A 114060-nucleotide genomic window follows, 5' to 3' on the forward strand; every position below is an offset into this window, starting at 1 on the left:
CGCGGGCTCCAGGACCACGGTGTTCCCGGCGCCGAGCGCGGGGGCGAGCACGCGGGCGGCGTGCAGCAGCGGGAACGCCCAGCCGAGCCTGCGCTGCACCACGCCGACGGGCTGGTGGGTGCGGTAGTCGGTGGTGCCGCAGCCGAGCTGCTCGACCGTGCCGACCTCGGTGCGGATGACGGCGGCGACCTGGCGGAACTGCTCGATCAGCATCGGGACGTCGTTGACCAGCGCCTCGCGCACCGGCTTGCCGTTGTCCCACGTCTCCGCGACGGCCAGCTCGGTGGCGTGCTCCTCGACCCGGTCGGCGATCTCACCCAGGACCGTGGCGCGCTCCCGTGCCGTGGTGCGCCCCCAGGCCTGTGCGGCACCGCCGGCCGAGTGCAGCGCACGGGCGCGATCGGCGTCGGTGCCGCGCGCGACCTCCGTGAACACCTCGCCGGTCACCGGCGTCACGTTCTCGGCGTACTCGCCGGCGACGGGTGGCACGTGGTCGCCGCCGATGAAGTGGTCGTACCTGGGCCGGTACGCGACCACGCTGCCGGGCTGCCCCGGTGCCGCGTACTGCGTCATTCTCGACTCCCTGCGGAAGATGGCCCACCGATCGCCTGAGGTGGGGGAAATGAGAAAGTAGGCAGCAGAACGTTGCATGCTCGTTGCAAGCCGTGGATGGACCAGTGACCGCCGACCACCGGCAACACGCACTGTTGCTCAGCCGGGTCAGAGATGCCGTGTTGAGTGGCACTCGCACGGCCGATTCGCCACGCTCCGTCATCTCGGCGTCGTGGCAGCGGTCACTCGCGGCCAACGTGAACCCCGACCTGCACACCGCGCCGACGGTGTTCGCCCAGGACGAGCTGCCGGACCTGCGTGAACGGCACCCGCTGCACCCGACGCTGCCGGTGCTGCGCGAGACGCTGCTGGGCTTCGCCGAGGAGGCGAGGCACATCATGGTGGTCGCGGACGCCCAGGGCCACATCCTGTGGTGCGAGGGCTCCCACCCGACCCGCTCCTACGCCGAGGACGTCGGCCTGGGCGCGGGGACGCTCTGGTCGGAGGACGCGGCGGGGACGAACGCGATGGGCACCGCGCTCGCGGTGAACTCCAGCGTCACCGTCCACTCCGCGGAGCACCTGGTGCGCACCTACCACCACTGGACGTGCGCGGGGAGCCCGGTGCGCGACCCGGACACCGGCGAGGTGATCGGCGTCGTCGACCTGAGCGGTCCGATGGAGACGATGCACCCGTCGATGGTGGCGCTGGTGTCGGCCTCCGCCCGGCTCGCCGAGTCGGCGCTGCTGGCCAGGATGAGCGCCCAGGACGAGGAGCTGCGGGCGCGCAACATGCGGCACCTGGTCGCGTTGCGCGGTGAGCCGGGCGCGTTGCTCAGCCCGACCGGCCGGGTCGTCGCCGCCGAGCCGTACGGGCTGGTACCGCCGCGCGTCGACGTGTCGTCGGACCGGGTGCGGTTGCCCGACGGCCGTGACGCCGTGCTGGAACCGCTCGCCCACGGGTACCTGCTGCGCGTTCCCCGGCAGCGGCTCGTGCGCCGTTCGGTGCTGTCGCTGTCGTTCCTGCTGCCCGAACCGAAGGTGGTGCTGGACGCCCGCGAGGTGCCGATCTCGTTGCGGCACGCGGAGATCCTGTGCGCGCTGACGGTGCACGGCGGCCTGACCGCCGACCAGCTCGCGTTGCGGCTCTACGGCGAGCGCGGCAATCCCACGACCGTTCGTGCGGAGCTGCACCGGTTGCGCGCGCAGCTGGGCGCCGGCGTGCTCGCGACCCGCCCGTACCGGCTGACCGCGCACGTGGAGGCCGACTTCCTGGCCGTGCGCGCCGCCCTCCGCAACGGTGACGTCCCGCTGGCCGCCTCCCGCTACCGCGGCACGCTGCTCCCCCGTTCCGAAGCGCCGGTCGTGCTGGCCGAGCGCGACGACCTGGCGAGCGGTGTGCGCCGGGCCGTGCTGTCGCGCGGTGACGCGAACGCGCTGTGGACGTTCGTCCAGACCGACTCCGGTGAGCACGACGCCGAGGCGATGGAACAGCTGGTCAGGCTGTTGCCGCCGAACGACGTGCGGGTCGCGATCACGACCGCCCGGCTGCGGAGGCTCAACCAGGACGATTGACAAGACTCTCAGAGCATGAATATCTTCTCAACTAAGATACTTGGTTGAGGGGGAAGTCATGCGCGTACTCATCATCGGAGCGGGGACCGGTGGCCTGTGCCTGGCACACGGGCTGAAGAAGGCCGGCGTGGACGTGGCGCTGTTCGAACGCGACCGCACGCCGCGCAGCATGCTGATCGGCTACCGGGTCGGGATCAGCCCGGACGGCAGCAAGGCGCTGCACAGCTGCTTACCCGAGGAGGTGTTCGCCGAGTTCGTGCGCACCACGGCCCGGCCGCCGAAGCTGATCAACATGCGCACCGAGAAGTACCGCGAGCTGCTGGTCGCGGAACTGCCCGAGCAGAGCGACGAGTCCCGCAGCGAGAAGTCGGTGAGCCGCATCGCGATGCGGACCGCGCTGCTGACCGGGCTGGAGGACGTCGTGCGGTTCGACAAGGCGTTCACCCGCTTCAGCCGCAACGACGACGGCTCGGTCACCGCGTTCTTCGCCGACGGCACCTCCGAGACCGGTGACGTGCTCGTCGGAGCCGATGGCGCGCAGTCGAAGCTGCGCAAGCAGTACCTGCCGCACGCGCGGATCTCCGACACCGGCATCACCTCGATCGCCGGCAAGCTGCCGCTCACCCCGGAGAACCTGGCGCTGCTGCCACCGCAGGCGGAACGGGCCGTGACGCTGCTCCACGGCCCGCGCGGCTCGTTCGTGATCCTGCACGTCATGCGCTTCGACACCGCGGGCGTCGAGGACGACTACATCATGTGGGGCTACGCGGCGGCACACGACAAGTTCCCCGAGCTCGACGGGCTGGACCAGGAGCAGCTCAAGCAGGTCGTGCTGGGGATGACGCCGAAGTTCCACCCGAACCTGCGCGAGCTCTTCCGGTTGGCCGACCCGCGGACCGTGTTCCGGATCAAGGTCCGCACGTCGGAGCCGGTGCGGCCGTGGAAGCCCAGCAACGTCACGCTGATCGGTGACGCCGTGCACCTCATGACGCCGGGCCGCGGCATCGGCGCGAACACCGCGTTGCGCGACGCGGAGCTGCTGACCCGCAAGCTCACCGAGGCCCACCGCGGCAAGGACGTGGTCACCGCCATCGGTGAGTACGAGACCGAGATGGTGGAGTACGGGTTCAAGGCCGTGCTCGCCTCGCGTGAGCAGATGGACGGCACCGGCATGCTGCACAGGCCCGTGATCGGCCGGGTCGTGCTCGCGATGTTCCGCACGGTCCTGCGCGTCACGAACGCCGTTCCCGCGCTCAAGCGGCGCATGATGGCGAGGGACGCGGCCGAGCGTGATCACGTAAGTTCGGCGCATGAGGTTGTTCACGCCGGGTGAGGTGGTCGTGCGGCGGGAGGTGCTGCACGGCAGGGTCTGGTCGGAGATGCCGACCAGGGTCGTGGTCGACGAGCCGGGGCTGCTCGCGGTGTTCGTGGAGCCGGGCACCCCGCTCACCTACCCCGAGCACCACCACCCGCACCCGTGGGACCGGCCGGAACGCGGTTTCTGGCGCGGCCACGGCAAGCTCATGCTGCACCGCCCGGACGACGCCTACTCGGTCGACCTGTTCTGGCACGGCGAGGACCGCCGCTTCGGCAACTACTACCTGAACCTGCAGGCGCCCTACCGGCGCACGGCCGACGGTTTCGAGACCCTCGACCACGCGCTCGACTACACCATGGCGCCCGACGGCACGTGGCAGCAGCGCGACCTCGACGAGTTCGAGGAGCAGGTGGCGGCCGGCAAGTACTCCGCGGCGGAGGCCGAGGCGATCCGCGCGGAGGGCGTGAAGATCGAGCAGATGCTGGCGTCCGGTGAGATCTGGTGGGACACGGCCTGGGCGGACTGGGCGCCGTCACCGGGGTGGCGATGAAGGTCCGGCCGCTCTCCCACGACACCCTGGTCGCCGAGATCGTCTCCCGCGTCACCGCGCTGGACGGCCGGGTGCGCGTGCTCCTCGACGGCGCTCCCGCCGCCGAACCGGGCAAGCTCGCCGACGCGCTCGTGGAACCGTTGCGCGCCACGGGCCGTTCCGTCCAGCGCGTGTCCACACAGGACTTCCTGCGACCGGCGTCGGTGCGGCTGGAGCACGGCCGCACCGACCCGTACTCCTACCGGCACGACTGGTTCGACCTGGCCGGTCTGCAACGCGAGGTGCTCGACCCCGCGCTGGACGGCAAGGTGCTGCCGTCGCTGTGGAACGCCGCCACCGACCGGGCCAGCCGCGCGGAGTACGTGGACGTGCCGGAGAACGGCGTGGTGCTGGTCGACGGCACCCTGCTGCTCGACCGGTGGCTGCCCGCGGAGCTGACCGTGCACCTGTGGCTCTCGCCGGGAGCGCTGCGCCGCAAGACCGCCGAGCAGTGGACGCTGCCCGCGTTCGACGACTACGAGCCGGTGGCCGACCTGGTCGTGCGCTACGACCACCCCGACCGGCCGGGCCTCGTCGAGTCGTGACCCGTCCCTGCTCCACGCGGCGTTCCCGGGACCGCGCCCCCGCCGTGGCCGTACACTCGGGGACGTGATGCGGCAGGAGACCAGGAATCGGGCGGTGCTGCTGCTCGCCGTCTTCCTGCCCGCTCTCTACGCGTTCACGCTGCTGTCCTCGCCGACCGAGGTCGTCGCGGCCGTGACCGCCTTGGCGCTCGCGTTGCTCGTCGTGGTCGCGCTCGTGCCGCGCTCGGTGGCACCGGCCCGGTCGCTCGCGATCCGCGAACGCGCTGAACGATCGGCGCAGCTGCGGCTGCGCAACCCCGACACCGCTGGTCGGCCCCGTCCCCGAGCACCGGGGTGCCGGACGTTCTGACACGTCCCGCACACCCGACTCAAGACGGAGAAAGAACCCTTGTTCGCTGACCTGGGCGCTGCCCTGGCGAGCTTCGGCACGCCCGCGCTCGCCATCGTCCTGTTCACCATCGTCGTGCGGCTCGCGCTGCACCCGCTGTACCGCGCCGCCGTGCGCGGGGAGAAGGCCAAGGCCAAGCTCGCGCCGGAGATCCGGGAGCTGCAGAAGAAGTACGGCAAGGACCTGGTGCGGTTCTCGGAGGAGTCGCAGAAGGTCTACCAGAGCAACGGCGTCTCGATGTTCGCGGGACTGCTGCCGATGCTCGCGACGGCCCCGTTCTTCATGGTCGTCTACCAGGTCGTCACCACGCCGAACCCGTTGCTGGAGGGCACGTTGTTCGGCGTCTCACTCGGTTCGCACTTCACCACCGGCTTCGCGTGGGTGTTCTTCGCGCTGTTCGCGGCGCTGGCCGTGGTGGCGTACCTGACCGTGCGGTGGCAGCGGTCGCAGCTGACCACCACGCCCGCGCCGGGGTTCATGACCGGGCTGGTGAAGGTGCTGCCGTTCGGCACGATCCTGGTCGCGGCCTACCTGCCGCTGGCCGCCGGGCTGTACCTGCTCACCACGACGACGTGGACGATCGCGGAACGGGCGCTGCTCTACCGCATCCTGAGCTGAAGCTGGGCGATCAGGCGCACCAGCGGGTCGTCCAGGTCCAGGTCGATCCGCCGCAGCCGGTACCGCAGCGTGTTCGGGTGGACGTGCAGCCGGTCCGCCGCGGCCCGCACGTCCCCCAGCGCGTCGAGGTAGGCGAGCAGCGACTTCGCGAGCTCCGGGTCCAGCGCGTCGATGCGGGGGTCGCGAATCCTCGGGTTGTCCTGCAGCAGCGCGAGGATCTCGCTCACCAGCACCTGCGAGCGCACGTCGGCGAGCGTGGCGACCTCGGCGTCGAGGTCGCGGGCCATCGCGTCGAGCACGCGTTCGGCCTCCTGCCGCGACACCCGCACCTCGTCGAGCGTGGCCACCGTCGAGCCGACCGCCGCCTGCACCGCCGTGTGCAGGTGGCGGCGGGCCGTGGTGACGATCTCGCGGGTGAGGTTCAGCAGCTGCGCGTTCGGGGCGAGGTCGGGCAGCAGCACGTAGGTGCGGCCGCCGGACTCGCTGACCAGCGCGCTGCGCCGGTACGCCGCCGCGTGCACGGAGATCAGGCCGGTCATCTCGGCCCTGCGCAGCTCGTGCTCGCTGCGGTCGCCCTCGGCGCTCCTGAGCGCGAAGACCACCACCGCGGCGGGTTTGCCGGGGTCGGCGCCGATCTGGCCGGCGACGGTGGCCGCGTCCATCCGGCCGGTGAGCAGGGCGGCGAGGAGGTTCTCCCGGAACCGGGACGTGGGCTGGTTGCGCTGCTGGATCAGGTGCGGGGCGGTGACGCGGGCGGCGCCGAGCAGTGCGCGTTCGGCCTGGGCGGTGAGCGGCTGGTCGCCCTCCTGCACCCAGATCGTGCCGAGCGGCTGCGACCCCGCGTGGATGCCGACGGCGATGCGGCGGCGGATGCCGAGCTCGGGGCGTTCGTCGATGCGCACGACCTCCTCGCCCGACCGCAGCAGGTTGTAGACGCCCCACTCGCGCAGCATCTTCAGGTACGGCTCCGGCCCCTGGCGGCCGAGGATCGACAGCCGGCGCAGCTCGTCGACCTCGTCGGACGACCGCGAGTAGGCCAGCACGCGGCTCGCGGTGTCCTCGATGCTGACGATGCCGCCGGTGAGGGTGGCGATCGTCTGCGCGAGCGCGAACAGGTCGCCGAGCACCTCGCCGTCGTCGGTCGTCGTCGTGAGCACGCCTTTGGCCAACGACTCCAGGTGCGCCCACCGCACCTCCGGCCTGACCTCCAGCAACGCCACGCCCGCGTCCGTCGCCGCCTGTTCGAGCGCCGGCGAGCTCCTCTTTTACGGCAACGGCGGCGGCCTTCGCCCGTCCGGCAGCCTTGACCAGCGGCAACGCCGCTCGGCCACGTGCGCCGATGACCAGCGCGAGGTCCCCCGCCGCCACGTCCGGCGGGTCGTCCGGGTCCATGATCACGACGTCGCGCACGTCGACCTCCAGGCCGTGTGGCGCGACCTGCAGCTCGACGAGCGGATCACCGAGCGCGATCAGGATGTGCCGCAAACTCATCCCCGCCCCCACCCCCGCCGCTCCTGCTGCTCCGGCACGCGGGGGCCCCGCGTTCCCTCCTGGGGTACGAAAGCTCCCCGCGTGCACTTCAACACTGTCGGATCGTACATCTGAACTGGTGAAATTTGGTTGGTCGGACAACGGATGACGGCTTGACCGGACTTACGGTTGGGGCACCGACGATTCGACGAGGAGTTGCGAGTGGACGCGGTCACCCAGGTTCCCGCCCCGGTCAACGAGCCGGTCCTGCAGTACGCCCCCGGCACCCCGGAGCGCGCCGAGCTGCAGGCCAAGCTGACCGAGCTGCAGAAGGAGCCGCTCGAGCTGACGCTCACCATCGGTGGCGAGCAGCGCATGGGTGGCGGCGAGCGGTTCGACGTCGTCCAGCCGCACAACCACCGCTCGGTCCTCGGCACCCTCGCCGGCGCGACCCAGCAGGACACCACCGACGCCCTGCGCGCGGCTCGCGAGGCCGCCCCCGCGTGGCGCGCGATGTCGTTCGACGACCGCGCGGCGATCCTGCTGCGCGCCGCCGACCTGCTCGCCGGTCCGTGGCGGCAGACGCTGAACGCCGCGACCATGCTCGGCCAGTCGAAGACCGCGATCCAGGCGGAGATCGACTCCGCCTGCGAGCTGATCGACTTCTGGCGCTTCAACGTGCAGTTCGCCCGCAACCTGCTGAGCGAGCAGCCGATCTCCTCCCCCGGTGTGTGGAACCGCACGGACCACCGCCCGCTGGAGGGCTTCGTCTACGCGATCACGCCGTTCAACTTCACCGCCATCGCCGGCAACCTGCCGACCGCGCCCGCGCTGATGGGCAACGTGGTGCTGTGGAAGCCGTCGCCGACCCAGTCGTTCGCCGCGCACCTCACCATGCGGCTGCTGGAGGAGGCGGGCATGCCGCCCGGCGTCATCAACCTGCTGCCCGGTGACGGCCTGGCCGTCTCCGAGGTCGCGCTGAGCTTCCCCGACCTCGCGGGCATCCACTTCACCGGCTCCACCGCGACGTTCCAGAAGCTGTGGGCGCAGGTCGGCGCGAACATCGCGAACTACCGCTCGTACCCGCGGATCGTCGGCGAGACCGGCGGCAAGGACTTCATCCTCGCGCACCCGTCGGCCGACCCGGACGTGCTGCGCGTGGCCATGATCCGCGGTGCTTTCGAGTACCAGGGCCAGAAGTGCTCCGCCGCGTCGCGCGCCTACGTGCCGCGCTCGGTGTGGAACAAGATCAAGGACCAGTTCCTGGCCGAGGTCGAGGCGCTGACCTACGGCGACGTCACCGACTTCTCGAACTTCGGTGGCGCGGTGATCGACCGCCGTTCGTTCGACAAGCTGTCGGGCGTGCTGCAGGCCGCGCGGGCGGACTCCTCGCTGGAGATCGTCGCCGGCGGCACCGCGGACGACTCGGACGGCTTCTTCGTCCGGCCCACCGTGCTGCTCGGCTCCGACCCGGCGAACTCCGTGTTCACCACCGAGTTCTTCGGCCCGGTGCTCGCGGTCCACGTCTTCGAGGACGCCGACTACCCGACGGTGCTCAAGCAGATGGAGAGCGCGGCGCCGTACGGCCTCACCGGCTCGATCATCGCCCGTGACCGCGCCGCCGTGGCGCACGCGCAGGAGGAGCTGCGGTTCGCCGCGGGCAACTTCTACGTCAACGACAAGCCCACCGGTGCCGTCGTCGGCCAGCAGCCCTTCGGCGGCGGCCGCGCGTCCGGCACGAACGACAAGGCGGGGTCGGTCCACAACCTGCTCCGCTGGGTGAGCCCGCGCTCCATCAAGGAGACGTTCGTGGCCCCCACCTCCCACCTCCACCCGCACCAGGGCTAGACCAGGCCCTCCTGGGTGAGGGGAACGTCGTTGTGCCACAAGCACTTCGACGTTCCCCTCACCTCTCACACCCCGAGGACGTGAACCATGTTGCGCTCCAGCCTCCTCCTGGCGTCCCGCAGCGCGGGTACCCGCAAGCTCGTCGAGTCGACGCCGCTGACCCGGCCCGTCGTCGAGCGGTTCGTCGCCGGTGCCGACGTCTCCTCCGCGATCCACACGACCGCCGAGGTGCTCGGTGACGGTCGCCTGGTCACGCTGGACCACCTCGGTGAGGACACCGTCGAGGAGTCGCAGGCGAACGACACCGTCGAGGCGTACCTGACGTTGCTGGCGCAGCTGGAGCGGCACGGGCTCACCGACGGCGCCGAGGTGTCGGTCAAGCTGTCGGCCGTCGGCCAGTCGCTGCCGGTGGACGGCGAGAAGATCGCGCTGGAGAACGCCCGCCGCATCTGCGCCGCGGCCGCCGTCGTCGGCACGACCGTGACGCTCGACATGGAGGACCACACCACCACCGACTCGACGCTGGGCATCCTGCGCGAGCTGCGGGTGGACTTCCCGTGGGTGGGTGCGGTGCTGCAGGCCTACCTGAAGCGCACCGAGCAGGACTGCCGCGATCTCGCGCACGCCGGTTCCCGCGTGCGGCTGTGCAAGGGCGCCTACCAGGAGCCTGCTTCCGTTGCGTACCAGGACAAGCACGACGTCGACCTGTCGTACGTGCGGTGCCTCAGGGTGCTGATGGAGGGCGCCGGCTACCCGATGGTGGCCTCGCACGACCCGCGGCTGATCGCCATCGCCGCCGACCTCGCGTCCGCGCGGTCGAAGGACACCTACGAGTTCCAGATGCTGTACGGCATCCGGCCGGAGGAGCAGCGGCGCATCGCGTCCGAGGGCAACCGGATGCGCGTCTACGTGCCGTACGGCGACGAGTGGTACGGCTACTTCATGCGCCGGCTCGCCGAGCGCCCCGCCAACGTGGCGTTCTTCGTGCGGTCGCTGCTCACGACCAGCTGAGCGCGCTCTCGGCCGCGGCTGCCGTCTCCAGCGCGAACTCCAGCTTCGCCTCGTCGCCCACCTCGCGTGCGATCCGCACCGCGCGGTGGGCGAGCCGGAGCGCCTTGTCGACCTCGAACCCCGTCTCCACGCACAGCCTGCTGTAGATGGTGAGCGCGTCGGCGTACCCAGGTTGCTCGTCCAGCTCCGGTCCGAGCAGGTGCCACAGCACGATCGCGGTGTGCGCGGTGTTCCTGGCCTCCTCCTTCCGTTCCGCGGCACGGAGCTTGCACGCGTGCTGCTGGAGCGCGGCGAGGTGGGCGACCGGTCCGGTCTTCGGGATCAGCACCCGCCACACGCCGAGCGCGAACTCCGATGCCCGCAGCGCGCGGACGTGGTGGTCCGCTTCGGAGAGTGCACGAACCACCGGTTGCAGACCCGGTGCCAGTTTCGTGCCGAAGAAGTCGATGAGCTGTGACGGCAGCCGGTCGCAGATCTCCAGGAACTCGTCCGCGTGCCGCAGCGCCTCCTCGTGCCGGTCGTGCAGCAGCTCCTGCTCGGTGAGGACGGCGAGGGCGAGCACCAGGTCGACCTGGTTCCACACGAGATCCCGTGCGACCAGTTCCCGGTGCACCGCAACGGCTTCCTCCGCCGCGTGCAGGTCGTCCGCGACGTGCACCACGGTGAGCAGCGCCGTGCCGAGGCCCTTGCGGTCGTCCGTCTCGCGCCACAGCATCACGGCCTCCTGCGCGACCAGCCGGGCGTCCGGGTCGCCGAGTTCGTGCACCGCCCTGCTGTACCGAGTCAGCGCGTCCGCCAGCTCCGAGCGGAACGTGTCGGGGTTGACGACCGCGAGCCTGCGGAACAGCTCGACGGCCTCCCGCAGCGTCTCGCTCGCGGCCTCCGCGCGGCGCAGGTCGGTGAGCATCACACCGGCCATGGCGAGGTTGCGGGCCAGCTCCGGTTCGAACCGCGGGTCCTCCTGGGCGAGCACCCGCCAGTTCGCGATGGACAGCTGCATCGACTCGGCGGCGTGCTGCTTCTCGCCCTCGGCGTGGAAGCGGCGAGCCATCGCGGCGGCGACCCTGGCGTAGTCGCCGCGGAACAGCGAGGGGTGGTTCTTCGCCAGCTCCTGGAAGAGCAGGGTGGCGCGGCTGAGCGCCGTCATCGCCGCCTCGTCCTGGTGCAGCGCCTGGTAGCGGTAGCTGATCTGCTCCAGCGCGGACGCGAGCTGCGGGATGGTCTCCGGGTCGTCCTCCGCGATCTCGCGCCACAGCCCGATGGCCTCCTCGGAGACCTGCAGCACCTCGTCGCGGCGCTGGGCGTTGATGAGCCGCAGGCCGAGGTCCCCCAGCGCGTCCGCGAGCAGCGGCCGGTTCTCCGGGTCCCGCCGCGCCAGCTCCCGGTAGCACTCGACCTCCTGGCGGGAGGCCTCGACGGACTCGTGCCGCAGCCCGCACACCATCGTGCGGGCGCTGAGCATCCCGTACATCTCGGCGCGTTCCAGGGTGTCCTCGGCGCCCTCGATCAGCCTGCGGGTGAGCATCGACGGAATGGCGTCGGTGGCGAACCGCTCGTCGCGGAAGAGCCGGCGGGCCAGGTGCTCCGCCGTGGCGCGGGAGCCGATCTCCGCGGTGATGCGCAGGCTGTCGCGGGCCATGTCGCGGACGACCTCCGGGTGCTCGGCGACGAGCCGGTCGAGCCGCGGCCGCAGTGCGGGCCAGCGCAGGGCGGCGCGGGCGAGCAGGTCGGGGTCCGGGGAGTCCGGGGTGGCCACGGCGAGGTAGTCCTCGGCGATGCGGCCGGTGCGTGGACCGCTGTCGCGCCGGAGGAGCTGGCGGACGAGCTGGGTGCGGTTCACCTCGCACGGGTCGCCGTGCACCGCGGTGAGCGCGGCCATGTGCAGGTCGAGGGTGGTCTCGTCGGCGATGTTCGGCGGTGGTTCGTCGGGTGCGGTGACGCCGAGCTGCTTGGCGAAGTGCTCGCAGGCGAGGGTGAACGACTCGGCGCGGTCGGCCGGGCTCGGCGGGAGCGCGAGCTCGGTGACCTCGTGGTCGAAGTCGGCGACGCGCTGGCGGGTCGAGGACCACCACCAGCCCGTGATCCGGCTCGCCAGCAGCACCCTGGTGCGCTGCGGGCCGTGCCGCAGGGTGTCCTGGAGCTGCTCGAAGACCTGTTGCCAGGTGCGGCGGTCGGCGTCGTCGAGGACCAGCAGCCGCCCGTGCGCGTCGTCGTCCCACAGCTCCGCGAACCGCTGGAGCAGCCGGGTCTTGCCCGCGCCCGCCGGGGCGTGCACGAGCAGGGACGCCTGCGGGACGGGGCTGTCGCGCCACGCCACGAGTGCGTCGAGTTCGGGTTCTCTGCCGTGAAAGGGGACCACCTGGTGGGTGGGGTCCAGCAATGCGGCGACGCTGAGTGCTCGGTCCACGGCTTCATAGTCGGCCGGTGGTCAGGTGAGGGACAGCAAGACCACACCATCGGGGAATCTTCGCGTTTTTCCTTCACTCCTTCGCTGGCTGGCTTGGAGGAACTCCAACGGAATTGTGGTGCTGACGGCGGTGTAGATGGCCGGCTCGACCGAAATTGTCAGACCCCCTGGGCACAATCAGAGGCGTGCTGGTTTCCCTCGTCCCCGAAGCGGACGGCGCGGGGCGGTGGCAGGAGCTGAACGACGACGGGACCCCGGCGGGTCCCGCGACGTCAGCGCCGTCACTGGCCTCGGCCGTCGCGTCGCTGGAGCGCGCCCACAGACCGCGGTGGCTGTGGGCGGACACCGCGGAGGCCTACCCCGCGCTGCTGGCGGCCGGCGTGCGGGTGGACCGGTGCTGGGACCTGCACCTGACCGAGGCGCTGCTGCTGGGCGCCGAGGGCAGGCACCGCGAACCGCGCGAGCTGCCGGCGGCGGTGGCGCGCGCGTTGCGCCTGCCCGCGCCGGCGGACGTGGGCCCGCGCAAGAAGGACGTCGCGCTGACGTTGTTCGAACCGGAGCCGGTGGAGCTGCCCGGCGGCACCGACGAGCTGGCCGCGCTGTCGCTGGTCTTCCAGGCGCAGCAACGCAATCCGGCGCTGTCGCTGCTGATCGCGGCCGAGTCGGCGTCGGCGCTGGCGGCGGCGGAGATGACCCACCACGGGCTGCCGTGGCGGGAGGACGTGCACCTCGCGCTGCTGGAGGACCTACTGGGCCCGCGCCCCGGCCCCGGCGCGCGGCCGAAGGTGCTGCAGGGGCTGGCTGACCGCATCCGGGAGGCGTTCGGCGGCTACGACGTGAACCCGGACGCGCCGGCCAGCATCGTGCGGGCGTTCAAGCGCGTGGGCATCGAGGTGTCGTCCTCGCGGCGCTGGGTGCTGAAGAAGGTCGACCACCCCGCGGTGGCGTTGCTGGTGGAGTACAAGGAGCTCGCGCGCCTGTGGGCGGCGCACGGCTGGTCGTGGCTCGACACGTGGGTCTCGGCAGGGCGGTTCCGCCCGGAGTACGTGGTCGGCGGCGTCGTCACCGGCCGGTGGGCCTCCCGCGGCGGCGCGGCTCTGCAGATCCCGCGCCTGCTGCGCCAGGCGGTGCGCGCGGACGACGGCTGGCGCCTGGTGGCCGCCGACGCCTCCCAGCTGGAGCCGCGCATCCTGGCCGCGCTGTCCGGCGACGAGAGGCTGATCGACGTCTGCGGCGACGACGACCTGTACGCCGCGCTGGCCGCGGACTCGTTCAAGGGCGAACGCCCCCGCGCGAAGATCGCGATGCTCTCCGCCATGTACGGCGGCACCTCCGGCGAGGCCGGCCCGCTGCTCGCCGTGCTGCGCAAGCGCTTCCCGATCGCGGTCGGTTACGTGGAGGCCGCGGCCCAGGCCGGCGAACAGGGCCGCATGGTGCGCACCCGCCTCGGCCGCACCTCCCCTGAACCGTCCGCGTCGTGGCAAGACCTGGTCAACGGCGCCGACGACGCGGGCAACGTGTCCAGCTCCTCCCGCCAGGCCGCCCGCAACTGGGGCCGCTTCACGCGCAACTTCGTGGTGCAGGGCAGCGCCGCGGACTGGACGGCCGCCCTGCTCGGCGTGCTGCGCACCCGGTTACCGCGCGAGGCGGCGCTGGTGTTCTTCCAGCACGACGAGGTCCTCGTGCACTGCCCGGCAGCCGACGTCGACGGGGTGGTGGCGGCCATCGCGGAGGCGGGCCAGGCGGCGACCCGGCTGCTGTTCGGCGACACACGGGTGCGGTTCCCGATGAACGCCGTGCCGGTGGAGTGCTACGCGGACGCGAAGTGAGGGCCGTCGGCAAGATCCGCGCACCTCGCGTGTCCAAACGAGACGTAGCGGCACCAGCGCGCTTTGTGGCCGTTCGTCCGAATGGCCGCTTGTCCACGGGTCGTGAGAGCGCTCTCATAAATGGACTGCACCCGTGACAAGGAGGTCACTCGCGCATGAGGCAACGCAGTCGCATCCTCGCGGCCACGACAGCTCTTCTTGCCGCGGTACCCCTGGCGATCGCCGCCATGTCCGCCAACGCTTCGATCCCACCCCCCGCAGCGGGATGGACGCAGGTGTGGGGCGACGACTTCAACGGAGCGAGCGGAACCCTGCCGTCCAGCTCGAACTGGATCTTCGACCTGGGCCACGGCTACCCCGGTGGACCTGCGAACTGGGGCACCGGGGAGATCCAGAACTACACGAACAGCACCAACAACATCAAGCTCGACGGTGCCGGCAACCTGCGCATCACCGCGCTGAAGGACGGCGCGGGCAACTGGACGTCGTCGCGCATCGAGACCCAGCGGTCGAACTTCAAGCCGGCGCCGGGCGGCAAGCTCGCCATCGAGGGCCGCATCCAGATGCCGAACGTCACCGGTCAGGCGGCGCTGGGCTACTGGCCGGCGTTCTGGGCGCTGGGCTCGCCGTTCCGCGGCAACTACTGGAACTGGCCGGGCATCGGTGAGTTCGACGTGATGGAGAACGTCAACGGCATCAACTCGGTGTGGGGCGTGCTGCACTGCGACGTCGCACCCGGCGGTGCGTGCAACGAGTTCACCGGCATCGGCAACTCGCGGGCCTGCCCCGGCGCGTCGTGCCAGACGGCGTTCCACACGTACCGCTTCGAGTGGGACGACGCCGGGAAGTCCTTCAAGTGGTTCGTCGACGGCCAGCAGTACCACACGGTCACGCAGGCCCAGCTCGGCGCGGGCGTGTGGGACCGGATGACGTCGCACGCCGGGTACTTCATCCTGCTGAACCTGGCGATGGGCGGCGCGTTCCCGAACGCGTTGAACAACAACCAGCCGACCCCTGTCGCGGCCACCCAGTCCGGACACTCCATGGTCGTGGACTACGTGGCCGTCTACACGGCTGGCGGTTCGACGACGACTCCGCCCACGACCACCACGACGACCTCGAACCCCGGCGGTGGTGGTTCGGCGTACAGCGAGCTCCAGGCGGAGAACGCCTCCGAGCGGTCCGGCGGCTCGGTGGCACCGGCCGAGGGCGGTTCGGGTGTCCACCAGATCGCCAACGGCGGCTACCTGAAGTTTTCCGGCGTCAACTTCGGCTCCGGTCCGGCGCGGCAGTTCTACGCCCGCGTCGCCTCGGGTGCCGCTGGCGGCGTGAGCGGTCTGGTCGAGGTCCGGCTCGGGTCGCGCACGGCAACCCCCGTGGGGTCGATCGCGGTGGGTAACACCGGGGGCTGGGACTCGTGGAGGACCATTCCCGCGAACATCTCGAACATCTCCGGGACGCACGACGTGTACGTGACGTTCACGAGCGGCCAGCCGGCGGCGTACGTGAGCGCGAACTGGGTGAAGTTCGGCCTCTAGACCCTCGTGTTCGCCGGGCCGTGCCCGTCCGCTAGAATCTCGTCCTGCACCACGAGGACGATTAGCTCAGCGGGAGAGCACTACCTTGACACGGTAGGGGTCACTGGTTCAATCCCAGTATCGTCCACGTTTCTCGCGCTCATGGCGCCGCATCCCCCGGGATGCGGCGCCTTTTGCTTTGATTGACCCGTGTACGCCGAACGTCCCGCCCCCGCCGGTCTGGCCTGCCTGTGGACGCGCACGGTGTCGTCGGAGACCGTGCAGCGGGTGGTGCCCGACGGGTGCACGGATCTGATGTGGACACCCACGACGGGCGCGTTGTCCGTGGCCGGTCCGGACACCCGCGCGCAGCTCGCTTCCGTCGCGCCCGGCACGTTGTACGGGGTGCGGTTGCCGCCCGGCGCGTTCCCGTCGGTGTTCGGCGTGCCGGCGTGCGAGGTGCGCGACCTGCGGGTGCCGCTGGCGGAGCTGGTGCCGTCCGCGCGGCTGTCTGCGTTCTCGGAGGTGGTGACGTTCTGCGCGGCCCGCGTGGTCGTCGACCCCGCTCTCGCGGGTACCGCCGCGTTGCTGCGCACCGGTGACGTCAGGTCGGCGGCCTGGGACATCGGGCTGAGCGAGCGGCAGCTGCGGCGGCGGTGCCTGGACGCGTTCGGCTACCCGCCCAAGGTGCTGCAGCGGGTGCTGCGCTTCGACCACGCCCTGCGCCTGGCGTGGACCGGCCGCCCCTTCGCCGCGGTCGCCGCCGACGCCGGCTACGCCGACCAGGCGCACCTCTCCCGCGAGGTGCGCGCGCTGGCCGGTGTGCCGCTGGGGCAGCTGGTCAGCTGATCCGGCCGTAGCTGCGCAGCGTGAGCAACGCGTCGATCGTGGCGATGGACCGCCACTCGAACGTGACGACCGGCGTGAACGCGGGGAAGCCGAAGTTCCAGCCGCCGTCCTCCTGCTGCCCCGCACGCAGCTCATCGAGGTCGCGCTCCAGCTCCGCCTCGCTGAACCACGACCGCGCCAGGCCGCCGGCCCGCGCCGCGAAGAAGTGCGGCGCCATGCCCTCCCCCTGCGCGTACCCGTCCGTGCTGGGCTTGAGCTGCCCGATCCGCGCCGCCGCGAGCGCCGCCCGTTCCCGGTCCGGCACCTCGTCGAGGAACATCACCGCGGCCCGCAGCTCGTACGGGTGGGTCTCGCCGAGCGCCTCGACCTGCCGCCAGCAGTAGTCGGTGGCCCGGTCGAGCCACGGGTGGGTGACCCCCAACGCGTGCAGGGCCGCCGCGATCTGGGCGGTGAGCAACAACCCGCCCTGGTCGTCGAGCGTGACCCACGGCGCCACCGGGTGCCCCTTCGACGTGGACAGCCCGAACGGCACACTCCCGTCGGGACAGGTCGCATCGAGCCAGCTCAGCACCGACCCGGCCGGTTCCGGCGCGCTGACCTCGGCGAACATCTGCAACGCCCGCAACGCGTGCAACGGCTGGCTCGTCGGTCCCCGGTGGTCCGGCTCCAGCCCGTGCCCGTACCCGCCGTCGTCGTTGCGGAAGGCCAGCACCGCCCGCACCACCGCGTCCCCGCTGCCGCCGTCGAAGGCGTACTCGAACCACCGCTGCTCCAGCGTGCGGGCGTTGTGCCAGATGAAGTCCCTCGCGCGTTCGATCATGCCTGCGAACCTAAGCCGCCTGGTCGCGCCACGTCTTGGACGAAACGGCCATGTGACCAGGTCAGCTCACTCGTTCGCCCGCCGGGGGAACCGGCGCTGTGCAAAAATCCTCCAACAGGGGTGTGTGGAAGTTCTGAGGGGAGCTGGCCGAGATGCTGATGTTCGACGCGATCACACCGTGGGCCGTGAGCGGCGCGGTCGGCGCGGCAGCCGGTGCTGCTGCCGCCGCGGCAGGTGCGGCTGCCGGTGCCGCCGGTGCCGGGACCACGAGGTTCGCGGTCGACCCGGACCAGGCGCAGAAGATGATCGACGGCCTCGAAACGGCCGCGAAGCAGCTGAAGGGCCTCATCCGCGAGGCGGAGTTCCTCACGAGCACCGGCGCACCCGGCCCCGACCCCTACAGCGGTATTGCCACCATCGCGATCCGTCGAACCGCCGGTGAAGAACCCGGCGGCTACGCGTGGGCGAACAAGAAGGCAGTGGAAGCCCTCGAAGCGACGGTCGCGAACATCAAGAAGGCTCTCGCGGAGTACCGCGGCACGGACGACGATGCGATGAATGCGATGGGAAGGTAAGTCCGCCTTGAAGCGCACCACTTTGATGGCGATCTTGTTCGCGGCGACGGCTCTGGCCGGCTGCACGAGCATCAACGGCGGCAACCCGACCACCGGCAGCACGCCGCCTCCGGCCACGGAGACGAGTGAGACGAGTTCGACCGGGTCCCCCGCCGCCAAGCTGGACCTCGACAAGGTCAAGGGCAACGCCTGCGACCTGCTGACCGCCGCGCAGATCACCGCTCTGGGCAACGTCGAAACCAAGTCGAGGACGAGCTCGACCGGTCCGGTGTGCACCTGGGAGGGCAAGTCGCTTCTCGACGACTCGACCTACGAGGCGAGGATCGCCGCTGACCAGGTCTACGACAACCAGCTGGCGAGCTCGCGCAGCGCCGCGGTCTTCAGCGAGAAGACCATCGACGGCGTCCGGACGTTCAGCAGGGACAGCACGGACGGCTCCCGCAGCTGCCTCACCATCATCGAGGCGGGCGAGAAGGGCACCATCGGAGCGGCGGTCGACGTTGCGAAGAACAAGCTTTCGGCCCAGAAGCCGTGCACGGAGAGCGAGAAGCTCGCGGCGGCAGTCATCGGAAATCTGAAGGGGTAGGCCATGGCTGGGGATGAGCCGAACATCGCAACCTTCGCCCTGCTCCCGTTCGCGGGCGGCGAGACGATCTACAACTGGTTCGACAAGGGCAAGGGCCCGAGCCAGAGCACCGCGCCGGCCAGTGACGGCTGGCGGACCCTCGCGAGCAGCCACAACGACATCGCCGAGATCATCAACAAGGCGGTGCGCGACTCCGGCGCAGCGTGGGAGGGCCAGGCCGGTGACGCGGCCCGCAGCACCACCTCGCCGCTCGCGACCTGGGCGGACATGACCGGCAAGTCCGCTCAGGACGCCGGCAACACGGCCGACTCCATCGGTGAGGCGTACACGAACGCCAAGTACCAGATGCAGAAGCCGCCGGAGGTCCCCGACAAGCCGTTCCTCAACGACTTGGCCCCGTGGGACACCGACTACGACAAGGCCGTCGAGAAGAACCAGCAGGTCAGCGAGCAGAACATCCGCGCGTTCAACCAGTACGCGGAGGCGGTGAACCAGAGCACCAACCAGATGCCGACGTTCATCTCGCCGGACGCGACCGACGCGAACATGCAGGAGCAGAACAACCGGTCGATCGACCGGGTCACGCCGCCGAGCACGCAGCCGCCGCCCATCGGCAGCAACCCGCCGCCGGGCACGGGGACGCCGCCCGGTACCGGCACGCCGCCGGGCATCGGTGGCCCCGGTGACGACACCGGCACGTCGGGCTGGAAGCCGCCGGGCTCCGGTGGCGACGACACCAACCCGTCGCAGCTCAACCCGAACGACCCGCGCAACCGGCCGCCGGTCTTCGTGGACCCGAACGACCCCCGCAACCGGCCTCCCGGCCTCGATCCCACCATCCCGCCGGGCGGGCGGTTCGACCCCAACGACCCGCGCAACCGGCCGGGTGGGCCGAACGACCCGCGCAACCGGCCCGGTGGGCCCGGGGTGCCCGGCGGTGGCCGGCCCGGTGGGGGCGGTGGTGGCGGTGCCGGTGGTGGCATGCGGCCGCCGGGTGCCGGTGGCATCGGTGGTGCTGCCGCGGCCGGGCTCGGCAAGGGGCCCGGTGGCATGGGCGGCATGGGTGCCGGTAGCGGCTTCGGTGGTGCGGCCGGTGTGGCCGGTGCCGAGCAGGGACGTGGTGGCGCCGGTGGCTTCGGGCCCGCGGGTGCGGGTGCGGCCGGTGGTCGTGGTGCCGCGGGTGCGGCCGGCATGGGCGGCATGGGTGGTGCCGGAGGCCGCGGTCAGGGTGACGAGGACAAGGAGCACAAGTCCGCGTCGTACCTGCAGGAGACCGAGGACATCTTCGGCGACGGGACGATGGTCGCTCCGCCGGTCATCGGCGGTTAAGGGGGAATTGTGCTTCGGAGCAGGGTCGCCATCCCTGTCGTCGCGCTGTACCAGGCGTGGCAGGTCGCGGGTCTGCCGCAGCTGCACAGGGCATTGGTCACGCAGGTCGACTTCGACTCGGAGTCGCTCGAGGAGGGCGACCTGAGCGGGTTGGAACGGCTGCAGCGCACGGCGTGGGCGCAGCTGGAGCAGACCGGGCTCGCGCGCGGCGGGGAGATCCACCCGGACCTCGCCGGCGCGTTGCGGCTCGTGGTCGAGGCCGGTGCGGAGTACTGGGCGTTCTTCAGCCAGAAGGACGGTCCTCAGCAGGCGGTCCTGGTCGTGTCGAACGGCCAGGACGCGCTGCGGGTCGTGCTGACGCCGGACCAGCTCTTCGTGCTGGAGCCGGTGCGGGCGGACGAGGCGCCGCAGTCGCTGGTGGCCGCGCTGCCGCCGACGCCGGCCGGGAAGGGCGCGCCGATCACGTTGCCGGAGGACGCGTTGCAGCAGAAGCGGCAGCCGTCCTACGAGGACACCGGCTCGTTCCTGCAGCAGAGCCGGCCGACCAGCACGCCGAACGACCAGCTGGTCGCGCAGCTCAAGACGATCATGTCGGAGCCTCGGACCGGTGGCGGCCAGCTGTACTCGGCCAAGCGCGACCACACCGGGCGCAAGCAGCGCTGCGCCGCCCCGCTCACCTACCTCGACACGGTGAGCGGGCGGTACGTGGCGGCGAAGAGCGAGGGCTGGCTGCGGGTGCAGCCGGCCGACTTCGGCACGCTCGCCCGGCTCACCGCGACGATGCCGTAGCGGGACTCAGGAGAACCGCAGCGCGTCCGGGCCCAGTTCGGCCGGGCTGCGGTGACCCGAGAGCCCCAGGGTCAGGTCGAAGTCCGCGAGCAGGCCGCGCAGGACGTGCTTCACGCCGACCTGCCCGCCGTGCGCCAGCCCGTACGCGAACGGCCGCCCGACCAGCACCGCCTTGGCACCCAGCGCCAGCGCCTTCACGACGTCGGCGCCGGTGCGGATGCCGGAGTCGAACAGCACGTCGACCTGCTCCCCCACCGCCTCCACGACGGTGGGCAGCACGTCGAGCGACCCGACGGCGCCGTCGACCTGGCGCCCGCCGTGGTTGGACACGACGACACCGTCCATTCCGGACTCGACCGCTTTGCGCGCGTCGTCTGGGTGCTGGATTCCCTTGAGGACGATCGGTCCGTCCCAGTGCTCGCGCAGGAACGCCAGCCGGTCCCACGACTTGTCGGTGCCGGTGAACAGCTGCACCCACCGCAGGATCGCCATCGGCAGGTCCTCCTCCGGCGACTTCGCGAGCCCCGCGCGGAAAGCCGGGTCGCTGAACGGGATGGCGGTCCCGACGCCGCGCAGGAACGGCAGGTAGGCCTGGTCGAGGTCGTGCGGCCGCCACGCCAGCGTCCACGTGTCGAGGGTGACGACCAGCGCCGTGTACCCGGCCTTCTTCGCCCGCTCCAGCAGCGACGCGCAGACGTCCTGGTCGTTCGGCCAGTACAGCTGGTACCACCGCGGCCCGGCGCCGGACGCCTCCGCGACCTCCTCGATCGTGTGCGACGACGCCGTGGACAACACCATCGGCACGCCCAGCTCGGCCGCGGCCCGCGCGGTGGCGAGCTCCCCGTCGGGGTGCAGGATCGACTGCACGCCAACGGGTGCGAGCATCACCGGCGCCGGCAGCTCGGTGCCCAGCACCGTGACGCCGAGGTGCCGTTCGGTGGCGTCGGTGAGCATCCGCGGCACGATCCGCACCCGGTCGAAGGCCTCGCGGTTCGCCCGCACGGTGGCACCCGAGCCCGCACCTCCCGCCACGTACCAGAACGGACCCGGTCCCAGCCGGGACCGCGCGGAGTCCTCCAGCGCGTCCGGGTCGGTGGTGAACGGCGGCACGGTGCCGCCGAGCCCCTGGAGGTAGATCTCGTTCTGGTACGCGGCGAAAGAGGTCATGGCCCCTACTCTGCTACGAGTCCCGCGGCGTGAGGAAGAGCTACACGCGGGCTCCCGCCGGTGCCTTGCGGGTCGCCGCCCGCACCGGGCGCGGCCATCGCTGCTCCAGCCAGATCGCGACCGGCGCCGCCGTGACCACTGTGGACATCGTGCCGAAGATCAGGCCGATGAGCAGGGCGGTCGCGAAGTTCGCCAGTGAGCCGTCGCCCAGCACGAGCAGTGCGGCGAGCACGAACAGCACGCCGATGCCGGTGTTCACGGTGCGTGGCACGGTCTGGACCACGGCGTCGGAGACCACGTCCTGGTAGGCGGCTTTCAGGCGGGAGCCGCGCAGGGTGCGGAGGCGGTCGAAGACGACGACGGAGTCGTTGACGGAGTAGCCGATGACGGTGAGCAGGGCGGCGAGGAACACGCCGTCCGCGGTCTTGCCGAGCCACGCGAAGATGCCGACGAGGACCAGCACGTCGCTCAGCAGTGCGGCGACCGTGGCGACGCCGAGGCGCCAGTCGAAGCGGATGGCCAGGTAGCCGAGCTGGGCCGCGACGGCGATGGCGAGGCCGATGACGGCGTTGCGGCGCAGTTCGGAGGACAGCGACGGGCCGATGAGCTCGTTGCTCGACTGGCGGGCGCCGCCGTCGACCGCGGAGTTCACGACCTCGCCGATGCGGTTCGAGGCGGCGTCGTCGATCGGGCCGGTGCGCAGGGAGACGTCGCTGCCGGAGGACGACACGACGACGTCCTCGAAGCCCGCGTCGGCCAGTGCGCCGCGGACGCGGCCGGCGTCGACGGGGCCGCCGGCGGTGAAGTCGAGCATGCGGCCGCCGGTGAACTCGACGCCCAGGTTGAGGCCGCGCAGGAGCAGGCCGGAGACCGCGACCAGCACCAGGACGGCGGCGCTGCTCAGCCACAGCCACGGGCGGCGGTACAGGACGAGCTTCAGCCTCGACCGGACGAAACCGAGCGAGTCCAGGCCGCTCAGCCGGGGCCGCTTGGCCACGAAACGCGTGCCCATCGCCCACAGCACCAGCACGCGGGACAGCACGAGCGCGCTGAACATCGACGCGAGGACACCGATGGTCAGCGTCACGCCGAAGCCGCGCACCGGTCCGGTGGCCAGCCAGAACAGCAGGCCGGCTGCCAGCAGCGTCGTCACGTTGGAGTCCGCGATGGCGCTCAGCGCACCGCGGAAGCCCGCCTCGGACGCCCGCCGCAGGTTCGCCTTCCGCGCGTACTCCTCGCGGGCCCGTTCGAAGATCAGGACGTTCGCGTCGACCGCCATGCCGATGGCCAGCACGAAGCCGGCCAGGCCCGGCAAGGTCAGGGTCGCCCCCACGGCCAGCAGTCCGGCGTAGGCGACACCCGCGTAGCCGACCAGGGCGACGACGGCGAGGAAACCGGCGAGCCGGTAGGCGAAGACGAGGAACAGCGAGGTCAGCGCGATGCCGATGATCGCGGCCTGGGCGCTCGCGTCGATCGCCTCGGCGCCGAGGGTGGCGCCGACCGTGCGCTGCTCGATCACCTCGACGGGCACGGGCAGTGCGCCGGAGCGGATCACCAGGGCCAGCTCGTTGGCCTCGGCCTGGGAGAACCGGCCGGTGATGGTCGTGGCGCCGCCGGGCTGGCCGCCGCCGCACGGGGTGTCGGTGCTGACCTCGGGTGAGGAGACGACGTTGCCGTCGAGCTTGAACGCGATCTGGCGGCCGGGGTCGCCGGAGGGCACGCAGGCGGCCTCGCCGGTGACCTTCTGCCACGTCTTGGGCGCGTCGCCCTGGAACTGGATGTTGACCACGTAGCCGGCGCCCTGCTGGTTGCGCACGGCGGTGGCGTCGGAGATGCCCTCACCGGTCATGACCTGGGCGCCGTTGCGTTCGACGGTGAGCTGGGCGGTGCGGCCGAGGACCTTCACGGCCTCTTCCGGGTCCTGCACGCCGGGCAGCTCGACGACGATCCGGTTCTCGCCGGAGCGGGCCAGGACGGGTTCGGCCACGCCGAGCTCGTCGACGCGGCGGCGCAGCACTTCGAGGGCGCGGTCGGTGGAGTCGGAGTCGCCCTTGGCCTCCAGGACGATCTGGGTGCCGCCGCGCAGGTCGAGGCCGAGGCGGGGATCTGTGGTGAGCAGCAGGAAAGCGGAGGCGACGAGGACGCCGAGCGACAGCAGTGCGCGCACGAGCAGCCCTCGTCGCGCGGTGTCGCGCGACATGGGTTGGGAGAGCCTTCCGGGAGGAAAGTGGTGGCTGAGAACGCGGTGTCAGCGACCGGAAGGCGGTGAGCGGTCCCGCTGCGGGGTCCAGCGGACGCCCTCGGGCGTGCGGTGCACGCGCCGGGTGAACGCGACGAGGAACCGGACGGGCAGCGCGGGCTTCGCGACCGGCGGCACGTCGGCGGCGAGCTGGGCCAGCGGCACCTGGGCGGCCTGCTGGTTGTGCGGTTTGGGGGCGGCTCCTGGCAGGTTCGCCACGTCGTGCGTGTGCTGCACGACCGAGCCCCCGACGTGGGCGGCGGGTGCGGGCGCGGCGAGGACGAACAGCTGTCCGAGGAACAGCATGATCGCGAGCGCGACCGCGTTGCGCCGCATCACCGCCTCCTGCCTCCCCCGACGTAGACCAGGGCGCCGCCGACCACGGCGCACAACCAGGAAAGCACAAGAGGCTGCATCGTGGTGGCGCCCAGCACCAGCGCGACGGTCCAGCCGGCGAGCAACGCGGCCGACGCGCCGAGCAGCGACACGGTCACGGCGAGCTTGCGCAGGTGCCACAGCGCCTTGAACGGCCGCAGCCGCAGGCCCACGACCAGGCAGCCGAGCACCAGCGCGGAGGTCAGGAACGCCAGGTAGGGAGTGGGGCGGGGCATGCCGGCGAGCAGCGCCAGCAACCCGCCGCCGACCAGCAGCAACGCCAGCGTGCGCAGCGACCGCCACACCTGCGCCTTGTTGAGCTGCGCGGGCGGCTTGGCGGTGCGGCGGCGCTGCACGGTGGCGAGGTTCGCCTTCGAGTCGGCGTCGGACGGGTCGAGCTTGATCGCCTGGCGGTAGGCGTGCTCGGCGGTGCCCCAGTCGCGCATCCGCAGCGCCGCGTCGCCGAGGACCTGGGCCGCGCGGACCTCCGACGGTGCGAGCTGCGAGGCGTGCAGTGCGGCGTCGAACGCCTCCACCGCGCCGTCGGGGACGTCGGCGAGCACCTCGGCCAGCACGACGTAGCCGCGCCAGTCGCCCGGCTTCTGCCGCACGGCCTCCCGTGCCGCGACCGCCGCCTCGGGGTGGCGGCCCAGGTCGCTCAGCGCGAGCGCGGCCAGCCGCTGCGACCAGGCCCGTTCCCCGTCGAGCACCATGGCGCGCTTGGCCGAGTCGAGGGCGGGACCGGGTTCGCGCAGGTCGAGGTGGGCGGCGGCGAGCCGGCACCAGGCCTCGGCGTGCCGAGGGTTCGCCGTCACGAGGGGACGCAGCAGGTCGATCGCCTGCCGCGGCTTCCCCGAGGCGGCGAGCTCAGCGGCGCGCAACAGCACCGCGGTCGTCGGCTCGGACACGCCGCCCAGTGTGACAGCGCACCACGGCACCTCGAACGGGTGACTGCCTGGGCACTCTTCGCGCTGGTCAGCGTGGTCGTGGTGGATGTGGATGTGGACGCGCGGGGACCGGGTGCGCCGCTTCACTGCGCACGAGGCCCCCGCGCGATCGACGGCCGGTCAGATGGAGTGACGGGCCGCGATCCCTGCCGCACCTGCTGCAACGACGGACCGCGGCCGGTGAGTCCCGGTTGCACCGAAAGTCACGCGCATCACGTGGCAAGCGCTTACCTCAGGTCAGCAGGCCCGCCTCGTGCAGGTGGGCGAAGATGATCCGGACGACCGGTGAGATCCGGTCCACGTCGGCGGTCGTGAGCCACGCGAGCTCCTCGATCTCGCTCGCGGCGGCCAGCTCCCCCGTGAACGACGCCGTGTAGCAGGTCATCCGCACGGTCACCCCCGACGAACGGCCGTGCGCCTGCGCCTCGAACGTCCCGACGTGCCGCGCCGAGGCGGCATCGATGTCGACGGACAGCTCCTCGCGGATCTCGCGCACGAGCGTCTCGACGTCGGTCTCCCCCGGCTCGCGCTTGCCACCGGGCAGGTAGTACGTGTCCTTGCCGGCCGAGCGGGTGCCGAGCACCCGGCCGTTCTCCAGCAGGATCCAGGCGATCTTGTCGATCATGCCGCCAGGCTAGGCGGACGCGAGCTCCTTGACCACGCGGTGCGCGTCGGCCAGCGACTCCACGGCCAGCTCGCGGAACTGGTGCATCTGCGGCACCACGTCGGCCAGCGTCAGCTCGGCGTGCACGAACTCCAGGGTGCGGTCCAGGCCGATCATCGACAGCACGGCCCGCAGGTACGGCTCCTGGAAGTCGAAGCCCTCGCGCGGCGTGCCCGGCTTGTAGGAACCACCGCGCGCCGTCACGACGACGACCCGCTTCTCCCCCAGCGGCCACGTGCCGTCCTCGCGGGCGAAGAACTCCGAGGTCGCGACCTGGTCGATCCACGCCTTCAACGTGGACGGGATCGAGAAGTTGTACATCGGCGCGCCGATCAGGAGCACGTCGGCGGCCTTGAGCTCGGCGGTCAGCTCGGCCGCGATCCCCTGCTCGGTGCCGTCCTTGTGCGGCACGGGCACGGCGTGGAGGTCCCGGTAGGTGTAGCCGCCCTCCGGGTTGGCCGCGCGCCAGCTGTCGGCGAAGGCCCTGGTGATGTCGCGGGTCACGGACCCGTCGTAGCGGATGCTCGAGTCGAGGTGCAGCAGGTTGGTCATACCCAGAACATACGAGTGAAGAACTTCCGAGTCAAGATGTTCCGAACTGAGAACATCTCCTCCGGGAGGTAGGATGGGTCACATGCAGGAGCAGCCGGAACTCATCGCCGCGTGCGCGGAGAAGTGGGACTTCAACTGGCTGCTGCACCGCGCCGCCCAACGCGTCGGCGCCGCGTTCGCCGAGGAGATCCAGCGGTTCGGCATCTCCCTGCGCGGCCAGCTGATCCTCCAGGCGCTCGCCACCGAGGAGGCCCAGCGCACGCAGCTCGCGCTCGGCGCCATGCTCGGCCTCGACAAGACGACGCTGACCAGCGAGCTCGACAAGCTGGAACGCGCCGAGCTGCTCGTGCGGGTACCCGACCCGTCCGACCGCAGGGTGCGCACGCCGGTGATCACCGACAAGGGCCGCGCGCTGCAGAAGGAGGCGGGCGACGCGCTCGCCGAGGTCGAACGCGCCTTCCACGCCCGCTTCTCCCCGCAGGAGATGGAGACCATACGCAAGGCCCTGCAGGACCTGTCGCGCGGCGAGGGGCCGACGCACGGCTCCTGCATCTAGCCGGACTCAAAATTCCGCGTTCAGGTCCAGCTCAGGTCTCCGACGTGGGCGAATTGTGTCGAGCCATGCGCCTGATATCCGCACTATGTGCTACGTTGATGCTGGGAATACTGTGCCTTCATGCTTGAACAAGTTTTTCACGTCGGCGACAAGGTCGTGACCAGGTTCGACAACGGCCAGTGGATACCTGCCCGCGTCATCAGAGATCGGTATCGTGAGGACATCTCCGTCCATGAGCGCGTACGGGTCACCCTCTGTCTCCCGGAATTGACTTCCGTCAACAACGGCCTTCGGTTTCTGCCCGTGGGAACGCCGACGTTCTGGGACTTCCACCCTCGGGACGTGCGGTTGGTCGACCGCGATCCCGGCTGGTCACCGCATGCCACCCCGCCGTTCTCGACCCCGCCGGAGTACGAGGTGCTCGGAGGAAGCCGACCTTCCCCTCTGGCCAACCTGCCGGGTTTGACCCAGCTAGGCGCCTACACCCCGTCAACGCACTACGAATCGGACGATCCGGTGTGGGTGTGGGAGACGACATGGAAACCAGCCACCGTCATAAGTGCATCGGAGCGTTGGATCCGCATTCGTTACCGGAACAACTTCCGGGACAAGCGCGGCAACGTCGTGAGGGCCTATCGACCACCACGGGTCTGGCCCGTCCTCTGCGAACATTCGGCGCCGACACGCGAGTTCCGCATCGACGCCGAATGGCTGCCGCCGACGGATCGGCGCCCATTCTTCCTAGGCAGCCTTGCGCCGGGTCAGGCGCACACCGAACGAACTGACGACTAGGCCAGCGACCCCAGGTCGGCCTCCCGCAGCTGGGTCGGCGTCACCGTCGCCTGCGCGTCCACCAGGGCCTGCAGTGCCGTGCCGTGGTCCCAGACGTTGACGTTCATGGCCGCGCGCAAGCGGCCGTCGCGCAGCCAGAACGCGATGAACTGCCGCGACTCCAGCTCGCCGCGGACCACCAGCTCGTCGTCAGGGCCGGCCAGGCCGCGGTACTCCATGCCCAGGTCGTACTGGTCGGTGAAGAAGTACGGGGACTTCTGGTACGGCTCGTCGAGGCCCAGCAACGAGCCGGCGACGTGGGTGCCCTGGTCCTTCGCGTTCGCCCAGTGCTCGACGCGGACGCGGTGGCCGTACCGCGGGTGGTCGTGGGCCGCGATGTCGCCGGCCGCGAACACGTCGGGTGCCGAGGTGCGCAGGGTCGCGTCGACGGCGACGCCGCCGGCGGCCAGGTCCAGGCCGGCGGTCTCGGCGAGCTCCAGGCGGGGTGCGGCACCCACGGCCAGGACGACGACGTCGGCCAGCAGCTCGTCGCCGTTCCCCAGCACCACGCCGGACGGGGAGAAGCGGGCGACGCCGGTGCCCAGGCGGAACTCCACGCCGTGCGACTCGTGCAGGCGGCGGAACATCGCGCCCACCTCCGGTCCGAGCACGCGCACCAGCGGTTCGGCCAGCGGGTCCACGACGGTGACGCGGCAGCCGTGGCCGCGGGCGGCGGCGGCCACCTCGCAGCCGATCCAGCCCGCGCCGATCACCAGGACGTGCCGGTCCTCGCGCAACGCCGAGCGCAGGGCGTGGGAGTCGTCCAGCGTCCTGAGCACATGTCCTTGTGCGCCAGGAAGAACGCGTGGGCGGGAGCCGGTGGCGAGCAGCAGCCGGTCGTAGGTGCGGACGGCGCCGTTCGAGTCGACGAGCGCGTGGTCGCCGGGGCGCAGCTCCAGCGCGGAGACGCCGAGCTGGAGGTCGATCTCGTTGTCGGAGTAGAAGCTCGTCTCGTGCACCCAGGCCGGTTCGGCCGCCTTGCCCAGCAGCACGTCCTTGGACAGCGCGGGCAGTTCGTACGGGCGGTGCAGCTCGGTGCCGAGCACGGTGATCCGCCCGCCGAAGCCGCGGTCTCGGAGCGCGCCCGCTGCCGCGGCACCGGCCAGACCGGACCCGACGATCACGATGCGTTGCGGTTCCGCCATCTTTCACCCCTTCAGGTGACGTGCTCTCGTCTCACGTGCGACGCTATCCGCAGCTCGGCGCGGTCGCGCGGCGGAGAAAGCGAAAATCTCCGTCATGACCCTGGGTCACGTGCGTCTCAGTGATGCGAGCGCCCGGGGCCGTCCGGGCCGGCGCCGGACGAGCTGGAGGAGCACACCCGTGGGAGCCAATGAGGAGTGGCAGGTGAGCTGCCGCGACATCGCTTCGCGCCGACGGGACATGACGGTGTTCGTCAGCCAGGGGCACATCGTGATCAACGTGCCGCCGGGCGAAGCCGCCGTGTTGACACCGCTGGAGGTCGGCCGGCTGCGGGCCGCCCTGCGCGAGGCGGTCGTGGCCGCCTCGAACACCGAGGCCTGAACCGGATCAGCACCTTGTGATCGCGATCACACCGTTACCTACTCGCAAGTAGGTAAGTGGCAGAGTGGGGCGCATGCTGACCCGCGTGCTGCTGACCCTGGTCAAGGCCGGAGTGATCCGCCCGCTGGGCCCGCGCGGGCTCGCCGCCACGGCGACCGGGTTCCTCCACTGGAACATCACGCTCGCGTGGGGGTACCAGACCGGCGCCGGGCGCCACCCGGACCGCGCGGCGATCATCGACGACGACGGCGTGCTCACCTACGCCGAGGTCCACGAGCGCACCACCCGGCTCGCGCACGCCTTCCGCCAGAGGGAACGCATCGGGCTGTTGTGCCGCAACCACCGCGGCTTCATCGAGACGCTCACCGCCTGCACGAAGATCGGCGCCGACGCCGTGCTGCTCAACACCGGCCTGAGCCGCGGTCAGCTCGCCCAGGTCGCGCAGGACCAGCGGATCGACCGGTTCGTCGCCGACCGCGAGTTCGCCGACGTGCTGCCGGACCGCCCCACGATCTTCACCGACGAGCTGGAGTCGTTGGCCCGCACCGGTTCCGACGCACCGCTGCCCCGCCGTCCCCCGCGCGGACGCCTGATCATCCTCACCTCCGGCACCACCGGCAGCCCCAAGGGCGCGCGCCGCCCGGAGCCCGCGAGCCTCACCCCGGCCGCCGCCCTGCTGTCGCGGATACCGCTGCGGCACGGTGACGTCATCTCCATCACCTCGCCGCTGTTCCACGCCTGGGGCCTCGCCGCGTTCCAGCTCGGGCTCGTGCTCGGCGCCACCCTCGTGCTGCGCCGCCGGTTCGACCCCGAGCAGGCGTTGCGCGACGCCGAGCGGTGCACCGCCATGTTCGTCGTTCCCGTTATGCTGCAACGGATGCTGGAGACACCGCACCGGCCGAAGCTGCGGGTCATCGCCTCCAGCGGCTCCTCGTTGCCGCCCAAGGTCGCCACCCGCACCCTGGAGGAGTTCGGACCCGTCCTCTACAACCTCTACGGGTCGACGGAGGTGAGCTGGGCGAGCATCGCGACACCGGAGGAGATGCTGCGCGACCCCGGAACCGCGGGTCAGCCGCCGCTGGGCACCCGACTGGCCATTGTGGACGAGCACGGCGCACCGGTGGCCCCCGGCGAGACCGGCCGGATCTTCGTCGGCAACGAGATGCTGTTCGACGGCTACACCAACGGCACCAGCAAGGAGTCGCTGAACGGCCTGATGTCCACCGGTGACCTCGGGTACCTGCGGGACGGCCTGTTGTTCGTGGCCGGCCGCGACGACGAGATGATCGTCTCCGGCGGCGAGAACGTCTACCCGCGCGAGGTCGAGGACCTGCTCTCCCAGCTCGACGGCGTCACCGAGGTCGCCGTGCTCGGTGTGGCGGACGAGGACTTCGGCCAGCGCCTCGTGGCGTACGTGGTGGGCGACGAAACCCTGACGGCCGACCGGGTGCGCGACCACGTGCGCGCGAACCTGGCGCGGTTCTCCGTGCCCCGCGAGGTCTTCTTCGTCGACGAGCTGCCCCGCAACGCGGCGGGCAAAGTGGTGAAACGGCAGCTGCGGGGAACGGGCTAGAGTCTGCCCCCGGAGTGAGGGGGCTAGAGGTTCATGACGGTTCCCGGCCGGACGGCTGACCCGCGGTCCACCGCGGTGCACAACCTGCGCGAGGCCCGCATCGCACTGGACGAGGGCAGGCCCGGCGAGGCTCTGGAGTTCGCGGAGAAGGCCGTCGCCGCGTTCTCCTGGCTGGACGACGTCGAGGGCGTCGCGGAGGGCGTGCTCGCCCAGTCGGTGGCACTGGGCAAGCGCGGTCTGTGGCCCAGCGCGCTCGACACCATCGACCGGGTGCAGGAGATCGCGGCGGCGAACCGCCACATCGGACTGCAGGCGCGGTGCAGCTTCTCCCGCGCGGTGGTGGAGCTCCGCCTCGACTCGCGGGAACGCAGCTTCACCTCGTTCGCCCGCGCGCTCGGGCTGGCCGAGCTCACCGGCGACAGCGAGCTGATCGGCTCGGTGCTGTTCGAGCAGGCGCGGGTGATGCGCATGCAGTACCACGAGCACTGCATGATCCGCACCGAGGAGAGCCGCTGCAGCCTCGACGGCGAACCGTGCGTGCGCAAGCTCCGGCGCGCGGAGGCGTTGTGCGCGCAGGTGCGCGACCGGTGGAAGCAGGTCGGCGACCCGGTGCGGATGGCCGTGGTCAACGTCCTGCTGACACACGTGCGCATCGATCTGGGCGAACTTGACCGCGCGCACCGCAGCTGGCAGCGCGCTGACCAGTTGCTTGCCGGAAGGAACCGGCCGGTGGCGCGTGCGGAGGCGCTGATGGCGCGGGCGCGGCTGAGCGGGGCGCGCGGCCGCTACCCCGAGCAGATCACCCAGCTGACGCAGGCAGCCGAGCTGGCCATGAGCTGCCTCGCGCGCGAGGTCGCGGTGCACGCCCACCAGCAGCTGAGCGAGGCCTACGAACGGGCCGGCGACTTCGAGCGGGCGTTGCGGCACGCGCGGGTGCAGCTGGAGCAGTACCGGTTGTGGGAGCTGCAGGAGGGCAGGGACCTGCTGCGGATGCGCGAGCACGACCCGTCCTCGCGGCTGGTGGAACAGTTGGCGCACAGGCGTTTCGAGCCCAAGCGCGAGGACGCGGTGGTGCGCGTGCCGCAGACCGGCGAGCTGCGCGAGACCGGTACCGCCGAGCACACGAACACCCGGATCGCACGGGCGTTGCGGGCCGGGCTGACCAAGCGCGGCATCGAGGTGCTGCGGCTCGTGGCGGCGGGCGCGAGCACCACGATGATCGCCGACGCGCTCGGCCTGTCGCCGAAAACGGTGCAGAACCACCTCCAGCGGATCTACTCGACGCTCGACGTCAACGGGCGCTCCGGCGCCGTCGTGTGGTGGATGAGCCTGACCGACTCGTAGTCATGCGTTGTCAACCGGTTGACAACTGCCCCGACCGGCCTGCTCATCGTTCGACCGTTCGGCCGCTTGCCGCTGACGGGGTGGTGCCGGAATCCGGGTGATTTACCCATGTCGTCACGGTTGAATTGGGTGATGTGACGGGTATCTGGTCTGTGTCATGCTCCGTTAACAAGGTGTCCCGATCACGAGCGAGGGGCGGTCATGACCGGGCAATGCGGCCCGCGCTCAGTGCTTGCGCAGAGCGATGCGCGCCACGTCGCGCCAGAGGAGCGGATCGACGCCCTCGGGGTTGATGTGCTCCAGCAGCGCGGCCAGCGCCGTGCGCGCGGCACTGCCGCCGTCCGGGTCGACCTCGTCCGCGGCCCGCACGAGCAGCAGGTGGCACCGCAGCTGGTGCTCGGCTTCGAGCGCACCGGTCGCCAGCGCCTGCTCCGCGAGGTCCCGCGCGCGGTCGACCTCCCCGTCGCGCAACGCCAGCTCGGCGCGCACCGCGCGGGCGTGGGCGAGCAGCCCGTCCGGGCGGCGCAGCGCGGCGGCGGCCCTCTCCACCTCGTCCAGCAGCGCGACGACCTCGTCGAGGTTCACACCCGGTGCCCGCAGCGCGAGGGCGGCACCGGCGAGCCGGACCCGGCAGCGGAACTCGGGGTCGCCGTCGTGGCCGGCGAGCAGCGCCAGCGCCTCGCGCATGCAGTGCGCGGCCTCGGTGCGGTCGCCGAGCCGGTCGGCCACCCTGGCGCGCACCCACCACGTGGAGATCGCCAGCCGGTCGCGGCCGAGCTCGGGCAGCCGCACGGACAGCTGCTCCACGACCTGTTCGGCGTCGGCGAGCCGGCCCGCGGCGGTGAGCTCGGCGCACAGCGCGATCAGGGCGCGGGTGCCGACCCGGCGCACCCGGTCGCCGTCACCGCCGGCGAGCTCGACGGCCTCGGTCGCGGCCCGCACGGACTCGGCGGACCGGCCAAGGCGCCGCAACGCCGCGGCGCGCAGCACCTCCACCAGCGCGTCCACCGCGGGGCCGGGAGACCACGACCGGCGCAGCTCCGCCGCCGCCAGCAGCAGCCCCTCGTCGTCGTGCTGCCTGGCCAGCACCACGAGCCTGGTCCAGCGCGCGCTCCAGCCGAACATCTGCTCGTCCGCCCGCTTCCCCAGCGCCTCCAACAGGTCGGCGGCGGTCACCAGGTCGCCGTCGTGGTAGGCGAACAGGGCCTCGCACCACGCCAGCGCCTCGTCCTGCACGGCGGTGCGGTCCTCGTCGACCACCAGCTCGGTGGGGTCGACGCCCAGCACCTCGGCGAGCCTGCGCACGACGGCGGGCGACGGCACGCGTTCGCCGGACTCCAGTCTCGACACGTAGCTCATGGAGACGCCGGGGCAGGCGAGGTCCTTTTGCGACAAACCGCGTTGCAGCCGAACCGCCCGCAACCGCGCGCCGAACCTCGTCAAAGACTTCCTGCCCTCATCCACGGTCGCCACCAATCGGAACGGAGCACCTCAATGAAGTTGCACAGTATCGCTCGGACCATCGCCGCCGTGATCCTCGGTTTGGGCGCGGTAGCGGCGATCTCCGCGACGGCGTCGGCCGACCCGGCCGAGCTGTTCACGCCGCCGTACAGCATCGCGCACTGATCACCCCGGCCGGTGCCGGTGCGGTCCCGCCTCCCTCGCAAGCGCGACCGCACCGGCACCGGCACCGGCACACCAATTGACACACCTGGCCACACGGGTGCGCACCGGTGAGGCACAGTTGTGGGGTGACTCTGCAACTGCGCGCGCCACGTCACCAGGTCAGCCCGAGGTCGGTCCTGCTGTGGACGATGCAGGCCGCCGTGTTCTGGCTGGTGCTCTTCATCCCGCAGCTCGTCGTGTTCCTGCTGGTGCCCCAGCCGCCCACGTGGGAGCTGGTGCTGCTGGTGGCCACCGGTGTCGTCGGGCTCGTGCACACGGCGGTCGAACCGAGCTGGCGCTACCGCGTGCACCGCTGGGAGACGACCTCCGACGCGGTCTACACGTTGTCGGGCTGGCTGAACCAGGAGTGGCGGGTCGCCCCGGTCTCGCGCATCCAGACCGTCGACACCAAGCGCGGTCCGTTCCAGCAGCTGCTCGGCCTGGCCACGGTCACCGTCACGACCGCGTCGGCGGCGGGACCGGTGGAGATCGAGGGCCTGGACCACGAGACCGCGCGCAGGCTCGTGGAGGAGCTCACCACCACGACCCAGGCCACGCCGGGTGATGCCACGTGACGACACCCGCGAACCTGCCCGCGGGGCTGCCCGCCGCACCCGAGCTCGCGGAACCGTTGTCGCAGTGGCACCGGTTGCACGTGCGGATGCTCATCGTGCGCCCGCTCAACGAGGGCATGGCGATGCTGGTGCCGATCCTGGTGCTGCTCTTCACCGGTGACGGCGAGAAGTGGCGGCTCATCGCGAGCGGCGCCACGGTCACGATGATCCTCGCGTTCAGCTTCCTGCTGTGGCGCACCACGAAGTACCGCATCACCGACGACCAGGTGGAGCTGCACACCGGTCTGCTGACCCGCAAGCAGCTCTCGGTGCCGCGCGATCGCATCAGGACGGTCGACCTCACCTCGAAGCCCGGCCACCGCGTGTTCGGGTTGTCCGCTGTGCGGATCGGCACCGGGCAGCAGGACACCCCCGGCACCGACGGCCTCACGCTCGACGCGGTGACGTCCGAGGAGGCTGAGCGGCTGCGGGTGCTGTTGCTGCGCAAGGCGGTCGCCCAGCCGCGGTCGGCCGAGGACGGCGCGGCACCGGCTGAGCCCGCGCCGTCCGAGGTGATCTCGCAGCTCGACCCGCGGTGGCTGCGGTTCGCGCCGCTGTCGCTGTCGGGCCTGGTCGCGATCGGCGCGGTGTTCGGCGTGCTGTCGAACTACGCCGACGACCTCGGTCTCGACGTGGTGCACGACCTGTGGGGCTGGCTGTTCGAGCACCCGAGCTTCCAGCTCTTCGGCGGGTTCGCCATCGCGCTGGTCGTCCTGGGGCTCGTGCTGTCCGTGCCGCTGTACGTCCTGCAGTTCTGGAACTACCGGCTGACCCGCGAACCGGACAGGACCCTGCGCGTGCAACGGGGGCTGCTCACCACCCGCTCGGTGTCGGTGGAGGAGCAGCGGCTGCGCGGCGTCGACGTCCAGGAACCGCTGCTGGTGCGCGCCGGCAAGGGCGCGAAGGCCGTCGCGGTGACGACGGGTCTGGGCTCGAAGGGCGAGAGCAGCCTGCTGCTGCCGCCCGCGCCGATCGCGGTGGCCCACCAGGTGGCGCGCGACGTGCTGCGGGTCGAGGACGACCCGACGACCAGGGCGTTGCGCGGGCACCCGTTCGCCGCGTTGCGCCGCAGCCTGGTCCGCCACGTCGTGCCGTGGGTGGTGATCGCGGCGGGGCTGGCGGTCTGGGCACCGTCGTGGGCGTGGCCGATCCCGCTGGTGGTCCTGCCGTTCTCCGCGCTGGTCGGCTGGGACAACTACCGCTCGCTCGGCCACGCGCTGGACCCGCGCTACCTGGTGACCCGCAACGGTTCCCTGGTCCGCAGCACGGTCGCGCTGCAACGCACCGGCATCATCGGCTGGCGCATCCAGCGGTCGTTCTTCCAGCGCCGCAGCGGTCTGCTGACCGTCGGCGCCACGACGGCGGCCGGGGCGGGCATCTACCGCGTGACCGACGTCGGCGAGTCCGACGGGCTGGCGCTCGCCGACGAGGCGGTGCCGGACCTGTTGCGCCCGTTCCTGGTCGAGGGCTGACCGCCCGGCGTCAGGCCGTGCGGAACGTCTGCCGGTAGGCGCTCGGCGACACCCCGATCGACGCCGCCAGCTGCTGCCGCAACGCCGCTCCCGTGCCGAACCCGGCGTGGTTCGCGACCTGGTCGACCGGCAGGTCCGTGGACTCCAGCAGGTGCCGTGCGCGGTCGAGGCGCTGCTGGGTCAGCCACTGGCCGGGCGACATGCCGGTCTCGGCGCGGAACCGGCGGGTGAACGTGCGCACGCTCATCCGCACCTGCGCGGCCATCGCGGCGAGGTCGAGCGGTTCTTGGAGTCGCTCCAAGGCCCACTCGCGGGCGAGCGCCGTGGAGGTGTCCGGGTAGCTCGGCACCGGGCGGTCGACGAACTGGGACTGGCCGCCCTGCCGCCACGCGGGGACGACGCAGTAGCGGGCGACCCAGTTCGCCACCTCGCTGCCGTGGTCGGACCGGATGACGTGCAGGCACAGGTCGATGCCCGCGGCGACACCGGCCGAGGTGAGCACGTCTCCGTCGTCGATGAACAGCACGTCCGGGTTGAGCCGCACCTCCGGGTAGAGCGCGCGGAACTCCTCGGTGGTGCGCCAGTGCGTGGTCGCCGGCCGTCCGTCCAGCAGCCCGGCGGCGGCCAGCACGAACGCGCCGGTGCAGATCGACATGATCCGCCGGGCGTTCGTCGTCGTGAGCGCCTCCCGCACCGCCGGTTCGAGCCACCCCTCCCGTGCGGGCCGGTAGTGCGTGCCGGGGACGAGCACCGTGTCCGCGTCCCGCAGCACCTCCAAGCCGTGCTCGGGCGCGATCGTGAAGCCGCCGCTGGTGGGGATCGGGCGGCGGTCCGGCGAGCAGACGACCACCTCGTAGCGGTCGGCGAGCCGGGCGAACATGTGCGTCGAGCTGCCGATGTCGAACGCCACCGACTGTTCGAGCGCGAGGACGGCGATCCGGTGCATGGCCCGATTCTTTCACATGTTGACCATCGGGCCACTGGTCGCCGGGTCGGTCATCACCGAACCTTGTCGGCGTGAGACTGCATTGGGCCTGGGTTGTCGCAGGTGTGTCGTTCATCGCCCTGGTGGGTGCCGCGTCGTTCCGCGCGGCGCCGGGTGCGTTGATCGAGCCGTTGCAGAGCGAGTTCGGCTGGTCGACCGGCACGATCTCGCTCGCGATCTCGATCAACCTGTTGCTGTACGGGCTGACCGCGCCGTTCGCCGCCGCCCTGATGGACAGGTTCGGCGTGCGGATCGTGGTCACCTACGCGCTGACGATGGTCGCCATCGGCAGCGGACTGACCGTGTTCATGACCGAGTCGTGGCAGCTCGTGCTGCTCTGGGGCGTGGTGGTCGGGCTCGGCACCGGCTCCATGGCGCTGGCGTTCGTCGCCACCATCACCGGACGCTGGTTCGTGCGGCACCGCGGCCTGGTCACGGGCGTGCTGACCGCGGGTGGCGCGGCCGGGCAGCTGGTGTTCCTGCCGACCGTGGCGTGGCTGTCCGAGAGCTACGGCTGGCGGCCGGCGTCCCTGGTGATCTGCATCGCGGCGCTCGCCGTGGTGCCGCTGGCGGCGTTCTTCCTGCGCGAGTACCCGCGTGACGTCGGGTTGCTGCCGCTGGGCGCGACCGAGGACACCCCGCCGCCGCCCGGTGGTGGCGCGGCACGGCGGGCGATCGGCGGGTTGCTCTCGGCCGCCAGGACCCGGCCGTTCTGGTTGCTGGCCGGCGGTTTCGCGATCTGCGGCGCCTCGACGAACGGCCTGGTGGGCACGCACTTCATCCCCGCCGCGCACGACCACGGCATGCCCACGACGACCGCGGCCGGGCTGCTGGCGCTGGTGGGCGTGTTCGACGTCGTGGGCACGATCGCGTCCGGCTGGCTGACCGACAAGGTCGACTCGCGGATGCTGCTGGCGGCCTACTACGCGCTGCGCGGGCTGTCGCTGATGCTGCTGCCGCAGCTGTTCGGCGAGTCGGCGCACCCGTCGATGCTGGTGTTCATCATCTTCTACGGCCTGGACTGGGTCGCGACCGTGCCGCCCACGGTGGCGTTGTGCCGCCAGTACTTCGGCGTGTCCGGTCCTGTCGTGTTCGGCTGGGTGTTCGCCTCGCACCAGGTCGGCGCGGCGATCGCGGCGTCCGCTGCCGGGCTCACCCGCGACCACCTGGGCAGCTACGACCTGGCCTGGTACGTCGCGGGCGCGCTCTGCATCGGTGCCGCGGTGCTCTCAGCGTCGCTTGCGCGAGGTGCCGAAGACGCCCCGCGTGATCTCGCGGGCCAGGGCGCTGCCCGCTGACCGCAGGAACGACTTCACGGCGCTGTTGCCGAGGACCTTCTCGACGAGCCCCGGTTCCTCCTCCTCCCGCCGCTGCGGAGGAGGAGGAGGAGGAGGAGCTTCAGGGGCTCGTTCCTGGTGCGGTGGCGCGACTTTGGCCATCAGCTGCTCGTAGGCCGACTCGCGGTCCACGGTCTCGGCGTACTTGCCATGCAGGTCGGACGCCTGGGCCTCCTGCCTGATCGCGTCGGTGCCGATGGTGTCCATCAACGACCGCGGGGCGCGCAGCCGGGTCCACGCGACCGGCGTCGGCGCGCCCTTCTCGCTGAGCACGGTGACGACCGCCTCGCCGATGCCGAGGGACGTGAGCGCCTTCTCCAGGTCGTAGTGCGGTGTCGTCGGGTACGTCTTCACCGTGCGCGCCAACGCCTTCTGGTCGTCCGGCGTGAACGCGCGCAGTGCGTGCTGGACGCGGGCGCCGAGCTGCGACAGCACCTCGTTGGGGACGTCGGTGGGCAGCTGGGTGCAGAAGAAGACTCCGATCCCCTTGGACCGGATGAGCTTCACGGTCTGGGTGATCCGGTCGAGGAACGCCTTCGAGGCGTTCGCGAACAGCAGGTGCGCCTCGTCGAAGACGAACACCAGCTTGGGCTTCTCGACGTCGCCCTCCTCCGGCAGCGTCTCGAACAGCTCCGCCAGCAGCCACATCAGGAACGTGGAGAACAGCACCGGGTTGCCCTGCAGCTCGGCCAGTTCGAGCAGGCTGACGACGCCCTTGCCGTCGCGTTCGCGCATCAGGTCGGCCGGGTCGAGCTCCGGTTCGCCGAAGAACCGGTCGCCGCCCTGCGCCTCCAGGTTGACCAGCGCCCGCAGGATCACGCCCGCCGTGGCGCTGGAGACGCCGCCGATGCCCTTGAGGTCGCCCTTGCCCTCGTCGCTGGTGAGGTGCTGGACGACGCTGCGCAGGTCCTTGGTGTCGAGCAGCGGCAGGCCCTTCGAGTCGGCCCAGTGGAAGATCAGGCCGAGCGTCGACTCCTGGGTGTCGTTCAGGCCGAGCACCTTCGACAGCAGGATCGGGCCGAAGCTCGTGACCGTCGCCCGCAGCGGCACGCCGATGCCGCCGGTGCCGATGGAGAGGAACTGGACCGGGCAGGCCTGCGGCTGCCAGTCGTCGCCGGTGTCCTGCGCGCGGGCGGTGGTGCGGTCGCTCACCTCCCCCTGCCGCGACAGACCGGACAAGTCGCCCTTCACGTCCGCCATGAGCACCGGAACACCGTGGGCGGAGAGCTGTTCCGCGAGCAGCTGGAGGGTCTTCGTCTTGCCCGTTCCCGTTGCGCCGGCGACGAGTCCGTGCCGGTTGACCATGGACAACGGGATGCGGACGTGGGCGGTCGGTTCCACCTGATCGCCGACCAGCACGGCACCGAGCTCGATGGCCGCGCCCTCGGAGGCGTATCCCGCAGCGATCTCAGCTTGAGCCGTCATGCACGGGGAGCGTAACCAGGTTGCTGCACGCCGCCACTCGAAGTTGACGCTCCGCGCAGTAATGTTCGGGGCGTGATGGATCGTCTGGTGTGGATCGACTGCGAGATGACCGGACTCGACCTGGGCAAGGACGCTCTGATCGAGATCGCGGCACTGGTCACGGACGCCGAGCTGAACGTGCTCGGCGACGGCGTGGACGTTGTGATCCACGCGGATGACGAAGTGCTGGCCTCGATGCCGGACGTCGTCATGGAGATGCACGCCAGGTCGGGCCTGACCGAGGAGGTGCGCGCCTCCGCGGTGACGCTGGAGGAGGCAGAGGCGGCCGTGCTCGCCTACATCAAGGAGTGGGTGCCGGACCCCCGGACCGCTCCCCTGGCCGGCAACTCCATCGCCACCGACCGCGGGTTCATCGCCCGCGACATGCCGGCGCTGGACGCGCACCTGCACTACCGGATGGTCGACGTGTCGTCGATCAAGGAGCTGTGCCGGCGCTGGTACCCGCGGATCTACTACGCGCAGCCGGGCAAGGGCCTCGCGCACCGGGCGCTCGCCGACATCGTCGAGTCGATCCGGGAGCTCGCGTACTACCGGCGCACGGCGTTCGTGCCGCAGCCGGGACCGACGAGCGAACAGGCCCAGGCCGTGGCCGCTGACCTGCTGAAGAACGTCGACTAGACCCCTGATTTTTATCTCGGTGGATGCCGTTGCTATGCTTTCCTCGCCAGTCAACGACTGGCAATGGTGGGTGTAGCTCAGCCGGTAGAGCACTGGGTTGTGATCCCAGGTGTCGCGGGTTCAAGTCCCGTCACTCACCCTTTGTCGAAAGGCCTCCGCACCTGCGGGGGCCTTTCTTCACGTTCAGGGGAGTTTCGATGACCACGCTCGTCGCGAAGGACCTCGCCGCAGGTCACGGTGACCGCGTCCTGTTCTCCGGCCTCGACCTGGTGGTCGCGCCCGGCGACGTGATCGGGCTCGTGGGCGTCAACGGCGCCGGCAAGTCGACGCTGCTGAAGACCCTGGCCGGGCTGATCCCCGCCGAGTCGGGCCGCGTCTCGCTGAACCCGCCCTCGGCGAACGTCGGGCACCTGCCGCAGGAGCCGGACCGCCGCGAGGGCGAGACCGTGCGGGACTTCCTGGCCCGCCGCACCGGTGTCGCCGCGGCCCAGGCCGACCTGGACCGCGCCACGGAGGCGTTGACCGCGGGCGACGACGAGGGCTACTCGGACGCGCTGGACCGCTGGCTCGCCCTGGGCGGCGCGGACCTGGAGGAACGCTCGCTGGAGGTCGTGGCCGACATCGGCCTGACCGTGGGCCTGGACGCGCTGATGACATCGCTCTCCGGCGGTCAGGCGGCACGGGCGGGCATGGCGTCGTTGCTGCTGAGCCGCTACGACGTGTTCCTGCTCGACGAGCCGACCAACGACCTGGACCTCGACGGCCTGGAGCGGCTGGAGAAGTTCGTCACGGGCCTGCGCGCCGCCACGGTCCTGGTCTCGCACGACCGCGAGTTCCTGGCCCGCACGGTGACCCGCGTGCTGGAACTCGACCTGCACCAGAACCAGGTGCGCTTGTACGGCGGCGGCTACGAGTCGTACCTGGAGGAACGCGCGCGGTCGCGGCAGCACGCCCGTGACGACTACGAGGAGTTCGCCGACACGAAGTCCTCCCTGGAGGCCCGCGGCCGGATGCAGCGCGCGTGGATGGAGAAGGGCGTGAAGAACGCCCGGCGCAAGGCGGGCGACAACGACAAGAACGCCCGCAAGTTCCGCGCCGACGCCACCGAGAAGCAGGCCTCGAAGGCCCGCCAGACCGACCGGATGATCGAACGCCTGGAGGTCGTCGAGGAACCGCGCAAGGAGTGGGAGCTGCGGATGGAGATCGCCGCCGCACCCCGTTCCGGCGCGGTCGTGGCGTCGCTGCGGGCGGCGGTGGTCTCCCGCGGTTCGTTCACGCTGGGCCCGGTGGACCTGCAGGTCGACTGGGCGGACCGGGTGGCGATCACCGGCGCGAACGGCGCGGGCAAGTCGACGCTGCTGGCCGCGTTGCTGGGCCGGGCCCCGCTGTCCTCCGGCCACGCGACGCTGGGCTCCGGTGTCGTGGTGGGCGAGGTGGACCAGGCGCGCGGGCTGTTCCTGGGCCCGCTGCCGCTCGTGGACGCGTTCCAGGAGGCCGTGCCGGACATGACGCCCGGCGACGTGCGGACGTTGCTGGCGAAGTTCGGCCTCAAGGCCGCGCACGTGCTGCGCCCGGCGGCGTCCCTGTCCCCCGGCGAACGGACGCGGGCGGCGCTCGCGCTGCTGCAGGGCCGCGGGGTGAACCTGCTGGTGCTCGACGAGCCGACGAACCACCTCGACCTGGCGGCGATCGAGCAGCTGGAGCAGGCGCTGGAGACCTACACCGGCACGTTGCTGCTCGTGACGCACGACCGGCGGATGCTGGAGGCGGTGCAGGTGAACCGCCGCGTCACCGTGGCCGGCGGCCAGGTGACGGTCCACTGAGGACAAGCGGAAGGGGCCGCACCCGGCGTGGCGCGGCCCCTTTCCGATGCTCTAAGCCTGTTGCCAGAAGTCTTGCCCGCCCCCTCCTCGTTGTTGCCCAGGCGAGCCAGGGGCGAGACTTCGGGGCGTCACAGGCACAACATCGGGCAACCTGCTCAGCGGTTGCCCTTGACCCAGGTCTCCCACGGCACCTGCCAGTCGCCGAACCCGTCCCACGACTCCAGCACCGGCCCGCCGGAGTTGCGGACGATCACGACGTCGCCCTGCTTGCTGTTGTCGAACACCCACTTGGCGTTCTCCGGCGAGAGGTTGAGGCAGCCGTGGCTCACGTTGCGGCGGCCCTGGTCGCCGACGGACCACGGGGCGCTGTGGAAGAAGATGCCGCTGTTGGACATCCGGTACGCCCAGTCGACCGGCGTCTTGTAGCCGCCGTTCTCCAGCGCGAGGCCGTACGTGGTCGAGTCCATGATCATGTGCGAGTGCTTCTCCATCAGCACGTACGTGCCGGTGGGGGTGGTGTTGGCGGCGTTGCCCATCGACGTCGGCATGGTGCGCACGACCTGGCCGTTGACCTTCGTCACGACCTGGTGGGTCTGCCCGTCGGCCTCGTGGATGACGGCGTCGCCGACGGTGGTCGTGATGACGCGGTCCTCCTGGCCGTAGATGCCGTCACCGACGTGCTTGCCGTAGACCTTGACGTGCATCGTGATCTTGGTGCCGGCCGCCCAGAACTCCCGCGGCCGCCAGTGCACTTCCTTCTTGTTGAACCAGTAGAAGGCGCCCTCCACCTTGGGCTCGGTGGTGACCTCCAGCATCTGCTCGGCCGCGACCCGGTCGGCCACCGGCTCGTCGAAGTAGAACGCGAGCGGCTGCCCCACGCCGATCGTGGTGCCGTCCACCGGGTTCGTGGACACGTAGGTCAGCGTGCGCGGCTTGACCGTGGTGAACGACGACGTCTTGGTCTGCGGCTTGCCGTCCGCACCCGTCGCCGTGGCGGTGAGCTTGTAGGTCTTCGCGTACCCGAGCGGCTCGATGTTGTTCCACTGCGTGCCCTCGGGGTTCAGCTTGCCCTCGACGACCTTGCCGTCGGGGTTCGTCAGCGTCACCTCGGTGAGCTTCCCGTCCGCCGCGGTGGCGATGACCGGCAGGCCGGGCGAGACGTCCACCGCGCCGTCGTTCAACGCCAGCGTCAGCGTGACGGGCTTGGGCGGAGGAGGAGCACTCGACGGGGTCTCGGCGGCACCCGAGCCCCCCGCGCTGCCACCCGAACACCCTGCGATCAGCATCACAGCGACCCCCGCTGCGACCACCCCGCGACCGCGCCTGCCCCACATCCCCATCGACGCACTTCCGATCTACTCGTCGCACTCCCGAGACTGCCCGCACGTGCTCGTATTGGCGTCCCCCGAACAGGTGACGCCAGCTCGTTCGGTGACGTTGCGCGAGTGGCCGGATCGTTACGTGCCCGATGCACCCGAAACCACCCTTGACCAGCCGATTGGGAGCGTGCGACAGCCGTGTGCTAACGTTCTTCCCGTCGGAACGAGCACCACATCCGGCACACAAACAAGCGCCGCTAGCTCAGTTGGTTAGAGCAGCTGACTCTTAATCAGCGGGTCCGGGGTTCGAGTCCCTGGCGGCGTACTCCAGAGAAGCAGGTCACAGATTTGTGACCTGCTTCTCTGCATTTCCGGAGCTGTTCCCGATCTCCGTTTCCGCCCCGGTTGCGAAACCGCGTGCGATGTCAGCCGCGGTGCCACTTCTGGTTGGCGCCGCCGACGCAGTCCCACATGTGCAGAACGGCATCGTTGTCCGGGTTCCACTCCGCGATGTCGACGCACTTGTTCGCCTGCGGGTTCACCAGGTCGCCCGCATCGGACAGCACGAACTGCTGGGCCGGGTTGCCGGAGCAGGTGGCGAGCTGCACGGCCGCGCCGTTGGCCGTCGAGCCCCACGCCACGTCCACGCACTTGTTGTTCTCGGTGCGCAGGGTGCCGCCGACCCACTCGAACCGCTGGTTCGTGCCGCCGGTGCAGTTCCACACGATGAGGCGCTGGCCGTCGGCGAAGTTCCAGTTCGGCACGTCGATGCACTTGCCGTGCCAGTCGCTCACGACGCTGCTGAAGCCGTTCGCGGGCGGAGGGGTGGAGCCGCCGCCGGTGAACGGCGTCAGGACGATGCCGGCCGAGCGCGGGTCGCCGTCGTGCACCAGCGACTCCTGTGCCTGCACGTCGTCGAACGCGAACCCGTACGCCTTGCCGTCCACCATGTTCTGGTGCACCAGCCGCGAGTAGTGGTTGGTGATCGTGCCCTGGTAGAAGTCCGCGGGGCCGCCGCCGGGCTGCACGTCGATGCGGCCGAGCGTGCTGCGGTGCAGGGCGGCGCACAGGGTGCGGGCGATCGGGCCGACCACCTGGTCGTTGGGCGCGTGCAGGGCGCCGTCGCAGCCCCACACGTTCGAGGTCGTCGGCTTGCTGAACGACGCCACCTGCTGACCGGACGTGTTCGTGAAGTTCATGGTGGCGCCGGAGGTGCGACCGAAGTACTTCACGTCCGGGCGGTCGCCGAACGGCTGCACGGTCAGCGTCTTGCCCGCATAGGCGTTCCACGCCTGGGTGATGTACGGGTCGAGGTAGTTGCGGTCGAACTGGCCGACGTCGGCGGCCTTGCCCGGTGCGAGCACGCGCAGCACGGTTCCGTCCGAACGGGACATGACCGACCCGCCCCAGCCGGACTGGTTCCGGATGCCGTTGATGACGGCGTCGCGCCCGCCGGGCTTGAGCTCACCGGTCTTCTTCGTGGTGCCGCTCGCACCCGTGACGGTCACCGCGTGCGGCACCGCGAACATGTCCACCTGGGAGCTGTTCAGCCACAGGCCGGCGTCGTTGTAGGTGAACTCGCTCCAGTCGAACAGGATGCCGCTGTTCGGGTCGCCGGACGCCCACGGTGCCGGCTGCACCAGGCCGTCGGGGGTCGGGAAGAACTTGAGCTTCTCGCCGAACGACATGTAGACGCGGCCGGAGATGAACCGCGGCACCTTCAGCGTGGCGGTGCCGCCCTGGCCGGGACCGGCGATCGACACGTCCGGTGCCGGGGTGGGCGGGTTGCCGCCCGGCGACCACGGCGTGAAAGCGCCGGCCTGGTTGACGTGGCCGAGGCGGCCGCTGCGGATGTCGGTGCCCAGGACGTACAGGTGCACGGCCTCGGACCGGCCGCTGTTGTTGGTGACGGTCAGCGGCAGCAGGTCGGGGCCGATCGCCTGTGCGGGCGGGATCGCGACGGCGGTCGACACGGTCGCCGCCAGTGCGGCGAGCGCGCTCCACCACTTCGTTCGAGTGCGCATGGGACTCCTTGTGCAGGGGGTGCTCCGCCGGCAGGTCCCCGACCGGCTTCAGGGCGGCCGGGGTCCTCCGGTCCGACAACTGGTCCAGACCGGTTATGAGAGCGCTTCCATGGTTGTGCGCGGAGACGAACCCTGTCAATACCGGAAGCCGGACTCCGTGTGCCGGCAAGCCGTTCGTGAACGGCGATAGGCTGCCCGTCAGTCGATCGACCGGGGGGTTCGGCATGGCCGGGGCGGAGCTGTACGACGACATCGGCGCGGGGTACTCACTGGGCCGCCGCACCGACCCGCGCTGGGAGGCGGCCGTCCTCACCGCGCTCGGCGACGCGCGGACGGTCGTCGACGTGGGCGCGGGCACGGGGTCCTACGAACCCGCAGGGCGGACGGTGCTCGCGCTGGAGCCGTCCCTGGAGATGATCCGGCAACGACCGCACGGCGCCGCACCCGCCGTGCGCGCGGTCGCCGAGTCGCTGCCGTTGCACGACAACGCCGCCGACGCCGCACTGGCCGTGCTCACCGTCCACCACTGGACCGACTGGCGGGCCGGACTGGCCGAGCTGCGCCGGGTGGCGCCGCGGCAGGTGGTGCTCGCCTACGAGCCGCGCCGGCACGTCGAGTTCTGGTTCGTCCGCGAGTACGTGCCCGAGATCGCCGCGCTGGAGCTGACCCGGCCCTCCGCGGCCGACGTCGCCGAGGAGCTGGGTGCCGACAGCGTCACGCCGCTGCCGGTGCCCTGGGACTTCACCGACGGCGTGTTCCCCGCGCACTGGCGCCGCCCGGCCGCCTATCTGGACCCGCGCGTGCGCCGTGCCTGCTCCGCGCTCGCGCAGACCGATCCCGCCGCCGTCGACCGCGGTGTCCGCCGCCTGCGGGAGGACCTGGCCAGCGGCCGGTGGCAGGAGGACCACCGCGACCTGCTCGCCCTCGACGAGTGGGACGCCGGTTTCCGCCTCGTCGTCGCGCACGACTGACCTTTGTGGACCGTCAGTCGGCCAGCCGGTTCAGCGGGATGCGCCGTGCCAGAACGTCTTTCGCCAACTCCCGCACCGACCGGCCGGTGGCGAAGGCGTGTGCGCGCAACCGCACCAACGCCTCTTCGAGGCTGACTCCCAGTTGCACGGCCAGCATGCCGGAGGCCATGTTCACCTCCTGGTACGCCAGGTCCACGCGCAGCCGTTCCTCGTCGTCCATGCGCTCGTGCTGTGCGAGCAGCGCGCGGGTCACGAGGTCGGCCAGCACCGCGGCATCGGCGGCGGCGTCCTCCGACAGGTCGCCCGCCCGCCTGCTGTACAGCGCGAGGGTGCCCAGCACGGCCGTGTCCGCCCGCAGCGGGAACACGAACACCGCCGCCAGCCCACCGGCCCTCGCCGCCGCGGTGAACGCGGGCCACCGGGCGGACTCGGCGGCCAGGTCACCGGCCAGCACCGGTTCGCCCGCGCCGATCGCGGCGGGCACGGGACCCTCGCCGAGCGTGAACTGCTCCTCCGCCAGGCCCGCCGCCCACGGGTCGCTCGCCCCGACCAGCTCCTCGGCCCGGTCGCTGCCGTGCAGGACCAGCGCCGCGCCGTCGACGCCCGGCAGCTGCGACGGCAGTGCCGCGCACAGCGACCGGCCCAGTGCGGCACCGGCCGCACCGCACTCGGCCACCAGCCGGCTGAGCCGGTGTCGGCGTCGCTCGTCCACCCGTCGTCCCGCCTGCCCTCCCGCGAGCGCGTCCCGGCCGCCGGTCAGCCCGCCGGACCGGGGCCGCCGGGCAGGTCTTCTCCGGGCTCGTCCCCGGCCGGCGGGGCGCCCACCGGCGGGGTTCCCCCTGGCAACTTCCCCGCTGGCTGGTCCCCCGCCGGCAGGGTCCCCTCCGGCTGATCTCCGTGTGGCAGGTCTCCCTCCGGCCGGTCTCCCCCTGACGGGTCCAGGCCGGGGTGCCCGCTCGCGACCATCTCGGCGATCGCGACGAGCTTCACGTTGAGCTGCTGCGAGGTGTGCCGCAGCTGGTCGAACGCCTCGTCGGCGGTGAGGCCGCGCCGGGCCATCAGGATGCCCTTGGCCTGCCCGATGACGTCACGGGAGTCGATCGCGCGGCGCAGGTGCTGGGCCTGCAGCTCGGCGGCACCGACCGCGCCGGTGTGCGCCAGCGCCAGCGAGGCGTGGGTGGCGAGCAGCAACGCCGCCGCCTGCGCCGTCTCGTCCAGGCCGGAGGACGTGCGCGTGTAGATGTTGAGCGCGCCGGACAACCGCGGCGGCCGGACGCCGGGCAGCAGCGCGGTGGCGAGCACGGCACCCATCCCCAGCTGCGCGGCGGCGGGGCCGAACCGGGGCCAGAACGGGGTGGTGGCCAGGCCGGTCGCGGTCACGACGGCGGGCCCGGACGGTTCCGCGACGTCGAGGCAGGGCCCCTCGTGCAGGTCGTACTGCAGCCGGTCCAGCTCCACCGCCACGGGATCGGTCTCGACCGGCGTGTGGAACCGTCCGTCGGGTGAGCGCAGCGTGACGCTGACGAGCTCCGCACCCGGCACGAACAGCACGGCGGCCCGCACGACCTGCTCCAGCACTTCTCCGGCGGTGGTGGCGTCGAGCAGCGAGCAGGTCAGCGTGGCGAACTGCTGGGCCAGCGGCCCCAGCGGTGCGCCGTGGTCGCGGGCCGGTGGGCGGTCGCGCAGGACCGCCTGGCGCGCGTCCGCGGCGAACCGGTCCCTGTCGCGGCGCCAGTCCGCCGCGCTGGGTGGCACGTACGGCACCTCCACCGCCCCCTTCTGCGACCGTGTGCACCTCCCACCTTGCCGTGTGCGGAACCCCGGCGCACTTCGCGTTCGAGATCACCGCGCCGGGTGTGCACGCCGGTCGGTGCCGGGTCGTAGGATTCCCCTCCGAGCGTTGAGCATCCAGCGCCGAAGTCGCTCTCCCACGGAAGGCACCGCGGCATGGATGACAAGACGACGCTGCCCGACCTGCCCGCCGCGTCGTGGGCCGACAGCCACCGGTCGGACCCGGTGGAACGGCTCGACGAGGCGACCACCGCCCTCACCGCGTTGCAGGAGAACATCTCCGCGGAGGAACCGCTCGACCAGGTGCTGCAACGGCTCGCCGAGACGACGGCGACGGCGGTGCAGGACGCCGACGTCGTGACGGTCACCGTCGACCCGGAACGGCCGCGGACGGCGGCGGCCACGAACAAGGTGTTCGTGGAGATCGACGAGGCGCAGTTCCACGCGGACCGCGGTCCCTGCCTGGAGGCGGCGCGGACGCTCAAGCCCGTGCGGGCGGTCGTGGGCGAGAACGCCCGCGTGTGGCCGGAGTTCGAGTCCTGCGCCAGCCGGCACGGCGTGCGGGCCTACCTGTCCGTGCCGTCGGTCCTGCCCGCCTCGGACCGCAGCGACGCGCGGCACGTGGGCTCGCTGAACATCTACAGCTACAGCACGGCGGCGTTCGACCCTTTCGACGAGGGCCTGATGCGGCTCTTCTCGACGGCGGCCAGCGCGTCGATCGGCAACTCCCACCAGTGGCAGCGCTCGCGTGAGCACGTCAAGCACCTGGAGGCGGCGCTGGTCTCGCGCGCGGTCATCGACCAGGCCAAGGGCGTGCTCATGGCGGTGCACGCGTGCACGGCGGACGACGCGTTCGCGATGCTGGTGCAGCAGTCCCAGCGGGAGAACAGGAAGCTGCGCGACGTCGCCGAGGCGCTGCTCAGGAACGTCACGGGTTCCTGAGCAGCGCCTCTGGTGAGCTCAACCGACGAGGGTCAGGCCGGCATCAGGACCGTGTCGATGAGGTAGACGGTCGCGTTCGCGGTCTTCACGCCACCGCAGATCACGTTGGCGTCGTTGACCTTCAGCGCGTTGCCGGAGCCGCTGACCTTGACGGTGCCGGTCTGCACGGTCTTCTGGTCGCCGGCGATCTTGTCGGGCGCGATCTGGCCGGGCACCACGTGGTAGGTCAGGATCTTGGTCAGCAGGGCGTCGTCGGTCTTGAGCTTCTCGATCGTCGCGGCGTCGATCTTCGCGAACGCCGAGTCGACCGGCGCGAACACGGTGAACTCGGCGCCGTTGAGCGTCGAGACCAGGTCGACCTTCGGGTTGAGCTTGCCGGACACGGCGCTGACCAGCGTCGTGAGCAGCGGGTTGTTGCTCGCGGCGACGGCGACCGGGTCGGCGGCCATGCCCGCGACGGAACCGGCACCCGACGGCACCTGCTTCGCGTAGTCGGCACAGCCGGGGCCGACGAGGTTCGAGGCGGGGTCGGCCATCGCCGACGAGGACGGCGGTGCCATCGAGGTCGCCGACGTGGTCGCGGTGGTGGAGCTGCCGCCGGCCGTGTCACCCGAGCCGCAGGCCGCGCCGAAGAGGGCGAGCGAGGCGGCGCCGACGGCCAGGACGGTGGTGCGGACGGTCTTGTTCATGACAGGACATCTCCAGGGAGTGGTCGAGCGGTTGCTGCCGGTGATTCGCGACCCCCCGGTGAGCGGATGGGTGCGGTTATCGATCCGTTACCCGAAGCCGTCGCCCACAGTCGGCGTCGAGGGCGGTGACCTGCGCTTCAACCAGTCAGTCGGACACCGACCGATCCATTCGCGCTCCTGCTGCGAACACCAGAGGACAACGCTCCAGGAGAGGACGCAGGATGCCGAAGCTCGAGCGGCCGCTGCACGGCCTGCCACCGGCCACCGGCCACCCGGCCGAACCGTCAGCCGACGAGCTGCTGGCCCTGGTCGCGCGTGGTGACGAGGCCGCGTTCGAACGGCTCTACGACGTGGCGTCCGGTTCGGTGTTCGGCCTGATCAGGCGGGTGGTGCGGGACCAGGCGCAGTCGGAGGAGGTGTTCCAGGAGGTGATGCTCGAGGTGTGGCGGACGGCGACGAGGTTCGACCCCGAGAGGGGCAGTGCCACGACCTGGATCATGACCCTGACGCACCGCCGTGCCGTGGACCGGGTCCGGTCCGCGCAGGCGGCGAGCAACCGCGAGGAGCACGTGGCGCGGCTCGACCCCGCGCGGCCGTTCGACGAGGTGAGCGAGCAGGTCTCCGGCCGGTTCGAGCAACGCCAGGTGCGCCGCTGCCTGAGCTTCCTCACCGAGCTGCAGCGCGAGTCCGTCGTGCTCGCCTACTACCAGGGCTACTCCTACCCCGAGGTGGCGAGCCTGCTGGGCCTGCCGCTCGGCACGGTCAAGACGAGGATGCGCGACGGCCTGATCCGGCTCCGCGACTGCATGGGGGTGACCGGATGAGGACCACGTCCCCCGATCTGCACACGCTCACCGGCGCCTACGCCGTGAACGCCCTGTCCGACCTCGAACGCGCCGCGTTCGAGACCCACCTGGCCCACTGCGCCGGTTGCGCCGTGGAGGTCGCCGAGCTGGCGGCCACCGCGACCCGCCTGGGCGTCGCCGTCGAGTTCACGCCCCCACCGCACCTGCGCGCCCGCGTGCTGGCGGCGGCGAGCGAGACCCGCCAGCTGCCCCCGCACACCCCGCGCGCCGCCCGTTCCCGCAGCTGGCGTCCCGCCGGCGGCCTTCTCGCCGCCGCCTGCCTGGTCGCGGCCGTCGTGCTGACCGTGCAGGTCACGGGTTCCGACTCGTCGCAGGACCAGCTGACCCAGCTGGCGAGCGAGTACGGCCGGTTCTCCGACCTGCTGTCCACACCGGACGCCAGGCTGGTGACCGCGAACGGACCGGCCGGGTCGACCGCCACCGCCGTGATCTCCCCCAGCCGCAACGAACTGCTGTTCCTCAGCCGCTCGATGCCCGCCCCGCCGACCGACCGCGTCTACCAGCTGTGGGTGATCAACTCCGACGGCCCGCACTCGGCCGGCGTGCTCCCCTCGGGCTCGGCACCACTGCTGACCGGCGGCGTCACCGGCGCCGAACGGGTGGCCGTCACCGTTGAGCCACAAGGAGGTTCGCCCACCCCCACCGGCGAGAAGGTGATGGAGATCACCGTCGCGTGACGGTGCCGCGGCCGCTTTAGGCTGCGCACGTGAAGAAACAGGCCTACGCGCTGGCCGCGGTCGTGGACTCGATCGCGGCCGCGCGCCGCACCACCTCCGTGCGCAAGGTGACGAAAACCGCGCTGATGCCCGCTTTGGCGGTCGCCAGCCCACCCCGCGACCCCGGCATGGCCGTGGGCCTCGCCGGCTCGTGGGCGGGCGACGTGGCCCTGCTCGGCGACTCCGACCGCGCGTTCCGCACCGGCCTGTTCTCGTTTCTGGCCGCCCACCTCGGGTACACGGCGGCACTGGCCCGCCGCTCCCGCCCCGGCACCCGCGGCGCCGTCGTGCCGATCGTCGCCGCTTCCGCAGCCGCCGCAGCGCTCTTCGGCCGCGCGGCCGGCCCGCTGGGACGCCCGGTCGCCCTCTACGCCCTCACCCTGGGCACGATGGTCGCCGCCGCGTCCACCGCCCGCGGCACCGGCGCCCGCCGCGTCCTCGGCGGCGCAACCCTGTTCATGACCTCGGACGCGCTGCTCGGCGCGAGTCGGTTCGTCCTCAAAGGACGTGCCGCCCGCATCGCGTCGGCCGGGGTGATGCCGACCTACGCGGCCGCGCAGTGGCTGCTGCACACCGGCTTCGCGCAGGGTCGGGGGGAGCCCTCGTAAAACGGTTCCCAGGCGTGTGCTAACGTTCTTCTCGTCGGAACGAGCAGGACACCGGCACACAAACAAGCGCCGCTAGCTCAGTTGGTTAGAGCAGCTGACTCTTAATCAGCGGGTCCGGGGTTCGAGTCCCTGGCGGCGTACACCGGAGAAGCAGGTCGAGATTCGTCTCGACCTGCTTCTCCGTATTTCGGGTGCTCATCCGAATTCTCCCTCTCCTCGTTCTGGATCATGCTTGGCGCGCCCGAGGACATCCCTGGGGATTAAGGGGTCACATTGCGGCGTGGTGCGCCCAGGCGGTGGTCTCGTCGTAGGTGGTGCGGCTGGCGAGGCAGCCGTGGATGATGCCGACGAGGCGGTTGGCGAGGTGGCGCAGGGCGGCGTTGTGCAGCGCGCCGCGGGCGCGTTGACGGTCGTAGTAGGCACGTGCGCCCGGCGAAGTACTCAGCGCGCTCATCGCTTGGCGCATGAGTGAGTCGACCAGTCTGGTGTTGCGCACGTACCGGCAGTTCACGGTGGTCTTGCGGCCGGAAGCGATGGTGACCGGGCTGGTGCCAGCGTAGTTCTTACGGACCTTCGGGCTGGCATAGCGGGTGCGGTCGTCGCCGAACTCGCCAAGCGCCCTGGCACTCAGGGTCTCGCCCACGCCCGGCTGGGACAGGTGGAGCTCCGCGTCCGCGTGTCTGCGCAAGCGTTTGACCATCTCGTTCTCGAGGACGGTGATCTCCGCAACGAGCACGGCGATCACCGCCACCAGCGACTTCACTGTAACGACATACGCGCGCTGCAGAGCCGCAGGCACGCGCAGTTGGTTGGTGTTGAGAGCCGAGTGGATCCTGTCGGTTCGATCTTCAATCTCCTGCCTGCTCGCTGCAGCGCTGCGACGATCTGCTCACGCGGGAGCTTGGCCACGGCGTCCGGCTCCGGAGCGCGTTTGAGCAACTCAAGCACGTCGGAGGCGGCAGAGTCCTCGCCGAACGCGGCCAGCGCGGCTGGGTAGAAGTCCCGCAGTTGCGCCCGCAGCCGGGTGACCTGGTGCTGACGATCCCAGATCAACGTCTGATGCGTGCGAGCCAGCAGCTTGATCGTCTCGGGCAAGTCGCTGTCACCAGCGACAGGGCGCAACTGGTGGGAGTCGGTCCGCACCATGTCCGCCAACGCGTGCGCGTCCGCGGCGTCGCTCTTCGCGCCGGACAGAACGAACCGCTCGCGGAACCTGCCGGTCTGGCGCGGGTTCACCGCGAACACCCGGTACCCCGCCGCGATGAGTGCCGTCACCCACAGGCCACGATCCGTCTCGATCGCGATCAGCACCTGCTCCGATTCCATACCATCGGAGTGATCGGCAATCAGCGCGTGCAAGCGCGTGATCCCTTCCTCCCGTCCGGCAGCCACACCGCGGCCAGCGTGCGGCCGGTCGCGTCCATGATCTTGATGTCGTGATGACCTTCAGCCCAGTCATCACCTAGGAACAACACCTCACACACCTCCACGCCTCGGCAGCACTCGATCAGCGGGAGAACGCCGGCGGTCAATGGTCCTGTGCTCACATCAGTGCCACGGTGGCACGACATCCCTTCAGCGGTCGCTCGTCCCCGGCCGCCGGCAAGCGCACGCGCCTCGGGAAGGACTTACCCGCTCCGCAATAGCCAAGTGCTCACCCACCAGCAGCCGTCGTGCTGCATCCTGTCGGTCCGGCCGCAGCTATGACCAAGTCAAGCTCACCCGCTAGGAAAGTCCTTCTGCCCCCTCTGCTCCGATGCTGGGCTAGCCACCTCCGTTGTCACCTAACAGTGCGGCAGACCCGAATGGCAGGAGGCCGGCGTCTGGCAGCAACTGCATGAGCGGCTGCTTGCCGAGTTGCATGCCGCCGGGGTTACTGGACCTGTCCAGGGGCCCTGGTCGACTCCAGCCGCCTGCGCGCGCTCAAAGGGGCCCACACCGGACCGAGCCCGGTCGACCGCCGCAAACCCAGTTCCAAACACCACCTGATCACCAACGCGAGCGGGATACCGCTGGCCGTTCACACTCACCGGCGGGCACCGCAACGACGTCACCCAGCTGATCCCACTCGTCGACGCGATCCCGCCGATCCGCAGAGTGCTCGGCAAACCACGGCGCCGACCGAAGCGGATCTACGCCGATCGCGGCTACGACCACGACGAGTACCGACGCATGATCCGAGTTCGCGGCGTCACAACTGGCATCGCCTGCTGCGGCGTCGACCACGGCTCCGACCTGGGCACTGTCCGTTGGCCGGTAGAACGCACCTTGCCTGGCCCAAAGGTTTCCGGCGGCTCCGCGTGCGCACCGAACGGCGAGCCGGTGTCCATCAGGCCGTGCTCAGCCTTGCCTGCTCAATCATCTGCCTGCGCAAACTCATTCTGAACTGATCACTAAGAGGTCCTAACAGAATCGTTGGACGTGGCGGTAGCAGATGATGCAGGTAGCGAGGCCGAGGAAGGCTTCGTGGATGTCGTCGCGGCGTTCCCAGCGGATGCGCAGGCGTTTCATACCGTGGTACCAGGCGATCGTGCGCTCCACGACCCAGCGGACTGTCCCCAGGCCGGAGCCGTGGGACTCGCCGCGGCGAGCGATCCGCGGCGTGATTCCCCTGGCGCGCAGGCGTCTGCGGTACTTGTCGTGGTCGTAGCCGCGGTCGGCGTAGACCGTCCTCGGGCGTCGGCGCGGCCGGCCCCGTCTGCCGCGCACGTTGGGCACCGCGTCCAGTAGCGGCTCGAGACCGGTGACGTCGTTGCGGTTGCCGCCGGTGAGCAGGACCGCGAGCGGGATGCCCCCGCCGTCGGTCAGGACGTGGTGTTTGGAGCCCGGCCGGGCGCGGTCGACCGGGCTCGGCCCGCTTTTGGGCCGCGTCGAGCAGCACGGACGTGCGAGGTGTCGATCACTGCCCGGTCCCAGTCCAGCCTGCCCGCCGAGTGCAACTCCGCCAGCAGAAGCTCATGCAGCCGCGACCACACGCCAGCCTCGTTCCAGTCGCGCAACCGCCGCCAGCAGGTCATCCCGGAGCCGAAGCCCAACTCCTGCGGCAGGAACTCCCACTGGATCCCGGTGTGCAGCACGAACAGAATTCCGCACAGCACCTGCCGGTCCGGCATCCTCTTACGACCAGGATTACGCGGCCTGCGCGGCACCACCGGCAGTAACGGCTCGATCCGCTCCCACAGATCGTCCGAGACGATCCACGGCGGCGACTGACCCCTCCTCACGGTCAAACATGATCCACATCCGACATGCTGCACGCCACCACGTTGATCATTCTGTTAGGAACTCTAAGCCCGACCCTGCACCGATTGATCACAGCTAGCCTAACGGCCTGGTCCGGAGTGTGGCTCCGCAGCTCGATTCGATGGACAGATGCCGTAATCAGACCACAGTAGAGGTTGGCCTGCGCCGACGTCATGACGCCCCACGCGCGATGAGCATCGCCGCGATGAGAGCCTTCTCGTCATCGTTCCGTCCCGGAATGATGAATTCGTCGCCGATGTCCATCAACGTTCGGGACGCCCATGCTCTGAGGTCTTCATCAGTACTGATGTCTGAGGGCGGTTGGATCAGCTGATCGAGCAGATGCGACACCACGCGTGGACGAGCCCCGGCACGCATCCAAGCGATGGTGTTTGGATTTCCAGCACCGAATCGCACGGCAAGAGGCAGAAGCGCCAACGATCTGGCGCTACTGTCTGAGAGCTGCCACGGTCCGTCAGGGTCAGTCTCCCTGCCTGCCGCCACGATGGCGCCGAGTGCCCCGGCAACGATCGAGAGGCCGAACCCAAATCCATCGTTGACCACACGCAAGACACGCGGCAGAGGATCTTGCTGGCCACGTCCAGCCTTATCGGCAGGATCCTTCCACTCGGTCTGTACCGCCACCTCAAGCAAAGGTCTGCCCGCAAACCAAGCGTCCAGAGTGGCCTGGAGTGCGGTCCACCCGGCGGTGCGTTGCGACTCGCCGCCACTCCAAATGGGCTCAAGCCGCGTCGACCGATACGGTTCAGGAGGTAGGGCACGCCCAAGTTCTTCACGTGGCAACGCTTGCAGCACCGCAATCATCGCGGCCGCCCACTCGCGAACGGTCGTAGGCGCTGGCTGATCGATAAGGTGCTGGCGCAGCGCACCGTACAGCCCTGCGGTCTCGGGTAGCGGCAGACCCGAGCGGTGCGCAGCTAGTGCTACCCACTCGGGCGCAGAACGATCTGCAAGGAACTCCGACCCGAGCTGACCCAGCACTCGGGCGATCTCGTCCGCCTGCGCGGCAGCAGCGGCCCGCTGCACGGCCCAACTACGGCGCAACACACCCGGCGCATCGTTGCCTTCTGCTGCATACGAGAGGAATGCAAACGCGGTCTGTTCGGAGGAACTCATGGTCGTCATGTCCAAGCTGCCGTCGAGCGCTCGCGCTATGAGACCGTCCAGTTGGCTGTACACCTCTGTGGATGCATCTTCTTCGCGCAGGAAGGCGGCTCGCCGGATGGTCATCGCAGCATCCGTCTCGGTAGTGAAGGCAATCACTTTGTCTGGCACAACGATCGCCATCGAACGAGGAGCAACGTTGGCCCGACCAGCTCGACCGATCGCATTCAGCAGTTGTGCACGCTCACGTTGCCGCTCCTCCTCGCTGGTCGCGCTCTGATCCCAGCCAATCTTGGTGCCACCAATGACCACTGCGGTCGCCGGCAGGTTGAGGCCCTGAGCCATCGTTCCAGTAGCGAACATCACCCACGCGACCTCGATATCAAACGCGATCTCGCTGGCGCGCCGTTCCTGTTGCAGCATGGCGCTGGTGTGCACGCCAACCCGCTTGCCGAGTGCGTCCCAAAGAGCTGTTGGGGCGCCAAGCTCCGCATCCGAAAGTGCCAGGAGCGCCCTAATTTCAGGGGTGAACTCGGCCGATCCGTCTCCAAAACCAGGAATGTTGCGCGCAGCCAGGAAGCTGTAGTGTTTGTTCCTCGGCAGAAACGCCAGGACGCGGTGTCGATTGACCCCAAGGCCCTGAACCAAAGCCTGCACTGTGGGGTTTAGGTACCCCTTGAGATCGAAGCCCTTTGTACGGTGATAGGTCAGGGGCGCTTCGATCGTCGTCGGGACGAAGGCGAAGTCCACGAGCTCAGAGGTTCGCCAGGCCCCTTGCAATCCTGCGAACAGAGCTAACGGCGCGCGAAACGTGATGTTCTTGCGGCTTGCAGGCAAGGTCTTCAGCGTGTCGACTGCCCGGCCAGCTGCCTCTTTGGTCCGCTCTTGGTCGAACCCAGCGATGGCGCGGAGCGTCCGGGTTGGCCGCCATGGGCTATCGACAACCTGAGCATCGACTCCGGTCGCCTCTCGAAGCCAGGTCGCGATGTCCTCGGGATTGGCAAGAAGTGCCGACAACATCAGCACTCGTGCCTGCGGCGCACGATGCAGAACCTCGGCGAGCACCAACTCAGCGATGACCGCCCGCGCGCCGGGCTCACCGAGGATGTGGGCCTCGTCCACCACACAGAGCGCCATCCGCTTGAACGCATCGGGGTTCTGCCGCAGCGCGAGCGAGCACTTCTCCGGCGTCATTACCAAGATCTGCCGCTGCCCGATGATGCCGAGATCTTCACCTTCGAGCTCGGTGTACTCAGCGCCTCCCACAAACTCCCGCACCGTCACACCGGGAAGTTGACCGACGACTTCGTTGAGCTGGCGGCGGATCTGCCCGGCTAGCGCGTTCGTGGGCGATAGATACAGCACCCATCCGTCGCGAACGGCCTGGGCGATCGCGAGCTCAGCAACGGCCGACTTGCCGGCCCCGGTGGGAACTGAGACCACGGCGTGGATGTCGGGACCAGGCAGGCACCGGTCGGCATACTCTGCCGCAGCGGGCCACAACAGCGGACGCGTAGCTGCTCGCCGCCGTTGGAAGTCTGCGAATCGACCCGAGTCATCTGGTGGAGGCGGTACCGCTCGTAGGGCACGCCCCGCAGTTCCTTCCATCGCCACAACGAGAAGCAGTGCCAAGTGGTGCAGATCTGCGTGCTGAACACCGCTGCCTTGACCTTCATCCGACCGTTCCAGCTCTGCGATCAAAGCACGGATGCTCTGGATCGGGCTCTCACCGTCGTTACTAGCGAGCGACAGCCACAACAAGTGGTCTCGAACCGCGGTTCCCAGTCGCATCCAGATCACATGCCGCACGCGGTCGCGCAGGGAGAATTCCGTCCCTGGGTCCGGAGGTTCCGTGCTGTCTGATGGTGGCCGCAGGAGCAACAGCCCGCGGACAAGGCCGAGCACCCATTTTGAGACTGAATCTTCGACGATGTCTCCGCGATCGCTTGGCATGTCAAGACTCTGCCCGATAAGTGCAGCATTCGCATCATAGCCGGCGGTCAAATACAACAGTCCCGCCTCAACCCGTTCGAAACGGCTGTGCGTACCAAACAGCCATGGCCGAGGCACTTCCGGATCGAGCGCCGCAACCTCCGCGACAACCTCGAGAGCCTCGGCAGCAACGAAGGCCGAGGCCCGCAAGGTCACGGTTTCGATGTTGTTCACAAGGATCGCGTAAAGCTCAAGCGCTGTGGCGAGCCGACGAAGGTCTCTGACTAGCTCGGCACCGTCAACGCCAGCTCCCCCAAGATCCCGACGATCGACCGCTTCAAGCCAGGCTCGGGTAAGCATCCGACGCACATCGTCTGGGTTGACGTCTCCCAACTGCGGGAGCGCCTGGAGTAGGTCGTCTACACCTCGGTTGAACACTAGAAAACTACCTCCGCAACAGCGGCGCGCATCGCGTCTGCCACGAGATCGAAGAAGGCGTGGAAGCCCATCAGACGAAGAGCAAGGAGCCGACGACGATCCACCGGCGGTTCAAGTGCACCAAGAGTCGGGCGAGCAGTAGTCAGCGTAAAAGCCGTCTCATGAACGATTACCGGAAAGTAGCACCTATGCCTGCGCCAAATCCCGCCAGTGACTTGAACCGCCAAATCGTCCGAAAGTACGTTGCGCAGCGAACTTAGCACCGACCGAAGCTCGACCCCATAGTTACCTTCGTCGATCTTCTTGAACATACCCGCAGCCTCGGTAAGTTGCGCGCTGCCATCCTCACGAGAAGCTTTACTCTCGCCAATCGCAACTACCACGTCCGAGTTATCCGTGTAGATAGCGACCAGATCAAGCCCTTGTTGGCTCGGAATACTGTGCTGCGCCTTCAGGGCGTAAACTGGCCCCACCAGGAAGGCTGTATCAATCCTGGCACGCACAACTAGCAATGCATGAGCAACACCTTCAGCGATCCAAGCATTGCGCCGCGTATCGCGAAACTTTATCTCGCCCTCAGCCACAAACACATTTGTGTCGCCAATGAGGCGTATGACGGCTTCTCGGAGTTCGATCTGCGCATCGACTCCTTGCTCAAGCATGACCGTCGACAACCGAGCATCCTCGCCCACGATTCCGGCGAGCGCGCCAACAAGATACCGACCGAGCGCAGTAGCGACCTTGGGCTGATCTAGCCCATCAGCAACGATGGCAGTGTGGGTCGAAGCGCCACCTAGCACACGCAGGGTTACGGAGTTCGCGACTACATCCAGCGCCTCGTCGATCAGTTCCACAGGCGTCATCGACACGGGCACCCGAGCCCAGGGACGCGCATCACTACCGATACGCCAGGCGGGCGACGCAACGAACTAGCGCTCGACCCCCGTAACTGCCACAGCACAAACATAAACTCCCCATTACAACATAATCATAACCGACTGCGCCAGGGGTTCCAACCGCGCCTGTCGACCAGAGCCTTCTGTGTGAGCCCATCTTTCGATGAGCTGAAGTCTGTGGTTGGCATTCCACCGGTCTTCGGCCGCTCAAGGACGCCACACGGGCGATGGCGATGTTCTCCTTTCCCGCAGCCGATTTCGACGTCGACCACCGCGACGTCGAGGCGCAGAAGCGCATGCTGCGCAAGCGGATGGCCGGGCTCGGCTGGTTGGCGCTGCGGATCCTCGCCCACGTCGACGACAGCCCGGACTTCTACCTCGACCAGGTCGCCCAGGTCGTGATGGACCACTGGTCAGACGGACGGGTGGGGCTGATCGGTGACGCGGCGTTCAGCTCGTCGCCGATGCCCGGTGGGGGTACCGGGATGGCTCTGGTTGGCGCTTATCTAATGGCCGGGGAGTTGGCTGCCGCCGGGTGGAATCCGGAAGCGGGTTCGCGGCCTACGAAGCTCGGATGCGCTCGTTCGTGGAGGCAAACCAGGAGATCGGCCGGATGCACGTGGACAGCCGCACCGCCTCCGGGCCGAACGCCGAGCCTGGCCCGGAGCCCGACATGGAGGCGCTCACCGCGTCGGTCGAGCGCGCGATCAACGGTGTCGCACTGCCCGACAACGTGGAGGTGCCGGACTTGCGGGCCACAGTCGCACCGCCGATCAGTTCGCCAACCAGGCCGAAGCCTCCGAGGCGCGCAGCATCGAGGTCGCCCACGACTGCGCGGACGCCGAGCGGCCCGGCAATCGCGAACGAACGTCCGCTCGTCGGCATGAGGGGACGCGTCACGGCGTTCTAAGTGGATCAATACCGGGTCTGAGTCCGGTACTCATTCACCTCCTCTCGTGCCCGAAGCTGCGTCCGAGAGGAGCCCGAGATCCCTGACATGCGACGTTCTAGGACGACACATCACGACAAGAACGGCATTCGCATCTCGTATCTGTGATGCAAAGACAGCACTCGCTGACATCACGCGACACCACTACGAAGGCCCACCCGATGACTCTTAGTCCCTGCTTCTCCTTTTGTGCGGCGTTCGTCGCAGACCACCACCGGCTCGACCTCGGCCCACGGCTGCTGCTGGTTCCCGACGTTCCTGGTCGCTTCCAGGCGGGCTCGGACGACCTGGGCGTAGTCGGCCGGGGTCTTCGCGTTCCTGCACAGCACGACGGCCTTGCAGTCGTCGTCGAACGCGACGACCGCGCCCGGCCCGGGGTTGTCTTCGAGGGTGTAGCCGCCGAGGCCGAAGTCTTTGTGGGGCTGGGCAGCCGCGGCGGCGAAGGCAGCCCAGCGGCGCGCGTGCAGGGCGCTCCGGCGAGAAGGGGACTCCGGCGAGGTGAGCAGGAAGAGCCGCGTGTGCGCGCCGGCCTTCCTGATGACCGCCAGCTCGTAGCTCAGCTGCCGGTACGGGTGCGGGAACGTGATGACGCAGCGGGAGTGCTCCACCAGCCACGCGAACTGCTCGCGCCACTCCTTGTCGGCCGTGTAGGCCGCCGTTCCCCCGTGCAGGGGCAGGCGGTCGTGCAGGTTCCCCATGTGCTGCCAGCGTCCCAGCAGCTCGCTGGCGGTGGGCTCCAGGAACTCGGCGAACGACGCCCTGCCGCAGCGGAACCGGTTGGGCTTGTACGTGATGCCGAGCCCGGTGTTCACCCCGTGGTCAGCGGAGGTGTGCGCGAACAGGTCGAGCTCGCGGCGGAACCCGCGGATGTAGACCACCGCGCCGGCCTGGAGGACCACGTCCCTCTCCGCCTCTGCCTTGTCCTTGCGCAGCGCCGCGTCGAGGAAGAGGCTCGCCAGGACGATGAACGGCACGGCGAAGACGTGCGCCCCACCGGTCAGGTGGATGACGGCGAGTCCCACCGGGACGGCCAGGGTGAGCGCCTTGCCGATCGAGAGGAACGGCATCCAGTGGCTCCTGCTCCCCACCTCCCTGGTGCGGCGCGGCCTGGTCGTCAGGACCAGGAGCGGCACGGCCAGCACGCCACCGCCCAGGATCGTGAGCAGGACGGTGCTGCGGACCGGGACGTCGTCGAGCGCCACGACCACGTCGAACACCACGCCCGACAGCCAGGCGCCGGCGAGGGCGACCCCCGTGGCGACGTGTCCCAGCCGTCGGCGCAGGTCCCGTTGCGAACCGACCTCCTCGCGGGAACCGGACCAGTACAGCGCCGCGGCGGCCACCACCGGCAGCAGGACCACGACCACCAGGTTCAGGGCGGAGACGAGCTCGCCGTCCGACGCCTCAGCGGACAGGAACAGCATGTTCACCGCGCAGCCTCCAGCGCCAGTGCGGCCCCCGCGAGCGGGCCAGGTGGACGGTGCTCCCCAGCTCCTCGTTGAGCTCGACGGCCCGCCGGTGGCAGACGAACGCGAACCGGTGTCGTCCCGCCGAGGACAGCGCGACGCCCATCGCGTCGAGCGCCTGCGCCTGGCCGTAGCGGTCGCCGAGCCGCCGGAAGAGCCGGACCGCCTTGGCGTGCAGCACGACCCCGCTGCCAGCGACCCCTGCGCGGTGCGGACCCGGCCGAGGAGGTTGACCGTGCTCGCCTGTCCCGCCAGGTCGGCGCGGGCGGTGTAGATCCGCAGCGCGGCGGTGGCGTCGTCGCACGCCTCCTCCGGCCTGCCCGCGTACAGGTGGCTCCCGGCCCTTCCGTTGAGGCAGTTGGCCTCGCCGTGGGTGTCGCCGCAGCGGCGGTAGTTCTCCAGCGCGGCCGAGTAGCACTCCGCTGACTTCGCCGGTTCACCGATCTCGGCGTACGCCCTGGCCAGGGACTGCAGGACGCGGTTCTCGGCGGCCACGTCGGCCAGCACCCGCGCGGCTTGGAGCGCGGTGGTGTGGCAGTCGGCCCAGTCCTGCCACCGGCCGTGCAGGTGCAGGAAGTCGGTGAGCGCCCACGGGATCATCCACGCGTGGACGAACGCCCCCTGGTCGAACGCGATGCGGGCGGCGGCGAGCAGGGCCGTGATCTCGGCCGCGAACCAGTCGACCGCCTCGGTGTAGCCCGCCACCGCGGGGAGGACCATCCCCTCGGGCGGGGCGGGCGCGTCGATCGGCCGCCGGTGCGAGTTCAGCACGCGGTCGGCGCGGAGGGCGGTGTGCAGGGCGTGGTCGAGGAAGCCGGTGATCGCCGTGCGGCGCACCTCGTCCGGGTCGACGGCCGCGCACCGTTCCCGTGCGAACACCCGGAGCAGGTCGTGGAAGCGGTACCGGCCGGCGTCGGCGAGCAGCAGGTTGTGCGACGTGAGCTCGCGCAGGTGGCCGCCGGCCTCCCGCACGGTCAGCCCGCTCACCGCCGCCGCGCCCTCGACGCTGAAGGAGTCACCGGGCCACAGGCTCGTCAACCGCACCGTGCGGGCGGCCCCGTCCGACAGCAGGTCGTACGAGCTGGAGATGACCGCGCCCAGGTCGGCGGCGGGGATGTCCAGCCGCAGACCGTGCTCCCGCAGCTCCCCCGCGAAGCGCTCCAGGTCCATCCCGGGGTGCTGCACCGCGGAGGCCGCCGCGATCGACACGGCGAGCGGCAGGTCGGCGCACTCCTCGGCGAGCAGCGCGACCGCGGATCACCGGCCCGTTCGGCGCCGAGGTGGTTCTCGAACAGCTCCAGCGACTCGGCGCGCGTCAGCGTTCCCAGTCGCAGGACCTCCGCGCCGTACAACGCGTACAGCGCGGCGGGGCTGCGGCGCGTGGTGACGACCACGAAACACCCGTCACCGGGCAACAGCGGTTGCACCTGACCGCTGTCCCGCGCGTTGTCGAGCACCAGCAACAAAGAGCGGTCGTGCACCAGATCGCGGAAAAGAGCCATTCGCTCGTCGCTGTCCGGCGGCACCTCGCCGGGAGGTACCCGCAGCGCGGACAACAACGCCAGTGTGGCCCGGTCCCGGCTGACGGCGGGCTGTCCCGGCGTGAACCCGTGCAGGTCGAGGTAGATCTGCCCGTCGGGGAACAACCGCTCGACGACGTCCCTCGCCCACCGCGTGACCAGGCACGTCTTGCCGACTCCGGGTGCTCCCTCGACCACGCAGACCCGGTTCCCCCGCCCGGCCGGGGTCTCCGCCAGCGCAGTCAGCGCCGCGAGCGCGTCCGACCTGCCGACGAAGTACCTGCTGGTAGCGGGCAGCTGGCGGGGGACGTGGCGGCGCTGCGCGGTGTCCGGGTGCACGTGGACGCCCCCGTGCACGGTGCCGGCCTGGACCACCGGCTCCCGTGCCCCCACCGCCTGGTTGCTGACCGCGCTCGACCCGTGGTCCACATTTCCCATCATCCACAGCAATGCGCAGAAATCCCGCGCGTCACTCCTGCGGACCAGTTCCGCTGATACGGCTGAGTTATCGCTCAGGCCATTTGCGGTGCTGACGCGGAAAGCAGTCCTCGTCGAATCGAATTCACCTCTGGACGGTCACACCGCGGATCGTCTTGAGGTCGCCGAAGAACGACGGGGTCGGCTGGACGCGGTAGTTGTCCACGACCAGCAGCTCCTTCGTCTTGTCGCGGCGCTGGACCTCCAGGTGCACGGCGACGTGGCCCTCGTGCGACTTGAGGGTCAGCTTCAGCTCCTCGACGATCTCCGGCGTGAGGTTCTTCGCCTGCAGGCCCAGCACGATCGGCGGGTCGGCGTCGGGGTTCAGCTCGGCGTCGCTGATGTCGAGCGGGATGACGCCGTCGCCGAAGATCGCCATCTTGTCCTCGCGCCAGTTGACGCGGCCCTTGACGCAGACGGCGGAGTCGAGCTCCAGGTCGTCCTTCAGCACCTCGTAGGACTTCGGGAAGAACAGCACCTCGATCGAGGCGTCCAGGTCCTCGATCACGGTGATGGCCCAGGGCTGGCCGTTCTTGTTCACCCGGCGCTCGATCGAGGAGATCATGCCGGAGACGATCAGCTCGCCGTCCTTGGGCGGGTCGTCCAGGATCACGGCGATGGGCCGCGGGGCGTGCTTGCGCAGGATGCGCTCGGCGCCGTCGAGCGGGTGCGAGGAGACGTAGAGGCCCAGCATCTCCTTCTCGTAGCTGAGCATCTGCTTGCGCGGGTACTCGTCCGCGCCGATCTTGAGGTGCGCGAGCGGTGAGGTGCTGTCGTCCGGCTCGTCGGCGCTGTCGGAGCCGAAGAGGTCGAACTGGCCCTCCGCCTCCTTGCGCTTGATCGGCACCACGCCGTCGACCGCGTCCTCGTGGACCTGGAAGATGCCCAGGCGGGGGTGGCCGAACGAGTCGAACGCGCCGGCCTTCGTCAGCGACTCGATGACGCGCTTGTTGCAGACCACGAGCTCGGACTTGTCCATGAAGTCCGTGAACGACGTGTAGGCGCCCTTCTCGGCACGGGTCTTGATGATCGACTCGACGACGTTCGCGCCGACGTTGCGGATCGCGCCGAGGCCGAAGCGGATGTCGGTGCCGACCGCGCTGAACCGCAGCGCCGACTCGTTGACGTCCGGCGGGAGGACCTTGATGCCCAGGCGGCGGCACTCGGCGAGGTAGACCGCCGACTTGTCCTTGTTGTCGCCGACCGAGGTGAGCAGGGCGGCCATGTACTCGGCCTGGAAGTTCGCCTTCAGGTAGGCGGTCCAGTAGGAGATCAGGCCGTACGCGGCGGCGTGCGACTTGTTGAACGCGTAGCCGGCGAACGGGAGGATCGTGTCCCAGAGCGCCTGGATGGCCTCGTCGGAGAAGCCGCGCGGGTCGGCCCGCATACCCGCCTGGAAGCCCTCGAACTCCTTCGCGAGGACCTCGGCCTTCTTCTTGCCCATCGCCTTGCGGAGCACGTCCGCGCGGCCCATGGAGTAGCCGGCGACCTCCTGGGCGATGAACATGATCTGCTCTTGGTAGACGATCAGGCCGTGCGTCTCGCCGAGGATCTCCTTGAGCGGTTCCTCGAGCTGCGGGTGGATCGGCTTGACGTCCTGGCGGCCGTTCTTGCGGTCGGCGTAGTCGTTGTGCGCGTTCACGCCCATCGGGCCGGGCCGGTACAGCGCGCCGACGGCGACGATGTCCTCGAACGTCGTCGGCTGCATGCGCCGCAGCAGGTCGCGCATGGGGCCACCGTCGAGCTGGAACACGCCGAGCGTGTCACCGCGGCCGAGCAGCGCGTAGGTCTCCGGGTCGTCCAGCGACAGGTTGTCGAAGTCCGGGACGGCGGCCTCACCGCGGTTGGCCTTGATGTTGTCGATCGCGTCACCCATCACGGTGAGGTTGCGCAGACCGAGGAAGTCCATCTTGAGCAGGCCGATGTTCTCGCACGACGGGTAGTCCCAGCCGGTGATGAACGAGCCGTCGGGGCGGTACCAGAGCGGGATGGACTCGGTGAGCGGGTCCTTCGACATGATGACCGCGCACGCGTGCACACCGGCGTTGCGGATCAGGCCCTCGAGGCCGAGCGCGGTGTCGAAGATCTCCTTCACCTGCACGTCGGTCTCGAGCAGCGACCGCACCTCGGCCGCCTCGCCGTAGCGCGGGTGGCTCTTGTCGACGATGCCCTTGAGCGGGATGTCCTTCGCCATGATCGGCGGCGGCAGCGCCTTGGAGATCTTGTCGGCGATCGCGAAGCCCGGCTGGCCGTGGTGCACGCGCGCCGAGTCCTTCAGCGCGGCTTTGGTTTTGATGGTGCCGAACGTGATGACCTGCGCCACCTTGTCCGCGCCGTACTTCTCGCTCGCGTAGCGGATCATCTCGCCGCGCCGGCGGTCGTCGAAGTCGATGTCGATGTCGGGCATGGCGGTGCGCTCGGGGTTCAGGAACCGCTCGAACAGCAGACCGTGCGGGATCGGGTCGATGTTCGTGATGCCCATCGCCCACGACACGGCGGCACCCGCGGCGGAGCCACGGCCGGGACCCACCCGGATGCCGACGCTGCGGGCGTAGCTGATCAGGTCGGCGACGATGAGGAAGTACGCCGGGAAGCCCTTGTCGATGATGACCTGGGCCTCGTAGTCGCAGCGCTTGATGTACTCCTCGGGGACCGGCTGCCCCTTGAACCGCCACTCCAGGCCGCGCTGGATCTCCTTGCGGAACCAGGACGCCTGGTCCTCGCCCTCGGGGACCTCGAAGTTCGGGATGCGGTCGCGCGGGGTCCACACGTCCTCGTACGACTCGATCATCTCGGCCACGAGCAGCGTGTTGTCGCACGCCTCCGGCAGGTCCTTGAAGACCTCGCGCATCTCGGCGGCCGACTTCAGGTAGTAACCGTCACCGTCGAACTTGAACCGGTTCGGGTCGGTCAGCATCTTGCCGGACTGCACGCAGAGCAACGCGGAGTGCGTGTCTGCCTGCTCCTTGGTGACGTAGTGGCTGTCGTTCGTCGCCAGCGGCGGGATGCCGAGCTTCTTGCTGATCGCGAGCAGGTCCTCGCGGACCCGCGTCTCGATGCTGAGACCGTGGTCCATCAGCTCCAGGAAGAAGTTCTCCTTGCCGAAGATGTCCTGGTAGTCGCCTGCGGCCTTGTAGGCCTCCTCGACCTGGCCGAGCCGCAGCCGGGTCTGCACCTCGCCGGACGGGCACCCGGTCGTGGCGATGATGCCCTCGGAGTGCTCGGCGACCAGGCCGCGGTCCATGCGCGGCTTGTAGTAGTAGCCGGTCTTGCTGGCCTCGGTGTGCAGCCGGAACAGGTTGCGCAGGCCGGTGGCGTTCTTCGCCCACATCGTCATGTGGGTGTAGGCGCCCGCACCGGAGATGTCGTCACCGCGCTGGGACGGGTCGCCCCAGAACACGGGCTTGTTGTGCAGCCGGTTGTGCGGTGCGAGGTAGGCCTCGATGCCGATGATCGGCTTGATGCCGGTCTTCGTCGCCGTCTGGTAGAACTCGTCGGCCCCGTACATGTTGCCGTGGTCGCTCATGCCCACCGCGGACATGCCCAGCCGCTCGGCTTCCTCGAACAGCGGGGCCACCTTGGCCGCACCGTCGAGCATCGAGTACTCGGTGTGCACGTGCAGGTGGACGAACGACTGCCCAGACAAGGCGGAGACCTCCCAGCATCGTGGTCGACTGTGCCGGACCCGGCACGGACCAGACGCACACACTAGCCAAGCCCGGTCCGCCGCGGCCGCCCGACCGCACAGCGTCGATGATGCCCCCGAACCTACCCGGACGGGTCGCGCGACGCGCCGTGCGGTGAGCTCGCGGAGGCCGGCCCGCGGGTCGGCGGGCGGGACGCCGCAGTGGCTGCTCAGGCGTGCGCACGTCATCACACCGGGTGACATCCAGCCGTGGTGGGCGAGCTCGAACTCGCCGGTGCGCGGTGCGGGCGGCCTTTGCGCATCCGTCACCGGTTGTGCGTTGACTTGCCGCCGAAGCACGTCAAACTGCACGAATGGTGCTTCGGCAGGCGAGCGACTTCGCCCAGCTGTCCGCGTTGATCAAGCAGGCCGGCCTGCTGCGGCGACGGCGCGGCTCTTACTACGTCCGCATCGGTGCGAACCTGCTGGTGTACGCCTCGCTGTGGGTGGTGTTCGCGGTGCTGGGCGACAGCTGGTGGCAGCTCGCGGTGGCGGTCGCGCTGGCGGTCATGACCACGCAGCTGGCGTTCATCGGCCACGACGCCGGCCACAAGCAGATCTTCGCGTCCCGGCGCTGGAACGAGGTCACCGGCTACTTCCACAGTGGACTGGTGGGGGTCAGCTACGACTGGTGGGTGGGCAAGCACAGCCGCCACCACGCCAACCCCAACCACGAGGACGAGGACCCGGACGTCGACATCTCGGTGCTGGCGTTCACCCAGCGGCAGAGCGCGGCCAAGCGCGGGCCGCTGCGCTGGATCGCCGCCCGCCAGGCCTTCCTGTTCTTCCCGCTGCTGCTGCTCGAAGGCTTTGCGCTGCACTGGCACTCGATCAGGTACTCCGGCCAGGAGCGGTACGTGATGATCGCGAACGTCGTCGTGTACCTCGGCGTCGTCTTCTGGGTGCTGTCCCCCGTGTACGCCATCGCGTTCGTGCTGGTGCACCAGGGGGTGTGGGGGCTCTACATGGGATGTTCGTTCGCCCCCAACCACAAGGGCATGCCGGTGCTCTCGGCCGGGCACTCGCTCGACTTCCTGCGCAAGCAGGTGCTGACCTCCCGCAACATCACCGGCGGCTGGTTCGTCGACCTCCTGCTCGGCGGGCTGAACTACCAGATCGAGCACCACCTGTTCCCCAGCATGCCCCGTCCGGCGCTGCGGCACGCCCAGGTGATCGTGCGGGAGTTCTGCGAGCAGCACGGCATCTCCTACGCCCAGTGCGGGCTGTTCCGCTCGTACGGGTACGTGCTGGAGCACCTGCACGAGGCGGCCGCACCGCTGCGGGTCAAACCCGCGGTCTGATTCCCGCCAGACCCGCGGCTGCCGTTCGACCAGGCTTTGCCCCATGGGATCACTTGAAGGCAAAGCAGCACTGGTCACCGGTGGCAGCCGCGGGATCGGGGCCGCAGTCGCCGCCAGGCTCGCCGCGCTGGGTGCGCGGGTGGCGGTGACGTACCAGAACACCAAGCCGGACAACGGGTTCGCGATCAGGGCGGACAGCGCCGACCCGGACGCGGTGGTCGCGGCGGTCGACTCGGCCGCGGCGGAGTTCGGCCGGCTCGACGTGCTGGTGAACAACGCGGGCACGTTCCAGGTGGGGCCGCTGGACGAGATCGGCCGTGCCGAGTTCGACCACACCATGGCCGTGAACGTCCGTGCGCCCTACCTCGCGGCACGGGCGGCGGCACGGCACATGCGCGACGGCGGCCGGATCATCAGCATCGGCAGCAACGTCGCGGTGTACGCGCCGTTCCCCGGTTTCGCGTTGTACTCGGCGAGCAAGACGGCGCTCATCGGGATGACGAAGGGCCTGGCCCGCGAACTGGGACCGCGGGGCATCACCGCGAACATCGTGAACCCCGGTCCGACCGACACGGACATGAACCCGGCGGACGGGCCGATGGCGGAGACGATCCGCGGGCTGACCGCGCTGGGGCGCTACGGGCAGGCTGCGGAGATCGCCGAGGTGGTGGTGGCGCTCGCGGGGGACGCCGGTGCGTACGTCACCGGAGCCTCCGTCAACGCCGACGGCGGGTTCACCGCCTGACCGCTACTGCCCCCAGGTGACCGGCAGGGCGTGCACGCCGTAGATGTTCATGTCGGTCCTGAGCCTCACCTCGTCAGCGGGCACGGCCAGCCGCAGCGTCGGGAACCGGCGCAGCAACCCCTCGAAGCCGGCCCGCATCTCGATGCGGGCCAGCTGCTGGCCGAGGCACTGGTGGATGCCGTGCCCGAACGCCAGGTGGCCGCGTGCGTTGCGGTGCACGTCCAGCTCGTCGGCGCCGGTGAACCTCGCGGGGTCGTGGTTGCCCGCCAGCAGTGACAGGACGACCGTCGACCCCCGCGGGATCGTCTCGCCGAAGAACTCGACGTCCTCCGCTGCGTAGCGGAAGAACACGTCGGCGACCGCGAGGTAGCGCAGCAGCTCCTCGACGGCGCCGGGGACCAGCTCGGGGTCCGCCCGCAGCGCCGCGAGCTGGTCGGGGTGCTCCAGCAGCGCGAACGTGCCCAGCGCCAGCATGTTCGCCGTCGTCTCGTGCCCGGCGAGCAGCAGCAGGAAGGACATGCCGACCAGTTCCGGGACGCTCAGGTCCTCGTCGCGGGCGAGGTCGGACAGCAGGTCGTCGGCGGGGTCGGCGCGCTTGGCGGTGACGAGGCCGGCCAGGTAGGTGGCGATGGCCGTGTAGGCGGCCATCTTGTCCTCCAGGGTGATGTCCCGCTCCATCATCCTGGAGGAGTTCACCTGGAAGGTCTCCCGGTCGGCGTACGGGACGCCGAGCAGCTCGCAGATCACCAGCGACGGCACCGGAAGCGCGAACTCGGCGACCAGGTCGACCGGCGGGGTGAGCTGTGCCAGCGCGTCGAGCTGCCGTTCGGTGATCGCGATGATGCCCTCTTCGAGCGCCTTCATCCGCCGGACGGTGAACGCGCCGGTGAGCTTGCGCCGCAGCCGGGTGTGGTCCGGTGGGTCCATGCTCAGGAACAGGCCGGGCTCCTGCGGGGACGGCTCGGTCTGCTCCGGCCAGCCCGGCGTCGGGTACGGCACGTGCAGGACCCCGAGGTCCTGGCGGGAGCTGAACCGGGTGTCCGCCAGCGCCTGCCGGACGGCCTCGTAGCCGGTGACCAGCCACCCCTCGTGGCCGTCGGGGAAGAGCATCGGACTGACCGGGCGCTCCGACCGCACGGCGGTGATGGCGCTGGGCGGGACGAACGGGCCGGCGTCGCGGTCCATCGGCAAGCCTTGCAACATGGTTCGGTCTCCTTCTCAGCGGGTGGACTCGCGGTTGAACAGCTTCTTGGACCACAGGTAGCCGCCGAACCCGATGACGACGCACCAGCCCAGCGCGATCCAGCCGCTGTGGCCGATCGGCGTGCCCGTGAGCAGGCCGCGCAGCGCGTCGATGAACGGGGTGAACGGCTGGTACTCGGCGAACCAGCGCAGCACCGCCGGCATCGAGTCGGTGGGCACGAACCCGTTGCCGAAGAACGGCAGCAGGATCAGCGGCAGGCCGATGTTGCTCGACGACTCGACGGACCTGCTGGCGAGGCCCAGCGCGGCGGAGAGCCAGATGAGCGCGAACGACATGCCCACCAGCAGGCCGATGACGGCCAGCCACTCGACCGGGCCCGCCTGCGGCCGGAACCCGATGGCCACGGCGACGCCGAAGACGAACGCCATGGCGAGCACGGTCTGCACGAGGCTGCCGACGACGTGTCCGGTGAGGACGGACACCCGTGCGATCCGCATGGTGCGGAACCGGTCGACGATGCCCTCGGTCATGTCCATCGCGATGGAGATCGACGTGCCCTGCACCGCCGCGGTGATCGCCATCAGGACGATCGTCGGGGTGACGTAGCTCAGGTACTCGGCGCGGCCACCGGACGGCCCGCCGAGGCCGGCGCCGAGCGTGCCGCCGAAGACGTAGACGAACAGCAGCAGGAAGACGACCGGCATCAGCAGCAGCTGGAACGTCATCGACGGGTAGCGGACCATCCGCCGCAGGTTGCGGCGGACCATCGTCGCCGAGTCGGTCAGCACGTAGCTCATGGCTGGGCCACCTTTTCGGGATTGCCGGTGAGGGCGAGGAAGACGTCGTCGAGGTCGGGGGTGTGCGTGCTCAGCGAGCCGACCGGGACGGCGTTGTGGTCGAGCCGGTCGAGCAGCGCCTTGAGCGAGCTCACGCTGCCGTCGTTCGGCACGCGCACCGCGAGCGCGTCGCCGTCGCGGGTGGCGGTGCGGACGACCCGCAGGGCGGACTCCAGGTGGCGCGGGTCGGTGAACTGCAGCAGGACGTGACCACCGGGGATGCGCCGCTTGAGCTCGTCGGCGGTGCCCTCGGCGACGACCCGGCCGTTGTCGAGCACCGCGATCCGGTCGGCGAGCTCGTCGGCCTCCTCCAGGTACTGGGTGGTCAGGAAGATCGTGACGCCGGAGGCGACCAGCTCCCGCACGACCTGCCACATGGCGCGGCGGCTGCGGGGGTCGAGCCCGGTGGTCGGCTCGTCCAGGAAGATCACCTGCGGTGAGCCCACGAGCGTCATCGCGAGGTCGAGCCGGCGCCGCATGCCGCCGGAGTAGGTCGACGCCGACCGGTCCGCCGCGTCGACGAGGTCGAACTGCTCCAGCAGCCGGTCGGCCCTGCGCCTGCCCTCGGTCTTGCCGAGGTGGTGCAGGTCGGCCATCAGCTTCAGGTTCTCCCTGCCCGTCATCAGGTTGTCGACGGCGGAGAACTGGCCGGTGACGCCGATGGCGGCGCGCACGGCGTCCGGGTCGGCGGCAACGTCATGTCCCGCAACGGAAGCACTGCCGCCGTCGGCGCGGATCAACGTGGAGAGGATCTTGACCGTGGTGGTCTTGCCCGCGCCGTTCGCGCCGAGCAACGAGAAGACGGTGCCGCGCGGCACGGTCAGGTCGACGCCCTTGAGCACTTCGGTGTCGCCGTACGAGCGGCGCAGGCCGGTTGCCTTGATCGCGTTCATCGGGGTTGCTCCTCAGGCCCGGCGGATCGTGATGTCGCCGAACGACGTGCTGGCGTGGACCTTGACGGTCTGGGTGGAGTCGCCGGGGCCGTCGCTGCCGTCGAGGGTGTTGGTGACGCGGCCGAACCCGGTCTTGACGTCGAGCCACGCGGCGGTGCCCCTGGCGATGCCGAGCTCGATGCTGCCCATCGCGGTGCTGAGCGTGGCGGTGTCGCGGACGACCTCGCCGACGGTGACGGACCCCATGGCGGTCTTGGCGTCCAGCAGCGCGCCGACCCGCTCGGCGGTGATGTCGCCGTTGGCGGCGCGGGCCCGCAGCTCGCCGCCGACCGTGCCGATCTCGGTGTTGCCGTTGGAGTTCTTCACCGTCAGCGAGCCGGTGACGGCACCGACGCGGATGCTGCCGCTGCCGGACTTCACGTCGGCGTCGCCGTTCACGGCGCCGACGGTGACCTGACCGGCACCGGTGTCGACCTTCAGCTTGCCGGTGCGGTCGACGTGGACGTGGCCCGCGGACATGTCGGCCCCGGTCTCCCCGAGCACGCCGCTGGTGCGGATGCCGCCCGCGGTCACGTCGAGGTCGGCCTTCGAACCGGTCGGCAGCTCGATGACCACGTCGACGCTCCTGGTCTTCTTGGAGAAGTCGAACGTGCGCTTCTGGCCGCGGACGGTCAGCGTGCCGTCGGCGAAGTCGACGCGGGTCTTCTGCGCGGCCTCGACGTCGGAGGTGTCGCGCGGGTCGGACGGCCGGATCTCGACCGAGGTCGTCGTGCGGTCGCTCGCCCTGATCTCGACGTGGCCCGCGTAGATGTCGAGCAGCACCGAAATCGGTTCTGGCGTGTCGTAAGAAGGCATGGCTGTCCCCTCAGAAGGTGTCGGAAAACCGTCTCCGCAGGTCAGAGACGTGAGGTGAAGAGCGGCAGGGAGCTAGCGGACCCAGCCGGTGAACCGCTGCGACTGGGCGACGCCGCCCAGCCAGGAGTCGGTGCCGGTGTCGCGCTTGGGAGCCAGCTGGGCCGTCGCGGCACGGACCAGCCACGCGTTGACCGAGCGGCCCTCCTTGGCGGCTGCCTCGTCGATCGCGGCCTTGAGCTGTTCGGGCAGGCGGACGTTGATGCGCACGGTGGCGCCGTCCTCGTAACCGGAGGCGTCCTCGGCCGGTGCCGGGGCGGGCTCCGGCGCGACCTCGGCCGGCTGCGGCTCCGGTGCGCGGCGGGTCACGACGAACCGGGGGTCACGGCCCCGCAGCAGCACCTGCACCGAGTCCGGTGCCAGGTCCGCGGTGATCTCGTCGGCGGCGGCGGAGAGCGCTTCGAGCAGCGCCAGCCGGATCGCCGACTCCATCGACACGGTCAACCGCTCGACCAGCGCGCTGTCCTCGCCGCTGCCCATCTCGGCGGCGGTGAGGAGCTCGCGGCCGAGGGAAGCCACATACGGGGTCAGATCCATGGCACCACTATGGCACACGGTGGCACCACCCACAAGCACCTTTGGCTCAATTTGGCATCACCGTGGCTCAAAATCCAGTCTCAGGCAGGATAGTCGCAGCTCACAGCAGTGAAGCAGGATGGCTCACGCGGTGCCACAGCGACTCGGAAGTGGCCTTCGGACCGCAGCACGACCGAGCCGGGTGGCACCCGGCGGCTCAGGCTGGCTCAGCGTGGCTCAGGGCATCAGCAGGCGGTGGCTCATCCACGTGAGCCCCTCCGCGATCTGCTCCCTGCTCACGCCGCGGCGGCGCTGCTCCTGGTAGACCTCCGGCGCCAGCGGGGCCAGCAACACCTCGATCAGCCCGTTCGGCTCCGTGACGCCGGCCTCGACCAGCAGCGACCGCACGTGCACCCGCCAGAACCCGTAGGCGCCCGTGCCGAACCGGGCGGACCCGACCTCCGCGCCCAGCACGAGGTGCAGGTGCCGGTCCAGCAACGAGGTCATCGCGCCGTAGAACGCCGCCAGCCGGTCCGACGGCGTCGCGCCGGGACCGAGCGGCGGCTCGCCGCGCAGCAACTGCTCCTGCAGTTGCCGTTCGTGCTCGTCCAGCAGTGCCGCGGCGATCGACGCCGGGTCCGGGTACCGGCGGTACAGCGTCGCCCTGCCGACACCGGCGGCGCGGGCGATGTCCTCCATCGTGACCTGACGCGCGTCCTTGGCCGCGAACACCTGTTCCGCGGCCGCGAGCACGCGCGCACGGTTGCGCGCGGCGTCGACGCGCTCCTTGACCTCCGGCTGCCCGGTCGTCACCGCGAGCAGGGCCTCACCCTGTCCGCCCCTGATGGCCATGGCCGAATCCTACGCGCACCGCAAGGAAGTGGACAGCTCGTCCACTTGCCCCTTAGGCTGACGCGGTCATATGGACACGCTGTCCACTTATTCAGGTCGGGGGTAGTCCCGTGTACTTCGCACTCTTGGCGGCGGCGCTGCTGGTCGGATGTCTGCTCGCCGTGCAGGCGTCGGTGAACCTTCAGCTGAACAAGGCGGTCGGCACGCCGTACGGCGCCTCGACGCTGCAGCTCAGCGTGGCCACCGCACTGCTCGCGATCCTCGCGGTCGCGGTCGGCACGATCGGCGCGGTCTCCCTCGTGCCCGACGTCGAGCCGTGGCACCTGCTCGGTGGCCTCGCAAGCCCGCTCTACATCACCAGCGGCATCCTGCTGTTCCCGCGCCTGGGCGCGCTGGCGGCCGTCGGCCTCTTCGTCACCGGCCAGATGTTCGCCTCGCTCGCGCTGGACCTGTTCGGGCTGTTCGGCGTGCCGAGGCAGCCGCTCACGATCGGCATCGCGGTGGGCGCCCTCGCCGTCCTGGCCGGCATCACCGTGATCATCCGCGGTCAGCTCAAGGCGCAGAAGGCAGCCGCACCCGCCAGCGCCGCGCCCGCACCGGCCACGCCCGCGGGCGGTGGCACCGCCGTCGCGACGAAGTCCGCGTCCGGCACGAGCGTGAAGCAGGCCGGCTGGATCGTGCTCGGCATCGTCGCCGGTGCCGTGCTGCCGATCCAGGGCGCGGTGAACGCCAAGCTGCGCGCCGACCTCAAGGCGCCGATCACCGTCGCGATGATCAGCTTCGTGGTGGCCACGCTCGCCATCACGATCGTGCTGCTCGTCATGCGCGCGCTCAACCGCACGCCCGCGCCGAAGCTGGCGCCGCTCAAGACGATGCCGTGGTGGGGCTGGCTCGGTGGCGCGTGCGCCGCCGCCTACGTCACCGCGACGTTCATGCTCATCCCGGAGATCGGCGCCGCCACCACGGTCGCGCTCACCGTCACCGGCCAGCAGCTGGCCTCCGCGCTGATCGACAGCCGCGGTCTGTTCCAGATGCCGCGCCGGCCCTTCACCGCGGTCCGCGTCACCGGCCTCGCGCTGCTGGTCGTCGGTTCCGCACTCGTCCAACTCACCTGACACCACGCACTTGGGGGGACCACCCGTGCCGCCGAACATGCGCAAGCCCTACCGCGCAGCTCCCGAGATCTTCACCCTCCCGTCGTACTTACCGATTCCCGGCGCGGGCCTGCTGCCCGTCAACGCGCACCTGGTCCGCGCACGGGAACCCGTCCTCGTCGACACCGGCATGGGCATCGACCGCAGCGACTTCCTGGAGTCGCTGTGGTCTTTGGTCGATCCGGTGGACCTGCGGTGGATCGTGCTCACCCACGACGACCGCGACCACGCGGGGAACCTCAAGGAAGTCCTCATGGCGGCACCGAACGCCATGCTGATCACCAACGGCCTCGCCGTCGCCCGCCTCGGCGAGGAGTGGGACGTGCCGCCGAACCGGGTGCGCCTCGTCAACCCCGGCCGGACGCTCGACCTGGGCGACCGCAAGATCACGCTGCTGCGCCCGCCGTCCTACGACTCCCCCTCCACGCTCGCCGTGTACGAGCACCAGGAGGAAGCGTTCTTCAGCGCGGACAGCTTCGGCACGATCATCCCGGACCTGGTCGACGACGCCACGGACGCCAAGGAGAGCGAGTACCTGGAGGGCATGGCGCTCTTCACGCGCGCCAACGCCCCGTGGACCGCCCTGGTCGACCAGGCCAAGTGGGACCGCAACCTCGACGACCTCGCCCGGCTGCGGCCGCGCCGGGTCCTCAGCTCGCACGGCCCGACCGCGACCGACCGCGTCGAGCGGCTCATCGAGACCGTCCGCGGCGTGCCCGCGATGGACCCGTGGCTGCCCGACGAGGACGTCGAGGTCGAGTCGGTGCTCGCCCAGTACGAAGCAGACCAGAGGAGTGCGCAGTGACCGTCACCAAGGCAGACCTCACGCCGGAGCAGGGCACCATCGTCGTGTTCTCCGACATCTGGTGCTCCTTCGCCCACATCGGCATCCACCGCCTGCACGCCACCCGCGAACGGCTCGGCCTGCAGGACCGCGTCCGGTTCGACCTGCGCGCGTTCCCGCTGGAGCTGCTGAACAACGCCTCCAGCCCGCGCTCGGGCACGGACAGCGAGGTCGGGCGGATGGCGGCGCAGGAGCCCGCCGCCGGCTGGCAGCTGTGGCAGGTGCAGGACTGGCTGTACCCGTCGACCGTCCTCCCGGCGCTGGAGGCGGTGCAGGCGGCCAAGCTGCAGGGCCTGCACGCCTCCGAGCAGCTCGACCTGAGGCTGCGCAAGGCTTTCTGGGCCGAGTCGCGCAACATCAGCAACCGCAAGGTGATCGTCGACTGCGCCCAGGACACCGGTGCGGTCGACGTGGCCGAGCTCGTCGAGGCACTCGACGACGGCCGGGCCCGCCGCACGCTGAGCGACCAGGCGGCCATCGCGGCCACGGACGTCGTGAACTGCAGCCCGCACCTGTTCCTGCCCGACGGCAGCGACCACGCCAACCCCGGCATCCAGGTGCGCTGGGAGGGCGGTTACGGCGTCGGCTGGCCCGTCGTGGAGGCCGACGACAGCGACGTCTACGAGGAAATCCTGAAGCGTTCGGCGGCCTGACCGCGGAACCCAGTCAAAACGGACACAGAAAAAACTTAACCATCCTCCGCTAAATAACAAGCAGAACACCAGAAACCGGCATGGCGCGCCCCTTCAGGGGCAGCGCCATTTCGGCGTTCCCGAAAAAGCAGCTCAGGAATCCCATAGGCAACTTTGCAGAAACATTGGCGTTACCTTTCCGTTACACAAATTCTCGAAGCGTTCGGATAGCTTTGCACCCATCGCGGCTGGGGAGTTCGCGAAACCACCCACAACAATTCCTCGGGGGAATTACTGTGAGTAACAACAATGCTGTGGAAGATTTCGTCGATCTCACACAGCACGAACTGCTCGCTCTTCGAACAAAGTTCAACCTCGCTGACGCGCACACCCACCAGTACCAGTCGCCGAGTCAGGACAAGATCGTTTCTCGACTTCCTGACCTGTGGTACGAGGCTGAGCGCGACCAGCAGGCCCACTTCGAGCAGAAGTTCATCGATGCTTTCTTCCGGCTGCACAAGCAGCCGACCGCGCTGGCAATGGGAAAGACCTGGCTGTCCTACTCGGCCAGCGTCTCCACGATGGTCGCGGCGATGTACATGAAGCAGCGCAACATGTCCGTCTCTTTGGTCGAACCGTGCTTCGACAACTTGGTCGATCTGCTGAAGTGCATGCGGGTGGACACCCGGCCGCTGGCCGAGACCGCGCTGCACGACGTCGGCTCGATCTACGAGAACCTGAAGGTCGTCGAGACCGACGCGATCTACCTGGTCGACCCCAACAACCCCACCGGGTTCACGCTGCTCAAGGACGGCCGCAGCGGTTTCGAGGAGGTCGTCCGCTTCTGCGTCGACCACGACAAGCTGCTCGTCATCGACTTCTGCTTCGCCTCGTTCGCGCTGTGCGACCAGGGCATGGACCGCTTCGACGTCTACCAGCTGCTGGAGGACTCGGGCGTCACGTACATGGCGATCGAGGACACCGGCAAGACCTGGCCGGTGCAGGACGCCAAGTGCGCGATGATCACGGTCAGCGAGAACATCCGCGAAGAGGTCTACAACATCCACACGGCGGTGCTGCTCAACGTCTCGCCGTTCGTGCTGAACGTCCTCACCCAGTACGTCGAGGACTCCATCGCCGACGACTTCGCGTCGGTGCGCGACGTCATCAGCGAGAACCGGGCCACCATCCGCGAGGCGCTCGAGGGCACGATCCTCGAGTACGTCCAGCCGGTCGTGGACACCAGCGTCGCGTGGTTCCGCATCGCGGACGAGAACCTGACGGCCACCGAGCTGCAGGCCTCCATGCTGGAGCACGAGGTCTACGTGCTGCCCGGCACGTTCTTCTACTGGAACGAGCCGGCCCGCGGCGAGCGGTTCGTCCGCATCGCGCTCGCCCGCCAGCCGGAGCACTTCGCCGGCGCCGCGCGCAAGATGCGGGAGGTGCTGCTGTCCGATGAGCGCTGAGGCGATGATCGACGCCTCGCTGTTCATGGGCATGCACAGCACCGACGACACGATCCGCCTCCGCTGCAAGAGCTTCTTCGCGCAGCGGATGGCGGACCGGGTCTCGATGAGCCTCGAACACGTGGGGTTTTGCGACAACCTGGTGTGGAGCCACCCCAGAGCGGAGCAGGACGCGTACTACCCGTTCATGGACGTCCTCCACACGGACATGCGGATCGACCGCATCGGCTACGAGGAGACGGACCTCAAGTTCGCCCTCGACCGGGCCTGGCCGCCCGACCTGCCCTGGCACGAACGGCTGCTGCTCGCCATGGCGACCAGGCTCGGTGCCACCGTGCACACGGCCAGCAGCCGGCTCACCGCCCGCACCGACCTGCCCGCCGCGGTGGTGTCGGTGTGGAACACCGCAGAAGAGTCCACGGTGGACTTCCCGCAACCGCTGGAACGGCTCTACGAAGAGTCGCTGGCGTTGCGGGTTGCTCCGGAGAGGGTGTGAACGACGATGGCTTACTCCGGAACGATCGTGCCGCTGGTGACCCCGCTCGACGACAGCGGGCAGGTGGACACCGACAGCGTCGCGCGGCTCGTGGAGTCGGTGCGGGGCAACGTGAACGGGCTGATGCCCACGCTGAGCTCCGGCGAGGGCTGGCTGCTCGACACCCGGCAGTGGACCGACATGGTGAGCGCGACCGTCGAGCACTCCGGTGGGTTGCCGGTGCTGGCCGGCGTTCAGCTGCCCGACACCGAGTCGGTGGTCGAGCGGTCGCGGCTGGCCGAACGGCTCGGCGTGTCGGCGGTGGTGGTCACCACGCCGTTCCGCGCGGACATCAGCCAGGACGAGATCTTCCAGCACTACCGGGAGGTCTCCGAGGCGCTCGACGTCGGACTCTTCCTCTACAACGAGAAAGCCGTGTCCGGCAACAGCATCGAGCCCGCGACGCTGCGGCGCGTCTGCACGCAGCTGCCGAACGTCGTCGGCGTCAAGGAGTCCAGCGGCTCCGCGGAGCTGACCCGCGCGCTGGTCGCCGAGTGCCCCGGCCTGCCGGTGTTCGAGGGCTGGGAGAACCTGCTGCTGGAGGCGCAGGGCGTCGCGGGCTTCATCGGCCCGCTCGCCAACCTGGAGCCGAAGGTGTGCACGGAGATGCTCGCCGAGCCCACGCAGGAGCGGCAGGACGAGATCAACGCGCTGTGCGAGAAGTACGGCGTGTTCGAGGACGACTGGTACCGCCACGTCAAGACGGCCCTGCGCGAGCGCGGGATCATCAAGACAGACCGGGTGGTGGGCACATGAGCGACCAGCGGCAGCTCTACGTGCACAACCGCTCGGTCCTCGACCTCGGCGCCTACGCCGACCTGCTCGACATCGAGAGCCGCTGGGTCGTGCCCAAGGCCGCGGAGCTGGAGGCGGCGGCGCCGTCGTTCGGCCACCGCCGTGAGCTGCTGGAGGCGATCGAGGCGTTCCTCAAGGAGGAGGAGGCCGCCGGTCCGTCCGAGCACGAGCGGTTCCTCGCCGAGGAGGCCACGCTGGACCAGTTCCGCGTGGTGGTGCGGGAGTTCGCCGTCGACGGGCTGGTGGAGTCCCAGTCGCACCTGGGAATCCTGCCGCGGCTGCCGAACAAGGCGCGGATGGCCGTGCTGCGCGTGCTGATCGACGAGTTCGGCTGCGGCAACGACGAGCAGGAGCACTCGGCGCTGTACGGCAAGCTGGTGGCCGAGCTCGGCATGCCGACCGACCTCGACTGGTACGTGGAGCGGGTCGGCGACGAGAGCTTCGCCTACGTCAACCTGTTCCACTGGCTCGCCGAACGGGCGCCCGCGCCGGAGTACTTCCTCGGCGCCTACACCTACTTCGAGTCGAGCGTGCTGTACGCGTTCCGGTGCTACGCGCAGGCGTGCGACCGGCTGGGGGTCGTCAACCGCAGGTACTACGACGAGCACCTCTACATCGACGCCTACCACAGCAGGCAGATGCAGGCGTCGATCAAGGCGCTGGCCGACGAGCGGCCGGTCGACCTCGCGAAGGTGTGGACCGGCGTGACGCTGACCAGCGCGGTCGTGGCCGAGGCGACCGAGGCCGCGATCGACAGGGCGAGGGCGGCATGAGCGCCGAACCCGTGGTGCGCCAGCTCGCGGAGGACCTGATCCTGGTGGAGGTCGCGGGCAGGCGGATCCTCACCGAGTCCGCCTGCCCGCACCGCCGCGGCCGGCTGCGCTACGGCTACGTCAACGGCCGCACGCTGCGCATCACCTGCCCGCTGCACCTCTCGTCGTTCGACCTCACCACCGGCAGGCAGGTCACCGGGCCACCGTGCCGCGAGCTCGTGGTGGCACCGCTGGCGGAGGGCGCCGAGGTGCCCGACCCGGACACCGCCCGCGCGCTGCTGGCAGCGGCGGAGGAGGCCCGATGAGCACTCCGCAGAAGGTCGTGGTGGAGACCCGCGGCGTGGACGTCGTCCCGGACGAGGAGCGGACGTCGTCGCCGGGGGAGTTCTTCTGGATCTGGAACTCCGCGCAGTTCTCGCTGGGCACCGTCGTGCTCGGCTCGGTGCCGGTGGCGTTCGGGCTCGGCTGGTGGGCGAGCATCAGCTCGTTGCTGATCGGGCTGCTGATCGGCACGGTCGTGGTCGCGCCGCTGGTGCGGTTCGGCAAGGCCACCGGCGCCAACGACCCGGTGTCGAGCGGCGCCCACTTCGGCGTGCGCGGGCGGGTCATCGGCAACGTCATCACGGTCTGCGCGGCGATCGGGTTCTTCTCGATCGCCGTGTGGACCGGCGCGACCGCGATCCTGTTCGCCGGGCAACGCCTGCTCGGCACGCCCGCGGACGGTGCGGCGCTCGCCGTGGTCGCACCGGTCGTGGCGGTGGTCGTGGTGCTCGTCGCGGTGTACGGCCACGCGGTGCTGCTGGCCACCTACCGGGTGATGACGATCATCGGTGCCGCGGTGCTGCTGGGGCTCGTCGTGGTGCTGCTGCCGGAGTTCGACCCCGGGTACGCCGGCGGTGCGTACGCGCTCGGCGACTTCACCAGGACGTGGCTGCTCGCGGTCACGTTCAGCGCGACGGTGCCGATCTCGTACTCGACCTTCCAGGGCGACTACAGCCGCTACCTGCCGAGGTCGGTGAGCGACCGGACCGCCGTGTGGTGGAACGGTTCCGCGATGTACCTGAGCAACGCGGTGGCGCTGGGCGTGGGCGCGTTCGTCACCACGCTGCTGACCGATCCCGGTAAGCCGTGGATCATCGGTGTGGCCGGTGTGGTGCCGGCGTGGTTCGCGGTCGTCGTGGTGGCCTACGGGCTCGCGGGCACCCTGCCGCAGGGTGGCCTGTGCATCTACGCGGCGGGCCTGTCGGCGCAGTCGATCTTCTGGCGGCTGTCCCGGCCGGTGGCGACGGTCCTGGTGTCGGTGGTCGGCGTCAGCGCGCTGTACGTGGGCGCGGTGGTGTACGACGCGATCGACTCGATCTCGGCGTTCGTGCTGGTGCTGCTGGTGTTCGTGGCGCCGTGGGCCGCGATCATGCTGGTGGGCTACCGGCAGCACGGTGGCCGCTACTCGGCCGCGGACCTGCTCGCGTTCACCTCCGCCGGCCAGGGCCGCTACTGGTACACCGGCGGGTTCAACCTCCGCGCGGTGTGCGCGTTCGTGCCGTCCGTCCTGCTGGGACTGCTGTTCGTCGGCAACACCCTCTACACCGGCCCGCTCGCGGGGCTGGCGGGCGGGATCGACCTGAGCGCGGTGGTCCCGTTCGTGGTCGCCGCGGTCCTGTACGACGTGCTGTGCCGCCTGTTCCCGGAAAGGGTTCTCGCGCATGCCGACTGACCCGCGGCTCCCGTCGAGCCACGACACGATCACGGTCTTCACCGACCTCAACTGCTCCTTCGCCCACCTGGCCGTGTACCGGTTGCACGAGGCACGGCGCAGGCTGGGGCTGGAGGGCCGGATCTGGTTCGACCACCGGGCCTTCCCGCTGGAGCTGTTCAACCGCACGGTCAACGAACGCCCCGGCGTCGACTCCGAGGTGTCCGTGATCGGCGCGCTGGAACCGGACGCGGGCTGGCGGCTGTGGCAGGGACCGGACTGGACGTACCCGGTCACGATGCTGCCGCCGCTGGAGGCGGTGCAGGCCGCGAAGGCCCAGGGCTGGCACGCCTCCGAACAGCTCGACCTGGCGCTGCGCCGGGCGTTCTGGGCGGAGGGCCGCTGCATCTCCCTGCGCCACGAGATCCTCGACATCGCCGGGTCGACCGGTGTCGTGGACGTCGGCGAACTGGCTCGCGCGCTCGACGACGGCCGTGCCCGTGCGGACGTCATGAGCCAGTACGAGGCCGCGAAGGACGGGCGGGTGAACTGCAGCCCGCACGTGTTCCTGCACGACGGGACGAACCTCGCGAACCCCGGCATCCGCACCCGCTGGGTCAACGGCGGGTTCGGCACCGGGTTCCCGGTGATCGACGCCGACGACCCGTCGGTCTACACCGATCTGCTCGACCGCGCCGCCGGGTTGTCGACGGCCGCCTGACACGCCCCGGTCGCGCCGGCGCCGCCGCCGCGACCGGGAGCGGATCACCACCGGTGCCGTCCCGACAACGGCGCCGGTGCCGAGGTGTGGCCGGGCACGGCCTGGCTGTGCCCACGCCCGGCCACACCGAAGCGACCGGCCTCAGCCGGTCGCGCGCACCGCCCGTTCGTCCTCCCACCGCCGCGCCACGAGCACCGCCGCCCGCTCGGCGACCGCCAGCACGGACGCGCTCGGGGGTGCGGCGACGACCGTCGGCATGACGGAGGCGTCCACGACCCGCAGCCCGCCGGTCCCGTACACGCGCAACTGCGGGTCGACGACCGCGCCGATCGCGCACGTCCCGGCGAAGTGCAGGAACGTCCCGGTCACCCGCCGCACGTACGCCCGCAGCTCCTCGTCGGACGTGACGCCCGCACCGGGCAGGTGCTCGCCGATCCGCCACCGGGACAACGCGGCCGCCTCGCCCACCTCCCTGGCCCGCCGCAGCCCCGTCACCATGAGGTCGAGGTCGCGCGGGTCGCGGTAGTGGCCGGGGTCGACCAGCGGCACCTCGTGCGGATCGGCGGTCACGAGCCGCACCGAACCCCGGCTGTGCGGGCGCTGCAACGAGAACATGACGGAGAAGCCGTTGTCCGGCTTGCCGTGCGGCAACGCGAAGTGCGTGAACACCAGCCGCAGGTCCGGGTCCGCGACGGGGTCGCTGCGCAGCAGCACCTGCGGTGTGTCCGGCACCCGCCCGTCGTCGGCGGAGACGCGCGACGTGAACGTGACGTGGCCGAAGGGGTGGTCCTGGAGGTTCTCCCCGACGCCGGGCAGATCGCGCACGACGTCGATCCCCAGCTCCCGCAACCGGTTCGCCGGTCCGACACCGGACAGCAGCAGCAACTGCGCCGACCCGACCGCACCGGCGGCGAGCAGGACCTCGCGCGAGGCGAACGCGATGCGCGGGCGGCCGTCGACCACGTGCTCGACGCCGGTGCAGCGCCGTCCGGCGAAGAGCAGCTGCCGGGCGCGGGCACCGGTGAGGACGGTGAGGTTGGGGCGGCGCAGCGGTTTCAGGTAGGCGGCGAACGGGCTCTGCGGGGTGAAGCCGACGAGGTTGACCTCGGTGCGCGCCACGCCCTCCGCGACCCGGCCGTTGCCGTCGGCGGTGAACGGCGCACCGACCTCTTCCGCCGCGCGGTAGCAGGCGTCGTAGAACGAGCCGGGCTCGGCCATCGGCGCCGGTGACACGACCACCGGGCCGCCACGGCCGCGCCACCGCGGGTCCATGCCCGCGGCGTGCTCGGCGCGTTTGAGGTGTGGCAGCAGGGTCTGGAAGTTCCAGCCGGTGGCCCCGGCCGCCTCCCACGCGTCGTAGCTGGAGCGGTGGGCTCGGACGTGGGCCGTGGGCGTGTCCGGGGTGTCGTGGTGGCCGGCTTCGAGCAGCAGGACCGTGTGCGCCGGGTTCTCCGACAGGCGCGCGGCCAGCACGCAGCCCGCCGTGCCACCGCCGACGACGACGAAGTCGTAGTCGCTCATCGCCGCGCTCCTCGGCCGGAAACCGGCATGGCGAACAGGGCCAACAGCGTGGCTGGCATCGGTGCTCCCTGGGGTTCGTCGACCGGCCGGCTGGCGGCCCGACGCCACCCACACGGACAGCGGGCCGCGGCGGTTCAACAGAACCCCGGAAATTTTTTCCGGGAGGTCAGCTCCCGGCGAACACCCCGGTGAACGCCCTCAGCGCGGGGCTGTCCCGCTGCCGGTCGAACACCGCGAACACCACCTCGTCGAAGAAGCGGCACTCCCCCAGCGCGTCGTGGAACGCCCGTGCCACGGTCGCCGGGTCGTTGGCGAACACACCGCAGCCCCACGCGCCCAGGACGAGCCGCCGGTGGCCGTGGGCGGCCGCGACGTGCAGCACCCGGACCGCGCGCCTGCGCAGCTGCCCGGGAACGGCCGGCGCGCGTTCGGGCTGCGTGCGCAGGATCGCGCCCAGGTTCGGCGCGGCCGCGGTGAGGAACGACACCGGGTACGGCCGCGGCAGGAGCTCACCGCGGTCGTCGCGGAACACCGGCACGCCCGGCGAGTGGATGACCCGGTCGCTGTAGGACAGGTCGTCGTGCGCGCGGTGGTGGGCGTAGAAGTCGCCGGCCGCCAGCAGGCACGGGTACAGCGCCGACGCCCGCGCGACGCTCTCCTCCTGGGCCTGCGCGCCGTTCAGGAAACCACCGCCGGGGTTGCGGGCGGAGGCGAACACCAGCGCCGCGACGTCCCCGCCCAGCCGCCGGGTCGCCACCAGCGTCGACTCGGCGGTGACCTCGACGCGCGGCGGACCGCCCTGCTCGGGCAGCGGCACGACGTCTTCGGGGGTGTACAACCGCGTTCCGCTGACCGCCGGGGCGACGTCGACCGGCACGGTTCCCGTCGCGGTGCGGTAAGAACCGCTCTGCGCGATGGCCACGGTCTCGTGGGCGATCGCTCTCAGCCTTGTGCTCATGATGAGCCGATTGTGGCCGCACGGTTTCCGCGCGGCCAAGCGAGTTTCAGCCGGTGCGCGCGTAGTGCTCGGCGACCGCGGCGAACGCCGCCTTGGGTTCCCACGACCCGTCCTCGCGGACCTTCACGATGCCCGGGCTCGCCATGTCGAGGTCGCGCCGCGGGTCACCGGGGCGGTGCGGGAAGTCGTTGAGCGCGAACAGGTACACGAACGCGCTGTCGACCCGTTCCACCTCGAAGACCGCCAGCACCTCGCGCAGGTACCGCGCCTGTTCGTCCTCATCGCGCTCGTAACCGGCCTTGATCCCCACCGGCCGCCCGTCCCGGTCGTGCTCGACGATCTCCATGCTGCGCGGCGCGACCGCACCCGACCCGCGCCACGCCGCCGTGCCGAACCCGGTGATCGCGACCGGTTTCCCCTGCGCCACAACGGACCGGATGCCCTCGGCGTACCGGTCGGCGACCTCGGCCGAGCGGATCAGCTCCAGTGACACGACGTCGAACAGGTCCCAGTCGACCCGTTCGAACGGGATGGCCGCATAGGTGACCCGCCCGTGGAACACCTCGCGCACCCTCGTCACCGCGTCCGCCAGGAACTCGTTCAGCCGGGTGGCCGCCTCCGCCATCCGCGCGGGGTTCCCCAGCAGCTGCCCGACGCGGTCCAGGACGTCGTCACCGGGGGTGAACCCGCGGTTCATGATGCTCAGCTCGACACCGGTCACGAACACGACCTCGGCGCCGTCCGCGCGCACCCGTTCCGCCCGCTCGGCGCAGTCGGCGAGCAACGCGGTGAGCTGCTGCGCCGTCAGCTCCAGCGGGTACGGCGAGAACCAGACCTCCAGTCCCAGCTCGGCCGCCCACCGGGCAGCCCGCTCCAGCCGGTCCGGGTCGCCGCCGACCAGGTGCACGGCGGTGCAGTGCAGCTCGTCGCGGATGACCCGCAGGTCACGCCGCACCGCCTCCGGGTCGAACACCGGCAACGAGTTCTCCCCCTTCAGCACGAACCCCGTGCTGTACGCGATTCCCTTGCCCCGCATGGCCGTTCTCCTCCGCGTCGGTCGACGCCGCCGAGGGTAGCCGCCATTCTTGCGTACGCGCAAGTTTGCGTGTTCGCATTAAACACCAGCCGAGGAAGGCCAGCCCGAGCCACACGTAGGCGTTGCCGGCGAGGTGCTGCCACCACGTCCACCGCAGCTCGCGATCGGCCTCCTTGGGCAGCCACCAGTGCACGCCGGCCGCGAAGAGCAGCACGACCGCGACGCGCACCCGGCCGTGCAGCAGCGGGACCGCGAGCGCGACCCACGCCCAGTGGTGCGACCAGGACACCGGCGAGACCAGCAGGCCGGTGACGGCGACCGCCACCACGGCGGTCAGGTCGTCCCGCAACCGCGGCAGCACGAGCAGCAGCACCGCGACCACCGCCGCGCACAGCACGACCCACAGCGACTCCGGTGCCTGCGCCCGCACCAGCAGCCCGCGCAGCGACTGGTTCGCCGTGTACGCGAGGCCGCCGACGCGCTGCGGGTCGAGCACGGCGTCGAACCAGAACCGCCGCGACTCCCCCGGCGCCAGCACCCAGCCGACGGCGGCGCAGCCCGCGAACGCCGCCACGGCGGTCGCCACCGCGCGCCACCGCCCGCGGCACAGGAAGAACAGCACGAAGACCGCTGGCGTCAGCTTCACCGCGGCGGCGAGCCCGACCAGCAGCCCGCGCGGCCACGGCGTGCGCGGCAGCAGGCAGTCCAGGGCGACCAGGCCCAGCAGCACGAGGTTGACCTGCCCGAGGTCGAGCCCGCCGCGCACCGGTTCCAGCAGCAGGCACGCCGCCGCCAGCCCGAACCCGGCCCGCGGCACGGTGCCCGGCGCGGCCGCCCGGCTCACCGCGACCTGGCACGCGAGCGTGAACAGCACGATCCCGGCCGCCGCCCACGCCACCGCGGCGACCACGAGCCGCAGCGGTGCCAGCAGGCCGAAGAGAGCGGCGGCGAACGGCGGGTAGGTGAACGGCAACCCCCGCGGGCCGGGGAAGTCCGGTCCGTAGAGGCCCTCGCCCGACCACAGCGCCTCCCCGCCCGCGAGGTACACCCGCAGGTCCAGCGAACCGCCGTGGGGAACGCGTGCCGCCACCCACACCAGCACCCCGGTCGCGACCGCCGCCCACACCCAGCGGAGGTCGATCCGCACCACCCACCGGGTAACCACCTGATCCAGCACCGCCCGCGCCCTCCCGCCGTCCGACGTGGACGAGCGTGCCGATCACCGGCACCCGGCCGGATCGGTCGGCGGGCCGGGAAAAGTCGTGCTTTCAGACGGCAACCCGGGCGGGGGTCGGTCGTTCGGCCGAGGCAGGGGCCGTCCGCCGCTGGTGCGACACTTGCGCACCATGAAGCGATTAGCCGCACTCCTGCCGGCCCTGCTCCTGCTCCAGGCGGCGCCCGCCCTCGCGGCGGACACCCCGTACGCGATGATCCACTCGCCGAGCACGGGCACCTCGGTACCGCTCAACACCCCGCTGGTGCTCGCCGGTGGCGCGGTCAACGGCGAGTCCGGCGGCGTCACCACCGTCGAGTTCTCCTCCGACGGGGTCAACTGGACCTCGCTCGACGCGCGCACCGAGACGTGGTCGACGGTGCTCTTCCCGAGCGTTCCCGGCCCGGTCACGATCTGGGCGCGCGCCCGCACCGCCTCGGCGCTCGGCGCGGTCACCGCCTCGACCACCATCCACGTCGGCGGCAGCACCACCCCGCCGCTGCACGGCGACACCAAGCTGGTCCTGCCGCCGCAGCCGGGCCATCCGGCCGAGCTCGACCCCGACCTCGCCGCCGTCGAGCTCGGTCTGCGCACCCGGTTCGACCGCGCGGGCTCGGTCCCGGCCGTGGTCCTGCGCCGGGGCGGCTACACCGGTCCCGTGACCGCACGGGTCTGGGGACCGGACGGAACGCTGCTCGCGCAGCAGGCCGCGCCCGGTGCCGCGCACTCGCAGCGGATCACCTTCGACACCCCGGTCCCGGTGCAGCCGGGCGTCGACTACGTCGTCTCCTACTACACACCGGCCGGCGGGTACGTCGCCTCCGAGGGCTACTTCCTCGGCGGCGTGGCGAACGCGCCGTTCTACGCCGGGGTGGAGGCCGGGGTCTACCGCTACGGCGAAGGTGGCGGCTTCCCCACCGAGACGTGGAACGCGAGCAACTACTGGATCGAGCCGATCTTCCGGCCGTGAGCGGAGGCGCTGATCGCCCGGCGGTGCCGCACCTCGTCGGTACCGCCGGTCAGGTCGAGCAGGCGCACCAGCGGCGCCTCCTCGGCCCGCAGCCGTTCGCCGAGGCGGGCGCCGTGCCAGCGCTGACGCAGCAACCGGTCGTGCGACGCCACGACCACCGCGCCGGGGTAGTCCGCGAGCGCCGCCTCCAGCTCCTCCACCAGCGCGGGCGACAGGTGGTTCGTCGGCTCGTCGAGCAGCAGCACGTCCCACTCGACCCGCAGGAGCCGCGCCAGCGCGAGCCTCCGCCGTTGCCCCACCGACAGCGCGCCCACCGGGGTCGCGAAGTCGTCCTCCCGGAACAACCCCAGCGCCGCCAGCTCGCCGGCGTCACCGCCGAAGGCCGCCAGCACCGGCTGTCGTGGTTGTGCGACAACGGTTTCCTGCGGCAGGTAGCCGACGGCACCGTGCCGTTCGACTGTGCCGCTGTCCGGTCGCAGCACCCCGGCGAGCACGTCGAGCAACGTCGACTTGCCCGCACCGTTCGGCCCGGTCACCAGCAGCCGCTGCCCCGCGTCGACGGTCAGCTCCGCCAGCGCCAGCCGCTCGCCGACCACCACGTCCCGCAGCTCCAGCACCGCGCCCTCGCGCACTGCCGCGTCGAGCGGAGCGTTGAGGTGCAACGGGTCCGGCGGCCTCGGCACGGGTGCGGCGCGCAACCGCTCCAGCCGTTCGGAGGCGCTGCGCACCCGTGTCCGGACGGACGCCTGCACCCGCCGCCCGTCGCCGTTGTACTTGCACTTGTTGTGGTCGGGGATCGGGCGGCCGGGCGCGACCCGGTGCGCTGTCGTGCCACGCCACCGCGTCCAGTGGCCGACCTCGCCCGTCCACTCCGCGTACGCCTGCTCCCACCGCTGCCGCGCGGCCCTGCGTTCGGCGAGGTAGCCCGCGTACCCGGTGCCGTAGCGGGCGGTGGTCCGCCGGTCGCCGTCGACCTCGACGATCGTGGTGGCCACCCGTTCCAGCAGCAGCCGGTCGTGCGTCACCACGACCACCGTGCCGCGGTGGGCCAGCAGCCTTTTCTCCAGCCACCGCAACGCTTCCCCGTCGAGGTGGTTGGTCGGCTCGTCCAGCAGCAACAGCTCCGGTTCCGCCGACAGCACTCCCGCGAGCGCGAGCCGGGCCCGTTGCCCGCCGGACACCGCGCCGAGCTCGCGGTCCCGGCCGATCCCGCCGACCCCGAGCGCCGACATGGCCGCCTCGACCCGCGCGTCGGCCGTGTACCCGCCGCGCAGCTCGAACGCCGTGAGCAGGTCGCCGTACTCCGCGAGCCGCTGCTCCCGCGCCGCGACCGCGAGCCGCCGTTCCAGCGACCGGAGGTCGGCCAGCGCGGAGTCGACGGCGTCGCCCACGGTCGCGCCGGGCGGCAGGTCGAGCACCTGCCCGAGGTGCCCGACGCCCTGCGCCACCACGGTGACCTCGCCGTCGTCCGGGGTGTCCACCCCGGCGGCCAGCCGTAGCAACGTCGACTTGCCCGAACCGTTCTCACCGACGACGCCGACCCGCTCGCCCGGCCTGACCGTGAGCGAAACGTCGTCGAACACCCGCCGGTGGGCGAAGCTCTTGCTGATCTTCTTCAGCGTCAACTGACCTGACATGACACCACCCACTACCGAGAGGAGAAGTTCGGATGCACGGATGTGGTGTCAGAAGATCATGTGGTCAAGGCTCCCATACGGTGTACGAGAGCGCAACCGCACACCGGTCCTCGTACCCGGCGAGCCGGTTTCGTCCGTGGCGCTCGGCAGGTCGTCCCTGTGGACAGTGCTGTTCGGCAGGCCATGACGCGAGTCCACACAGGACCTCGAACCGCCTGCCGGACAACGGTGTCCGGCAGGCGGAAACCGGACCGGTCGCCACCTGCGAAAGTAGGGTCCACAGCCTGCTGACGTAGGTGATCCGGACCACTTCCGCGCAGTATCGTCAGGGAGGTGAAAGCCGCCGGCGACCTGGCACTGGTGCTGCTCGTCGCAGCCCTGGGCACGTGGCGCGAGCTGACCGCGCCCGCACACCTGGTGGCCGCCCCGACCGCCGCCTACCTGGCGGTGCACCTGCTCGCCGCCGCCGCGCTGTGGTGGCGCCGTTCCCGCCCGCTGACCTCGGCCACGGCGGTCGGGCTGCTCTGCCTGCTCGCCCCGAGCTACGCCGCGTTCCCGGTTGCCGTCACGGTCGCCACCCAGCCCCGCCGCCGCTGGGTCGCCGCCACGCTGCCCGCGGCGTGGGCGCTCGGCGCCTGGTCACCGGACCCCACCACCCCGGCCCTGCTCGTGATCGCCGCCCTCACCGGCCTGCACCAGGGCACCCAGCACCGCCTCAGCCAGGCCCAGGCCGCTCAGGCCCTGCTGCTCGAACAGGCCCGCGCCGACGAACGCACCCGCCTGGCCTCCGAGATGCACGACGTCGTCACCCACCGCCTGAAGCTGGTGGTCCTGCACGCCGGCGCCCTCCGCATGGCCGCGCGGACCGACGCCGTGCGCAGGGCCGCCGACGACCTGCGCACCGCGGGCCTGAAGGCCCTCGACGAGCTGCGCGACCTGGTCGGCGTCCTGCGCGCGGGCCGCACCGCCCGCATCCCGGACGTCCTGCCCGACGAGCTGTCCAGCCTCGTCGCCGCCACCGGCCTCACCGTCACCCTGACCGAGCACGGCGACGCCGACACCGTCTCCCCCGCCGTCCGCCGCACGATGTACCGCGTCGTCCAGGAGTCCCTGACCAACGTCCACAAGCACGCGCCCGGCGCCGAGACCGCCATAACCGTCCACTGTGGACCGAACAGTGTCCGCGCCGTCATCCGCAACACCCCGCCCGCGACCGCCCCCGGTCCTCTGCCGACACCGGGCACCGGCCTGCTCGGCCTGCGCGGCCGCGTGGAGATGGTCGGTGGCACCCTGACCGCCGGCCCGACGTCGGACGGCGGCTACGAGGTGGACGCCGTGCTGCCCGCGTTCGTCCCGACCTAGCTTCACCGGCATCTGCCTGTGCCACGGACGAGGGCTCTGGAGCGGGGCTAGAGCTCGTCGGACGCGCGGGCCGCCCGGCAGGCCAGGTGCACGGCCAGTCGCTCGTCGGCGTTCAGCAGGCTCACCCCGAGCAGCTGCTCCGCCCGGTTGATCCGCTGCGACACGGTGTTGCGGTGCACCTTCAGCCGCACCGCGGCCGACGACGTCACGGACTCCTCGTCGAGGTACACGGCGAGGGTCCGCAGCAGCTGCCCGTCCTCCACCCCCACCAGCGGTTCCAGCAGCCGGGTCGCCTGCTCGACCAGCGCCGGCGTCTCGGCCGCCATCGACAGCAACCGCCGCACGCCGAGCTCGTCGATGTGCACGACCTTCGCCGTGCCGGTCATCGCCGCCGCCTCACGCGCCTCCGCGAGCGTCCGCCCGACACCGGCCGCTCCCGGGTGCGGCCGGCCGATGCCCGCCACCAACCGGCTCGGGCCGAGCGCGGCGGCGATCCGCGCGGTCAGCTCGCGGTGCTGCGACTGCGGTGGCTCTGAGTCGTTGGTGAGCCAGAACGACCAGCCCTCCGCACCCTCGACGAGCTGGCCGTGCAGGCCGCGGCGGGACAGCTCGACGCGCAGCCGTTCGGTGTGGCCGGGGTCGTGCACACCGGGCACCGGCGGGGGTGCCACCACGTGGACGCCGGTGTGCCAGCCGTCGAGCCGCCACCCCGCGAGCACCGCCTGTTGCACCAGCAGCGGCGGCACGTGGTCACCGGCCGCGAGCAGCTCCGACAGCAGCGAGCCGCGGGAACGGGCCCTGCGTTCGGTCTCCAGCCGTTCGGCGGCGACCCAGCTGCCCAGCGCCCAGGACGCGACCTGGCTGATCTGCAGCACCGTCTGCGCCCAGCGCCGGTTGCGTCCGCCGGCGTGCACGACGAGCCACAGGTGCACGTGACCGGTGCGGTCGGTCTCCACCGGCACGGCGGCGGCGAAGCCCTCGGCCAGCTCCACGGTCGTCGCGACCGAGCCCACCAGCACGTCGGCGGGCAGGCCCGGTGGGGCCAGGCCCTCGATCGCGGTGCCGTCGGCGCTGATCACCGCGCACGTCACGTGCAGCTCGCCGGACAGGATGGTGACGACCGACCGCGGGTCGGGGCGGGACCGGCCCAGCCGCGCGGTGACGGCGACGAGCAACCGGGCCGCGACCACCTCGGGATGGCGGACCGCGGTGCGCAGCGCATCGGCCACCAGCAGCGGATCGGCGGCACCGGTCTGCAGCAGCGGCACGCCGAGCCGGTTCGCGAACGACAGCGTCGCGGCGGACGGCGGCTGGTGGGTGCCGGAGACCGGCCGCACCAGCACGACGGCCCGCACGTCCGCGCTGTAGGCCCTGCGCAGCGCCACCTCGACGAGGTACGGCTGGTTCCCGGTCAGGATCACCACGTCACCGGCGGCGCACGCCTCCACCGCGGTCAGGTCCGCCGCCAGCCGCACGTCACCGACCTCGACGTCGAGCCCACGTCCACCGGCGAGCAGAGAGGCGTCGTCGAGCACGCCGATGTCGAGCAGGTCCCGCACGGTCAGCGCGTCGGCGTCGTCGATCACCGGGCGGCCCCGAAGGGCACGTAGTCGAGGTCGTAGCCGAACGCCCGCGGTTCCACCCGGCCGAGCACGTCGCCGTGCAGCCACTGCGCCGGTGATGGGAGCGCTACCACGTCGACCACGGCGCCGAACGTGAGCCGCTCCGCCGACACCGGCGTGCCCGACTCGGCGTCGAGGCAGCAGAGCAGGTCGGGCGTCGTCACGAGGGTCTCGCCGTCGGCCAGCGCGGCCAGGTACTCGCCCTGCATCTCCAGGCGCACGTAGGCGTCGTCGTCGTCCAGCAGCCGCAGCGCCGCCGTCCCGCGCGGGAAGTCACCGCTCGACTCGCGCCAGACCTCGACGACCTTCCCCCGTGCCACCAGGAACCCGCCCGACTCCGCGGCCCTGTCGGCGACGGGTGCGGTCCGGCGCGACCAGATCTCCCCCAGCCGCAACGCCCGCATCAGCGAGCCCGTCACGCCCGCGCCGAGCGCGTCCCCGAGCCGCAACGGCTTCGCCACCATCATCGCCCAGCCGCCGAAGTCGACCATGACCGTGCGCGCGAGCTTCTCGATGCCGGTCGCGTCGAGCACGGCCCGGTTGCCGCCGGGTTCGGTGATGGCCAACGGGGTCGTGGGCAGCCCGGCCGCGTCGTAGGTCGTCTGGTCGATCCGTGGGAACGCTCTCCCCATCCCGTCCACGTCGACGTACGGCAGGCCCAGCCGCGCGGCCAGGATGAGCGGCAGCAGGCCGTTGCACCCGCCGACCTCCCACCCGATCACGGCGGTCACGGCCGTGTCGTCGTGGCCCCGCAACGCCTTGAGCGCCTCCTCCGCCTCCCGGCCGGACGGCAGCTTCTCGATCACCACCGACGGCGCACCGATCAGCCCGACCCGCGCGCCGTGCCCGTCCGGGTCCGCCTCCTCCGGCGACAGGACGGTGACCGGGCCGCTCTCCCGCAACTGCTGGCGCAACATGGCCGCGAAGGCGTGCGTCTCGCGTTCCCCGCCGCCCCCACCGCTGCCGAGCACGACCACGCCCAGCGCGAGCCGGTCGACCTCGTCGGGCTGGAGCAGGTGCATGCGCGGAACAGTAGTGCCGCGCCGTGCGGGCGAGAAGCTCCCGCGACGGCGCGTCCGGGGCGGTCAGGCCGGTCCGAGCGGCTCGTACCCGTGCGGGTAGCCGAACGCCGACGGGCCCACCAGCGCAAGCCCCTCCGGCGTCCGCCAGCGCGGGTGGCACGGCGCTCCCACGACGACCACGCGCTGCCCGTACCGCAGCCGCTCGCCGGGGACCGGTTCGCCGTCGGCCTCCAGCACGCAGATGAGGTCGGGCACGGACGCCACCACCACGTCGTCGCGGGTGGCCACGAGGTGCTCGTTCTGGAACGCGAGCCGGCAGCGCGACCCGTCGTGCGCGCCGGACCCCTCCAGCAGCGCCTCGCCCCTGGCGAAGCCGGGGTCGTTCTCCCGCAGCACGCCGGCCACCTTGCCGGTGAACAGCACCCGCCCGCCGAGGTGGTCCGCCACGGCCGCGCACGGGTCGGCGTGGTCGCGCCGCGCCTGCTCGACGAGCCGCCCGAGCCGGGCCGCGCGGGTCAGCGTGCGCGGGATGACGGTGCCGCGGGCCTGCGCACCGGACATCGGGAAGCTGCACAGGACCGCCGTGCAGCCCATCCTGACCGCCGCCGAGCGCGCGAGCCGTTCCGCCCAGTGGTTGTCGAGCACGTCGAGGACGACCGAGTTGCCCTTCTCGTCCGCGACCGCGAGCGGCTTGGCCTGCACGCCGTCGAGCGTGCACACCACCATCTGCACCATCGGGAACGCGCGGCCCATGCAGTCCGCGTCCAGCACCGGCAGCCCGAGCGCGGCGGCGACCGGGAACGGCGCCAGCGAGTTCATCCCGCCGACCTCGATCGGCAGCACGTGCGTGATCGGGCGGCCCAGCTCCCGTTGCAGGGTCCGGAAAGCCGTCACCGCCTCGGTGCCGGAGGGCAGCTTCTCGACCATCACGGTCGGGGCGCCGATCATGCCGATGCCGGCCACCAGCGCGTCGTCGGGCACCTCGTGCGGCTCGACCGCGAGCACCGGCCCGTGCTCCCGCAGCGCCTGCTCCGCCACGAGCCGCCCGATGTAGGGGTCACCACCGCCGCCCGCGCCCAGGATCGCCGCGCCGCGGGCGAGGTACCGCAGCTCCTCGACTCCGATCTCACGCACGGGCCCTCCTCGGCAGGCCCTCCAGCACGAGATCGCCCACGGCCCGTGCGCGCACCCTGCTCGCGTTGCCCGGCAAGTAGGCCAACGGAATCTCCTCGACCTCCACGATCCGCACGGTGTCCGCCTTCGCGCCCGCGGCCACCGCCTTGTCCACGGCCTCCTGCCTGGCCGCGTCGAGCACGTCGCCGCGCCGTGCCGGGTCGATCGTGAACACGCGGTCCACCTCGCCGCCGACCTGCGCGATCGCCGCGCCGATGGCGTTGGCGAACCCGTGGTGCTCCGGCCGGACGAGCTCGCTGACACCGGCGAGCTCCTCCGGCACCAGGACGCTGCCGCCGCCGACCAGCACGACCGGCACCGGCGTCGGGCTCGCGCGCATCCGGTCGACCAGCCCGGTGATGCGCTCGCCGGCGTGGCAGAGCACCGCGGTCACCAGCGAGCGGTCCAGGTGGCGCACGAGCGAGGCGTCGCCGATGTCCGCGCGCCCGGCGGCGACGGCGACGTCCGTGGCCGTCAACGTGTCACCGCCGAACACCAGGGCCTTCTGCGCCAACCGGAATCCGACGCTGTCCGGTCCGACGAGGACGCCGTCGCGTTCCCGCACGACGCTGCCGCCGCCGAGGCCGACCGACAGCACGTCGGGCATCCGGAAGTTCGTGCGCACCCCGCTGATCTGCACCTGGGAGGAGGCCTCGCGCGGGAAACCGTTGTGCAGCACGCCGACGTCGGTCGTGGTGCCGCCGACGTCGACCACCACGCACTCGTCCAGCCCGGACAGGAACGCGCCGCCGCGCATCGAGTTCGTCGGCCCGGAGGAGAAGGTGGCGACCGGGTAGCAGCGCGCGTGCTCCAGGTCCATCAGCGTGCCGTCGTTCTGGCTGAGGAAGAGCGGCGCGTCGATGCCCTGTGCCGCCAACGACTCCACGAGCCCGTCGGCGATCTGCGCGGCGAGCTCGCGCAGCGCGGCGTTGATGATCGTCGCGTTCTCCCGCTCCAGCAGGCCGAGCCGGCCGAGCTCGTGGGAGAAGCTGACCACCAGGTCCGGCACCTCTGCGGTGAGGACCTCCGCCGCCTGGCGTTCGAGGTCGCCGTCGACGAGCGAGAACACCGAGGAGATCGCGACCGACCGCACGCCCTTCGCGGCGATGTCAGCGGCCACCGCGCGCAGCTCGTCGTGGTCGAGCGGCGAGATCAGCCGGCCGTCGTACTCGTACCCGCCGTGGCACAGGTAGGCGTGCCCGCCGATCACCCGCCGCAGCCGGTCCGGCCAGTCGACGAACGGCGGAAGTGCTTTCGTGGCGGGAAGTCCGAGCCGCACGGCCGCGGTCTGCGCGAGGCCCCTGCCCTCGACGACGGCGTTGACGAAGTGCGTGGTCCCGATCATGACCGCCCGCACGGCCGCGGGTTCGAACGCGCACGCCGCCCGCAGCCCGCCGACCGCGGCGACGATGCCGGTGGTGACGTCGGCGGTCGTGGTTCTCTTGCACTCGGCCAGGACGCGGCGTCCGTCAACGAGAACGGCATCGGTGTTCGTGCCGCCGACGTCGATACCGATGTGCATGTACGAACCCCTCAGACAGCGGTCGCTTCCCCGGCCACCCTACGGTTCGTGGCACGCCTGCACCGCATGCGCAGCAGGTCCAACCGGCCAGCTGAGACGTAGAGCGCGAACGCGAGCAGGAGCGCGTTCACACTGGGCTGGCCGAACGGGACGAGCTCGCCGACGACGGCGGAGGCGGGCCAGATGACCACGGTCGCGGGCACCCACGACGGCGCCGACCTGGGCACGCGCGGCCGGGTGGAGATGATCTCGTTGCGCCACCGCCGCACCACGTAGTACTCGGCGATCATGATCCCGGCGACCGGCGGGAACACCACGCCGAGCAGCACCAGGAAGTGCGTGAACTGGTGCAGGATTCCCGCTGCGGCCAGGAAGCTGCCCGCGCAGCCGGCCACGACGGTCACCTGCGCCCGGCTGATCCGCCGGTCGAACACCGCGTCGAAGAAGTTGCCGAGCCCGAGCGAGGCGGAGCGGAGGTTCCAGTCGTTGACCTTCAGCACCACCGCGACGACGACCAGCACGCCGACCCAGCCGCCCGACCGGCTGACCGCGCCCATGACGTCGGTGGTGCCGAGCCCGTGCGCGAGGAGCACGCCCGCGCACCCGGCGACCCACTGCCCGGCCGTGACGCCGAGGACGGTCTGCTTCACCACGTCCGCCGTGGACCGGTTGAACCTGGTGGTGTCCGGCGCGATCGCGGCACCGAGGACGAAGCTGCCGACGACCAGCGTGACCGCGGTCGGCAGGCCGATCCCCGGTCCCGGCGCCGGTGCCGCCACCGCCGCGGGGACGTCGGCGACGTTCGCGTGCACGACCCAGAAGACGAGGAGGAGATAGGCGGGCACGGTCAGGTAGGCCGTCCACGCCCTCCACCGCACGCCGAAAGCGGCGATGACGGTGACCGCGAGCCCGAACACCAGCGACCACACCGGCGCCGGCAGTCCCGCGACCCCGGCGAGCGCCACCCCGGCGAGCCCCGTCTGCACCCCGAACCACCCGGTGGCGGCGAGCGCGACGACCAGCCCGAGCACGGCCGACCCGGCGTGCCCGAACCCGGTCCAGCGGCTGAGGACCGCCGTGGGAAGCCCTTCGCGTTGCCCGATCACGCCGACCGCGATCGCGAGGACGTTGAGCAGCACGGCGCCGATCGTCAGCGCGAGGAACGCGTCCCAGAACTCCATGCCGAACCCGAGGGTCGCGCCCAGCAGCAACTGGCTCAGCGCGGAAGTCTGCCCGAAGCGCTGGGTCGCGACCGACAACCACGGGTGCCGCGCCTGGTCAGGGACACGGGTGAGGGTCTGGTCGTCATGTCCGAGAAGAGCGGCCATGATCGTCCCTCCGCCCTGTGATCGACAACTCGGACAGTAATGGCGGAGTCACGATCGAGCTACAGACAATCTGCACAGTCGGCCGAACCAGCACGTTGCGATCCGCACAGCCCTAATTCATGGCGAGCCCGATGCGCCTGCGCGCCACCAGCCGCGTGTGGTGCACGTCCGCGCTCACCGCGAGCCCCGGCCGCCGTTCGAACCGGTCGTAGCTGCGGGAAAGCAGCCAGTGCGCCGCTTCCGGTGGAATCGCCTGGAGCCGCACCTGCTCCTCCACCCGCGCCAGCGTCTCCTGCACCTGCCGCGTCAGGAACGCGTGCCGCGTGAGGCTCCCGCTGATTTCGTCGATCATGAAAACCATGGCGTGCGGCTCGTCGTCATAGGCATAGGTGCACATCAGTGCGAGATAGCCCGCGTCGATCGAGCGGTCCCCGATCCAGCACTCCCCGAACACGAGCCGCCCGAGGTCCCACGGCGGCCGTTCCTGCTCCCGCGCAGCCTCCCGCGCCCACGCCCCGACCCGTCCCGGCACCAGGTGCCCCAGCGCCGTGAGCAACGCCCCGCTGCGCCGGCTGGGCAGGTCGGCCAGGTGCCGGACGACGACCTCCCAGAACTGCTCGTCGTGCGCCACCGCCCCCACCGCGGCACTGACCCGCAGCTCGACCTCCAACGGGTCCGTGAGCTGCGGCAACGGCCGTCCGGCGGCCACCACCGCCTGCTGCACCGGGTTCAGCCTCGTCCGCACGGCCGGAGGTTAGCCCGATCGGCGCAACAGCACGCCGTTGTTGCTCCCCGGCGCCCCCTGGTTCACCACATCGTGATCACCGCGCGCAGCCCGTCGACCAGCACGTCCCCCGGAACCTCGAACCGCACCCCGCCCTGCGCGCCGATCACCACCACGACCGGTTCCGCGACCGCGTCGGCGACCACCGCCAGCTCGACCCCGCTGAACCGCTGCCAGTGCGGCGGCCAGTCCGGCGGCACCGCCTTCTCCGACGCGAACGCGTCGATGACGTTCCCGCGCATCACCACGTGCTCCCGCGCCCTGCGCGCCGGGTCCGCGGGCAGCACCAGCTCGGCGGCCAGCACCGCGTCGACCAGCTCCCGCTTCTCCGCCCGCCCGTGCTGCACGAGGTACATCAACGACTCCAGGTCGTTGTCGAAGACCAGCTCCTTCGCCCGGTACCGCGGGTTCGGCACGTACTGCCCGGTGATCTCCCCGCGTTCGTCGACGAGGTAGCGCCCGACCACCGCCTCGGCCACGACCCGGTCGTACGCGGGATCCACCACGTGCAACCAGTTGTTGGGCACGAGCCGCGCCCGTTCCCGCATCTCCCTCGTCACCAGCGGCATGAACATGCACGCATTGTGCCGAACCGTGCGCGGAGAGTCGTGAGGAATGAGAACATCCGAACCGTGACCGACCCGTACGAGTACCTCGCGTCCTTCGAACAGCGCCTCGCCCAGGCCCAGGAACAGGCCACCGCGATCCAGACCGCGTTCCGCGACTCCCGCACCGAAGCCCACAGCCCCGACGGCTCGGTCGCCGTCACCGTCGGCTCCGGCGGCCGCATCGAGTCCCTGCACCTCACCCCGCGCGCCGACGACCTCGGCCACACCACCCTGGCCCGCACCATCATGGACACCATCCGCCGCGCCCAGGTCGAAGCCGCCCGCAAGATCGAGACCACCCTCCAGCCCGTCCTCGGCGACGGCGAGGGCATGGCCTTCCTGCGCGAACAGATCGACCGGGGCATCGCCGTGATCGACCCGGCGGGCACCGTCTCCGAACCACCCGGCCGCCCTGCCCCGCCGCAGGGCGACGACGACGACTTCGGCGGGAACTCGGTGCTGCGATGACCGGAGGATTCGCCGCCCGGTCCGATGCGATCGCCGCGCACGGCAAGCAGTTGGTCAACGCCGTCGCGCCGTCGCTGCAGGAGGTCGTGACGGCCTCCCAGACCAGTCTCGGCCCGAACGTGATGGGCGAGCTCTGCCAGGCCTACGCGTTCATCTTCAACGACGAGCTGGACAAGGCGAAGCAGCTGGTCGGCCTGCTGCCCGCCGTCGTGGAGGCGACCGGCGACCAGCTCGGCAAGACCGCGGAGCTCTACCAGAACACCGACACCGGCAACGCAGGCTCGTTGGAAGGGCTGCACCAGTGAGCGAACCGCTGATCGCGAAGGTCCAGGACGACACGAAGGGGCTCACCGGGGCAGGCCCGTTCGACTCCCTCGAGGACGTGGCGCGCGACGTCGTCCTGCCGTTCCAGGAGGGGAAGGGCCTGGACCCGACGGCACTCGGCATCGACGCCGCCGCGGCCGTGATGGACGTGGCCGGCCTGATGGCCGACCCGCTGGGCACCCTGGCCGCGTCGGTCGTCGGCTGGATCATCGAGAACGTCGACTTCGTCCGCGAGCCGTTCGACAAGCTGGCAGGTGACCCACCCGCCATCGAGGCCGCCGCGACCACCTGGGAGAACATCGCCAAGCGCCTCGGCGAGGAGAGGGACGGGTACCAGACCCAGCTCTCCTCCCTCGGTGGCTGGACCGGTCCCGCCGCGGACACCTACCGGATGCGCTGCTCCGTGCTCATCGGCAGCCTCCACCAGACGTCCGAAGCGGCGGCGGCGGTGGCGAACAAGATCAAGGTCGCGGGCGTCTGCGTGGCCGCGACGAGGACCCTGGTCCGCGACCTGATCGCCGAGCTCGCCGGCACCCTCCTGGCCTGGGGCATTCCCGCCGCCGCGGCAGCCGTTCCCACCGCGGGCGCCTCGGTCGCCGCCTTCATCACCCGCGCGGTGACGAAGGCGATCTCCATCGGCACCAAGATCATGAAGTTCCTGACGAAGCTGTTCAAGGCGCTCGACAAGCTCGGCGGACTCGCCAAGGCCGCCGGCGACGTCATGCGCAAGAAGGCCGACGAGCTGGCCGCCCTCGGCAAGTCGATGCCGAACTCGCCCTTTGGCAACCAACGCGCCGGGGAACTCGCGCACGACGCCGCGACGCGGACCTCCCGCGCCGACGGCCTCGACGAGCTCGGCGACAACCTGACCGACGCCGGCACCCGGATTCGCGAGTCCGCCGACAACGCCATGACCAGGGTGGACGACTGGGCGCAGCGCACCAGCCAGAAGGGCGACGACTGGGCAGCCCGCGTGAAGGAGAACGGTCCCAGCCGCAAGCAGGCGATCAAGGACTACTACGAGCGAATGAACCAGCCACCCCTGAGCACACGCCGTGACGACCTGCCCGACCCGCGGACAGCGGTGCAGAACGCGGGTGACCGCATCGACGCACCGCTCAGCAAGGGCCTGCTCGACGGCCAGAACTGGGTCCGCGCCGTTTCGAGCCGCGACATCAGCCACCTCATGCCGAACTGGGGCGACCTGATCGCTCCCACCAAGGAAGGCATGAAGGAGCACAACAACATGTTCGTCGCCGACGACAAGCAGAAGTGGGATGAGAAGGACCGCAGGTGACGAAGTACCGCAAACGCAGCTTCGCCCTCGCGTGGCTCGTCTTCTGCCTTTACGGCGCGGCGTTCCTCGGCAGCTACTGGGCTGACGCGAGCGACGAGGGCAAAGCGGTCGCAACAGCGGACGACATCCAGTGCTCCCGCAACTGGTTCCTGCTCGGCACCCGCTGGAGCTGCTCGGCGACCGTGACCGACGCGGACGGCGCGCAGTACCGCTTCACCAGCGACTCGTCCCTGCTGACCCCGGCGGACATCGGCACCGAGGTCGCGATGGAGAAGTTCACCTCGAAGAAGTCGCCACCGACCTTCACCACCGCACGGGCCGAGTTCGCCCCGATGCCGTGGAACCTCGTCGGCACGCTGGCCTTCATCGCCCTCGGCATCGCCGGCCTCGTCGTGCTGTGGCCACGTGACCGCCTCGGCTGGCCGAAGACCCGCGAGGCACGTCTCGCTGAAGCCCGCCGCCTCCGCGCGCAATGGCCGAAGAACCTTGCTATCGGCGCGCTGGGGCTCTACGGCGCATTCTTCGTGCACGGCGTCTTCGTCGCCTCGCACATCGACGACAACGGCATCGTCGCCCTTCCCACCGACGGCACCGGCGTCGTCCAGTCCTGCGGCCGCGACTGGCGCTACCTCGGCGCGGTTCGGCGCTGCACCGTCGACGTCACCTCGAAGACCGGTGCCAGGACCACGGAGTCGATCACCTGGTTCACTCCCGGTGACCGCGGTGAGCAAAAGCCGGTGACGCTGGTGGACGGCGCCTGGGAAGCCGTCGACCAGCCCTACGAGAACCGGTTCGCCAAGGCGTTCACGGTGCTCCTGCTCCTCGTCGGCACGGTGGTCGCCAAGCCGCTGACCAACCTCCAGATGGCCCGGCGCCTGGAGAACACCGCCCCCGGACGCGACGCGCTGAACCAGAGCTTCCTCTCATGACCAAACGAATCGCCCTCGCCGTCGTCCTGTGGGCCGTCGCCCTCTACACCTCCCAAGCCGCCACCCTGTTCTTCGACGGCGACGCGGCCTCCGGCGGAGAGCCGAAGGGCTACGCCCAGGACATCTCCTGCACCCGCAACTGGTACGCCTTCGGCCTGCTCTGGTACTGCGACGCCACAGTCGTGGCCGACGACGGCAAGCGCTACCCGTACAGCAGCAAGAACTCACTGCTCACCCCGGCAGACATCGGCGAGCGGGTGCCGATGACCAGCACCATGATCCGCACCGGCGGCAGGTCGTCCCAGGCCAGCGCGGAATGGGGTCTCGCCCGGCGCGTGGAACCCAACAAGGCGGCTTACGTCCTGTGCCTCATGGGCATCCCGGGCATCGCCCTCCTCATCACCTTCCGCATGTTCCGCGACAAGAGGAAGCCGGTGTCGTGAAAGGACACCACCAACGCTGGCTCGCCCTGGTCTGGCTGGCCCTCTGCACCTACGCCGCCGCCTTCCTCTTCCTGTTCTGGGAGGACCACGGCCCGAAGGGCAGCCCCGTCGCCCAAGCCGACCGCATCGCCGCCCGCGCCGACTTCTGGCCCCGTCCCGTCGAGGGCACCGGCACCGCCACCTCCTGCGACCGCGACTGGCGCTACCTCTCCGCCACCTGGCGCTGCACCGTCGACATCACCGCCGGCACCGGCGAGAAGGTCACGCAGACGATTGCCCACTCGCAGTTCACCGAGGTCGGCCGGCCGCAGCCCGTGACGCTCATCGGCACCACGTGGGAGGTGGCTGACCAGCCCTTCGAGCACCGGTTCGCCAAGACGGCGCTGGTCCTCCTGCTGGCAGGCGGCGTCGCCCTGCTCGCCAAGCCGCTCTACGACCTGTCGCGCATCCGCGACCTGGAGCACCCCGGTCTGCCCCGGCAGCCGCTTCCGCCGAGAACGGGCTGACGGCCCACGATGTCACCCGGAAGAAGTAGGCGCACCCGCTACGGTGGTGCAGGTGACGACGTTTCCGACGGTGCCCGCGGACCTGTTCCGCTTCACCACGGCGCCGAACGCGGAGCTGCACACCGCGGTCCTCCACGTGTTCGGCGAGGCGGCCGAGCGCCTTGAGACCGCTCTCACCACCGACGACCTCCACGAGGAGCTGCGCAGGACGCACCGCCCGGTCGGCGACGAGGAGCTGAAGACCGCTCTCGGGAACCTCGGGCGGTGGGGTCTCACGGAGACGGTCCAGCGGCACGCCGCGCACTTCACGACCGCGGCCGAGTACGAGCGCTACAACGTCGTCCACGTCCTGACCCGCCACGGCGAGGCCGCCGTCGCCGCCACCAGGGAAGCGCTGAGGACGATCACGAGCCGTGGCGCGCTCGACGCCACCCACCTCGACGCCATCGCCGACCGCCTCGAAGCGCTGGCCGCCGCCGAGACGCGCACGAAGGCGACGCTCCGGGAGCTCGAAGCGCACCTGGACGCGTTCCGCACGGACATCGTGCTCTTCGTCGGCGAGCTGCAGCGCGGGGAGCACGTGCCCACCGCCGACACCGTCGGCCACCTGCAGGGGTTCGTCGAGGACCTGGACGCGCGCAAGGACCGCATCCGCCGCGCGCTCGCCGGGCTCACCCGTGATGACCTGCACGAACGCGTCGAGGAGCTCACCGCCTGGTCGCGGCGGCTCGACCGGCTCGAGGACGTCGTCCGCGCCGCCATCGTCGACTTCCTCGGCAAGCTCGACCGGATCGGCGAGCAGCGCCGCAAACCCACCAACACCGCCGCCGACTTCCGGGCGCTCGCGAGCTGGTTCGCGCGCACGAGCGACGACGACGAGGCGCACGCGCTGTTCAACGCGGCGTTCGGGTTGTGGCCGGCCAGGCACGCGCACCTGCAGCACGCGGACGGCGAGCTGATCCCGAGCGCGGAGCCGTGGCACAACACGCCCGCAGTGCCGGTGTCGCCGCAGCTGCGCAAGTCCGGCAGGCAGGAGCACATCGGCGCGACCGGCAAGGTCCGCGACGTCGAGCAGATCCGCCGGGCGCGCAAGGAGCAGGCGCAGCGGGAGCGGCAGCAGCTGGAGCTCGCCTGGCAGCAGCTGCAGACCGACGGGCCGATCCGGATCTCCAGCCTGCAGGAGCTCGACCACGACACGTTCGACCGGCTGCTCGACCTGGTCGGCAGGGCGCTCGGGGCGATGCCGGACAGCACGGGCACCCGCGCGGCCTCCACCAGTGACGGCCGGGTGCACATCAGGCTGCGCAACGCCCGCGGGTGGGCGAAGATCACCACGCAGAGGGGTACGTTGAGCGGCCCGGACTACGTGATCGAAGTGCAGCGCCGATGAGCCGGACCGGGAACCAGCTCGCGCGGTTGGAGAGCGAGGAGGTGGCGCGTGGCATCAGGATGCTGCTCGCGAGCCCGTTGCTGACCGCCGCGCTCGAACCGGACGGGTTCGACCTGGTGCGCCGCCGCCGTGAGCCGATCACGAAGTGGTTCGACTACTACTGCGGCTGGCGGCTGCACGTCGAGCCGCGCGCCGGGTACGCCCGGCTGACCAAGACCACGCAGCGGCCCGACCCGACCCGGCCGGCGCGGCGTGCGCGGTCGGGACGGGCGCCGTTCGACCGCCGCCGCTACACGCTGCTGTGCGTGGTGTGCGCGGAGTTGCTGTCCGGTCCGGCGACGACGATCGGCCTGCTCGCCGACCGCGTGCGGCAGACGACCGCGCTGGAGGGGTTGCCGGTGTTCGAACCGTCCCGCCGGGACGAGCGGTCGGCGTTCGTGGACGTGCTGCTGTTCCTCGAACAGCACGGTGCCGCACGGCCTGTCGACGGCAAGGCGGAGAGCTTCCTCGACCAGCCCGGCGCGAAGGTGCTGTACCGGGTGGACGCCGCGCTCGTCACCCGGCTGCTCGCCGCGCCCGTCGCACCGTCCACAGTGGATGACATCGAGGGCCTGACCCGGGAGAACCGCTACGAGGACAGCTCGGCGGTCCAGCGCACGACCTGGACCCGGCACTCGGTGCTGCGGCGGCTGGTCGACGATCCGGTGGTGTACCGCGACGAGCTCACCGAGGACCAGCGTGCGTTCCTGGCCTCGCCGAGCGGGCGCAAGCTCGTGCACACCGCGGTCGGCATCGCCGGGTGCACGCTGGAGGAGCGCGCGGAGGGCTTCCTGGTCGTCGACGCCGACGCGATCGCGACGGACACGCGGTTCCCCGATGACGACGACCACGCCAAGGTCGCCGCGCTGGTCCTGCTCGACCGGCTCGCGCGGGGCGACGCGACCGAGGACGACCTGGTCGCGGAGACCGACGAGCTGCTGACCCGGTTCCCCAACTGGGCCAAGGCCTACCGTTCGGACGGCGGCGCCGCCCGGCTCGCGCAGGACGGGCTCGCGCTGCTGCGGGCGTTCGGGCTGGCCCGCGTCGAGGACGGCAACGTGAGCAGGCTGCCCGCGGCAGCCAGGTACGCGGTCGAGGAGCTGCATGACTGACCGGTGGCAACCCAGCCGCGCCGGCATCATCAACGTCTGGCGCTACTACGACGAGATCTTCACCTTCCACGAGGGCCGGCTGCTGCTCAGGGGCCCGAACGGCACCGGCAAGTCGAAGGCGCTCGAACTGCTGCTGCCGTACCTGTTCGACGCGAACCTGCGCCCGCACCGCCTGTCGACGTTCGGCAGCGCGGACCGCACCATGCACTGGAACCTCATGGGCGAGGGTGTGCACGGCAGCACTCGCGTGGGCTATGTGTGGCTGGAGTTCCAGCAGGGCGAGCGCTGGTTCACCTGTGGCGCGCGATTGCAGGCGACCACGAACACCAACAACGTCACCACGCACTACTTCACCACCGACCAGCGCGTCGGCGACCTGGCGCTGGTCAACGAGGCCGGACGGCCGCTGACCAGCTCCGACCTCGTGACCGCGATCGGTGAGCACGGCGCCGTGCACCCGTCTCCGGCCGAGTACCGCGACACGGTCCGCACGACGTTGTTCCCCGGCGTGAGCGAGCAGCGCTACGACTCGTTGATCACGGCCCTGCTGCAGCTGCGCACGCCGAAGCTGTCCGAGCGGCTCGACCCGAGCGTGCTGTCGACGTTGCTGTCCAGGGCACTTCCGCCGCTGGACACCACTGAGCTCGGGGAGATCGCCGAGGGCTTCGAGCTGCTCGACGGGCAACGCGAGGAGCTGCGGCGGCTCAACGAGGAGATCGCCACGGCCGACGTGCTCGCCGCACGTCAACGCACCTATGCCCAGCGCGTGCTGCGTGCGGCGGCCACGGCGCTGACGTCCGCCGAGGCGGAGCTGGCCGAACGCACCCGTGCCGCCGAGGAGAGCGAGCAGCGCTACCACCAGCAGGTCTCCTACGTGGAGCAGAACGCGGAGCAGCTCACCGCCCTGATCGCGGAGGCGAGTGGGGTCGAGGCCGAGATCACCGGCATCACCGAACTGCCCGCCTACCGGAAGGGCAAGCAGGTCGACCGGCTGCGCCGCCAGCTCGACACCGCGAGCGCGTGGGCCGCCGCTGCCGCCGCGCACGCCGAGAAGCTGCGCGCCCGTGCCACCGAGGACGCAGAACGGGCGGCCGCGGCCAGGTCCACGGCCGCCGACCGGGCCGAGCACCTGCGCAAGTCCGCCACCGAGGCCGAGCACGCCGCCGAACGCGCGGGCATGCCGTCGGTGTTCGGCGAGCTCGACCGCGGCACCGACGTGCGCGTGCAACGCCAACTGCTCGACGCGGCCGTCGACGCCAGGACCGCGCAGGTCGCCGACGTGCGGCGGGTGCTCCTCGCGCACGAGGTGGCCCTGCACGTGCAGAAGGCGGCGCAGCAGCGGCTGGAGGAGACCCGCGACGAGCTGGCGCAGGCCGAGCAGGCGGAGGTCCAGGCGCAGAAAGCGCACGAGCAAGCGTTTGCGCGCTTCGCGGAGGAGTTCGCGACGTGGGCCCGCGGCTGCTCCGAGCTGACGCTGGCCGACCCCACCGAGATCGTGCCCTCCGCCGTCGTGGAGGCCGCCGCGCTGGCCCGTGAGGAGTTCGCACGCGCCGAGGCGACGTTGCACGAGAGCCGCAACGCGCTGAACCGGCAGCTCTCGCAGTACAACGCCATCCGCGAGAAGCTGGCCAACCAGGTCGACGTGCCACCTCCGGCGCCTTACACCCGCGACCTCGACCATCGGATGACGGCCGCGGGCACCCCGCTGTGGCGTCTCGTCGAGTTCCACCCGGACGTGCCCACCCCGGTGCGCGGGTCCGTCGAGGCGGCACTGGAGGCGTCCGGCCTGCTCGACGCGTGGCTCACGCCGGTCAACTCGTACGGCCTGAGCGACGAGGACCGCTTCGCCGAGCCCCTGCTGGCCGCGCCCGCACCCGGCCGCACTCTGCTCGACGTGCTGACCAGCGAGGACAACCGCGCCCGACAGCTGCTCGAAGGCATCGCGTTCGGTGAGACCGCGACCGGTCACACGGCGGCCATCGGCGCCGACGGTTCGTGGCGGCTCGCGGCGGCGCACGGCCGCTGGACCAAGCCGGAGCCCACCTACATCGGTGCCGCGGCACGGGAGCGGGGCCGTTCCCGGCGCATCGCCGAGCTCACCGCGTCGATCGAGGAGCTCGCCACCGACCTCTCCGGCCTCGACGCGGCCCTGTCGCTGCTGTCCGTGCGCCGCGCGACCCTGGCCGGTGAGATCGCCCGCCAGCCCAGCCACGACCCCCTGGAGCTCGCCGAGGAGCAGCGCACGCGCGCCCAGCTCCGTTGTGCCGCACGGAAAGACGCCGTCGCCGCCGCGACCACCCGGTGCGCGGAGGCCGACCTCGCCGTCACCGAGGCCCTGCGCGCCGTGACCGCGCTGGCGACCGACCTGCCCACGACCGAGCAGGGGCTCGACGCGGTCCTGGCCGCGGTCGCGACGTTCCGCACCACGGGCCAGCGCTGGCTGGACGACCGCCTCGACGCGGCCGCCGCCGAAGCACTGGCCGCCGACGCCGTGGCCCGCGCGGCCACCAGCGCCGAGCTTCGCGGAGGAGGCCTCCGACTCCGCCGCGACGCAGCAGCAGGAGGCCGAGGGGCTCGCGATCGTCCTGGAGACCGTCGAACGCTCCTCCGGCGCCGAGTACCAGGAGCTGGACCAGCAGCTCGTCACGTTGCGCGCGCAGGCCCGTTCACTGCTCGACTCGCAGGAGGCGTTGCGGCACAAGCAGACCTCGCTCGCGCGCGTCCTCGGCACGTGGGAGGAACGCCGCAAGGCCGACACCGCCCGCGCCTTCGCGGCCACCACGGCCCGTGACGCCGCGAGGACCCGGTTCGGCCACCTGATCGGCAGCCGGCTGCCCGCCGACGCCCTCGTGTCCACATCGGACGCCGCGGGGCTCGTCGAGGAGCTGGCGGACGTCCCGTTCGAACAACGCCTGATCCGCGACGCCGAGGCCCAGCTCAACAACACCGTGCACGACGCACGCCACCAGCTCGCCGGCCGCGTCGACCTCTCCCTCGAACCCGACGACGACGTCACCCTGCTCACCGCCACCGTGAACGGCGTGAGCACCGGCGCCTCCGGCCTGCTGGCCACCCTGCGCTCCGACCGCGACCGCATGCTCGCGCACATCGCCGACAGCGAGCACGCCCTCTTCGACCAGCTCCTCACCGGCGACACCCGCCGTCACCTCGCCCAGCGCATCAGCTCCACCATCGACCTCGTCGACACGATGAACCAGCGCCTGGAGCGCGTGCAGACCGCGTCGAACATCCGCGTGCAGCTCGTCTGGCAGGTGGACCCGCAACTCCCCCTCGGCACCTACGAGGCCCGCGACCTCCTGCTCCGCGACCCCTCCGGCCTCAGGGACGACGAACGCGCGACCCTGCACCAGTTCTTCCGCGAGCGCGTGGAAGAGGCACGCGCCCACGGCACCGCGACAGGCTGGGAACAACAGCTCGCCCAGGTCCTCGACTACACGACCTGGCACCAGTTCGTGGTGAAGGTCGACCGCGGCGACGGCTGGATCCCCGTCACCAAACGCGTCCACGGCGCCCTGTCCGGCGGCGAGAAGGCCATCGTCCTGCACCTCCCGCTGTTCGCCGCGGCTGCCGCCCACTACCAGGCCACCCCGACCGCACCCCGCCTGATCCTGCTCGACGAGGTCTTCGTCGGCGTCGACGCCACGAACCGGGGCCAACTCCTGGAGCTGCTCGTCGCGTTCGACCTCGACCTGGTCCTCACCTCGGACCACGAGTGGTGCGACTACCAGGAGCTCAGCGGCATCGCGATCCACCAGCTGACCACGGGCACCGACGGCGACGACGCGGTGACGACGGTGCGGTTCACGTGGGACGGCCACAGCCTGCAACCGGACGAGTCGTGACCTGGGGGTGAGAGCGCTTCCAGGTGGTGTTGCGGCGGTTCCCGGAACTCGTGCTCGCCGCTGAGCCCGAGTGGCGGGTGGTGCTTCATCCGAGGCTTGGCGACATCTCGCGTGCGACCGAAGCCCTGACGGCTGCTCGGGCGGCCGACAGGTCGTCGACCGCGTAAATCTCCGGACAGGAGGCGATGACGAGGTCCTTGTCCGACGCAACGGTCAGCAGAGAAACTTTCTCCGACAACGAGCTGGCTTGCCGGACAACTCCCTTGGCGTCGACGCGGATCAGCGTGACCCACGTCTCTGACCAGGGAAAGTCCGCGACGGCGCTGGATTTCCGCAGGCCTTCCACATCGAACTCGGCAAATCTGGGCATGGCACCAAGATTAACCACTGAAGGTTGCGGAAAGCCAAAGATCACCCTTTCACCGCAATGCAGCCAGCAGATGGGACAGGTTGACACCAACGGCGTCGGCCAACCGGCGCACGACTTCTGGAGCGGGTGCCAGCGGGTGGGTGTCACGGGTGAAGGGCAGGCCCTCGCCGCCGGAGAACTTCGACTGCGGGGTGACCGGCGCGAGGATCGGGTAGACCCGCCAGCGCGGGACCTTGGAGTCCGCCATGGCGAGCGTGTTCTCGTGCCACAGCATCACGGCCGACTGGCGGATGTTCCGCGCGAGCACGCACCCGTAGCCCGTGAGGGTGATGGCGCGGGCGGCGGCGCGGACCGGGTTGCGGAAGTCGCCGTCCACGACCCAGACGCCGTTCATCAGCTCCGCGGACAGCCCTTCGGCCTCCAGCGCCGCGATGGTCTCCGCGTGCTGGTCGTCGGCGGCGGCCGTGGCCAGTTCCACGACCTCCTGCACCTCGGTGGCGGTCACGACGCGTGCGCCGGCCTCCGTCGAGTGGTGCAGCAGCCGTTCGACGTGGCGGTCCTCCGCGTAGGCGGCCCACTCCTGCGCCTTCTCCCACGCCGTGCGCGCGATGACGTCCGCCTCGGAACCACCGCGCAGACGGGCGTCCTGCAGCAGCTGTGCGAGCACCACGGCGATGACGGAGCTCAACAGGCCGTCGTCGCGCGTCTCGTCGTCCTCGGGCACGAGAGAAACGACCAGGTCACGCAGCTCCGCGCGCCAGCTCTCGTCGCCCGCCCACACGCCGACGGCGAGCAGGTTCAGGTAGTGGTCCGCGATGGCCATCCGCACGAGCAACGGCTGACCGGCCGCCTCCCGTGCGTCACGGCGCGCGGTGGCCTTGACCTGCTGCCGTTCCGCGGGGTCCACCGCCGTGACGCGGATCTTGTCGAGCTCGTCGAGGAAGTCGTCCCACCGGTCGTCCGAGAACCGGGCGAAGACGTCGTCCACCTCATACCTCCTGCTGCAGCCGGGCGACGGCCTCGAGTACTCGTCTGGTGCGCGCCACTTCGTGCGCGCGGAACACCGCGGCGCCCGCCACCGCCGCGATCGCAGTCGCGACGAGGGTGCCCTCGACGCGCTCGTGCAGTTCAACGCCGAGGGTCTCCCCGACGAAATCCTTGTTGGACAACGCCATCAGCACCGGCCACCCGGTGGCGACCAGCTCGTCCGTGTGCCGCACCAGCGCGAGGCTGTGCCAGGTGTTCTTGCCGAAGTCGTGCGTGGGGTCGATGAGCACGCTCTTGCGCGGCACGCCCAGGGCGACCACCTTCTCCGCGTGCGCCGTCGTCTCCGCGACGACGTCCGCCACGAGGTCCGGGTAGCTCACCCTATGCGGACGCGTCCGCGGCTTCACGCCCCCGGTGTGCGAACAGACGTACCCGGCGCCGTACTCGGCCGCGACCTCGGCCAGCCTCGGGTCCGCGCCCGCCCACGTGTCGTTGAGCAGGTCCGCACCGGCCTCGCAGGCCAGCCGGCCGACGTCGGCGCGCCACGTGTCGCTGCTGATGATGAGGTCCGGGTACGCGTCGCGCACACGGGCGATGAACGGCACGACGCGGCGCACTTCTTCTTCGGGGTCGACGAGGTCGCCCGGACCGGCCTTCACCCCGCCGATGTCGACGATGTCCGCGCCCTCGCCGACCACGCGGTGGACGGCCTCCATGGCGACGTCCTCGGCGTAGGTGGCGCCCCTGTCGTAGAACGAGTCCGGGGTGCGGTTGATGATCGCCATCACCAGCGCGTGGTCGCGGACGACGGTCCGGCCGCGGAACTGGAGCTCGATCACATCCCGTGTCTACCAGGCGGGCCCCGGCCTGTGCACATGGCGGACGTCTCATACTGCCCTGCGTGGAACTGGTGAAAGCGGTCGACGCGCTGTGGGAGCGGGGATGGTTGCCCTACGACGTTCGCGAGATCGTGTCGCGTTCGCTCGACGAGTCGGCCACCTCGCTCGTGGTGGACGTGATCGCTTCGTCCTGTTCGCCCCATGCCCCGAGCACGGTGCACCCGCGCTGGCAACGGCAGCTGGACGAGATCGGCGCCGCGGTCTGGTGGGAGGGACCGCTGCTGGAGGCGTGGGCGGCACGGCACATCGAGACGGCGTCCTACGCGTCCCGCACGGCCGCGGAGCTGCTCGCGTTCCTGAACCGGCTGCCGACCCTGCCGCGGATCCTGCCGCTGCCCGGTGACGCGCTGAGCGGTCTCGTGCGCGCGGGTGTGGATCCGAAGGTGCTCAACCGGGTGCGCGGGCTGCTGGCGAAGGCCGAGTCGACGTCGTTCCCGGAGGAGGCGGAGGCGCTGTCGGCCAAGGCGCAGGACCTGATGAACCGGCACGCGCTCGAACGGGCGGTGCTGGACGCGGACCTGCCGCAGCTCGCGACGTCGCGGCGGATGTGGCTCGACAAGGCGTACTTCAAGGAGAAGTCGCAGCTCGTGCACGTGGTGGCGGAGGCATCGCGGGCACGTGCGGTGGCCTACGACGGGTTCGGGTTCGTCGCGCTCGTGGGCGACGAGGTGGACCTGGAGATCGTGGAGCTGCTGTCCACGTCGTTGCTGGTGCAGGCAACGCGCGCGATGGTGGCCGCCGGCGGGAAGGAGACCAAGGGCAG

At 70.7% G+C, this 114060-nt stretch carries 99 protein-coding genes, 4 tRNA genes and 6 pseudogenes (2 of these 109 cut by a window edge); 61 read left to right on the plus strand and 48 right to left on the minus strand.

All coding sequences use genetic code 11. The features are described from left to right. Window positions 1-573: the 5' portion of an aldehyde dehydrogenase family protein gene (locus tag ACVDFE_RS39585; RefSeq protein ID WP_458434014.1), read on the minus strand. Its footprint begins 765 nt before the window's first position; only the first 573 of its 1338 coding nucleotides appear in the window; it begins with the start codon at window positions 571-573; its stop codon lies beyond the left edge, outside the window. A 158-nt stretch (window positions 574-731) separates the two neighbouring features. Between ACVDFE_RS39585 and ACVDFE_RS39590 the strand changes: the two genes are divergently transcribed. The 6 genes from ACVDFE_RS39590 (at window position 732) to ACVDFE_RS39615 (ending at window position 5584) form a co-directional block, all read left to right on the plus strand. Further along, window positions 732-2126 carry a GAF domain-containing protein gene (locus tag ACVDFE_RS39590; RefSeq protein ID WP_360400879.1) on the plus strand — a complete coding sequence of 465 codons (1395 nt, stop codon included), beginning with the start codon at window positions 732-734 and terminating at the stop codon, window positions 2124-2126. Between the two features lie 58 nt (window positions 2127-2184). Next, on the plus strand, window positions 2185-3459 hold the full coding sequence (locus ACVDFE_RS39595) for an FAD-dependent oxidoreductase (protein WP_360400882.1): 1275 nt from the start codon (window positions 2185-2187) through the stop codon (window positions 3457-3459). Then, window positions 3437-3994, plus strand: a complete 558-nt coding sequence (locus ACVDFE_RS39600; protein ID WP_360400885.1) for a DUF402 domain-containing protein — start codon at window positions 3437-3439, stop codon at window positions 3992-3994. Before ACVDFE_RS39595 ends, ACVDFE_RS39600 begins: the two co-directional genes overlap by 23 nt. After that, window positions 3991-4578 (plus strand): nucleoside/nucleotide kinase family protein, encoded by a 588-nt coding sequence (locus ACVDFE_RS39605; RefSeq protein ID WP_360401014.1) that lies wholly within the window; start codon window positions 3991-3993, stop codon window positions 4576-4578. The genes ACVDFE_RS39600 and ACVDFE_RS39605 overlap by 4 nt, the downstream gene beginning before the upstream one ends. 67 nt (window positions 4579-4645) lie before the next feature. After that, window positions 4646-4927, plus strand: coding sequence for a DUF6412 domain-containing protein (locus tag ACVDFE_RS39610; RefSeq protein ID WP_458434468.1), 282 nt, complete (start codon window positions 4646-4648; stop codon window positions 4925-4927). A gap of 39 nt (window positions 4928-4966) precedes the next feature. Continuing rightward, a complete protein-coding gene (locus ACVDFE_RS39615; protein ID WP_458434015.1) occupies window positions 4967-5584 on the plus strand; it encodes a YidC/Oxa1 family membrane protein insertase in 618 nt (205 codons plus the stop codon). Here ACVDFE_RS39615 and ACVDFE_RS39620 read toward each other — a convergent pair. Beyond that, a pseudogene (locus tag ACVDFE_RS39620) lies at window positions 5566-7075 on the minus strand (PucR family transcriptional regulator). The gene ACVDFE_RS39615 and the pseudogene ACVDFE_RS39620 overlap by 19 nt on opposite strands. A 201-nt stretch (window positions 7076-7276) precedes the next feature. Between ACVDFE_RS39620 and pruA the strand changes: the two are divergent. Together pruA and ACVDFE_RS39630 are read left to right on the plus strand one after the other, a co-directional pair. Further along, entirely contained in the window at window positions 7277-8902 is a 1626-nt protein-coding gene (gene pruA / locus ACVDFE_RS39625; RefSeq protein ID WP_458434016.1) for an L-glutamate gamma-semialdehyde dehydrogenase, read from the plus strand. Window positions 8903-8989: 87 nt separating this feature from the next. Beyond that, window positions 8990-9913, plus strand: coding sequence for a proline dehydrogenase family protein (locus tag ACVDFE_RS39630; protein ID WP_458434017.1), 924 nt, complete (start codon window positions 8990-8992; stop codon window positions 9911-9913). Here ACVDFE_RS39630 and ACVDFE_RS39635 read toward each other — a convergent pair. Then, entirely contained in the window at window positions 9900-12320 is a 2421-nt protein-coding gene (locus ACVDFE_RS39635; RefSeq protein WP_458434018.1) for a hypothetical protein, read from the minus strand. The genes ACVDFE_RS39630 and ACVDFE_RS39635 overlap by 14 nt on opposite strands. Before the next feature lie 185 nt (window positions 12321-12505). Between ACVDFE_RS39635 and ACVDFE_RS39640 the strand changes: the two genes are divergently transcribed. The 4 genes from ACVDFE_RS39640 to ACVDFE_RS39655 all read left to right on the plus strand — a co-directional run bounded on the left by ACVDFE_RS39640 (window position 12506) and on the right by ACVDFE_RS39655 (window position 16515). After that, a complete protein-coding gene (locus tag ACVDFE_RS39640) occupies window positions 12506-14149 on the plus strand; it encodes a bifunctional 3'-5' exonuclease/DNA polymerase (protein ID WP_458434019.1) in 1644 nt (547 codons plus the stop codon). A gap of 155 nt (window positions 14150-14304) precedes the next feature. Further along, window positions 14305-15687: a carbohydrate-binding protein gene (locus tag ACVDFE_RS39645; RefSeq protein ID WP_458434020.1), complete on the plus strand. Its 1383-nt coding sequence runs from the start codon at window positions 14305-14307 to the stop codon at window positions 15685-15687. A gap of 55 nt (window positions 15688-15742) precedes the next feature. After that, window positions 15743-15814 (plus strand) — tRNA-Val (locus ACVDFE_RS39650). Window positions 15815-15876: 62 nt separating this feature from the next. Then, entirely contained in the window at window positions 15877-16515 is a 639-nt protein-coding gene (locus ACVDFE_RS39655; protein WP_458434022.1) for a helix-turn-helix domain-containing protein, read from the plus strand. Here the strand turns inward: ACVDFE_RS39655 and ACVDFE_RS39660 are convergent. After that, window positions 16508-17335 carry a hypothetical protein gene (locus ACVDFE_RS39660; protein ID WP_458434024.1) on the minus strand — a complete coding sequence of 276 codons (828 nt, stop codon included), beginning with the start codon at window positions 17333-17335 and terminating at the stop codon, window positions 16508-16510. The two genes, ACVDFE_RS39655 and ACVDFE_RS39660, sit on opposite strands and share 8 nt — an antisense overlap. A 152-nt stretch (window positions 17336-17487) precedes the next feature. Here ACVDFE_RS39660 and ACVDFE_RS39665 point away from each other — a divergent pair, with 152 nt between their 5' ends. Genes ACVDFE_RS39665 through ACVDFE_RS39680 form a run of 4 tightly spaced genes read left to right on the plus strand, consistent with a single transcriptional unit; the run spans window position 17488 to window position 20614 of the window. Beyond that, entirely contained in the window at window positions 17488-17910 is a 423-nt protein-coding gene (locus ACVDFE_RS39665) for a hypothetical protein (RefSeq protein WP_458434026.1), read from the plus strand. 7 nt (window positions 17911-17917) lie between these two features. Next, window positions 17918-18496, plus strand: coding sequence for a DUF3558 domain-containing protein (locus ACVDFE_RS39670; RefSeq protein ID WP_458434027.1), 579 nt, complete (start codon window positions 17918-17920; stop codon window positions 18494-18496). A gap of 3 nt (window positions 18497-18499) precedes the next feature. Beyond that, on the plus strand, window positions 18500-19825 hold the full coding sequence (locus tag ACVDFE_RS39675; RefSeq protein WP_458434028.1) for a PPE domain-containing protein: 1326 nt from the start codon (window positions 18500-18502) through the stop codon (window positions 19823-19825). A 9-nt stretch (window positions 19826-19834) separates the two neighbouring features. After that, window positions 19835-20614 (plus strand): ESX secretion-associated protein EspG, encoded by a 780-nt coding sequence (locus ACVDFE_RS39680; RefSeq protein ID WP_360400926.1) that lies wholly within the window; start codon window positions 19835-19837, stop codon window positions 20612-20614. Between the two features lie 6 nt (window positions 20615-20620). Here the strand turns inward: ACVDFE_RS39680 and ACVDFE_RS39685 are convergent, their stop codons facing one another. The 6 genes from ACVDFE_RS39685 to ACVDFE_RS39710 all read right to left on the minus strand — a co-directional run bounded on the left by ACVDFE_RS39685 (window position 20621) and on the right by ACVDFE_RS39710 (window position 26558). Continuing rightward, window positions 20621-21781 carry a lactate 2-monooxygenase gene (locus ACVDFE_RS39685; protein WP_458434029.1) on the minus strand — a complete coding sequence of 387 codons (1161 nt, stop codon included), beginning with the start codon at window positions 21779-21781 and terminating at the stop codon, window positions 20621-20623. A gap of 40 nt (window positions 21782-21821) precedes the next feature. Continuing rightward, window positions 21822-23981 (minus strand): protein translocase subunit SecD, encoded by a 2160-nt coding sequence (gene secD / locus ACVDFE_RS39690; RefSeq protein WP_458434030.1) that lies wholly within the window; start codon window positions 23979-23981, stop codon window positions 21822-21824. 48 nt (window positions 23982-24029) lie between these two features. Then, window positions 24030-24356 carry a hypothetical protein gene (locus ACVDFE_RS39695; RefSeq protein ID WP_458434031.1) on the minus strand — a complete coding sequence of 109 codons (327 nt, stop codon included), beginning with the start codon at window positions 24354-24356 and terminating at the stop codon, window positions 24030-24032. Further along, window positions 24356-25303 (minus strand): tetratricopeptide repeat protein, encoded by a 948-nt coding sequence (locus tag ACVDFE_RS39700; RefSeq protein WP_360400938.1) that lies wholly within the window; start codon window positions 25301-25303, stop codon window positions 24356-24358. Before ACVDFE_RS39700 ends, ACVDFE_RS39695 begins: the two co-directional genes overlap by 1 nt. A gap of 271 nt (window positions 25304-25574) precedes the next feature. After that, entirely contained in the window at window positions 25575-25967 is a 393-nt protein-coding gene (locus ACVDFE_RS39705; protein WP_360400941.1) for an NUDIX hydrolase, read from the minus strand. Window positions 25968-25976: 9 nt separating this feature from the next. Beyond that, the gene (locus ACVDFE_RS39710) at window positions 25977-26558 is read right to left on the minus strand and encodes an FMN-dependent NADH-azoreductase (protein ID WP_360400944.1); all 582 of its coding nucleotides are present in this window, start codon (window positions 26556-26558) and stop codon (window positions 25977-25979) included. 82 nt (window positions 26559-26640) lie between these two features. On the opposite strand from ACVDFE_RS39710, the gene ACVDFE_RS39715 reads away from it, so the two are divergent. After that, window positions 26641-27114, plus strand: coding sequence for a MarR family winged helix-turn-helix transcriptional regulator (locus tag ACVDFE_RS39715; RefSeq protein WP_458434032.1), 474 nt, complete (start codon window positions 26641-26643; stop codon window positions 27112-27114). Window positions 27115-27234: 120 nt separating this feature from the next. Next, window positions 27235-27906, plus strand: coding sequence for a hypothetical protein (locus ACVDFE_RS39720; protein WP_458434033.1), 672 nt, complete (start codon window positions 27235-27237; stop codon window positions 27904-27906). Here ACVDFE_RS39720 and ACVDFE_RS39725 read toward each other — a convergent pair. After that, complete coding sequence (locus ACVDFE_RS39725; RefSeq protein WP_458434034.1) at window positions 27903-29090, minus strand: NAD(P)/FAD-dependent oxidoreductase; 1188 nt, start codon at window positions 29088-29090, stop codon at window positions 27903-27905. The genes ACVDFE_RS39720 and ACVDFE_RS39725 overlap by 4 nt on opposite strands. Before the next feature lie 178 nt (window positions 29091-29268). On the opposite strand from ACVDFE_RS39725, the gene ACVDFE_RS39730 reads away from it, so the two are divergent. The 3 genes from ACVDFE_RS39730 (at window position 29269) to ACVDFE_RS39740 (ending at window position 32386) form a co-directional block, all read left to right on the plus strand. Continuing rightward, window positions 29269-29469: a hypothetical protein gene (locus tag ACVDFE_RS39730; RefSeq protein WP_360400956.1), complete on the plus strand. Its 201-nt coding sequence runs from the start codon at window positions 29269-29271 to the stop codon at window positions 29467-29469. 73 nt (window positions 29470-29542) lie between these two features. Beyond that, complete coding sequence (locus tag ACVDFE_RS39735; protein WP_458434035.1) at window positions 29543-31042, plus strand: AMP-binding protein; 1500 nt, start codon at window positions 29543-29545, stop codon at window positions 31040-31042. A 33-nt stretch (window positions 31043-31075) separates the two neighbouring features. After that, entirely contained in the window at window positions 31076-32386 is a 1311-nt protein-coding gene (locus ACVDFE_RS39740; RefSeq protein ID WP_360400962.1) for a LuxR C-terminal-related transcriptional regulator, read from the plus strand. Between the two features lie 225 nt (window positions 32387-32611). On the opposite strand, the gene ACVDFE_RS39745 is transcribed toward ACVDFE_RS39740, so the two are convergent. Beyond that, window positions 32612-33859, minus strand: a complete 1248-nt coding sequence (locus tag ACVDFE_RS39745) for a helix-turn-helix domain-containing protein (protein ID WP_458434036.1) — start codon at window positions 33857-33859, stop codon at window positions 32612-32614. Between the two features lie 21 nt (window positions 33860-33880). Here ACVDFE_RS39745 and ACVDFE_RS39750 point away from each other — a divergent pair, with 21 nt between their 5' ends. From ACVDFE_RS39750 to ACVDFE_RS39760, 3 genes are all read left to right on the plus strand, one after another. Continuing rightward, window positions 33881-34012, plus strand: coding sequence for a hypothetical protein (locus tag ACVDFE_RS39750; protein ID WP_360400968.1), 132 nt, complete (start codon window positions 33881-33883; stop codon window positions 34010-34012). A gap of 131 nt (window positions 34013-34143) precedes the next feature. Then, window positions 34144-34626 carry a PH domain-containing protein gene (locus ACVDFE_RS39755; RefSeq protein WP_458434469.1) on the plus strand — a complete coding sequence of 161 codons (483 nt, stop codon included), beginning with the start codon at window positions 34144-34146 and terminating at the stop codon, window positions 34624-34626. Continuing rightward, entirely contained in the window at window positions 34623-36137 is a 1515-nt protein-coding gene (locus ACVDFE_RS39760) for a PH domain-containing protein (protein WP_458434037.1), read from the plus strand. Before ACVDFE_RS39755 ends, ACVDFE_RS39760 begins: the two co-directional genes overlap by 4 nt. Before the next feature lie 10 nt (window positions 36138-36147). Here the strand turns inward: ACVDFE_RS39760 and ACVDFE_RS39765 are convergent, their stop codons facing one another. Then, the gene (locus tag ACVDFE_RS39765; protein ID WP_360400974.1) at window positions 36148-37083 is read right to left on the minus strand and encodes a GlxA family transcriptional regulator; all 936 of its coding nucleotides are present in this window, start codon (window positions 37081-37083) and stop codon (window positions 36148-36150) included. Window positions 37084-37154: 71 nt separating this feature from the next. On the opposite strand from ACVDFE_RS39765, the gene ACVDFE_RS39770 reads away from it, so the two are divergent. Next, window positions 37155-38420, plus strand: coding sequence for an MFS transporter (locus tag ACVDFE_RS39770; RefSeq protein ID WP_458434038.1), 1266 nt, complete (start codon window positions 37155-37157; stop codon window positions 38418-38420). Here the strand turns inward: ACVDFE_RS39770 and ACVDFE_RS39775 are convergent. Then, window positions 38352-39884 carry a helicase HerA-like domain-containing protein gene (locus ACVDFE_RS39775; RefSeq protein ID WP_458434040.1) on the minus strand — a complete coding sequence of 511 codons (1533 nt, stop codon included), beginning with the start codon at window positions 39882-39884 and terminating at the stop codon, window positions 38352-38354. The genes ACVDFE_RS39770 and ACVDFE_RS39775 overlap by 69 nt on opposite strands. A gap of 72 nt (window positions 39885-39956) precedes the next feature. Here ACVDFE_RS39775 and orn point away from each other — a divergent pair, with 72 nt between their 5' ends. The 3 genes from orn to ACVDFE_RS39790 all read left to right on the plus strand — a co-directional run bounded on the left by orn (window position 39957) and on the right by ACVDFE_RS39790 (window position 42385). After that, on the plus strand, window positions 39957-40562 hold the full coding sequence (orn, locus tag ACVDFE_RS39780) for an oligoribonuclease (protein ID WP_458434041.1): 606 nt from the start codon (window positions 39957-39959) through the stop codon (window positions 40560-40562). 66 nt (window positions 40563-40628) lie between these two features. After that, window positions 40629-40701: transfer RNA gene (locus ACVDFE_RS39785), tRNA-His, on the plus strand. 58 nt (window positions 40702-40759) lie between these two features. After that, window positions 40760-42385, plus strand: a complete 1626-nt coding sequence (locus ACVDFE_RS39790; RefSeq protein ID WP_458434042.1) for an ABC-F family ATP-binding cassette domain-containing protein — start codon at window positions 40760-40762, stop codon at window positions 42383-42385. A 155-nt stretch (window positions 42386-42540) separates the two neighbouring features. Here the strand turns inward: ACVDFE_RS39790 and ACVDFE_RS39795 are convergent, their stop codons facing one another. Next, window positions 42541-43671 carry a L,D-transpeptidase gene (locus ACVDFE_RS39795; RefSeq protein WP_458434043.1) on the minus strand — a complete coding sequence of 377 codons (1131 nt, stop codon included), beginning with the start codon at window positions 43669-43671 and terminating at the stop codon, window positions 42541-42543. A 284-nt stretch (window positions 43672-43955) separates the two neighbouring features. On the opposite strand from ACVDFE_RS39795, the gene ACVDFE_RS39800 reads away from it, so the two are divergent. After that, window positions 43956-44029 (plus strand) — tRNA-Lys (locus ACVDFE_RS39800). A 100-nt stretch (window positions 44030-44129) separates the two neighbouring features. On the opposite strand, the gene ACVDFE_RS39805 is transcribed toward ACVDFE_RS39800, so the two are convergent. Further along, window positions 44130-45728 carry a glycoside hydrolase family 64 protein gene (locus ACVDFE_RS39805; protein ID WP_458434045.1) on the minus strand — a complete coding sequence of 533 codons (1599 nt, stop codon included), beginning with the start codon at window positions 45726-45728 and terminating at the stop codon, window positions 44130-44132. Window positions 45729-45952: 224 nt separating this feature from the next. Between ACVDFE_RS39805 and ACVDFE_RS39810 the strand changes: the two genes are divergently transcribed. Beyond that, complete coding sequence (locus ACVDFE_RS39810) at window positions 45953-46699, plus strand: class I SAM-dependent methyltransferase (RefSeq protein WP_458434046.1); 747 nt, start codon at window positions 45953-45955, stop codon at window positions 46697-46699. 13 nt (window positions 46700-46712) lie between these two features. On the opposite strand, the gene ACVDFE_RS39815 is transcribed toward ACVDFE_RS39810, so the two are convergent. Together ACVDFE_RS39815 and ACVDFE_RS39820 are read right to left on the minus strand one after the other, a co-directional pair. Then, the gene (locus ACVDFE_RS39815) at window positions 46713-47411 is read right to left on the minus strand and encodes a GAF and ANTAR domain-containing protein (RefSeq protein ID WP_458434047.1); all 699 of its coding nucleotides are present in this window, start codon (window positions 47409-47411) and stop codon (window positions 46713-46715) included. Window positions 47412-47635: 224 nt separating this feature from the next. Further along, a pseudogene (locus ACVDFE_RS39820) lies at window positions 47636-48385 on the minus strand (ANTAR domain-containing protein); the annotation flags it as partial. Between the two features lie 261 nt (window positions 48386-48646). Here ACVDFE_RS39820 and ACVDFE_RS39825 point away from each other — a divergent pair. Continuing rightward, a complete protein-coding gene (locus ACVDFE_RS39825) occupies window positions 48647-49432 on the plus strand; it encodes an ANTAR domain-containing protein (RefSeq protein ID WP_458434048.1) in 786 nt (261 codons plus the stop codon). A gap of 32 nt (window positions 49433-49464) precedes the next feature. Here ACVDFE_RS39825 and ACVDFE_RS39830 read toward each other — a convergent pair whose 3' ends face one another. Continuing rightward, window positions 49465-50121, minus strand: a complete 657-nt coding sequence (locus ACVDFE_RS39830) for a fasciclin domain-containing protein (RefSeq protein ID WP_458434049.1) — start codon at window positions 50119-50121, stop codon at window positions 49465-49467. A 221-nt stretch (window positions 50122-50342) separates the two neighbouring features. On the opposite strand from ACVDFE_RS39830, the gene ACVDFE_RS39835 reads away from it, so the two are divergent. The 4 genes from ACVDFE_RS39835 (at window position 50343) to ACVDFE_RS39850 (ending at window position 52451) form a co-directional block, all read left to right on the plus strand. After that, window positions 50343-50945 carry a sigma-70 family RNA polymerase sigma factor gene (locus tag ACVDFE_RS39835; protein WP_360400796.1) on the plus strand — a complete coding sequence of 201 codons (603 nt, stop codon included), beginning with the start codon at window positions 50343-50345 and terminating at the stop codon, window positions 50943-50945. After that, window positions 50942-51664 carry an anti-sigma factor gene (locus ACVDFE_RS39840; protein WP_458434050.1) on the plus strand — a complete coding sequence of 241 codons (723 nt, stop codon included), beginning with the start codon at window positions 50942-50944 and terminating at the stop codon, window positions 51662-51664. Before ACVDFE_RS39835 ends, ACVDFE_RS39840 begins: the two co-directional genes overlap by 4 nt. Before the next feature lie 29 nt (window positions 51665-51693). Further along, complete coding sequence (locus tag ACVDFE_RS39845; protein ID WP_458434051.1) at window positions 51694-52311, plus strand: lysoplasmalogenase; 618 nt, start codon at window positions 51694-51696, stop codon at window positions 52309-52311. A gap of 66 nt (window positions 52312-52377) precedes the next feature. After that, window positions 52378-52451: transfer RNA gene (locus tag ACVDFE_RS39850), tRNA-Lys, on the plus strand. Between the two features lie 128 nt (window positions 52452-52579). Here ACVDFE_RS39850 and ACVDFE_RS39855 read toward each other — a convergent pair. Next, window positions 52580-53786 (minus strand): annotated as a pseudogene (locus tag ACVDFE_RS39855) (IS110 family RNA-guided transposase). Between the two features lie 328 nt (window positions 53787-54114). Between ACVDFE_RS39855 and ACVDFE_RS39860 the strand changes: the two are divergent. Further along, window positions 54115-54701, plus strand: a pseudogene (locus ACVDFE_RS39860) (IS5 family transposase); the annotation flags it as partial. A 13-nt stretch (window positions 54702-54714) separates the two neighbouring features. Here ACVDFE_RS39860 and ACVDFE_RS39865 read toward each other — a convergent pair. The 7 genes and pseudogenes from ACVDFE_RS39865 to dnaE form a co-directional block, all read right to left on the minus strand. After that, a pseudogene (locus tag ACVDFE_RS39865) lies at window positions 54715-55568 on the minus strand (IS5 family transposase). A 157-nt stretch (window positions 55569-55725) separates the two neighbouring features. After that, window positions 55726-58845 (minus strand): DEAD/DEAH box helicase, encoded by a 3120-nt coding sequence (locus ACVDFE_RS39870; protein ID WP_458434052.1) that lies wholly within the window; start codon window positions 58843-58845, stop codon window positions 55726-55728. 203 nt (window positions 58846-59048) lie between these two features. Continuing rightward, window positions 59049-59903 carry a hypothetical protein gene (locus tag ACVDFE_RS39875; RefSeq protein ID WP_458434053.1) on the minus strand — a complete coding sequence of 285 codons (855 nt, stop codon included), beginning with the start codon at window positions 59901-59903 and terminating at the stop codon, window positions 59049-59051. Between the two features lie 603 nt (window positions 59904-60506). Continuing rightward, the gene (locus ACVDFE_RS39880) at window positions 60507-60845 is read right to left on the minus strand and encodes a hypothetical protein (RefSeq protein ID WP_458434054.1); all 339 of its coding nucleotides are present in this window, start codon (window positions 60843-60845) and stop codon (window positions 60507-60509) included. A 180-nt stretch (window positions 60846-61025) separates the two neighbouring features. Further along, entirely contained in the window at window positions 61026-63080 is a 2055-nt protein-coding gene (locus tag ACVDFE_RS39885) for a tetratricopeptide repeat protein (RefSeq protein WP_458434470.1), read from the minus strand. 314 nt (window positions 63081-63394) lie between these two features. Beyond that, window positions 63395-64309, minus strand: a complete 915-nt coding sequence (locus ACVDFE_RS39890; protein WP_458434055.1) for an AAA family ATPase — start codon at window positions 64307-64309, stop codon at window positions 63395-63397. 133 nt (window positions 64310-64442) lie between these two features. Beyond that, window positions 64443-68003, minus strand: coding sequence for a DNA polymerase III subunit alpha (gene dnaE / locus ACVDFE_RS39895; RefSeq protein ID WP_458434056.1), 3561 nt, complete (start codon window positions 68001-68003; stop codon window positions 64443-64445). A gap of 353 nt (window positions 68004-68356) precedes the next feature. On the opposite strand from dnaE, the gene ACVDFE_RS39900 reads away from it, so the two are divergent. After that, the gene (locus tag ACVDFE_RS39900; RefSeq protein ID WP_458434057.1) at window positions 68357-69343 is read left to right on the plus strand and encodes a fatty acid desaturase family protein; all 987 of its coding nucleotides are present in this window, start codon (window positions 68357-68359) and stop codon (window positions 69341-69343) included. A 43-nt stretch (window positions 69344-69386) separates the two neighbouring features. Beyond that, a complete protein-coding gene (locus ACVDFE_RS39905; RefSeq protein WP_360400776.1) occupies window positions 69387-70088 on the plus strand; it encodes an SDR family NAD(P)-dependent oxidoreductase in 702 nt (233 codons plus the stop codon). A gap of 3 nt (window positions 70089-70091) precedes the next feature. On the opposite strand, the gene ACVDFE_RS39910 is transcribed toward ACVDFE_RS39905, so the two are convergent. The 6 genes from ACVDFE_RS39910 to ACVDFE_RS39935 all read right to left on the minus strand — a co-directional run bounded on the left by ACVDFE_RS39910 (window position 70092) and on the right by ACVDFE_RS39935 (window position 75301). Beyond that, window positions 70092-71291 carry a cytochrome P450 gene (locus ACVDFE_RS39910; protein ID WP_360400773.1) on the minus strand — a complete coding sequence of 400 codons (1200 nt, stop codon included), beginning with the start codon at window positions 71289-71291 and terminating at the stop codon, window positions 70092-70094. Between the two features lie 15 nt (window positions 71292-71306). After that, window positions 71307-72089 carry an ABC transporter permease gene (locus tag ACVDFE_RS39915; protein ID WP_360400770.1) on the minus strand — a complete coding sequence of 261 codons (783 nt, stop codon included), beginning with the start codon at window positions 72087-72089 and terminating at the stop codon, window positions 71307-71309. Beyond that, entirely contained in the window at window positions 72086-73021 is a 936-nt protein-coding gene (locus ACVDFE_RS39920) for an ATP-binding cassette domain-containing protein (RefSeq protein ID WP_360400762.1), read from the minus strand. Before ACVDFE_RS39920 ends, ACVDFE_RS39915 begins: the two co-directional genes overlap by 4 nt. 12 nt (window positions 73022-73033) lie before the next feature. After that, window positions 73034-73876: a DUF4097 family beta strand repeat-containing protein gene (locus ACVDFE_RS39925; protein ID WP_458434058.1), complete on the minus strand. Its 843-nt coding sequence runs from the start codon at window positions 73874-73876 to the stop codon at window positions 73034-73036. Between the two features lie 72 nt (window positions 73877-73948). Continuing rightward, window positions 73949-74470, minus strand: a complete 522-nt coding sequence (locus ACVDFE_RS39930) for a YlcI/YnfO family protein (RefSeq protein ID WP_458434059.1) — start codon at window positions 74468-74470, stop codon at window positions 73949-73951. A 216-nt stretch (window positions 74471-74686) separates the two neighbouring features. Next, entirely contained in the window at window positions 74687-75301 is a 615-nt protein-coding gene (locus ACVDFE_RS39935) for a TetR/AcrR family transcriptional regulator (RefSeq protein WP_360400753.1), read from the minus strand. Window positions 75302-75411: 110 nt separating this feature from the next. Here ACVDFE_RS39935 and ACVDFE_RS39940 point away from each other — a divergent pair, with 110 nt between their 5' ends. The 10 genes from ACVDFE_RS39940 to ACVDFE_RS39985 all read left to right on the plus strand — a co-directional run bounded on the left by ACVDFE_RS39940 (window position 75412) and on the right by ACVDFE_RS39985 (window position 83914). Further along, a complete protein-coding gene (locus ACVDFE_RS39940; protein WP_458434061.1) occupies window positions 75412-76416 on the plus strand; it encodes a DMT family transporter in 1005 nt (334 codons plus the stop codon). A gap of 25 nt (window positions 76417-76441) precedes the next feature. Further along, a complete protein-coding gene (locus tag ACVDFE_RS39945; RefSeq protein WP_360400747.1) occupies window positions 76442-77260 on the plus strand; it encodes an MBL fold metallo-hydrolase in 819 nt (272 codons plus the stop codon). Beyond that, window positions 77257-77952, plus strand: coding sequence for a DsbA family oxidoreductase (locus tag ACVDFE_RS39950; protein WP_360400744.1), 696 nt, complete (start codon window positions 77257-77259; stop codon window positions 77950-77952). Before ACVDFE_RS39945 ends, ACVDFE_RS39950 begins: the two co-directional genes overlap by 4 nt. A gap of 293 nt (window positions 77953-78245) precedes the next feature. Continuing rightward, the gene (locus ACVDFE_RS39955; RefSeq protein ID WP_360400741.1) at window positions 78246-79397 is read left to right on the plus strand and encodes an aminotransferase class I/II-fold pyridoxal phosphate-dependent enzyme; all 1152 of its coding nucleotides are present in this window, start codon (window positions 78246-78248) and stop codon (window positions 79395-79397) included. Continuing rightward, entirely contained in the window at window positions 79387-79893 is a 507-nt protein-coding gene (locus tag ACVDFE_RS39960; protein WP_360400738.1) for a DUF6190 family protein, read from the plus strand. The genes ACVDFE_RS39955 and ACVDFE_RS39960 overlap by 11 nt, the downstream gene beginning before the upstream one ends. Before the next feature lie 6 nt (window positions 79894-79899). Next, window positions 79900-80688, plus strand: coding sequence for a dihydrodipicolinate synthase family protein (locus tag ACVDFE_RS39965; protein ID WP_458434062.1), 789 nt, complete (start codon window positions 79900-79902; stop codon window positions 80686-80688). Beyond that, a complete protein-coding gene (locus ACVDFE_RS39970) occupies window positions 80685-81500 on the plus strand; it encodes an iron-containing redox enzyme family protein (protein WP_360400732.1) in 816 nt (271 codons plus the stop codon). The genes ACVDFE_RS39965 and ACVDFE_RS39970 overlap by 4 nt, the downstream gene beginning before the upstream one ends. Then, window positions 81497-81805 carry a Rieske (2Fe-2S) protein gene (locus tag ACVDFE_RS39975; protein WP_360400729.1) on the plus strand — a complete coding sequence of 103 codons (309 nt, stop codon included), beginning with the start codon at window positions 81497-81499 and terminating at the stop codon, window positions 81803-81805. The genes ACVDFE_RS39970 and ACVDFE_RS39975 overlap by 4 nt, the downstream gene beginning before the upstream one ends. Beyond that, a complete protein-coding gene (locus tag ACVDFE_RS39980) occupies window positions 81802-83214 on the plus strand; it encodes a purine-cytosine permease family protein (protein ID WP_360400726.1) in 1413 nt (470 codons plus the stop codon). Before ACVDFE_RS39975 ends, ACVDFE_RS39980 begins: the two co-directional genes overlap by 4 nt. Continuing rightward, a complete protein-coding gene (locus ACVDFE_RS39985; protein ID WP_360400723.1) occupies window positions 83204-83914 on the plus strand; it encodes a DsbA family oxidoreductase in 711 nt (236 codons plus the stop codon). The genes ACVDFE_RS39980 and ACVDFE_RS39985 overlap by 11 nt, the downstream gene beginning before the upstream one ends. Before the next feature lie 141 nt (window positions 83915-84055). Here ACVDFE_RS39985 and ACVDFE_RS39990 read toward each other — a convergent pair whose 3' ends face one another. The 4 genes from ACVDFE_RS39990 to ACVDFE_RS40005 all read right to left on the minus strand — a co-directional run bounded on the left by ACVDFE_RS39990 (window position 84056) and on the right by ACVDFE_RS40005 (window position 88576). Beyond that, a complete protein-coding gene (locus ACVDFE_RS39990; protein WP_360400720.1) occupies window positions 84056-85435 on the minus strand; it encodes a GMC family oxidoreductase in 1380 nt (459 codons plus the stop codon). A gap of 166 nt (window positions 85436-85601) precedes the next feature. Next, window positions 85602-86393 (minus strand): TIGR02452 family protein, encoded by a 792-nt coding sequence (locus ACVDFE_RS39995; protein ID WP_458434063.1) that lies wholly within the window; start codon window positions 86391-86393, stop codon window positions 85602-85604. 46 nt (window positions 86394-86439) lie between these two features. Next, window positions 86440-87429 (minus strand): hypothetical protein, encoded by a 990-nt coding sequence (locus tag ACVDFE_RS40000; RefSeq protein ID WP_458434064.1) that lies wholly within the window; start codon window positions 87427-87429, stop codon window positions 86440-86442. Next, the gene (locus tag ACVDFE_RS40005; protein ID WP_458434065.1) at window positions 87338-88576 is read right to left on the minus strand and encodes a glycosyltransferase 87 family protein; all 1239 of its coding nucleotides are present in this window, start codon (window positions 88574-88576) and stop codon (window positions 87338-87340) included. The genes ACVDFE_RS40000 and ACVDFE_RS40005 overlap by 92 nt, the downstream gene beginning before the upstream one ends. Before the next feature lie 199 nt (window positions 88577-88775). Here ACVDFE_RS40005 and ACVDFE_RS40010 point away from each other — a divergent pair, with 199 nt between their 5' ends. Beyond that, window positions 88776-89612: a DUF4082 domain-containing protein gene (locus ACVDFE_RS40010; protein WP_458434067.1), complete on the plus strand. Its 837-nt coding sequence runs from the start codon at window positions 88776-88778 to the stop codon at window positions 89610-89612. 101 nt (window positions 89613-89713) lie between these two features. Here ACVDFE_RS40010 and ACVDFE_RS40015 read toward each other — a convergent pair. Continuing rightward, a pseudogene (locus ACVDFE_RS40015) lies at window positions 89714-91249 on the minus strand (ABC-F family ATP-binding cassette domain-containing protein); the annotation flags it as partial. 333 nt (window positions 91250-91582) lie between these two features. On the opposite strand from ACVDFE_RS40015, the gene ACVDFE_RS40020 reads away from it, so the two are divergent. Beyond that, window positions 91583-92611 (plus strand): sensor histidine kinase, encoded by a 1029-nt coding sequence (locus tag ACVDFE_RS40020; protein WP_458434068.1) that lies wholly within the window; start codon window positions 91583-91585, stop codon window positions 92609-92611. A gap of 47 nt (window positions 92612-92658) precedes the next feature. Here ACVDFE_RS40020 and ACVDFE_RS40025 read toward each other — a convergent pair whose 3' ends face one another. The 7 genes from ACVDFE_RS40025 to ACVDFE_RS40055 form a co-directional block, all read right to left on the minus strand. Continuing rightward, window positions 92659-94197 (minus strand): helix-turn-helix domain-containing protein, encoded by a 1539-nt coding sequence (locus ACVDFE_RS40025; RefSeq protein ID WP_360400699.1) that lies wholly within the window; start codon window positions 94195-94197, stop codon window positions 92659-92661. Further along, on the minus strand, window positions 94194-95255 hold the full coding sequence (locus ACVDFE_RS40030) for a DUF917 domain-containing protein (RefSeq protein ID WP_360400696.1): 1062 nt from the start codon (window positions 95253-95255) through the stop codon (window positions 94194-94196). The genes ACVDFE_RS40025 and ACVDFE_RS40030 overlap by 4 nt, the downstream gene beginning before the upstream one ends. Before the next feature lie 63 nt (window positions 95256-95318). Next, on the minus strand, window positions 95319-96389 hold the full coding sequence (locus tag ACVDFE_RS40035) for a DUF917 domain-containing protein (RefSeq protein ID WP_458434069.1): 1071 nt from the start codon (window positions 96387-96389) through the stop codon (window positions 95319-95321). Further along, window positions 96382-97950, minus strand: a complete 1569-nt coding sequence (locus ACVDFE_RS40040) for a hydantoinase/oxoprolinase N-terminal domain-containing protein (protein WP_458434070.1) — start codon at window positions 97948-97950, stop codon at window positions 96382-96384. The genes ACVDFE_RS40035 and ACVDFE_RS40040 overlap by 8 nt, the downstream gene beginning before the upstream one ends. An 11-nt stretch (window positions 97951-97961) precedes the next feature. After that, window positions 97962-99278: a purine-cytosine permease family protein gene (locus tag ACVDFE_RS40045; protein ID WP_360400688.1), complete on the minus strand. Its 1317-nt coding sequence runs from the start codon at window positions 99276-99278 to the stop codon at window positions 97962-97964. Window positions 99279-99390: 112 nt separating this feature from the next. Next, a complete protein-coding gene (locus ACVDFE_RS40050) occupies window positions 99391-100023 on the minus strand; it encodes a hypothetical protein (RefSeq protein WP_360400685.1) in 633 nt (210 codons plus the stop codon). Between the two features lie 62 nt (window positions 100024-100085). Further along, window positions 100086-100637: a hypothetical protein gene (locus ACVDFE_RS40055; RefSeq protein ID WP_360400682.1), complete on the minus strand. Its 552-nt coding sequence runs from the start codon at window positions 100635-100637 to the stop codon at window positions 100086-100088. Between the two features lie 57 nt (window positions 100638-100694). Between ACVDFE_RS40055 and ACVDFE_RS40060 the strand changes: the two genes are divergently transcribed. From ACVDFE_RS40060 to ACVDFE_RS40105, 10 genes are read left to right on the plus strand one after another with little or no spacing between them, the layout of a single operon-like run. Further along, on the plus strand, window positions 100695-101138 hold the full coding sequence (locus ACVDFE_RS40060) for a YbaB/EbfC family nucleoid-associated protein (RefSeq protein WP_360400679.1): 444 nt from the start codon (window positions 100695-100697) through the stop codon (window positions 101136-101138). Then, window positions 101135-101443: a type VII secretion target gene (locus ACVDFE_RS40065; protein ID WP_360400676.1), complete on the plus strand. Its 309-nt coding sequence runs from the start codon at window positions 101135-101137 to the stop codon at window positions 101441-101443. The genes ACVDFE_RS40060 and ACVDFE_RS40065 overlap by 4 nt, the downstream gene beginning before the upstream one ends. After that, a complete protein-coding gene (locus ACVDFE_RS40070; RefSeq protein ID WP_458434071.1) occupies window positions 101440-102759 on the plus strand; it encodes a WXG100 family type VII secretion target in 1320 nt (439 codons plus the stop codon). Before ACVDFE_RS40065 ends, ACVDFE_RS40070 begins: the two co-directional genes overlap by 4 nt. Beyond that, window positions 102756-103688 (plus strand): DUF6346 domain-containing protein, encoded by a 933-nt coding sequence (locus ACVDFE_RS40075; protein WP_458434072.1) that lies wholly within the window; start codon window positions 102756-102758, stop codon window positions 103686-103688. The genes ACVDFE_RS40070 and ACVDFE_RS40075 overlap by 4 nt, the downstream gene beginning before the upstream one ends. Next, window positions 103685-104131 (plus strand): DUF6346 domain-containing protein, encoded by a 447-nt coding sequence (locus ACVDFE_RS40080; RefSeq protein ID WP_458434073.1) that lies wholly within the window; start codon window positions 103685-103687, stop codon window positions 104129-104131. Before ACVDFE_RS40075 ends, ACVDFE_RS40080 begins: the two co-directional genes overlap by 4 nt. After that, on the plus strand, window positions 104128-104637 hold the full coding sequence (locus ACVDFE_RS40085) for a hypothetical protein (RefSeq protein ID WP_458434074.1): 510 nt from the start codon (window positions 104128-104130) through the stop codon (window positions 104635-104637). The genes ACVDFE_RS40080 and ACVDFE_RS40085 overlap by 4 nt, the downstream gene beginning before the upstream one ends. Window positions 104638-104689: 52 nt before the next feature. Beyond that, window positions 104690-106027: a TIGR02677 family protein gene (locus tag ACVDFE_RS40090; RefSeq protein ID WP_458434075.1), complete on the plus strand. Its 1338-nt coding sequence runs from the start codon at window positions 104690-104692 to the stop codon at window positions 106025-106027. Then, window positions 106024-107178 (plus strand): TIGR02678 family protein, encoded by a 1155-nt coding sequence (locus ACVDFE_RS40095; RefSeq protein WP_458434076.1) that lies wholly within the window; start codon window positions 106024-106026, stop codon window positions 107176-107178. The genes ACVDFE_RS40090 and ACVDFE_RS40095 overlap by 4 nt, the downstream gene beginning before the upstream one ends. Then, the gene (locus ACVDFE_RS40100) at window positions 107171-109969 is read left to right on the plus strand and encodes a TIGR02680 family protein (RefSeq protein ID WP_458434078.1); all 2799 of its coding nucleotides are present in this window, start codon (window positions 107171-107173) and stop codon (window positions 109967-109969) included. The genes ACVDFE_RS40095 and ACVDFE_RS40100 overlap by 8 nt, the downstream gene beginning before the upstream one ends. After that, on the plus strand, window positions 109869-111041 hold the full coding sequence (locus tag ACVDFE_RS40105; protein ID WP_458434079.1) for an SbcC/MukB-like Walker B domain-containing protein: 1173 nt from the start codon (window positions 109869-109871) through the stop codon (window positions 111039-111041). Before ACVDFE_RS40100 ends, ACVDFE_RS40105 begins: the two co-directional genes overlap by 101 nt. Window positions 111042-111126: 85 nt before the next feature. Here ACVDFE_RS40105 and ACVDFE_RS40110 read toward each other — a convergent pair whose 3' ends face one another. From ACVDFE_RS40110 to folP, 3 genes are read right to left on the minus strand one after another with little or no spacing between them, the layout of a single operon-like run. After that, entirely contained in the window at window positions 111127-111411 is a 285-nt protein-coding gene (locus ACVDFE_RS40110) for a hypothetical protein (RefSeq protein ID WP_360400652.1), read from the minus strand. Between the two features lie 49 nt (window positions 111412-111460). Then, window positions 111461-112399 (minus strand): hypothetical protein, encoded by a 939-nt coding sequence (locus ACVDFE_RS40115; protein ID WP_360400649.1) that lies wholly within the window; start codon window positions 112397-112399, stop codon window positions 111461-111463. A gap of 1 nt (window position 112400) precedes the next feature. Continuing rightward, window positions 112401-113237: a dihydropteroate synthase gene (folP, locus tag ACVDFE_RS40120; RefSeq protein ID WP_360400646.1), complete on the minus strand. Its 837-nt coding sequence runs from the start codon at window positions 113235-113237 to the stop codon at window positions 112401-112403. Window positions 113238-113299: 62 nt separating this feature from the next. Between folP and ACVDFE_RS40125 the strand changes: the two genes are divergently transcribed. Beyond that, a protein-coding gene (locus ACVDFE_RS40125; RefSeq protein WP_458434080.1) for a DUF2786 domain-containing protein crosses the window boundary here: on the plus strand, window positions 113300-114060 show its 5' portion. Its footprint extends 280 nt past the window's final position; 761 of the gene's 1041 nt are visible here — the first part of the coding sequence; it begins with the start codon at window positions 113300-113302; its stop codon lies off the right edge, out of view.

It is taken from the genome of Lentzea chajnantorensis (assembly GCF_054300775.1).

What these genes read in the sequence shown, in the direction of transcription:
- ACVDFE_RS39595 (WP_360400882.1), top strand. Translation starts at nt 2,185, where the DNA reads ATGCGCGTACTCATCATCGGAGCGGGGACCGGTGGCCTGTGCCTGGCA.
- ACVDFE_RS39600 (WP_360400885.1), top strand. Translation starts at nt 3,437, where the DNA reads ATGAGGTTGTTCACGCCGGGTGAGGTGGTCGTGCGGCGGGAGGTGCTG.
- ACVDFE_RS39605 (WP_360401014.1), top strand. Translation starts at nt 3,991, where the DNA reads ATGAAGGTCCGGCCGCTCTCCCACGACACCCTGGTCGCCGAGATCGTC.
- ACVDFE_RS39610 (WP_458434468.1), top strand. Translation starts at nt 4,646, where the DNA reads ATGCGGCAGGAGACCAGGAATCGGGCGGTGCTGCTGCTCGCCGTCTTC.
- ACVDFE_RS39630 (WP_458434017.1), top strand. Translation starts at nt 8,990, where the DNA reads ATGTTGCGCTCCAGCCTCCTCCTGGCGTCCCGCAGCGCGGGTACCCGC.
- ACVDFE_RS39645 (WP_458434020.1), top strand. Translation starts at nt 14,305, where the DNA reads ATGAGGCAACGCAGTCGCATCCTCGCGGCCACGACAGCTCTTCTTGCC.
- ACVDFE_RS39660 (WP_458434024.1), bottom strand. Translation starts at nt 17,335, where the DNA reads ATGATCGAACGCGCGAGGGACTTCATCTGGCACAACGCCCGCACGCTG.
- ACVDFE_RS39665 (WP_458434026.1), top strand. Translation starts at nt 17,488, where the DNA reads ATGCTGATGTTCGACGCGATCACACCGTGGGCCGTGAGCGGCGCGGTC.
- ACVDFE_RS39675 (WP_458434028.1), top strand. Translation starts at nt 18,500, where the DNA reads ATGGCTGGGGATGAGCCGAACATCGCAACCTTCGCCCTGCTCCCGTTC.
- ACVDFE_RS39685 (WP_458434029.1), bottom strand. Translation starts at nt 21,781, where the DNA reads ATGACCTCTTTCGCCGCGTACCAGAACGAGATCTACCTCCAGGGGCTC.
- secD (WP_458434030.1), bottom strand. Translation starts at nt 23,981, where the DNA reads ATGTCGCGCGACACCGCGCGACGAGGGCTGCTCGTGCGCGCACTGCTG.
- ACVDFE_RS39695 (WP_458434031.1), bottom strand. Translation starts at nt 24,356, where the DNA reads ATGCGGCGCAACGCGGTCGCGCTCGCGATCATGCTGTTCCTCGGACAG.
- ACVDFE_RS39705 (WP_360400941.1), bottom strand. Translation starts at nt 25,967, where the DNA reads ATGATCGACAAGATCGCCTGGATCCTGCTGGAGAACGGCCGGGTGCTC.
- ACVDFE_RS39710 (WP_360400944.1), bottom strand. Translation starts at nt 26,558, where the DNA reads ATGACCAACCTGCTGCACCTCGACTCGAGCATCCGCTACGACGGGTCC.
- ACVDFE_RS39715 (WP_458434032.1), top strand. Translation starts at nt 26,641, where the DNA reads ATGCAGGAGCAGCCGGAACTCATCGCCGCGTGCGCGGAGAAGTGGGAC.
- ACVDFE_RS39720 (WP_458434033.1), top strand. Translation starts at nt 27,235, where the DNA reads ATGCTTGAACAAGTTTTTCACGTCGGCGACAAGGTCGTGACCAGGTTC.
- ACVDFE_RS39725 (WP_458434034.1), bottom strand. Translation starts at nt 29,090, where the DNA reads ATGGCGGAACCGCAACGCATCGTGATCGTCGGGTCCGGTCTGGCCGGT.
- ACVDFE_RS39735 (WP_458434035.1), top strand. Translation starts at nt 29,543, where the DNA reads ATGCTGACCCGCGTGCTGCTGACCCTGGTCAAGGCCGGAGTGATCCGC.
- ACVDFE_RS39740 (WP_360400962.1), top strand. Translation starts at nt 31,076, where the DNA reads ATGACGGTTCCCGGCCGGACGGCTGACCCGCGGTCCACCGCGGTGCAC.
- ACVDFE_RS39750 (WP_360400968.1), top strand. Translation starts at nt 33,881, where the DNA reads ATGAAGTTGCACAGTATCGCTCGGACCATCGCCGCCGTGATCCTCGGT.
- ACVDFE_RS39765 (WP_360400974.1), bottom strand. Translation starts at nt 37,083, where the DNA reads ATGCACCGGATCGCCGTCCTCGCGCTCGAACAGTCGGTGGCGTTCGAC.
- ACVDFE_RS39775 (WP_458434040.1), bottom strand. Translation starts at nt 39,884, where the DNA reads ATGACGGCTCAAGCTGAGATCGCTGCGGGATACGCCTCCGAGGGCGCG.
- ACVDFE_RS39790 (WP_458434042.1), top strand. Translation starts at nt 40,760, where the DNA reads ATGACCACGCTCGTCGCGAAGGACCTCGCCGCAGGTCACGGTGACCGC.
- ACVDFE_RS39795 (WP_458434043.1), bottom strand. Translation starts at nt 43,671, where the DNA reads ATGCTGATCGCAGGGTGTTCGGGTGGCAGCGCGGGGGGCTCGGGTGCC.
- ACVDFE_RS39805 (WP_458434045.1), bottom strand. Translation starts at nt 45,728, where the DNA reads ATGCGCACTCGAACGAAGTGGTGGAGCGCGCTCGCCGCACTGGCGGCG.
- ACVDFE_RS39810 (WP_458434046.1), top strand. Translation starts at nt 45,953, where the DNA reads ATGGCCGGGGCGGAGCTGTACGACGACATCGGCGCGGGGTACTCACTG.
- ACVDFE_RS39825 (WP_458434048.1), top strand. Translation starts at nt 48,647, where the DNA reads ATGGATGACAAGACGACGCTGCCCGACCTGCCCGCCGCGTCGTGGGCC.
- ACVDFE_RS39830 (WP_458434049.1), bottom strand. Translation starts at nt 50,121, where the DNA reads ATGAACAAGACCGTCCGCACCACCGTCCTGGCCGTCGGCGCCGCCTCG.
- ACVDFE_RS39835 (WP_360400796.1), top strand. Translation starts at nt 50,343, where the DNA reads ATGCCGAAGCTCGAGCGGCCGCTGCACGGCCTGCCACCGGCCACCGGC.
- ACVDFE_RS39840 (WP_458434050.1), top strand. Translation starts at nt 50,942, where the DNA reads ATGAGGACCACGTCCCCCGATCTGCACACGCTCACCGGCGCCTACGCC.
- ACVDFE_RS39885 (WP_458434470.1), bottom strand. Translation starts at nt 63,080, where the DNA reads ATGGTCCTCCCCGCGGTGGCGGGCTACACCGAGGCGGTCGACTGGTTC.
- ACVDFE_RS39900 (WP_458434057.1), top strand. Translation starts at nt 68,357, where the DNA reads ATGGTGCTTCGGCAGGCGAGCGACTTCGCCCAGCTGTCCGCGTTGATC.
- ACVDFE_RS39905 (WP_360400776.1), top strand. Translation starts at nt 69,387, where the DNA reads ATGGGATCACTTGAAGGCAAAGCAGCACTGGTCACCGGTGGCAGCCGC.
- ACVDFE_RS39910 (WP_360400773.1), bottom strand. Translation starts at nt 71,291, where the DNA reads ATGTTGCAAGGCTTGCCGATGGACCGCGACGCCGGCCCGTTCGTCCCG.
- ACVDFE_RS39915 (WP_360400770.1), bottom strand. Translation starts at nt 72,089, where the DNA reads ATGAGCTACGTGCTGACCGACTCGGCGACGATGGTCCGCCGCAACCTG.
- ACVDFE_RS39920 (WP_360400762.1), bottom strand. Translation starts at nt 73,021, where the DNA reads ATGAACGCGATCAAGGCAACCGGCCTGCGCCGCTCGTACGGCGACACC.
- ACVDFE_RS39925 (WP_458434058.1), bottom strand. Translation starts at nt 73,876, where the DNA reads ATGCCTTCTTACGACACGCCAGAACCGATTTCGGTGCTGCTCGACATC.
- ACVDFE_RS39930 (WP_458434059.1), bottom strand. Translation starts at nt 74,470, where the DNA reads ATGGATCTGACCCCGTATGTGGCTTCCCTCGGCCGCGAGCTCCTCACC.
- ACVDFE_RS39935 (WP_360400753.1), bottom strand. Translation starts at nt 75,301, where the DNA reads ATGGCCATCAGGGGCGGACAGGGTGAGGCCCTGCTCGCGGTGACGACC.
- ACVDFE_RS39960 (WP_360400738.1), top strand. Translation starts at nt 79,387, where the DNA reads ATGAGCGCTGAGGCGATGATCGACGCCTCGCTGTTCATGGGCATGCAC.
- ACVDFE_RS39965 (WP_458434062.1), top strand. Translation starts at nt 79,900, where the DNA reads ATGGCTTACTCCGGAACGATCGTGCCGCTGGTGACCCCGCTCGACGAC.
- ACVDFE_RS39970 (WP_360400732.1), top strand. Translation starts at nt 80,685, where the DNA reads ATGAGCGACCAGCGGCAGCTCTACGTGCACAACCGCTCGGTCCTCGAC.
- ACVDFE_RS39975 (WP_360400729.1), top strand. Translation starts at nt 81,497, where the DNA reads ATGAGCGCCGAACCCGTGGTGCGCCAGCTCGCGGAGGACCTGATCCTG.
- ACVDFE_RS39980 (WP_360400726.1), top strand. Translation starts at nt 81,802, where the DNA reads ATGAGCACTCCGCAGAAGGTCGTGGTGGAGACCCGCGGCGTGGACGTC.
- ACVDFE_RS39985 (WP_360400723.1), top strand. Translation starts at nt 83,204, where the DNA reads ATGCCGACTGACCCGCGGCTCCCGTCGAGCCACGACACGATCACGGTC.
- ACVDFE_RS39990 (WP_360400720.1), bottom strand. Translation starts at nt 85,435, where the DNA reads ATGAGCGACTACGACTTCGTCGTCGTCGGCGGTGGCACGGCGGGCTGC.
- ACVDFE_RS39995 (WP_458434063.1), bottom strand. Translation starts at nt 86,393, where the DNA reads ATGAGCACAAGGCTGAGAGCGATCGCCCACGAGACCGTGGCCATCGCG.
- ACVDFE_RS40000 (WP_458434064.1), bottom strand. Translation starts at nt 87,429, where the DNA reads ATGCGGGGCAAGGGAATCGCGTACAGCACGGGGTTCGTGCTGAAGGGG.
- ACVDFE_RS40010 (WP_458434067.1), top strand. Translation starts at nt 88,776, where the DNA reads ATGAAGCGATTAGCCGCACTCCTGCCGGCCCTGCTCCTGCTCCAGGCG.
- ACVDFE_RS40030 (WP_360400696.1), bottom strand. Translation starts at nt 95,255, where the DNA reads ATGCACCTGCTCCAGCCCGACGAGGTCGACCGGCTCGCGCTGGGCGTG.
- ACVDFE_RS40040 (WP_458434070.1), bottom strand. Translation starts at nt 97,950, where the DNA reads ATGCACATCGGTATCGACGTCGGCGGCACGAACACCGATGCCGTTCTC.
- ACVDFE_RS40045 (WP_360400688.1), bottom strand. Translation starts at nt 99,278, where the DNA reads ATGGCCGCTCTTCTCGGACATGACGACCAGACCCTCACCCGTGTCCCT.
- ACVDFE_RS40055 (WP_360400682.1), bottom strand. Translation starts at nt 100,637, where the DNA reads ATGTTCATGCCGCTGGTGACGAGGGAGATGCGGGAACGGGCGCGGCTC.
- ACVDFE_RS40065 (WP_360400676.1), top strand. Translation starts at nt 101,135, where the DNA reads ATGACCGGAGGATTCGCCGCCCGGTCCGATGCGATCGCCGCGCACGGC.
- ACVDFE_RS40080 (WP_458434073.1), top strand. Translation starts at nt 103,685, where the DNA reads ATGACCAAACGAATCGCCCTCGCCGTCGTCCTGTGGGCCGTCGCCCTC.
- ACVDFE_RS40095 (WP_458434076.1), top strand. Translation starts at nt 106,024, where the DNA reads ATGAGCCGGACCGGGAACCAGCTCGCGCGGTTGGAGAGCGAGGAGGTG.
- ACVDFE_RS40100 (WP_458434078.1), top strand. Translation starts at nt 107,171, where the DNA reads ATGACTGACCGGTGGCAACCCAGCCGCGCCGGCATCATCAACGTCTGG.
- ACVDFE_RS40110 (WP_360400652.1), bottom strand. Translation starts at nt 111,411, where the DNA reads ATGCCCAGATTTGCCGAGTTCGATGTGGAAGGCCTGCGGAAATCCAGC.